Annotated in this window: 107 protein-coding genes (2 of these 107 running past the window's edge); 75 read left to right on the forward strand and 32 right to left on the reverse strand. The window is 66.4% G+C overall.

All coding sequences use genetic code 11. The features are described from left to right. The 6 genes in view from GFK26_RS08065 to GFK26_RS08090 are tightly spaced (at most 39 nt apart) and all read right to left on the reverse strand, a layout consistent with a single transcriptional unit that may run on beyond the window. Nucleotides 1-601, reverse strand: the 5' portion of a protein-coding gene (locus GFK26_RS08065; protein WP_153281543.1) for a Bug family tripartite tricarboxylate transporter substrate binding protein. 374 nt of this gene lie to the left of the window's left edge; the window shows 601 of its 975 coding nt (coding positions 1-601); it begins with the start codon at nt 599-601; its stop codon lies off the left edge, out of view. Nucleotides 602-640: 39 nt separating this feature from the next. After that, nucleotides 641-1,606: an MBL fold metallo-hydrolase gene (locus tag GFK26_RS08070; RefSeq protein ID WP_153281544.1), complete on the reverse strand. Its 966-nt coding sequence runs from the start codon at nt 1,604-1,606 to the stop codon at nt 641-643. Further along, nucleotides 1,603-1,821, reverse strand: coding sequence for a DUF2783 domain-containing protein (locus GFK26_RS08075; RefSeq protein WP_153281545.1), 219 nt, complete (start codon nt 1,819-1,821; stop codon nt 1,603-1,605). Before GFK26_RS08075 ends, GFK26_RS08070 begins: the two co-directional genes overlap by 4 nt. Continuing rightward, nucleotides 1,818-3,473, reverse strand: coding sequence for an FAD-dependent oxidoreductase (locus GFK26_RS08080; RefSeq protein ID WP_153281546.1), 1,656 nt, complete (start codon nt 3,471-3,473; stop codon nt 1,818-1,820). Before GFK26_RS08080 ends, GFK26_RS08075 begins: the two co-directional genes overlap by 4 nt. 11 nt (nt 3,474-3,484) lie before the next feature. Continuing rightward, nucleotides 3,485-4,606, reverse strand: a complete 1,122-nt coding sequence (locus GFK26_RS08085) for an alpha/beta hydrolase family protein (RefSeq protein ID WP_153281547.1) — start codon at nt 4,604-4,606, stop codon at nt 3,485-3,487. Beyond that, on the reverse strand, nt 4,599-5,153 hold the full coding sequence (locus GFK26_RS08090) for a VOC family protein (protein WP_153281548.1): 555 nt from the start codon (nt 5,151-5,153) through the stop codon (nt 4,599-4,601). Before GFK26_RS08090 ends, GFK26_RS08085 begins: the two co-directional genes overlap by 8 nt. 89 nt (nt 5,154-5,242) lie before the next feature. On the opposite strand from GFK26_RS08090, the gene GFK26_RS08095 reads away from it, so the two are divergent. From GFK26_RS08095 to pyk, 3 genes are all read left to right on the forward strand, one after another. Further along, nucleotides 5,243-6,151 carry a LysR family transcriptional regulator gene (locus GFK26_RS08095; RefSeq protein ID WP_153281549.1) on the forward strand — a complete coding sequence of 303 codons (909 nt, stop codon included), beginning with the start codon at nt 5,243-5,245 and terminating at the stop codon, nt 6,149-6,151. A 99-nt stretch (nt 6,152-6,250) separates the two neighbouring features. Continuing rightward, nucleotides 6,251-7,444, forward strand: coding sequence for a phosphoglycerate kinase (locus GFK26_RS08100; RefSeq protein ID WP_153281550.1), 1,194 nt, complete (start codon nt 6,251-6,253; stop codon nt 7,442-7,444). Nucleotides 7,445-7,549: 105 nt separating this feature from the next. After that, a complete protein-coding gene (gene pyk / locus GFK26_RS08105; protein WP_153281551.1) occupies nt 7,550-8,998 on the forward strand; it encodes a pyruvate kinase in 1,449 nt (482 codons plus the stop codon). Nucleotides 8,999-9,062: 64 nt separating this feature from the next. Here the strand turns inward: pyk and GFK26_RS08110 are convergent, their stop codons facing one another. Beyond that, nucleotides 9,063-10,079 carry a 1-aminocyclopropane-1-carboxylate deaminase gene (locus GFK26_RS08110; protein ID WP_153281552.1) on the reverse strand — a complete coding sequence of 339 codons (1,017 nt, stop codon included), beginning with the start codon at nt 10,077-10,079 and terminating at the stop codon, nt 9,063-9,065. A gap of 142 nt (nt 10,080-10,221) precedes the next feature. On the opposite strand from GFK26_RS08110, the gene GFK26_RS08115 reads away from it, so the two are divergent. From GFK26_RS08115 to GFK26_RS08130, 4 genes are all read left to right on the forward strand, one after another. Then, nucleotides 10,222-10,707, forward strand: a complete 486-nt coding sequence (locus GFK26_RS08115) for an Lrp/AsnC family transcriptional regulator (protein ID WP_153281553.1) — start codon at nt 10,222-10,224, stop codon at nt 10,705-10,707. A gap of 44 nt (nt 10,708-10,751) precedes the next feature. Next, nucleotides 10,752-11,684: an alpha/beta hydrolase gene (locus GFK26_RS08120; RefSeq protein ID WP_153281554.1), complete on the forward strand. Its 933-nt coding sequence runs from the start codon at nt 10,752-10,754 to the stop codon at nt 11,682-11,684. 74 nt (nt 11,685-11,758) lie between these two features. Then, the gene (gene fba, locus GFK26_RS08125; RefSeq protein WP_153281555.1) at nt 11,759-12,823 is read left to right on the forward strand and encodes a class II fructose-bisphosphate aldolase; all 1,065 of its coding nucleotides are present in this window, start codon (nt 11,759-11,761) and stop codon (nt 12,821-12,823) included. Nucleotides 12,824-12,923: 100 nt separating this feature from the next. Beyond that, nucleotides 12,924-13,832, forward strand: a complete 909-nt coding sequence (locus GFK26_RS08130) for a phosphoribosylaminoimidazolesuccinocarboxamide synthase (protein ID WP_153281556.1) — start codon at nt 12,924-12,926, stop codon at nt 13,830-13,832. Nucleotides 13,833-13,844: 12 nt separating this feature from the next. On the opposite strand, the gene GFK26_RS08135 is transcribed toward GFK26_RS08130, so the two are convergent. The 4 genes from GFK26_RS08135 to GFK26_RS08150 form a co-directional block, all read right to left on the reverse strand. Then, nucleotides 13,845-14,288, reverse strand: coding sequence for an META domain-containing protein (locus GFK26_RS08135; protein WP_153281557.1), 444 nt, complete (start codon nt 14,286-14,288; stop codon nt 13,845-13,847). 105 nt (nt 14,289-14,393) lie between these two features. After that, the gene (locus tag GFK26_RS08140) at nt 14,394-15,683 is read right to left on the reverse strand and encodes a type II toxin-antitoxin system HipA family toxin (protein ID WP_153285891.1); all 1,290 of its coding nucleotides are present in this window, start codon (nt 15,681-15,683) and stop codon (nt 14,394-14,396) included. A gap of 49 nt (nt 15,684-15,732) precedes the next feature. Continuing rightward, nucleotides 15,733-16,041, reverse strand: coding sequence for a helix-turn-helix domain-containing protein (locus GFK26_RS08145; RefSeq protein ID WP_062481916.1), 309 nt, complete (start codon nt 16,039-16,041; stop codon nt 15,733-15,735). Between the two features lie 124 nt (nt 16,042-16,165). After that, complete coding sequence (locus GFK26_RS08150; protein WP_153281558.1) at nt 16,166-17,086, reverse strand: tetratricopeptide repeat protein; 921 nt, start codon at nt 17,084-17,086, stop codon at nt 16,166-16,168. A 36-nt stretch (nt 17,087-17,122) separates the two neighbouring features. Here GFK26_RS08150 and purE point away from each other — a divergent pair, with 36 nt between their 5' ends. From purE to GFK26_RS08165, 3 genes are read left to right on the forward strand one after another with little or no spacing between them, the layout of a single operon-like run. After that, nucleotides 17,123-17,683: a 5-(carboxyamino)imidazole ribonucleotide mutase gene (purE, locus tag GFK26_RS08155; protein WP_153281559.1), complete on the forward strand. Its 561-nt coding sequence runs from the start codon at nt 17,123-17,125 to the stop codon at nt 17,681-17,683. After that, nucleotides 17,680-18,879 (forward strand): 5-(carboxyamino)imidazole ribonucleotide synthase, encoded by a 1,200-nt coding sequence (locus GFK26_RS08160; RefSeq protein WP_194274053.1) that lies wholly within the window; start codon nt 17,680-17,682, stop codon nt 18,877-18,879. The genes purE and GFK26_RS08160 overlap by 4 nt, the downstream gene beginning before the upstream one ends. Further along, entirely contained in the window at nt 18,876-19,877 is a 1,002-nt protein-coding gene (locus GFK26_RS08165; RefSeq protein WP_153281560.1) for an L-threonylcarbamoyladenylate synthase, read from the forward strand. The genes GFK26_RS08160 and GFK26_RS08165 overlap by 4 nt, the downstream gene beginning before the upstream one ends. Nucleotides 19,878-19,904: 27 nt before the next feature. On the opposite strand, the gene GFK26_RS08170 is transcribed toward GFK26_RS08165, so the two are convergent. From GFK26_RS08170 to GFK26_RS08180, 3 genes are all read right to left on the reverse strand, one after another. Then, nucleotides 19,905-21,500, reverse strand: coding sequence for an alpha/beta hydrolase family protein (locus tag GFK26_RS08170; protein WP_194274113.1), 1,596 nt, complete (start codon nt 21,498-21,500; stop codon nt 19,905-19,907). Nucleotides 21,501-21,641: 141 nt separating this feature from the next. Next, nucleotides 21,642-23,075: a D-alanyl-D-alanine carboxypeptidase/D-alanyl-D-alanine-endopeptidase gene (gene dacB, locus GFK26_RS08175; RefSeq protein ID WP_153281561.1), complete on the reverse strand. Its 1,434-nt coding sequence runs from the start codon at nt 23,073-23,075 to the stop codon at nt 21,642-21,644. Between the two features lie 7 nt (nt 23,076-23,082). After that, complete coding sequence (locus GFK26_RS08180; protein WP_153281562.1) at nt 23,083-23,670, reverse strand: GDP-mannose pyrophosphatase; 588 nt, start codon at nt 23,668-23,670, stop codon at nt 23,083-23,085. Between the two features lie 78 nt (nt 23,671-23,748). Between GFK26_RS08180 and GFK26_RS08185 the strand changes: the two genes are divergently transcribed. From GFK26_RS08185 to pyrF, 6 genes are all read left to right on the forward strand, one after another. Continuing rightward, on the forward strand, nt 23,749-24,516 hold the full coding sequence (locus GFK26_RS08185; protein WP_153281563.1) for a DeoR/GlpR family DNA-binding transcription regulator: 768 nt from the start codon (nt 23,749-23,751) through the stop codon (nt 24,514-24,516). A 95-nt stretch (nt 24,517-24,611) separates the two neighbouring features. Further along, complete coding sequence (locus GFK26_RS08190; protein WP_228121945.1) at nt 24,612-25,586, forward strand: DMT family transporter; 975 nt, start codon at nt 24,612-24,614, stop codon at nt 25,584-25,586. Further along, a complete protein-coding gene (gene tsaB, locus GFK26_RS08195; RefSeq protein ID WP_153281565.1) occupies nt 25,579-26,286 on the forward strand; it encodes a tRNA (adenosine(37)-N6)-threonylcarbamoyltransferase complex dimerization subunit type 1 TsaB in 708 nt (235 codons plus the stop codon). Before GFK26_RS08190 ends, tsaB begins: the two co-directional genes overlap by 8 nt. After that, nucleotides 26,283-26,825: a ribosomal protein S18-alanine N-acetyltransferase gene (rimI, locus tag GFK26_RS08200; RefSeq protein ID WP_099793929.1), complete on the forward strand. Its 543-nt coding sequence runs from the start codon at nt 26,283-26,285 to the stop codon at nt 26,823-26,825. Before tsaB ends, rimI begins: the two co-directional genes overlap by 4 nt. Then, complete coding sequence (locus GFK26_RS08205; RefSeq protein ID WP_153281566.1) at nt 26,822-27,667, forward strand: uracil-DNA glycosylase family protein; 846 nt, start codon at nt 26,822-26,824, stop codon at nt 27,665-27,667. The genes rimI and GFK26_RS08205 overlap by 4 nt, the downstream gene beginning before the upstream one ends. 33 nt (nt 27,668-27,700) lie before the next feature. Further along, the gene (pyrF, locus tag GFK26_RS08210) at nt 27,701-28,525 is read left to right on the forward strand and encodes an orotidine-5'-phosphate decarboxylase (protein WP_056577070.1); all 825 of its coding nucleotides are present in this window, start codon (nt 27,701-27,703) and stop codon (nt 28,523-28,525) included. On the opposite strand, the gene GFK26_RS08215 is transcribed toward pyrF, so the two are convergent. Then, a complete protein-coding gene (locus tag GFK26_RS08215) occupies nt 28,522-29,256 on the reverse strand; it encodes a helix-turn-helix domain-containing protein (RefSeq protein WP_099793925.1) in 735 nt (244 codons plus the stop codon). The two genes, pyrF and GFK26_RS08215, sit on opposite strands and share 4 nt — an antisense overlap. 140 nt (nt 29,257-29,396) lie before the next feature. On the opposite strand from GFK26_RS08215, the gene GFK26_RS08220 reads away from it, so the two are divergent. The 6 genes from GFK26_RS08220 to GFK26_RS08245 all read left to right on the forward strand — a co-directional run bounded on the left by GFK26_RS08220 (nt 29,397) and on the right by GFK26_RS08245 (nt 35,347). After that, complete coding sequence (locus GFK26_RS08220) at nt 29,397-30,254, forward strand: hypothetical protein (protein ID WP_153281567.1); 858 nt, start codon at nt 29,397-29,399, stop codon at nt 30,252-30,254. A 62-nt stretch (nt 30,255-30,316) separates the two neighbouring features. Then, complete coding sequence (locus tag GFK26_RS08225) at nt 30,317-32,272, forward strand: MFS transporter (protein WP_153281568.1); 1,956 nt, start codon at nt 30,317-30,319, stop codon at nt 32,270-32,272. Nucleotides 32,273-32,478: 206 nt separating this feature from the next. Continuing rightward, the gene (locus tag GFK26_RS08230) at nt 32,479-32,925 is read left to right on the forward strand and encodes a hypothetical protein (protein ID WP_228122056.1); all 447 of its coding nucleotides are present in this window, start codon (nt 32,479-32,481) and stop codon (nt 32,923-32,925) included. Next, nucleotides 32,922-33,722 (forward strand): DUF2145 domain-containing protein, encoded by an 801-nt coding sequence (locus GFK26_RS08235; protein WP_153281569.1) that lies wholly within the window; start codon nt 32,922-32,924, stop codon nt 33,720-33,722. Before GFK26_RS08230 ends, GFK26_RS08235 begins: the two co-directional genes overlap by 4 nt. Nucleotides 33,723-33,765: 43 nt before the next feature. Beyond that, on the forward strand, nt 33,766-34,878 hold the full coding sequence (locus GFK26_RS08240) for a serine endopeptidase (RefSeq protein ID WP_153281570.1): 1,113 nt from the start codon (nt 33,766-33,768) through the stop codon (nt 34,876-34,878). A 91-nt stretch (nt 34,879-34,969) separates the two neighbouring features. After that, nucleotides 34,970-35,347, forward strand: a complete 378-nt coding sequence (locus GFK26_RS08245) for a DUF3597 domain-containing protein (protein ID WP_153281571.1) — start codon at nt 34,970-34,972, stop codon at nt 35,345-35,347. A gap of 72 nt (nt 35,348-35,419) precedes the next feature. Here GFK26_RS08245 and GFK26_RS08250 read toward each other — a convergent pair whose 3' ends face one another. The 3 genes from GFK26_RS08250 to queA are packed head-to-tail and all read right to left on the reverse strand — an operon-like array spanning nt 35,420 to nt 38,466. Continuing rightward, on the reverse strand, nt 35,420-36,205 hold the full coding sequence (locus GFK26_RS08250) for an SDR family NAD(P)-dependent oxidoreductase (protein WP_153281572.1): 786 nt from the start codon (nt 36,203-36,205) through the stop codon (nt 35,420-35,422). A gap of 36 nt (nt 36,206-36,241) precedes the next feature. Beyond that, on the reverse strand, nt 36,242-37,414 hold the full coding sequence (gene tgt / locus GFK26_RS08255; RefSeq protein WP_153281573.1) for a tRNA guanosine(34) transglycosylase Tgt: 1,173 nt from the start codon (nt 37,412-37,414) through the stop codon (nt 36,242-36,244). Nucleotides 37,415-37,422: 8 nt separating this feature from the next. Then, complete coding sequence (queA, locus tag GFK26_RS08260; RefSeq protein ID WP_153281574.1) at nt 37,423-38,466, reverse strand: tRNA preQ1(34) S-adenosylmethionine ribosyltransferase-isomerase QueA; 1,044 nt, start codon at nt 38,464-38,466, stop codon at nt 37,423-37,425. 137 nt (nt 38,467-38,603) lie between these two features. Between queA and GFK26_RS08265 the strand changes: the two genes are divergently transcribed. Genes GFK26_RS08265 through recG form a run of 3 tightly spaced genes read left to right on the forward strand, consistent with a single transcriptional unit; the run spans nt 38,604 to nt 42,894 of the window. Beyond that, a complete protein-coding gene (locus GFK26_RS08265; protein ID WP_153281575.1) occupies nt 38,604-39,281 on the forward strand; it encodes a DUF4166 domain-containing protein in 678 nt (225 codons plus the stop codon). Further along, complete coding sequence (locus GFK26_RS08270; protein ID WP_153281576.1) at nt 39,278-40,768, forward strand: TIGR01777 family oxidoreductase; 1,491 nt, start codon at nt 39,278-39,280, stop codon at nt 40,766-40,768. Before GFK26_RS08265 ends, GFK26_RS08270 begins: the two co-directional genes overlap by 4 nt. Before the next feature lie 11 nt (nt 40,769-40,779). After that, nucleotides 40,780-42,894: an ATP-dependent DNA helicase RecG gene (recG, locus tag GFK26_RS08275; protein WP_228121946.1), complete on the forward strand. Its 2,115-nt coding sequence runs from the start codon at nt 40,780-40,782 to the stop codon at nt 42,892-42,894. Nucleotides 42,895-42,900: 6 nt separating this feature from the next. Here the strand turns inward: recG and GFK26_RS08280 are convergent, their stop codons facing one another. Further along, nucleotides 42,901-43,527, reverse strand: coding sequence for a LysE family translocator (locus GFK26_RS08280; protein ID WP_153281578.1), 627 nt, complete (start codon nt 43,525-43,527; stop codon nt 42,901-42,903). 47 nt (nt 43,528-43,574) lie between these two features. After that, complete coding sequence (locus GFK26_RS08285; protein ID WP_228121947.1) at nt 43,575-44,279, reverse strand: GntR family transcriptional regulator; 705 nt, start codon at nt 44,277-44,279, stop codon at nt 43,575-43,577. A gap of 283 nt (nt 44,280-44,562) precedes the next feature. On the opposite strand from GFK26_RS08285, the gene GFK26_RS08290 reads away from it, so the two are divergent. Genes GFK26_RS08290 through GFK26_RS08315 form a run of 6 tightly spaced genes read left to right on the forward strand, consistent with a single transcriptional unit; the run spans nt 44,563 to nt 51,138 of the window. Continuing rightward, complete coding sequence (locus GFK26_RS08290) at nt 44,563-45,306, forward strand: DUF969 domain-containing protein (RefSeq protein WP_153281579.1); 744 nt, start codon at nt 44,563-44,565, stop codon at nt 45,304-45,306. Between the two features lie 5 nt (nt 45,307-45,311). Then, nucleotides 45,312-46,268, forward strand: a complete 957-nt coding sequence (locus tag GFK26_RS08295; protein WP_153281580.1) for a DUF979 domain-containing protein — start codon at nt 45,312-45,314, stop codon at nt 46,266-46,268. 10 nt (nt 46,269-46,278) lie between these two features. After that, nucleotides 46,279-46,956, forward strand: coding sequence for a pyroglutamyl-peptidase I (gene pcp / locus GFK26_RS08300; RefSeq protein ID WP_153281581.1), 678 nt, complete (start codon nt 46,279-46,281; stop codon nt 46,954-46,956). A gap of 54 nt (nt 46,957-47,010) precedes the next feature. Further along, on the forward strand, nt 47,011-47,781 hold the full coding sequence (locus GFK26_RS08305; RefSeq protein WP_153281582.1) for a LamB/YcsF family protein: 771 nt from the start codon (nt 47,011-47,013) through the stop codon (nt 47,779-47,781). 8 nt (nt 47,782-47,789) lie between these two features. Continuing rightward, nucleotides 47,790-49,388 (forward strand): urea amidolyase family protein, encoded by a 1,599-nt coding sequence (locus GFK26_RS08310; RefSeq protein ID WP_153285896.1) that lies wholly within the window; start codon nt 47,790-47,792, stop codon nt 49,386-49,388. Nucleotides 49,389-49,404: 16 nt separating this feature from the next. Next, nucleotides 49,405-51,138: an acetyl/propionyl/methylcrotonyl-CoA carboxylase subunit alpha gene (locus GFK26_RS08315; protein WP_153281583.1), complete on the forward strand. Its 1,734-nt coding sequence runs from the start codon at nt 49,405-49,407 to the stop codon at nt 51,136-51,138. A 176-nt stretch (nt 51,139-51,314) separates the two neighbouring features. Here the strand turns inward: GFK26_RS08315 and GFK26_RS08320 are convergent, their stop codons facing one another. From GFK26_RS08320 to GFK26_RS08345, 6 genes are all read right to left on the reverse strand, one after another. Then, nucleotides 51,315-53,426 carry a T6SS phospholipase effector Tle1-like catalytic domain-containing protein gene (locus GFK26_RS08320; protein WP_153281584.1) on the reverse strand — a complete coding sequence of 704 codons (2,112 nt, stop codon included), beginning with the start codon at nt 53,424-53,426 and terminating at the stop codon, nt 51,315-51,317. 44 nt (nt 53,427-53,470) lie between these two features. After that, entirely contained in the window at nt 53,471-53,959 is a 489-nt protein-coding gene (locus tag GFK26_RS08325) for a DUF3304 domain-containing protein (RefSeq protein ID WP_153281585.1), read from the reverse strand. A gap of 66 nt (nt 53,960-54,025) precedes the next feature. After that, on the reverse strand, nt 54,026-54,502 hold the full coding sequence (locus tag GFK26_RS08330) for a DUF3304 domain-containing protein (RefSeq protein ID WP_153281586.1): 477 nt from the start codon (nt 54,500-54,502) through the stop codon (nt 54,026-54,028). Continuing rightward, nucleotides 54,499-55,419 (reverse strand): DUF4123 domain-containing protein, encoded by a 921-nt coding sequence (locus tag GFK26_RS08335; RefSeq protein ID WP_153281587.1) that lies wholly within the window; start codon nt 55,417-55,419, stop codon nt 54,499-54,501. Before GFK26_RS08335 ends, GFK26_RS08330 begins: the two co-directional genes overlap by 4 nt. Before the next feature lie 10 nt (nt 55,420-55,429). Then, the gene (locus GFK26_RS08340) at nt 55,430-58,408 is read right to left on the reverse strand and encodes a type VI secretion system Vgr family protein (protein WP_153281588.1); all 2,979 of its coding nucleotides are present in this window, start codon (nt 58,406-58,408) and stop codon (nt 55,430-55,432) included. Between the two features lie 24 nt (nt 58,409-58,432). Continuing rightward, nucleotides 58,433-59,254 carry a hypothetical protein gene (locus tag GFK26_RS08345; protein WP_153281589.1) on the reverse strand — a complete coding sequence of 274 codons (822 nt, stop codon included), beginning with the start codon at nt 59,252-59,254 and terminating at the stop codon, nt 58,433-58,435. 160 nt (nt 59,255-59,414) lie between these two features. Between GFK26_RS08345 and GFK26_RS08350 the strand changes: the two genes are divergently transcribed. The 6 genes from GFK26_RS08350 (at nt 59,415) to GFK26_RS08375 (ending at nt 67,888) form a co-directional block, all read left to right on the forward strand. Further along, nucleotides 59,415-60,257 carry a M15 family metallopeptidase gene (locus tag GFK26_RS08350; protein WP_373696517.1) on the forward strand — a complete coding sequence of 281 codons (843 nt, stop codon included), beginning with the start codon at nt 59,415-59,417 and terminating at the stop codon, nt 60,255-60,257. A gap of 59 nt (nt 60,258-60,316) precedes the next feature. Continuing rightward, on the forward strand, nt 60,317-60,610 hold the full coding sequence (locus GFK26_RS08355; RefSeq protein WP_099793860.1) for a PAAR domain-containing protein: 294 nt from the start codon (nt 60,317-60,319) through the stop codon (nt 60,608-60,610). A 90-nt stretch (nt 60,611-60,700) separates the two neighbouring features. Beyond that, nucleotides 60,701-62,173, forward strand: coding sequence for a hypothetical protein (locus GFK26_RS08360; RefSeq protein ID WP_153281590.1), 1,473 nt, complete (start codon nt 60,701-60,703; stop codon nt 62,171-62,173). A 24-nt stretch (nt 62,174-62,197) separates the two neighbouring features. Next, nucleotides 62,198-66,058, forward strand: a complete 3,861-nt coding sequence (gene tssM / locus GFK26_RS08365) for a type VI secretion system membrane subunit TssM (RefSeq protein WP_153281591.1) — start codon at nt 62,198-62,200, stop codon at nt 66,056-66,058. Further along, entirely contained in the window at nt 66,055-67,038 is a 984-nt protein-coding gene (gene tagF / locus GFK26_RS08370) for a type VI secretion system-associated protein TagF (RefSeq protein WP_153281592.1), read from the forward strand. The genes tssM and tagF overlap by 4 nt, the downstream gene beginning before the upstream one ends. A 7-nt stretch (nt 67,039-67,045) precedes the next feature. Further along, the gene (locus GFK26_RS08375; protein ID WP_153281593.1) at nt 67,046-67,888 is read left to right on the forward strand and encodes an OmpA family protein; all 843 of its coding nucleotides are present in this window, start codon (nt 67,046-67,048) and stop codon (nt 67,886-67,888) included. 48 nt (nt 67,889-67,936) lie between these two features. Here GFK26_RS08375 and tssA read toward each other — a convergent pair whose 3' ends face one another. The 4 genes from tssA to tssJ all read right to left on the reverse strand — a co-directional run bounded on the left by tssA (nt 67,937) and on the right by tssJ (nt 71,939). Further along, entirely contained in the window at nt 67,937-69,085 is a 1,149-nt protein-coding gene (tssA, locus tag GFK26_RS08380) for a type VI secretion system protein TssA (protein ID WP_153281594.1), read from the reverse strand. Then, a complete protein-coding gene (gene icmH / locus GFK26_RS08385) occupies nt 69,082-69,864 on the reverse strand; it encodes a type IVB secretion system protein IcmH/DotU (RefSeq protein WP_194274114.1) in 783 nt (260 codons plus the stop codon). Before icmH ends, tssA begins: the two co-directional genes overlap by 4 nt. Before the next feature lie 28 nt (nt 69,865-69,892). After that, on the reverse strand, nt 69,893-71,239 hold the full coding sequence (gene tssK / locus GFK26_RS08390) for a type VI secretion system baseplate subunit TssK (protein WP_153281596.1): 1,347 nt from the start codon (nt 71,237-71,239) through the stop codon (nt 69,893-69,895). 79 nt (nt 71,240-71,318) lie between these two features. Further along, nucleotides 71,319-71,939, reverse strand: a complete 621-nt coding sequence (gene tssJ / locus GFK26_RS08395) for a type VI secretion system lipoprotein TssJ (RefSeq protein WP_153281597.1) — start codon at nt 71,937-71,939, stop codon at nt 71,319-71,321. Nucleotides 71,940-72,156: 217 nt separating this feature from the next. On the opposite strand from tssJ, the gene GFK26_RS08400 reads away from it, so the two are divergent. The 30 genes from GFK26_RS08400 to GFK26_RS08545 all read left to right on the forward strand — a co-directional run bounded on the left by GFK26_RS08400 (nt 72,157) and on the right by GFK26_RS08545 (nt 108,046). Continuing rightward, a complete protein-coding gene (locus GFK26_RS08400) occupies nt 72,157-72,819 on the forward strand; it encodes a tetratricopeptide repeat protein (RefSeq protein WP_228121948.1) in 663 nt (220 codons plus the stop codon). 121 nt (nt 72,820-72,940) lie between these two features. Beyond that, nucleotides 72,941-73,456 (forward strand): type VI secretion system contractile sheath small subunit, encoded by a 516-nt coding sequence (gene tssB / locus GFK26_RS08405; RefSeq protein WP_153281598.1) that lies wholly within the window; start codon nt 72,941-72,943, stop codon nt 73,454-73,456. 2 nt (nt 73,457-73,458) lie between these two features. Next, a complete protein-coding gene (tssC, locus tag GFK26_RS08410; RefSeq protein ID WP_153281599.1) occupies nt 73,459-74,949 on the forward strand; it encodes a type VI secretion system contractile sheath large subunit in 1,491 nt (496 codons plus the stop codon). 81 nt (nt 74,950-75,030) lie between these two features. Then, nucleotides 75,031-75,543 (forward strand): Hcp family type VI secretion system effector, encoded by a 513-nt coding sequence (locus tag GFK26_RS08415; RefSeq protein WP_153281600.1) that lies wholly within the window; start codon nt 75,031-75,033, stop codon nt 75,541-75,543. Nucleotides 75,544-75,654: 111 nt separating this feature from the next. Next, nucleotides 75,655-76,146, forward strand: a complete 492-nt coding sequence (gene tssE, locus GFK26_RS08420) for a type VI secretion system baseplate subunit TssE (protein WP_153281601.1) — start codon at nt 75,655-75,657, stop codon at nt 76,144-76,146. Nucleotides 76,147-76,175: 29 nt separating this feature from the next. Continuing rightward, nucleotides 76,176-78,026, forward strand: coding sequence for a type VI secretion system baseplate subunit TssF (gene tssF / locus GFK26_RS08425; RefSeq protein ID WP_153281602.1), 1,851 nt, complete (start codon nt 76,176-76,178; stop codon nt 78,024-78,026). Beyond that, a complete protein-coding gene (gene tssG, locus GFK26_RS08430; protein ID WP_153281603.1) occupies nt 77,990-79,111 on the forward strand; it encodes a type VI secretion system baseplate subunit TssG in 1,122 nt (373 codons plus the stop codon). The genes tssF and tssG overlap by 37 nt, the downstream gene beginning before the upstream one ends. A 40-nt stretch (nt 79,112-79,151) precedes the next feature. Continuing rightward, a complete protein-coding gene (gene tssH, locus GFK26_RS08435; protein ID WP_153281604.1) occupies nt 79,152-81,875 on the forward strand; it encodes a type VI secretion system ATPase TssH in 2,724 nt (907 codons plus the stop codon). Between the two features lie 37 nt (nt 81,876-81,912). After that, nucleotides 81,913-84,753 (forward strand): type VI secretion system Vgr family protein, encoded by a 2,841-nt coding sequence (locus GFK26_RS08440; protein WP_153281605.1) that lies wholly within the window; start codon nt 81,913-81,915, stop codon nt 84,751-84,753. 38 nt (nt 84,754-84,791) lie between these two features. Continuing rightward, nucleotides 84,792-85,751, forward strand: coding sequence for a hypothetical protein (locus GFK26_RS08445; protein ID WP_153281606.1), 960 nt, complete (start codon nt 84,792-84,794; stop codon nt 85,749-85,751). After that, a complete protein-coding gene (locus GFK26_RS08450; protein WP_153281607.1) occupies nt 85,748-88,795 on the forward strand; it encodes a T6SS effector BTH_I2691 family protein in 3,048 nt (1,015 codons plus the stop codon). The genes GFK26_RS08445 and GFK26_RS08450 overlap by 4 nt, the downstream gene beginning before the upstream one ends. Before the next feature lie 13 nt (nt 88,796-88,808). Further along, nucleotides 88,809-89,852, forward strand: coding sequence for a DUF6708 domain-containing protein (locus GFK26_RS08455; protein ID WP_153281608.1), 1,044 nt, complete (start codon nt 88,809-88,811; stop codon nt 89,850-89,852). A 14-nt stretch (nt 89,853-89,866) separates the two neighbouring features. Further along, entirely contained in the window at nt 89,867-90,241 is a 375-nt protein-coding gene (locus GFK26_RS08460) for a hypothetical protein (protein ID WP_153281609.1), read from the forward strand. A 131-nt stretch (nt 90,242-90,372) separates the two neighbouring features. After that, complete coding sequence (locus tag GFK26_RS34185; RefSeq protein ID WP_153281610.1) at nt 90,373-91,260, forward strand: DUF6708 domain-containing protein; 888 nt, start codon at nt 90,373-90,375, stop codon at nt 91,258-91,260. A gap of 94 nt (nt 91,261-91,354) precedes the next feature. Further along, nucleotides 91,355-91,675 carry a hypothetical protein gene (locus GFK26_RS08470; RefSeq protein WP_153281611.1) on the forward strand — a complete coding sequence of 107 codons (321 nt, stop codon included), beginning with the start codon at nt 91,355-91,357 and terminating at the stop codon, nt 91,673-91,675. 95 nt (nt 91,676-91,770) lie between these two features. Beyond that, entirely contained in the window at nt 91,771-92,328 is a 558-nt protein-coding gene (locus tag GFK26_RS08475) for a DUF6708 domain-containing protein (protein WP_228121949.1), read from the forward strand. Further along, on the forward strand, nt 92,325-92,843 hold the full coding sequence (locus GFK26_RS08480) for a hypothetical protein (RefSeq protein WP_153281612.1): 519 nt from the start codon (nt 92,325-92,327) through the stop codon (nt 92,841-92,843). The genes GFK26_RS08475 and GFK26_RS08480 overlap by 4 nt, the downstream gene beginning before the upstream one ends. A gap of 126 nt (nt 92,844-92,969) precedes the next feature. Beyond that, on the forward strand, nt 92,970-95,897 hold the full coding sequence (locus GFK26_RS08485) for a type VI secretion system Vgr family protein (protein WP_228121950.1): 2,928 nt from the start codon (nt 92,970-92,972) through the stop codon (nt 95,895-95,897). Nucleotides 95,898-95,900: 3 nt separating this feature from the next. Then, complete coding sequence (locus GFK26_RS08490) at nt 95,901-97,436, forward strand: hypothetical protein (protein ID WP_153281613.1); 1,536 nt, start codon at nt 95,901-95,903, stop codon at nt 97,434-97,436. Then, on the forward strand, nt 97,433-98,509 hold the full coding sequence (locus GFK26_RS08495; protein ID WP_153281614.1) for an Imm71 family immunity protein: 1,077 nt from the start codon (nt 97,433-97,435) through the stop codon (nt 98,507-98,509). The genes GFK26_RS08490 and GFK26_RS08495 overlap by 4 nt, the downstream gene beginning before the upstream one ends. A gap of 81 nt (nt 98,510-98,590) precedes the next feature. After that, nucleotides 98,591-99,466, forward strand: coding sequence for a hypothetical protein (locus GFK26_RS08500; protein WP_153281615.1), 876 nt, complete (start codon nt 98,591-98,593; stop codon nt 99,464-99,466). Nucleotides 99,467-99,496: 30 nt separating this feature from the next. After that, nucleotides 99,497-100,633 carry a hypothetical protein gene (locus GFK26_RS08505; protein WP_228122104.1) on the forward strand — a complete coding sequence of 379 codons (1,137 nt, stop codon included), beginning with the start codon at nt 99,497-99,499 and terminating at the stop codon, nt 100,631-100,633. Nucleotides 100,634-100,635: 2 nt separating this feature from the next. Continuing rightward, nucleotides 100,636-101,889, forward strand: coding sequence for a type VI immunity family protein (locus GFK26_RS08510; RefSeq protein ID WP_153281616.1), 1,254 nt, complete (start codon nt 100,636-100,638; stop codon nt 101,887-101,889). A 289-nt stretch (nt 101,890-102,178) separates the two neighbouring features. Further along, nucleotides 102,179-103,183, forward strand: coding sequence for a PoNe immunity protein domain-containing protein (locus tag GFK26_RS08515; RefSeq protein ID WP_153281617.1), 1,005 nt, complete (start codon nt 102,179-102,181; stop codon nt 103,181-103,183). Between the two features lie 36 nt (nt 103,184-103,219). After that, on the forward strand, nt 103,220-104,092 hold the full coding sequence (locus GFK26_RS08520; protein WP_153281618.1) for a PoNe immunity protein domain-containing protein: 873 nt from the start codon (nt 103,220-103,222) through the stop codon (nt 104,090-104,092). Between the two features lie 22 nt (nt 104,093-104,114). Further along, nucleotides 104,115-104,873 carry a hypothetical protein gene (locus tag GFK26_RS08525; protein WP_153281619.1) on the forward strand — a complete coding sequence of 253 codons (759 nt, stop codon included), beginning with the start codon at nt 104,115-104,117 and terminating at the stop codon, nt 104,871-104,873. Between the two features lie 48 nt (nt 104,874-104,921). Next, nucleotides 104,922-105,887 carry a LysR substrate-binding domain-containing protein gene (locus GFK26_RS08530; RefSeq protein WP_153281620.1) on the forward strand — a complete coding sequence of 322 codons (966 nt, stop codon included), beginning with the start codon at nt 104,922-104,924 and terminating at the stop codon, nt 105,885-105,887. Between the two features lie 136 nt (nt 105,888-106,023). Next, entirely contained in the window at nt 106,024-106,608 is a 585-nt protein-coding gene (locus GFK26_RS08535; protein ID WP_153285901.1) for a Dps family protein, read from the forward strand. 91 nt (nt 106,609-106,699) lie between these two features. Continuing rightward, a complete protein-coding gene (gene ubiA, locus GFK26_RS08540) occupies nt 106,700-107,563 on the forward strand; it encodes a 4-hydroxybenzoate octaprenyltransferase (RefSeq protein WP_153281621.1) in 864 nt (287 codons plus the stop codon). Nucleotides 107,564-107,578: 15 nt separating this feature from the next. Next, a complete protein-coding gene (locus GFK26_RS08545; RefSeq protein WP_153281622.1) occupies nt 107,579-108,046 on the forward strand; it encodes a MaoC/PaaZ C-terminal domain-containing protein in 468 nt (155 codons plus the stop codon). A 6-nt stretch (nt 108,047-108,052) separates the two neighbouring features. On the opposite strand, the gene proC is transcribed toward GFK26_RS08545, so the two are convergent. Continuing rightward, nucleotides 108,053-108,910: a pyrroline-5-carboxylate reductase gene (proC, locus tag GFK26_RS08550; protein WP_153281623.1), complete on the reverse strand. Its 858-nt coding sequence runs from the start codon at nt 108,908-108,910 to the stop codon at nt 108,053-108,055. Then, on the reverse strand, nt 108,907-110,043 hold the full coding sequence (locus GFK26_RS08555; RefSeq protein WP_153285902.1) for an esterase-like activity of phytase family protein: 1,137 nt from the start codon (nt 110,041-110,043) through the stop codon (nt 108,907-108,909). The genes proC and GFK26_RS08555 overlap by 4 nt, the downstream gene beginning before the upstream one ends. Before the next feature lie 257 nt (nt 110,044-110,300). Here GFK26_RS08555 and rplN point away from each other — a divergent pair, with 257 nt between their 5' ends. The 8 genes in view from rplN to rpsE are tightly spaced (at most 24 nt apart) and all read left to right on the forward strand, a layout consistent with a single transcriptional unit that may run on beyond the window. Then, entirely contained in the window at nt 110,301-110,669 is a 369-nt protein-coding gene (gene rplN / locus GFK26_RS08560) for a 50S ribosomal protein L14 (RefSeq protein WP_009124801.1), read from the forward strand. Nucleotides 110,670-110,681: 12 nt separating this feature from the next. Continuing rightward, nucleotides 110,682-111,014, forward strand: coding sequence for a 50S ribosomal protein L24 (rplX, locus tag GFK26_RS08565; RefSeq protein WP_062474813.1), 333 nt, complete (start codon nt 110,682-110,684; stop codon nt 111,012-111,014). Between the two features lie 11 nt (nt 111,015-111,025). Beyond that, nucleotides 111,026-111,565 carry a 50S ribosomal protein L5 gene (rplE, locus tag GFK26_RS08570; RefSeq protein ID WP_056576993.1) on the forward strand — a complete coding sequence of 180 codons (540 nt, stop codon included), beginning with the start codon at nt 111,026-111,028 and terminating at the stop codon, nt 111,563-111,565. 8 nt (nt 111,566-111,573) lie between these two features. Beyond that, nucleotides 111,574-111,879, forward strand: a complete 306-nt coding sequence (gene rpsN / locus GFK26_RS08575; protein WP_101491467.1) for a 30S ribosomal protein S14 — start codon at nt 111,574-111,576, stop codon at nt 111,877-111,879. Between the two features lie 20 nt (nt 111,880-111,899). Continuing rightward, entirely contained in the window at nt 111,900-112,295 is a 396-nt protein-coding gene (gene rpsH / locus GFK26_RS08580; protein WP_056516708.1) for a 30S ribosomal protein S8, read from the forward strand. Between the two features lie 24 nt (nt 112,296-112,319). Next, on the forward strand, nt 112,320-112,853 hold the full coding sequence (rplF, locus tag GFK26_RS08585; RefSeq protein WP_099793808.1) for a 50S ribosomal protein L6: 534 nt from the start codon (nt 112,320-112,322) through the stop codon (nt 112,851-112,853). A gap of 14 nt (nt 112,854-112,867) precedes the next feature. Beyond that, the gene (gene rplR / locus GFK26_RS08590; protein ID WP_153285903.1) at nt 112,868-113,233 is read left to right on the forward strand and encodes a 50S ribosomal protein L18; all 366 of its coding nucleotides are present in this window, start codon (nt 112,868-112,870) and stop codon (nt 113,231-113,233) included. Between the two features lie 18 nt (nt 113,234-113,251). Beyond that, nucleotides 113,252-113,254: the 5' end (the start) of a 30S ribosomal protein S5 gene (gene rpsE, locus GFK26_RS08595; protein ID WP_099793806.1), read on the forward strand. It continues 516 nt past the right edge of the window; only the first 3 of its 519 coding nucleotides appear in the window; its start codon is at nt 113,252-113,254; the stop codon falls past the right edge of the window.

Below are 113,254 nucleotides of genomic sequence, written 5' to 3' on the forward strand. Positions count from 1 at the left end.
GCACCTGGCCGCCCATCACGTCGGTCATGGCGGGCGCGGCGCCCTTGTACGGCACGTGCGTGATCGTGAGGCCGGCCTTCTGCTTGAACAGTTCCATCGCCATGTGGTGCGGCGAGCCGTTGCCGGGCGAGGCGTAGCTCACCTTCTCGGGGTTGGCCTTCACGTAGCGCACGAACTCCGCCACGTTCTTCGCGGGAAAGTCGGGGTGCACGACCAGCGCCACCGGAAAGCGTCCGATGGTGCCGATGTAGGTGAAGTCGGTCGCCGGCTTGTAGGGCAGCTTGGCGAACATGTGCTCGTTGAACAGCAGCGCCGCATTCTCGGCCTGCATGATCGTGTAGCCGTCGGGCTTGGCCTGCATCATCACGGACACGCCGATGTTGGTCGACGCGCCGGGGCGGTTGTCGATGATCAGCGGCTGTCCGAGCGACGGCTGCATGGCCTCGGCCAGCGAACGCGCGAGGTTGTCGGTGCCGCCGCCGGCCACGTAGGGCACGATCCATTTCACGGGCTGGCTGGGGTAGGCCGCCGGCTGCGCGGATGCGAAAGGGCTGGCGGCCAGCGCGAGGGTTGCGGCCAGAAGGTGAAGGAAGCGTTTCATCGTCTTTGTCTCCGTTGCTTGTTTTGAAATCGGTTCAGGTCATTCGCCGCGCAGCACCTGCCAGAGCTCGCGGTCGCGCTCGGCGGTCCACACGACCGGGTGCTCGATGCCGCGCAGTTCGTCGTACGCGCGCGAGACGTCGAACGGCAGCACGTGCTGGAACACCGGCCAGCCGCCGAAGCGCGGCGTCATGGCCGCCTCGGCGCGCGCGAAGCAGCCCCTGAGCGTGTCGCCCGCGGCGATGCCCGCGCGCACGCTGTCGAGCAGCGTCGAGAGAAAGTCCTTCGTGAGCCCGATCGCCTCGGTGCAGGCCGCTTCGCCCTGCAGCACCGCGCCGCGCCCGGGCACCAGCACGCGCGGTTGCAGCGCGCGCACCGCGTCGAGCGTGCCGGCCCAGTCGCCGATGTAGGCGTCGCCCGCGTAGACGCCGCAGTGGTTCTCGACCACGTCGCCCGAGAACAGCACGCCGCAGTCGGGCAGCCAGGCGACGGTGTCGCCGCCCGAGTGGCCGCGGCCCAGCGCCATGAGCCGCAGTTCGCGGCCGCCGCCGAGCGGCAGCGTCATCTCGCGTTCGAAGACCGTGGTCGGGAAGGTCAGGCCCGGAATCTCTTCCACGCCCGCGAACAGGCGCGGGAAGCGGCCCACCTCCGATTCGAAGTCGGCCTGGCCGCGCGTGCGGATCCAGTCGAGCGTGCCGTTGCTGGCGATGATCTCCTGCACCTCGTCGAAGGCGCTCGCGCCCATCACGCGCACCGCGTGGTAGTGCGTGAGCACGATGGTGCGGATCGGCTTGTCGGTGACGCTGCGGATCGCCGCCAGAAAATCGCGCGCCATGCGCGGCGTGGGGCGGGTGTCGATCAGCACCACCTGCTCGTCGCCGACGACGAAGCCGCAGTTGGGATCGAAGTCGCTGATGTAGCCGTAAGCGCCCGGGGCGAGTTCCTGCAGCCGGGGTTTCTGCTCCCGGGTGTCGGAGGCGGAAGCGAAAGAGACGGTGGCGGTCATGGCGGTGTTGTCGTGGTCGTGGGGATGTCTTCGTCGGCCTCGGCTGCCGCGTCGATGCACGCGAGCAGCACGGCCTGGTCGGCGCACTGGTTGGCCAGCAGCAGCACGAGGCGGGCGTTGAGGTCGGCGCTCTGCGCCTCGGTGCGGCCTTCGTGCGCGGCCAGCAGCGCGGCGTAGAAACCGTCGGGGTCGGGGATGCGGGGCTCGGTGATCATGGGGACGAAGCGGTGAGTGCGAGCGCCGTGCGGACGGCGGCGGCGATCGTGTCGGGGGTGGCCTGCGCAAGGAGTGCAGCGCGGTAGGCATCGGGGCGCACGAGCACGAAGCCGCCCGCGCTGGGGTCGATGCCGAGGTGGCGCGCCAGCGTCTCGTCGGCCTGCAAGGTCGGCAGGCCGCTCTCACCGCCCACGGCCAGCAGGCGCAGCGGCAATCCGGCCGTGGCGTCGCACGCCGCCTGCGCCTGCGCGCGCGTCGGTGCGAACCACAGGCCCAGGCACTGCGTGCCCTCGGCGAGCAGCTGCATCAGCGTGGCCTCGCGCCCGTCGGCCCAATGCAGCGGCAGGTTCTGTACCGTGCGCGCGCCCTCGGGCAGCAGCGGCGCGGCGGGGTAGTCGTTGGCGACCGACATGCGGCCCGTGTTGACCAGCGCACGCGCGAAGGTGTGGCGCTTGGCCAGCGCCACCACGGCGCGGCGCAGCGTGTGCTCGGCCGGCGAGCGCGGCGCGAGAAAGCGCGCGGAGCGGCTCGTGACCGTCAGGTTCTCCTGCGCGGCCGGGCGGCGCTCGGCGTCGTAGCTGTCGAGCAGTGCATCGCCCGCCTGCCCTTGCACGACCAGCGCGAGCTTCCAGCCGAGGTTGGCCGCATCCTGGATGCCGGTGTTGCCGCCGCGTGCGCCGAAGGGGCTCACCACGTGCGCGGCGTCGCCGATGAAGCACACGCGGCCGTGGCGGAAGCGCTCCAGCAGGTGGTCGCGGTAGCCGTAGGGGCCGATCCACACGAACTCGAACGCCACGTCGGGCCCGAGCTGTTCGCGCAATCGCGCGCCGGCCACTTCGGGGCGGCTGATCTCCGCCGGGTCGCAGTCTTCGGGCATCTGGTAGTCGATGCGCCACACGCCGTCGGCCATCAGGTGCTGCCACACGCCGCGGCCTTCGTTGAAGGGCGCGTCGACCCAGGTCCAGCGCTCGGTGGGCAACGGCTTTTCAAAGCGCACGTCGGAGATGCACCAGCGGTCGGTGCTGCGCGAGGCATGCGACTCGACGCCGAGCTGCGTGCGGATCGGGCTGTTCGCGCCCGTGGCGTCGATCAGGTGGTCGGCCTCGATCGTGTAGCTGCCGGCGGGCGTCTCGATGTCGATGCGCACGCCGTCGGCCAGCGGCTCGACGTGCGTCACGCGGCTCTTCCAGCGCAGGTCGGTCACGCCGAGTTCGAGGATGCGATCGACCAGGAACCACTCGATGTAGAACTGCTGCAGGTTCACGAAGGGCGGCTGCTTCGAGACGCTCGTCGCCTGCAGGTTGAAGTTGTAGACCTCTTCATCGCCCGAGAAGGTGCGACCGAACGACCAGGTGATGCCCTTGGCCGCGATGCGCTCGTAGATGCCCAGGCGCTCGAAGATCTCCAGGCTCTTCTGCGCGTAGCAGATGCCGCGCGACGAGGCGCCGCGCACGCCCACGGTGTCGTCCTCGTCGAGCAGCACGGCGCGCACGCCGCGTTGCGCGAGGTCGCAGGCCAGGGTGAGGCCCGAGGGGCCGGCGCCGACGATCACGACCGGGTGGCGCACGATCTGCGTGCTGCCGAGTTCGGGCGGCGGCGTGAAGGGCCAGGCCGGCAGTTCGTAGGCCGGCGCGAATGCAAAGCTTTCCATGGTGTCGGGGCTCACAGCGCGTGGGCGAATTCGGCGATGGCGTCCGCCGCTTGCGGGATCAGCTCGGGCTGGCCCGCTAGGTAGTGGTTGCCGCCGACGATGTCGACGTTGCGAATGCGCGCGCCGCCTGCGGCCATCCAGGCATCGCGCGTGCTCGGGAAGGTCGACTGGTCGCCGGTGTAGGTCAGCAGCAGCTTCGGCACCGTCGTGCGCGCGAGGTTGGTGGGCCCGTCGGCCTGCGAGCGCGACGACCACTGCGAGAGGAAGGCGGTGAGCGAGGTGGTGCGGCCCATCGCGTTGGCCGAATAGTTCACCTGCCGCGCATCGCCCCACACGCTGCCGGGCAGGCGCGCATTCGCATCGAGCGAGAGGTCGACGCAGCGCGGATCGGCGTGCGTGCGATAGACGACGAAGGTCTGGTCGCGCGGCGCGCCCGGTGTGTTGCGCAGCAGCGCGAGGCGGTCGAGGCACCCCTGCTCGATGCGGTCCAGCCGCGCCTTCTGCGCCGCGCTGAAGCGCGCGAGAAAGTCGGCCTCGTAGGGCACGCGGTGGCGTGGGTCGTACATGTCGAGGTCGGGGTCGACCGACAGCGGGTCGTGCTCGTCGGTGACCGAGGGGTCGATCCAGTCGCGCATGAGCCGCGTGCGGCCCAGGTGCGCGGCGCACAGCGCGAGGCCGTCGACTGGTGGCAGGTCGCTCTGGTGCAAGTGGGTCGGGTCGCCGTCGGGCAGGTGCGTGGCAGTGAGTTGTTCCGCCTGCGCCTGGTAGAAGGCCGCGAGTGCCGCGCCGCCCGAGTTGCCGACCAGGAACACCTTCTCGTAGCCGGCCGCGCGCAGGTACTGCACGCCGGCGCCCAGGTCCTGGATCGCGCGCTCCATCAGCAGCACCGTGTCGTTGCCGACGAAGCGCGAGTTCAGGCCCATGCAGCAGATGCCGCGCTCGGCCAGCGGGCCGATCAGGTAGTGGCCCATGAAGTTGCTGGTCGGGTGCATCACGATGGCCGCGATCTTTTTCGGCCCCGGCGGCGCGCGGAAGGCGCCGTAGATGCGCGGGCGCAGCAGCTGCAGGCCCGACTGGCTGTCCATGGCCGCGCCGGGCTTCACGTCGATGACGGCGAGTTGCAGCTCAGACATGCGAGGCGCCTTTCGTTGCACGCAGAGCGGCCTTGCGCGCGGTCCACGCGTCGAGGTCAGCGTGGGCATGGCGCGCGTGCGCGTCCATCTCGGCCTGCGGCACGGTCGGCGTGGTGAGTTCCACGCGGATGCCGTTGGGGTCGAAGAAGTAGATCGACTCGATGATGTGGTGGTCGGTCACGCCCAGCACCTCGATGCCGGCGCCTTCGAGCCGCGCCTTGGCGGCGAGCAGGTCGTCGCCCGAGTCGACGCGCAGCGCGATGTGGTTCACCCACGACGGCGTGTTGGGCGAGGGTAGCGCGGCGGTGTCGTCGCCCAGGTCGAAGAAGGCGATGTACGCGCCATCGCGCATCTGGAAAAAGATGTGCACGTAGGGGCAGTACTCGCCCGTGCTCGGCACGTGGTCGTTCTTGATGACGTGGGCCAGCGGCAGGCCCAGCAGGTCTTCGTAGAAGTGGCGGGTTTCCTCGCTGTCGCGGCAGCGCCAGGCGAAATGGTGCAGCCCGCGAATCGGGGGCGCGGACGTGGGGGCGGTCGTCGTCGGCATGCGTGTCTCCGTTGAGGCCGCGATTGGGCAATGCCGCGTCTTATGATGCAATCGAAATTAATTCATCGATTGATGAAATAACCATATATATGAACTTCACCCTGCGCCAGCTGCGCGCCTTCGCCGCCGTGGCCGAAACCGGCAGCTTCACCACCGCGGCCGGGCAGCTGCACCTCACGCAGTCGGCGCTCAGCGTGCTGGTGCGCGAGCTCGAGCGCGAGATGGGCGTGCAGCTGCTCGACCGCAACACGCGCCGCGTGCAGCTGTCGGAGGCGGGGCGCGAATTCCTGCCGTCGGTGCATCGGCTGCTCGGCGACCTGACCAGCGCGGTCGCCGGCGTGACCGATCTACGTGACAAGAAGAAAGGGCTGTTGCGGCTTGCAGCGCCGCAGCTCATGGCCTGCACCTTGATGCCGCGCGTGATCGCCGCCTACCGCGAGGCGTACCCCGACGTGGACGTGCGCCTGGCCGACACGCTGCCCGAGCACCTGCTGCTGGGCGTGGCGGCGGGCGATGTCGAGCTGGCCGTGGGCCAGGACGTGGCGGTGGACGCCGCCGCCATCGAGCGCCGCACGCTGTTCCGCGACCGCCACTGGCTGATCTGCCCGCCCGGCCACGCCTTTGCGAAGCGCCGCAAGGTGCGCTGGCACGAGCTGGCGCCCTACACCTTCATCGCGCCCACGCGCGACTTCCGCCAGCGCGTGCTGCCCGAGCTGGGGCCCGAGGAGCGTGCGTACATGCTGCGGCCCGGCACGCAGGAGGTGTCGTACATGACCACCGCGCTCGGCATGGTGGCCTCGGGGCTGGGGCTGACCGTGTGCCCGACCTACTCGGCGTCGCTGGTGCGCGCGCACGGGCTGCAGATGGTGCGGCTCGAATCGCCCGACTTCCACCGCGAGGTCTGCGTGTACAGCGCGGCGCGGCGCTCGTTGTCGCCCGCGGCGGCGAGCTTCGTCGGCATCCTCGCGCAGTTTGCGACCGCGCAGCCGAAAGCCTGAAAACCATCAGTGCGCCGCAACAGGCGCGCAGGGCCGCCGGAGGGTGAAAACTACAATGCACGCAGTCCCGCCTTTCAGTCTTTCACCATCCTCAGACCCATGAACGTCATTCGATTCACCGACCTCTGTGCGCAAGGCAAGGCCGCCGGCCAGCGCGTCTTCATCCGTGCCGACCTCAACGTGCCGCAGGACGATGCCGGCCGCATCACCGAAGACACGCGCATCCGCGCCTCGGTGCCCTGCATCCAGCTGGCGCTCGACGCCGGCGCGGCCGTGATGGTCACCTCGCACCTGGGCCGCCCGACCGAAGGCGAATTCAAGCCCGAAGACTCGCTGGCCCCCGTCGCCAAGCGCCTGGGCGAGCTGCTCGGCCGCGAAGTGCCGCTGGTGGCCAACTGGGTCGACGGCGTCGACGTGAAGCCCGGCCAGGTCGTGCTGCTCGAGAACTGCCGCGTCAACAAGGGCGAGAAGAAGAACGACGAAGCACTGGCCCGCAAGCTGGCCGCGCTCACCGACATCTATGTGAACGACGCCTTCGGTACGGCCCACCGCGCCGAAGCCACCACCTACGGCATCGCCCAGTTCGCGAAGATTGCCGCGGCCGGCCCGCTGCTGGCGGCCGAAATGGACGCCATCAGCAAGGCGCTGGCCCAGCCCAAGCGGCCGCTGGTCGCCATCGTGGCGGGCTCGAAGGTCAGCACCAAGCTCACCATCCTGAAGAGCCTGTCGGCCAACGTCGACCAGCTGATCGTCGGCGGCGGCATCGCCAACACCTTCATGCTGGCCGCGGGCCTTTCGATCGGCAAGTCGCTGGCCGAGCCCGACCTGCTCGACCAGGCCAAGGCCGTGATCGACGCCATGCGCGCACGCGGCGCCGACGTGCCGATTCCGGTCGACGTGGTCACGGCCAAGACCTTCGCGGCCGACGCGCCCGCCACAGTCAAGGACGCCACCGACGTGGCCGACGACGACCTGATCCTGGACATCGGCCCGAAGACCTCGGCCATCCTGGCCGCGCAGCTGCGCGAAGCCGGCACCATCGTGTGGAATGGCCCGGTCGGCGTGTTCGAGTTCGATGCCTTCGCGGGCGGCACCAAGGCCATCGCGCAAGCCATTGCCGAAAGCAGCGCCTTCTCGATCGCCGGCGGTGGCGACACCCTGGCGGCCATCGCCAAGTACGGCATCGAAAAGCAGGTCGGCTACATCTCGACCGGCGGCGGTGCCTTCCTCGAGGTGCTGGAGGGCAAGACCCTGCCGGCCTTCGAGATCCTGGCCAAGCGCGCGGCCGGCTGATTCCGGCGGCGGTCCGGCCACGGGAGGGAAACCCCCCGTGGCGACTGACTTCCGTTCGACACACAAAGTGTATACAGTAGAGAATACAAAACGGAGACCCCTTTCATGAGCTCGGACCGCATCCCCCGCCACGCCACCAAGATCGTCGCCACCCTCGGCCCCGCCTCCAGCACGCCGGAATTGCTGGAACAGATGATCCTGGCCAAGGTCAGCGTGGTGCGGCTGAACTTCAGCCACGGCACGGCGCAGGACCACATCGACCGCGCCACCATGGTGCGCGAAGCGGCCCGCAAGGTGGGCCGCGAGGTGGCCATCATGGCCGACCTGCAGGGTCCCAAGATCCGCGTCGGCAAGTTCGCGCAGGGCAAGATCTGGCTCGAGCCGGGCGCCAAGTTCGTACTCGACGCCTCGCGCACCGAGCTGGGCGATGTCGATGCCGTGGGCCTCGACTACAAGGACCTGCCGCGCGACGTGAAGCCCGGCGACAAGCTGCTGCTGAACGACGGCCTGATCGTGCTCACGGTCGACGGCGTCAAGGGCGAAGCGGTGCACACCACCGTCAAGCTCGGCGGCGAGCTGTCGAACAACAAGGGCATCAACAAGCAGGGCGGCGGCCTCACGGCACCCGCGCTGACGGCCAAGGACATGGAAGACATCAAGACCGCGATGAGCTTCCAGGCCGACTACGTGGCCGTGAGCTTCCCCAAGAACGCCACCGACATGGAAATGGCCCGCCAGCTGTGCAACGTGGCGGCCGCCGAGTACGGCCACAAGCCCGGCATGATCGCCAAGATCGAGCGCGCCGAAGCCATTCCGAAGCTGGAAGAAATCCTGCGTGCCAGCGACGGCATCATGGTCGCCCGCGGCGACCTGGCTGTGGAAGTCGGCAACGCCGCCGTGCCGGCGCTGCAGAAAAAGATGATCCGCATGGCGCGCGACATGGACAAGGTGGTCATCACCGCGACCCAGATGATGGAGTCGATGATCACCAACCCCGTGCCCACGCGCGCCGAGGTGAGCGACGTCGCCAACGCCGTGCTCGACGGCACCGACGCCGTGATGCTCTCGGCCGAAACCGCCTCGGGCCGCTACCCGCTCGAGACCGTGCAGGAAATGAGCCGCATCTGCGAAGCCGCCGAAGGCGCCGAAGACCAGACGCTCGACGCCGACTTCAGCGGCAAGACCTACAGCCGCATCGACCAGTCGATCGCCATGGGCGCGCTGTTCACGGCGCACCACCTGGGCGCCAAGGCCATCGTGGCGCTGACCGAATCGGGCTCGACCATCCTGTGGATGAGCCGCCACCGCGCGCACATTCCCATGTACGCGCTGACCTCGCGCCTGGCCACGCAGCGCAAGCTGGCGCTGTACCGCAACGTGCGCCCGCTGCTCATGGACTCGGAAAGCGACCGCGACACGGCGCTGCAGCAGGCCGAAAACCACCTGAAGAAGCGCGGCATCGTGCAGACCGGTGACGTGTACGCCATCACCTGCGGCGAGCCGATGGGTGCACCCGGCGGCACCAACATGCTGAAGATCTGCAGAGCGAGCTGAGTCCGTTCGCTCGCAGCAAGACAAGGCCGGCACATGCCGGCCTTTGTCGTTGCGTCGACCCCGTTCAGCCGTTGCGGAACAGGAAGCTGTAGGCGTTCAGCGCCGGCACGCCGCCCAGGTGTGCGTAGAGCACCTTCGAGCCCGCCGGAAACTCCCCGAGCCGCACCTTCTCGATCATTCCGTGCATCGACTTGCCCTCGTACACGGGGTCGGTCAGCATGCCTTCGAAGCGCGCGCTCAACCGAATGGCCTCCAGCGTGCCTTCGTTCGGCAGCCCGTACTCGGGCCCGCCGAAGCGGCGGTCGAGCACCACGTCTTTCTCGGTGATGTCGCGGCCCAGCTCGACCAGCTCGGCCGTGTTCTTTGCGATGCGCAAGATTTGTTCGAAGGTCTGCTGCGGCTTGGCCGAGGCGTCGATGCCGATCACGCGGTCGGCGCGGCCGTCGGCCGCGAAGCCCACCACCATGCCGGCCTGCGTGCTGCCGGTGACCGAGCAGACCACGAGGTAGTCGAACTTGAAGCCGAGTTCGGCCTCCTGCTGGCGCACTTCTTCGGCAAAGCCCACGAAGCCGAGGCCACCGCGCGGATGCTCGGAGCAGCCCGCCGGAATCGGGAAGGGCTTGCCGCCGGCCGCGCGCACGTCGGCCATGGCCTGTTCCCAGCTCTGGCGGATGCCGATGTCGAAGCCGGCTGCGTCCAAGCGCACGTCGGCGCCCATGATGCGCGACATCTCGATGTTGCCGACCCGGTCGTACACCGCGTCGGAGTAGTTGACCCAGTTCTCCTGCACCAGCACGCACTTCAGGCCCAGGTGCGCAGCCACCGCGGCCACCTGCCGCGTCTGGTTCGACTGGATGCCGCCGATCGACACCAGCGTGTCGTAGCCGCCTTCGAGCGCCTCGGGAATCAGGTACTCCAGCTTGCGCGTCTTGTTGCCGCCGAAGGCCAGGCCGCTGTTGCAGTCCTCGCGCTTGGCGTAGAGATCGACCTTGCCGCCGAGGTGGGCGCTCAGGCGCTTCAGCGGCTGGATCGGCGTGGGGCCGAAGGTCAGGACGTGGCGGGGGAATTTCTTCAGGTTCATCGACGCAGCTCCAGGGAGGATGGGGTGAAGCTGTCGATCGTAGGAAGAAGGGTTTGCAATGTGCTTGCGAAGTTTGATGGATCTGCGGCGGTAAAAAAGGCAGGATGGCCAAGAAGACCATTTTTCATCCGAAAAGAAAGCCATGAGCACAACAAAGTTGCGTACGCCGACGGAGCTCGATCGCACCGACCGCGCGATCCTGCGCGCCCTGCAGCGCGACGCCTCGGTGTCGAACGTGGCGCTGGCCGCCAAGGTGAACCTCAGCGCGCCGGCCTGCCTGCGCCGGGTCGAGCGACTCAAGGCCGGCGGGCTCATCAAGGGCGTGGTCGCCTTGCTCGACCCCGACGCGCTCGAGGTCGGCATGCTCGTGATGATCGGCGTGGTGCTCGACCGCTCCACGCCCGACTCGTTCGCCGATTTCGAGAAGGCGGCGCAGAAGGTGTCGGGCTGCCTCGAATGCCACGTCGTCACGGGCGAATTCGACTATTTCATGCTCGTGCGCACCCGCGACAACGACAGCTTCAACCGCCTGCACGCCGAGCAGCTGCTGTACCTGCCGGGCGTGCGGCAGATCCGGACCTTCGTGGTGCTCAAGCAGGTGCTGTCGACCACGCAGTTGCCGATCTGAGCGAGGGCGCGAAACCGCGGCCGCGCCGGCCGCGTACACCTTCGATGACCTTGCCATCCTCTGCCTTGACGTTCCGCCCGCGCCGTGGCGCCCTTGCCGTCTCTCTCGCCGTGGCGGGGGCCGCCCTGCTGTCGGCGTGTTCGCCGATCAGGCTGCTCGACCGGCTGGTGCCCGGCGACACCTACCGGTTCGAGGGCGGCATCGCCTATGGTCCCGCGCCGCGCCAGCGGCTCGACGTGTACCAGCCGTTGCCGTCCGCCCAGCCGGCCGGCGACGCCCGCCCCCTCGTGGTGTTCTTCTTCGGGGGCACCTGGACGAGCGGCGACCGCGCCAGCTACAGGTTCATGGGCGAGGCGCTGGCCGCGCGCGGCGCCGTGGTGGTGGTGCCCGACTACGGCCTGTCGCCCGCCTTCACCTACCCGGTCTTCGTGCAGGACAGCGCACGGGCCGTCAAATGGGCGCTCGACAACGCCGCGCGGCTCGGCGCCGATCCGAAGCAGGTCTACGTGATGGGCCACAGCTCGGGCGGCTACAACGCGGCGATGGTGGCGCTCGACGAACGCTGGCTCGGTGAACTGGGCGCCAGCCCGAAGCAGCTCGCGGGCTGGATCGGCCTGGCTGGCCCTTACGACTTTTTGCCCGTCGGGGACCCGCAGGCGCAGGCCGCCTTCAATTGGCCGGACACGCCGCGCGATTCGCAGCCGCTGTCGCATGTCACGCCCGCCGCGCCGCGGGCGCTGCTGCTCGCGGCGGCGAAGGACAACCTGGTCTATCCCGACCGCAACACCGGCCGGATGGCCGCCGCGCTGCGCGCCGCCGGCGTTCCGGTGCAGGTGAGGCTGTTCGACAACCTGAGCCATGTCACGCTGGTCGGCGCCTTTGCCAGGCCCATCCAGTGGCTGGGCGGGCCGGTGCTGCCGCCTGTGGTGGATTTCCTCGGGTTGGCGTCAGCGCCGTCCCACAAGGGGGCTCGGTAGAATCGGGGTAGTTTTCTCCCGACTTTCCGCCTTCTCTTTTTTCCCGTTTTTTCTATTCCCACGAGGTATTTCCCATGGCACTCGTCTCGATGCGCGAACTGCTGGACCACGCCGCCGCCAACGACTACGGCATTCCGGCCTTCAACGTCAACAACCTCGAACAGGTCCAGGCCGTCATGGAGGCCGCCAAGGAAACCGGCGCGCCCGTCATCCTGCAAGCCAGCGCCGGCGCCCGCAAGTACGCGGGTGAAGCCTTCATCAAGCACCTGATCCAGGCCGCCATCGAGCAGTACCCGAACATCCCGCTGGTGATGCATCAGGACCACGGCCAGAGCCCGGCCATCTGCCAGGGCGCGATCGACCTGGGCTTCTCGTCCGTGATGATGGACGGCTCGCTGCACGAAGACGGCAAGACGCCCGCTTCGTTCGACTACAACGTCGAGGTGACCCGCAAGGTGGTCGAACTGGCCCACAAGGTCGGCGTCACCGTCGAAGGCGAGCTGGGCTGCCTGGGCTCGCTCGAAACCGGCCTGGCCGGTGAAGAAGACGGCATCGGCGCCGAAGGCGTGCTCGACCACGCCTCGCTGCTCACCGACCCCGAGGAAGCCGCGCAGTTCGTGAAAGCCACGCAGCTGGACGCGCTGGCGATCGCCATCGGCACCAGCCACGGCGCCTACAAGTTCACGCGCAAGCCCACGGGCGACATCCTGTCGATCCAGCGCGTCAAGGAAATCCACGCCCGCCTGCCCAACACCCACCTGGTGATGCACGGTTCGTCGTCGGTGCCGCAAGACCTGCTGGAAATCATTCGCCAGTACGGCGGCAACATGAAGGAAACCTACGGCGTGCCCGTCGAGGAAATCCAGGAAGCCATCAAGTACGGCGTGCGCAAGATCAACATCGACACCGACATCCGCCTGGCGATGACCGGGGCGGTGCGCAAGTTCCTGGCCGAGAACCCCGAGAAGTTCGACGCCCGCGAGTGGCTCAAGCCCGCGCGTGAAGCCGCCAAGCAGATCTGCAAGCAGCGCTACATCGAGTTCGGCTGCGAAGGCCAGGGCGCCAAGATCAAGGGCGACACGCTGCAGGTCGTCGCTGCCAAGTACGCCAAGGGCGACCTGGCGCAGCAAGTCATCTAACGAAGACAGACTGCGCGCCGCAGGCCACCGCTCGCGGTGGCTTTTTTCTGCGCGCACAATCCGCTTTTCCCGTCACCGTTTCCCAGCCGAGCATCCGTCCATGACCACCGTTCACACCTCCTCCATCCAGAGCCTGCCCCTGCTTGCGCGCGGCAAGGTGCGCGACAACTACGCCGTCGGCGAAGACCGCATCCTGATGGTCGCGAGCGACCGGCTCAGCGCCTTCGACGTGATCATGGGCGAGCCCATCCCCGGCAAGGGCGAGATCCTCACGAAGATGGCGCTGTGGTGGTTCGACCGCCTGGGCGCGCTGTGCCCCAACCACCTGACGGGCGAAGCGCCCGAGAGCGTGGTCACCGCCGAGGAAGTGCCGCAGGTCACGGGCCGCTCGATGCTGGTCAAGCGCCTGCGTCCGATCCCGGTCGAGGCGGTGGTGCGCGGCTACCTGGCCGGCAGCGGCTGGAAGGAATACCAGGACAACCGCGCGGTCTGCGGCGTGCCGCTGCCCGAGGGCCTGACCAACGCGAGCAAGCTGCCGCGCCCGATCTTCACGCCCGCCGCCAAGGCCGCGGCCGGCGAGCACGACGAGAACATCAGCTACGAGCGCGTGGTCGAGATCGTCGGCCCCAAGCTGGCCCAGCAGATCCGCGAGATCAGCATCGCCATCTACGAGGCCGCGGCCCAGATCGCACTCGCCAAGGGCATGATCATTGCCGACACCAAGTTCGAGTTCGGCTTGGACGAGAACGACACGCTGGTGCTCATGGACGAAGTGCTCACGCCCGACAGCTCGCGCTACTGGCCCGTCGAGGGCTACGAAGCCGCGCTGGCCGCCGGCACCAATCCGCCGAGCTACGACAAGCAGTTCGTGCGCGACTGGCTCGAAGCCACCAAGATCAACGGCAAGCCCTGGGACAAGACGCCCCCGGCGCCGCGCCTGCCGGCCGAAGTCATCGAGAAGACGGCCGCCAAGTACCGTGAGGCGCTGGACCGCCTCACCCACGGCTGACCTGTTTTTTTCCTACCTGTTGCCGCTGCTGAGCAGTGCGACCGTGCGGCCGCCCGCATCGAGCAGCGCGAGCCGCCCCGGCGCCAGCCGGTAGCTGGCCGTGCTCTGCAGCGCCGACAGGAACTGCGCCTCGTTGGCGCCGCGCACCGGGTCGGCGCAGGCCATGCGCGTCGCAGCCATCTGGCCGAGCTTGAGCGACACGCCCGCGCGCGTGAACGATCCCGTGACGCGGTTGCAGCCGCCCGACCCACTGACCCGTCCGCTGTTGCGGTCGAACTGCAGCTGGGCATCGCCGCCCGGCGCGATGGGCTCGTCGCCCAGTTGCACCAGGCGCCACACCGGCCCTTCGATCGGCTCGTCGAGACTGATGCCGCTGCCGCAACCGGTAAGCGCGGTCAGCAGCAGCGCGGCCGAGGCAATGGCGGGGAGCGCGGTACGGCGGGCGAAGGAACGCATGGCCAATTTTCCTTTTCAATCTGCAACAAGTTAAAACCGGCGCCATCGTATGCGACGCCGTGACCGGTGCGAAGACAGGCCCGTCGGCGCGTCCGGGCTTCTTCTTCAGGCGGCCAGCGCCGCGAGGGCCACGCCACCCGCGAGGCGCGCCTCGACGCAGCGGCGCACGCTGGCGGGCGTGCCGTCGTGTGCCAGCAGCGCGGGCCACTCGGCCTGGGCCTGGCGCACGGTGTCGCGCGCGATGGCCATCAGGCGGGCCGGCCGCAGCAGCCCGGCCGCGCGCAGCAGCGCCTCCAGCGCCGGCCCGTCGAAGGCGCGCAGCGTGGCGTCGATGGCGCGGTTGACGCCGTAGTCGTGCGACGGCACATCCTCGAAGAAGGCCGCCACGCAGACCGGGTCGTACAGCGGCGCGAGCACTGGCGCCGCGCCGTCGGGGTAGCGCAGGGCCCAGTTCTTCAGGTGCGCGTCGCTGTTGCCCAGCAGGATGAAGGCGATGAGGCGGCGCACGCACTCGCGCACGTCGGCCACCGGGTTCGGCGACAGGCGGTCGAGCACGCGCAGCATCGCGGGCCAGTCGGTGGCCAGCCCGCGGCCGTACTTCTGGCGCGGCTCGTACTGCAGCACCTGCGCGAACTCCTCCATGTGAATGCGCCCGCCCTCGGGCGTGCGGTCGAAGCGGCGCACCGCAAGAATCTGCTCGAAGGGCACCTGCTCGGGCAGGTCGGCGTCGGCGCGGCCGATCACGTGGGCCTGCGCGCAGTCGAGGCCGAGCGCGCCGCACAGGCGGTAGCCGGTGTATTCGTTGGCGACCAGGTCGGGGTGGCGCGTGCTCGGCAGCTTGAGGATGAACGAGCCCGCCGCGCCGTGGCGCTTGACCACGTAGCGCCGCCCGTCCTGCACCGCCGAGAACTTGGTCACCACGCCGGGGATGGCGGCGGCGTCTTCCACCGGCATCTCGACAAAGCCGGGTTCCAGCACGTCGAGCCCCAGCGCCGTGTGCCAGTGGCGCACGGTGTCGGGAATGCCTTCGGACGTGGGCACGGGCTCGACCTCGAGCGCGCCCATCAGGTCGTGGCCGGCGGCGGCCAGCAGCTCGAACTCGTCGTCGGCCGCGCAGCCGCGCTGCTGCGCCAGGCGCTCGCGGTTGTGGCCCTCCGGCAGCAGGTTCTGGAAGTAGCTGGGCCAGCGGCCGTCGCTGCGCGACACGCGGGTGTCGCGCGCCGACGCGAGGATGGCGCGCGTGGCCGCCTCGTCGGCGCCGCGGTAGGCCAGCGACAGCGTGGGGCGGTCCGGATCGGCGATGTAGGCCTCGTCGAACGACACGCGCAGGATGTCGCCGTACTGCGAGAGGTAACCGATGGCGCGCCGCCCGCCACCGGGCAGGTGCAGGTGCATCCGCAGGTAGCGGATGCCGGTGTTGAAGACGGCGCGCGTGCTCACCGGCTCACCGGTTCTCGTCCGCCAGGCTCTGCGCAATGGACGGCGGCGCCCCCACGCCCGCCGGCTGGCCGAGCAGGCGCCCGCCCGAGCGCACGAAGTCTTCGAGCTGCGGGCGCAGGCTGGCAGGCACGGGCATGAGCTCGAGCCCCAGCACGCGCGCCATTTCGAGCAGCGTCGACAGGCGCGGATCGATCTGGCCGCTTTCGATGCGCTGCACCGTCATGCGCGACAGCCCGGCGCGCGTGGCCAGCGCCTCCTGGCTCAGGCCGCCGGCCTTGCGGGCTTTTTCGAGTTCTTCGGTCAATTGGAGCATTGCAGTACGCTTTTATCGTAAATTGAGTAGCAATGCTATCTATATGGGGCGACAGCGGCAATAAAAAAGCGACCCACAGGTCGCTTTCTTGTTCAATTGCGCACTCAAAGGCGCAATGCATCGTTCAGCTCAGCACGACGCTGCTCAGGCGGCGGCGGTACGTGGCAACGACCGGATCGTCCGGCGGAATCTGCCCGTCGGCCACTTTCACCTTCGGCGGCTCGATCACGTCGAGGATCGCGATGTAGGTCTTGCGCGCGAGGTCTTCGCTCCAGCTCTTGTCGCGCATGAGGATGTCGAGCAGCTCGTCCATCGCGTCGGTCCAGCGCTGGGCGGCCATCAGCAGGCGGGCGCGGTTGAAGCGGGCGTCGAAGTCGCGCTTGTTGGCGGCAATCTTGTCGTCGAAGTCGCCCAGCGTCGGTGCGGAGCCTGTAACGGGTGCTGCGAAATCGATGGCGTCCATCCAGCGCTGCAGCGAATCGAAGCGGCGCACCAGCCCGGTCTTGGCGATCACCGGGGCAAAGGCGACCTTGGCGTCGTCGATGCGGCCTTCCTGCAGCAGCAGCTTGATGTAGTCGAAGCGGGCATCGTCGTTGGCCGGGTCGGTGGCCACCGCGTGCTGCAGCTTCTCGAGCGCGCCCAGGGTGTCGCCCTCGGCCAGCGCTTCCTGTGCGGCGGCTTCTTCCGAGGCGGCTTCGGCTTCATCGGCGCCCGGCACGTGCTTGTCGAGGAATTCGCGGATCTTCTCGGCGGGAATGGCGCCCACGAAGCCGTCGACCGGCTGGCCGTCCTTGAACATCACGCAGAACGGGATGCTGCGCACGCCGAACATTTCGGACAGCTGCGAGGAGATTTGCGGCACCTTGTCGGCATCGAGCTTGGCCAGCGTGAAGCGGCCGGCGTATTCGGTTTCGAGTTTTTCGAGCACCGGGCCGAGCTGTTTGCAGGGGCCGCACCATTCGGCCCAGATGTCCAGCAGCACCGGCGTGGCGACCGAGCCTTCGATCAGCTCGGACTGGAAATTTTCGAGAGTGATGTCGATCATCGGGAACAGCTGGGGGTGAAACGTAAAATTGAAACCATGAACGAAACCATTCAGGTCGGTGTAGTGATGGGCTCGAACTCCGATTGGGAGACGATGCGCCACGCGGTCGAGATTCTCCAGCAATTCGGAATCAGCCACGAAGCGAAGGTGGTCTCGGCCCACCGGATGCCCGATGCGCTGTTCGCGTACGCCGAAAGCGCCGCCGGGCGCGGGCTCACCGCGATCATCGCGGGGGCGGGCGGCGCGGCCCACCTGCCGGGCATGCTGGCCTCCAAAACCACGGTGCCGGTGCTCGGCGTGCCGGTGGCCAGCCGCCACCTGCAGGGCGTCGATTCCCTCTACAGCATCGTGCAGATGCCCAAGGGCGTGCCCGTGGCCACCTTTGCCATCGGCACCGCCGGCGCGGCCAATGCGGCGCTGTTCGCGGTGGCGATGCTGGCGGTGAACAACCCCGCGCTGCGCGCGAAGCTCGACGCCTTCCGCACGGCCCAGACCGCCGCCGCCGAGGCCATGGTGCTGCCGCCGCCCGAAGCGGGCGCTGTGTCTCCCGTGTCGCCCGTGTCACCGTTTTCGCCGCAAGGCGGGGGTGCACTGTGAGCGGCGTCACCGGCCATTCGGCCGACCTGCCGATCCTCCCGGGCGCCACGCTCGGCGTGCTCGGCGGCGGCCAGCTCGGGCGCATGTTCGCGCACGCGGCCCAGCGCATGGGCTACTTCACCGCGGTGCTCGACCCCGACGCCGACAGCCCCGCCGGCCGCGTGAGCCACCACCACATCCACACCGACTACGCCGACGTCGACGGCCTCGCCCGCCTCGCCGGCCTGGCCGACGCGGTGACGACCGAGTTCGAGAACGTGCCCGCGCCTTCGCTGGAGCACCTGGCCGTCGCGCGGCCGGTGTCGCCCGCCGCGTCGGCCATCGCCATCGCGCAGGACCGCATCGCCGAGAAGGCGCACTTCACCCGCTGCGGCGTGCCCTGCGCGCCCTATGCCGTCATCGAGACCGCGGAACAACTGGCCGCCATTGACGAGCAGTTGCTGCCCGGCATCCTCAAGACCGCCCGCCTGGGTTACGACGGCAAGGGCCAGCAGCGCGTGAAGACGCGCGCCGAGCTGGTCGAGGCCTGGCAGGGCGCCAACTGCGTGCCCTGCGTGCTCGAAAAGATGCTGCCGCTCGAGTTCGAGTGCTCGGTGATCCTGGCGCGCGGCCGCGACGGGCAGATCGTGCATTTCCCGCCGCAGCGCAACCTGCACCGCGACGGCATCCTCGCCGTGACCGAGGTGCACCCGCAGAACATGCCCAAGACCGTGGCGCAGGGCGCGGTCAATTCCGCCAGGAGCATCGCCAGCGGCCTGGACTACGTGGGCGTGCTGTGCGTCGAGTTCTTCGCGCTGGCCGACGGTTCGCTGGTGGTCAACGAAATGGCGCCGCGTCCGCACAACAGCGGCCACTACACGATGGAAGCCTGCGACGTGTCGCAGTTCGAGCTGCAGGTGCGCACCCTCGCCGGCCTGCCGCTGACCGCGCCGCGCCAGCACAGCCCCGCCGTCATGCTCAACCTGCTGGGCGACCTGTGGTTCCCCGACGGTGAAGGCGACGGCATCAAGCCGGTCGCGCCGCGCTGGAGCGAAGTGCTCGCCGTGCCCGGCACGCACCTGCACCTGTACGGCAAGCTGGCACCACGCCGCGGCCGCAAGATGGGCCACCTGACCCTCACCGGCGCCACGCTCGAGAGCGTGCGCGCCAATGCCTCGCAGGCCGCGCTGCTGCTGGGCCTGCCGGCGCTCGCATGATCCTCGACGGCCGCGCTCCCGACGCCATCGCCGAGGCCGCGCGCGTGCTGCGCGCGGGCGGGCTGGTCGCCTTCCCGACCGAGACCGTCTACGGCCTGGGCGCCGACGCCAGCAGCGACACCGCCGTCGCCGGCATCTTTACTGCCAAGGGCCGGCCGGCCGACCATCCGCTGATCGTCCACGTGGCGGCGGGCGCCAAGGGCGCGCAGGCGCTGTCGCGCTTCGCCCAGCCGCTGCCGCCTTTCGCGCAGAAGCTCGTGCAGGCCTTCTGGCCCGGCCCGCTCACGCTGATCGTCACGCGCCAGCCCGGCGTGGGCACGGCGGCGGCCGGCGGACAGGACACCATCGGCCTGCGCTGCCCCGCGCACCCGGTGGCGCAGGCGCTGCTCGAAGCCTGCGCCGAGCAGGGCGTGCCCGGCCTCGCGGGCCCGAGCGCCAACCGCTTCGGCCGCGTCAGCCCGACCACGGCGCAGCACGTGCACGACGAGTTCGGCGATGCGCTGCTCGTCATCGACGGTGGCGCCTGCGAAGTGGGTATCGAATCGACCATCGTCGACTGCAGCCGCGGCGCGCCCGTGCTGCTGCGCCCGGGCCTCATCACGCGCGCACAGATCGAGGCCGCCGTCGGCGAGCCATTGCGCGACCGCGAGGTGCTCGACACGCCCGACCCGCGCGCCTCGGGCACGCTGGAGGCGCACTACGCGCCCGACGCCAAGGTGCGGCTCATGGACACCAAGGCCATTCAGACCGGGCTGGACGTGCTCGGCGCCAACGCCGCGCACATCGCCGTGTGGACGCGCAGCAATGTGCGCAGCCGCTCGCAGCGCGTGCTGCTGCGGCGCATGCCCGACGAGGCGGCTGCCGCCGCGCAGCAGCTGTTCGCGGTGCTGCGCGAGTTCGACGCACAGGGCGTGAAGCTGATCTGGGTCGAGACGCCGCCCGACACGCCCGAGTGGGAAGGCGTCAAGGACCGCTTGCAGCGCGCTGCAGCGGCCTGATCAACGCCTTTTAGGCTGCTGCGGGGCTCAGCCCCCGGCCGCCAGCACACCCTGGAAGAATCCGCGCGCTGCCGCCAGGCAGAACGGCGGCGCCAGCGTGCCGTGGTAGGCCGCGGTCACGGCGCGCGCCTTGTCGGCGGCGCTGCCCGGCGTGCTCTGGGCCAGCAGGTCCTTCGCCTGCGCGAAGCCTGCGCGCGCCGCCGAATAGCTGTCGGTGGCGCCGTTGTCTTCCAGGTCGACCACCGCGAGCGCGGCGGCCGGCATGCCCTTGGCGCGGAAGTAGCCGGCCGTGGCGCGGGTGCTCAGGAAGTTCACGGTCGGGTCGTTCGCGCCGCTGCACAGCAGCATCGGCTTGGCCGGCACCCAGTTGCGCAGGTCGTTGGCGATGGCCGCCTTGCGGAAGCCCGTGGCGGGCTTGCAGTCCAGCGGCGAGGCCGAGTTCAGCGACGCGGCCGTGGCCGGCAGCGCGTTGCCGGGGCAGGTGTTCGACTGGATGTCGGTGGCCGCCTGCGTCAGGAAGCTCTGCTTGATGAGGTTGTTGGCGCCGTAGAAGATCGACAGCTCGGGGCTCACCGGACCCGGCTTGCCGTCGGCCGGGAACAGCGCCAGCTGCGGCAGCTTGCCGCTGGAGAACAGCGTGCCCGGCGTGAGGCTCGGCAGCAGCGTCTCGATGCCGGTGGCGTACTGCGCTTCGTAGACGTCGCCGGGGCTGCCGTAGACGTTGCCGAACTGCTGCTGCCAGCTGGTCGACAGCAGCGGCACGAACAGCGTGGAGCCCAGCGCGGGCCAGCCCAGGTAGGTGTAGTCAGTCAGCAGGCTGATGGCCGAGGGCGCGGCCAGCGGGGCCGAGGCCGTCACGGGCTTGCCGGTGGCCTGCATCTCGCGGTGCGCGGCCATCGCCACGTAGCCGCCCTGCGAATAGCCGGTGATGAACAGCGAGCCGGCGTCGTTCGCGCCGATCTCAGAGAAGGTCTTGCGCGCCGCGGTGAGCGCATCGACCATGTCCTTGCCCTGCTGCTCGCCGTTGAGGTACGGGTGGTAGGGCAGCGTCGACTTGTCGTAGCCCGCGTAGTTGGGCGCCACCACGATGTAGCCCTGCGCCGCGAACATGGCGGCCACCATCAGGCCCTCGCCGGCGGCCGGCTGGGTGGTGTCGGTCCACTTGGCGAGGTTGTAGTTGCGCGCGGGCGTGGTGCCGTGCGCGTACAGCACCACCGGGCGCGCGCCGCTGCAGGCGACGTCGGAACCCGAGGGCACCATGATCGCGGCGGTGGCGTTGGTGGCCTCGTTCTTGCCGCCGACGGTGCGGTACTCGAGGTAGCGCATGTCGACGCCGCACTTGGGCGCGCCGGTGACCTGCAGCAACGCCTTGCCCTGGTCGGAGGCCTGCAGGCTGGCCTTGAACTGGTCGGCCGTGAGCTTGGTGCCCTGCTCGGGCGGGCTGGTGACGACCGAGCCGCGCCCGGTGTCGCTGCCGCCGCCCGGCGGCGGAAAGCCGATGCCGATACCGCCCCCACCGCCGCCGCCCCCGCCGCAGGCGGCGAGCAGCAACGCGGTGCCGGCGAGCGTCGCCGTGGCAGTGATTCGGCGAGCCGAGAGGGACGATGGCCGTGGATGCTGCAAGGTCAAGACGCGTCTCCTGGAGAGGTATCGAAACGAACGAGCGTCCCATTCTGGGCAGCGCCACGGCCGCGCGCAAGCCGCGTTTGCCAGCAGAACCTATTCAGTAGCCCGGTAGCCGAATTGGGCCAGGCCCCGTCCGGGTCACTGGTCTTGCGCGGTCCAGTCGATCAGCGCATCGAAGGCGGCGCGCGCGGCGCCGGCGTTCTCGCCGTTGGCGATGGCCACCAGCACGTAGCGCCGGCCGCTCGCGCCGTGCACGTAGCCGGCCACGCCCGACGCGTCGCGCAGCGTGCCGGTCTTCAGGTGGGCCGCGCCGCCCGAGCGCAGCGTGCGCCGCTTCAGCGTGCCGTCCACGCCCATCGCGGGCAGCGAGGCGACCAGCTCGGGCATCACGGGCGAGCGCCATGCCACCTGCAGCATCTTGCCGAGCGCGGCGGCGCTGATGCGCTCGTCGCGCGACAGGCCCGAGCCGTTCTCGAACACCGGCGACGCCTCGCCGGTGCCGATGCGGTCGCGCCACCACTGGCCCATCGCGCTGCGCGAGGCTTCGAAGGTGCCGCGCTGCTTCTGCGTGAGGCCGAGCGTGAGGAACAGCTGCTGCGCCATCACGTTGTTGCTGTACTTGTTGATGTCGCGCACCACCTCGGCCAGCGGCGGCGATTCGAAGTCGAAGGCCGGCTTCAGGCCCGCGGGCACGCGGCCCTCGCGCATCTGGCCGCCGACGCGCCCGCCCATCTCGGCCCACATGCCGCCGATGGCGCGCAGGCTGTAGGTGCGCGGGTCGGCGTACGCCACGGCCCAGCTCTTCTCGCCGCAGCCGGTGGGAAAGCCGCCGTTGAAGCGGATGCGGTTCACGTCGCTGAAGTCGGGCTTGAGCGCACCGCGCCAGTCGCCGCATTCGCCGGGCGCCAGCGGCACGGTCGGCGGCATCGCCACGCTGGCCAGTGGGGGCTCGTAGCTCACGCGCGCGAACTGGCCGGCGCGGTCGGGCGCGAAGGTCATGTTCACCGACTTGAAGTTCACCAGCAGCGCATCGGGCGAGGCGTTGTAGGGGCGCAGCGGCTCGCCGTCGAAGGCGGCCGGGTCGTTCTCGACCGTGGTCTCGAAGGCGCTGCGGTCGATCACGATGTCGCCGCTCACCGTGGTGATGCCCAGGCCCTGCACGTGGCGCAGCAGCAGCCACACGCGCTCGAGCACCAGCTTGGGATCGCCCTGGCCCTTGATGTAGAGGTTGCCGTTGAGCACGCCATTGGCCACCGAACCCTCGACGTAGACGGGCGTGTTCCAGCTGTAGGCCGGGCCGAGCAGGTCGAGCGCCGCGTAGGTGGTCACCAGCTTCATGATCGAAGCCGGGTTCACCGGCACCTGCGAGCGCCAGGCCAGGCGCGGCGCGCGGCCGGCGTCGGCATCGGCCACGAGCAAGGTCACGGCGTCGCGCGACACCTTGGCGCGCGCAAGGGCGGCATCGACCTGGGGCGGAAGGGCTTGCTGGGCGAGGGCGCCGGTCGAAACCAGCAGGGCAAGGGTCAGCGCAAGGGTCTGCGCACGGGGCGCGTGGCGGAAGGCAGGAGGCATCCGCCGATTATCCCGGCGAGAACACGTGCAGCTTCGCGTGGTACAGCAGCATGATCGTCTTGGCGTCGGCGATGCGGCCGTCGGCCACCATGGCCAACGCCTCGTCGATGCGCAGCTCGAGCACCTCGATGTCCTCGCCCTCCTCCGCCAGCCCGCCGCCCGCGCCGACGCGCATCGAGGCCTCGTAGGGCGCGACGAAGAAGTGCAGCTTCTCGGTCACCGAGCCCGGGCTCATGAAGCTCTCGAACACCTTCTGCACCGCGCCGAGCCGGTAGCCCAGTTCTTCTTCGACCTCGGCGCGGATGCGTTCCTCGGGCGCGGCGTTGTCGAGCAGGCCCGCGGCCGCCTCGATCAGCAGGTCGTCGTGGCCATTCACGAAGGCCGGGTAGCGGAACTGCCGCGTGAGCAGCACCGTGCGCTGGCCGAGGTGGTAGGGCAGCAGCGTGGCGCCATTGCCGCGGTCGTAGGTCTCGCGGTGCATGCGCTGCCATTCGCCGTCATTGCGCCGCCAGTCGAAGGCGGTGGTGCGCAGCGTGTACCAGTTGTCGGACAGGAGGGTGACTTCGTGCACCCGGACGCGGTCGTGAATGGTCATGGCGGCGAGCATAAAACCTGATTCGTGCAATATCAAGAAGATTCGTGCATTAGCGTGCAATCCCGCTATCATCGACCCATGCTCACCCGCCCGCGCAAGCAACACATCCTCTCGGTCCTGCGGCGCGACGGCCAGGTCATCGCCAAGGCGCTCAGCGAAGAACTGGCCCTGTCCGAAGACACCATCCGCCGCGACCTGCGCGAGCTGGCGGCCGAAGGGCTGCTGCAGCGCGTGCACGGCGGCGCGCTGCCGGTCGCGGCGGCCGAGGCCGACTTCACCGGGCGTCAGCAACTCGCGCCCGACGAAAAAATGGCCATCGGCCGCGCCGCCGCGCGCCTCGTGAAACCGGGGCAGGTGGTGTTCATCGACGGCGGCACCACGGCCGTGCAGTTGGCGCGCCACCTGCCGCCCACGCTGCAGGCCACGGTGGTCACGCACAGCCCCTCGGTGGCGGTCGAGCTGCAGGCGCACGCCGGCATCGAGGTGGTGCTGATCGGCGGGCGCCTCTTCAGGCATTCGATGGTGGCGGTCGGCGCGGCGGCCATGGCGGCCATTTCGCGCATCCATGCCGACACCTATTTCATGGGCGTCACCGGCGTGCATGCCGAGGCGGGCCTGACCACGGGCGACGCGGAAGAGGCCGAGATCAAGCGCGCGCTCATGGCCGCGGCGGCCGAAACCGTCGTGCTGGCCTCGTCCGAAAAGCTCGGGGCCGCGTCGGCCTGGGTGGTGAACCCGCTGGCGGACGCAACGCAGCTGCTGGTGGCGCCGCAGGCCCCCGAGCAGGCGCTGGCGCCGCTGCGCGCGGCCGGCCTGGCGATCCTGCGTGCCGACGAGGCTGCTTGATTCGCCCCGCCCCTGCGCGGCCGAGGTCCGCCCTCGATAATGGCGGGATGCCCGCCGCGCCCCCGCAGACCTCCCCGCCCCTCCTGTCTCCCCGCATGCTCGGCATCGGCGCGGCCGTGGTCACCGTCGTGGTCTGGACCGCCTTCATCCTCATCGCGCGCGCCTCGGCCGCACGTTCGCTCACGCCCTTCGACCTCGCCTTTGCGCGCGTCTGCGGCGCCAGCCTGGTGCTGGTGCCCTGGGGCGCGTGGCTGGCGACGAAGCACCGCGGCGCGGTGTCGTCGTTCTTCGGCCTGTCGCCGCTGTCGCTGCGCGTGACGGCCACGGCCGGCATCTTCGGCGGCGTGGCCTACGCGCTCATCGCGTACAGCGGCTTCTTCTTTGCGCCGGCCGGCCATGCCGCCGTGCTGATGCCCGGCAGCCTGCCGCTGTGGACCACGCTGCTGGCCGCGCTGGTGCTGCGCGACCGCATCACGCCCACGCGCGCCATCGGCCTGGCGATGATCGTCGCGGGCGACCTCGTGGTCGGCGGGCGCAGCCTGCTGCATGCCTTCGAGGGCGGCGAGGTCTGGAAGGGCGACCTGATGTTCATGGGCGCCGCCTTCTGCTGGGCCTGCTACAGCATCGTGGCGCGCCGCCACGGCCTGGACGCGGTGCGCGCGACCATCGCCATCACCGTGTTCGCGCTCATGACCTATGTGCCGGTCTACACATTGCTCGTGGCCTCGGGCGCGGTCGTGAGCCACATCGGCAGCGCGCCGTGGGGCGAGGTCGCGTTCCAGATGGCCTTCCAGGGCCTCGGCTCGGTGGTGATCTCGGGCATCACCTTCACCAAAATGATCCAGCACTTCGGCCCCGTGCGCACCACCATGATCACGGCGCTGGTGCCGGGCCTGTCGGCCTTCGGCGCGGTGCTGTGGCTGGGCGAACCGATGCACTGGAGCCTGATCGCCGGGCTTGCGCTGGTGACGGCCGGCATCCTGTTCGGCGTGCGCAAGGCCGCGGCCGTGCGTGCGGCGCCGGTCTGCCCGACGCCGTGCCCGGCAGGAATGGGGCGTCCGAATGTCTGACAAGTTGCTGGCCTTCGACACGAGCACCGAGCACCTGTCGGTTGCGGTGCGCCACGGCGACCGCGTGCTGGCGCACAGCGGCGTGGGCGGCGCGCAGGCGTCGAGCACGCTGCTGCCGCTGATCCGCCAGCTGCTCGCCGACGCGGGGCTCGTGCTGGCCGAACTCGACGCCATCGTCTTCGGGCGCGGCCCGGGCTCCTTCACCGGCCTGCGCACCGCCTGCTCGGTGGCGCAGGGCCTGGCCTTCGGCGCCAAGGTGCCGCTGCTGCCGGTCGACACCCTGCTGGCCGTGGCCGACGAGGCGCGCCATGCCTTCGGCGCGCAGCGCGTGGTGGCCGTGCTCGATGCGCGCATGGACCAGCTCTACGCCGCGCACTACGACTTCGACACCGCCGGCCCGTTCGGCGGCGACCCCGAGCCGCTGCTGCTCGCCCCCGAGGCGCTCGAGGTGCCGGCCGGCTGGGCGCTCGCCGGCAACGCCTTCACCGCCTACGGCCCGCGCCTGGCGCCCGCCACGGCCCGCCACGAGGTGCTGCCCACGGCCGCCGCCATGCTGCGGCTGGCGCCCGCGTTGCTCGCGGCCGGACGCACCGTGCCCGCCGCGCAGGCCTGGCCGCTCTATGTTCGCGATAAAGTGGCGCAAACCACTGAGGAACGCGCCGCCATCAAGGCTGCTGCCGTTCCGCCGAACCCCGCATGAGCGCTGTCCTCCAGTCCGTCGAAGCCCGCCTTGAACCGCTCACCGTCGAGCGGATCGACGCCGTGTGCGCGGTCGAGCAGACGGCCTACACGCACCCCTGGACGCGCGCCAACTTCACCGATTCGATGGCCGTGGGCTACCACTGCCAGTGCCTGCTGGCGCCCGGCGTGGCGGCGGGTGTCGAATCGCCCTGCACCAGCCTGGGCGAAACGCTCATCGGCTACTTCGTCGCCATGAAGGGCGTCGACGAGGTGCACCTGCTCAACATCACCGTGGCGCCGGCTTTCCAGCGCCAGGGCTGGGCGCCGCTCATGCTCGAAGCGCTGGCCGGCTGGTCGCGCGGCGAGGGCGCGCTGTGGCTGTGGCTCGAGGTGCGCGAAAGCAACCGGCGCGCGCTCGACATCTACCTGCGGCAAGGCTTTCGCAGCGTCGGCGTGCGCAAGGGCTACTACCCGGCGTTCGACGGCAAGCGTGAAGACGCGGTCGTCATGAGCATGCGCCTCAACGAAACAGGCTCCGCCTGGGGAGCTTTGCGATGACGGACACCGCCGCTGTACACACCCTGCGCCTGGACGCGCGCCAGCGCGCCATGCTCGACGAGATGGGCGTGAAGGTCTGGTGGCCCGTGCCGCCGGAACCCGAGATCGAAGTCGAAGCCGAGCCGGAGGCTCCGGTGGCCGCTGATTCCGGCATGCCCGACATGCCCGAAGGCCCGCCGCTGGAGCTCGACGATCGCGATCAGTCCTACGACGCGCCCCCGCCGCCGTCCTCGCCGCGCCCGGCACCGGCGCCCGTCGCCCGCCCCGTGGCTGCCCCGGCACCGCGTCCCGTCGCGGCACCGCCCGTGGCGCAAGGCGCCGCCGTGCTGGTCGAAGCGCCCTGCCGCCTGTACGCCGACAAGGCCGATGCCACGGCGCCGGTGCAGGGCGGCTGGCTGGTCGTGGCCGACATGCCGCCCGAGGCCGACGGCCGCCACGGCGAGCCTTTCGCAGGCGATGCCGGCCGCCTGCTCGACAACATGCTGCGCGCGCTGAAGCTGCACGACGGCCGCACGCCCGTGCACCTGATGCGCACGCACCGCGGCGTGGCCGCCGGCCAGCCCGGCAGTCCGCAACCGATCGACGTGGCCTTCGACGCCCACGCGGCGGCGCTGGCGCCGTGCGTCGTGCTGGCGATGGGCCCGCTGGCTGCGCAGAGCCTCATGCAAAGCCGCGATCCGCTGGGCAAGCTGCGCGGTCGCGCCGTGCCGCTGGCGTCGGCGAACGGCGTGCCGGTGGTCGCCACGTACCACCCCGCCTACCTGCTGCGCAACCCGGCCGACAAGGCCCGCGCCTGGGCCGACCTGTGCCTGGCGGCAGAGCAGGCCACCCCCACGGCCTGAGGCCTGCGGGCGGGGTCCGTAAAATCGGGCCCCATGACTTTCCTCGACAAGCTGGCCGCCGCACAGCAAACCAACGGTTCGTTGCTCTGCGTGGGCCTCGACCCGGAGCCCGCCAAATTCCCGGGGGCGTACAAGGGCGACGCCAGCCGCATCTATGACTTCTGCGCGCGCATCGTCGACGCGACGGCCGACCTGGTCATCGCCTTCAAGCCCCAGATCGCCTACTTCGCCGCCCACCGCGCCGAAGACCAGCTCGAACGCCTGATGGAGCACATGCGCCGCAACGCGCCCCATGTGCCCACCATCCTCGACGCCAAGCGCGGCGACATCGGCTCCACCGCCGAGCAGTACGCACTCGAAGCCTTCGAGCGCTACGGCGCCGACGCCGTGACCCTGTCGCCCTTCATGGGCTTCGACTCGGTCGCGCCCTACCTCAAGCACGAAGGCAAGGGCGCCTTCCTGCTGTGCCGCACCAGCAACCCCGGCGGTTCCGACCTGCAGGGCCAGCGGCTCGCGAGCGTCGAGGGCCAGCCCTTCCTGTACGAGCACGTCGCCCGTCTGGCGCAGGGCCCATGGAACCTCAACGGCCAGCTCGGTCTCGTGGTGGGCGCCACCTACCCGGCCGAGATCGAGCGCGTGCGCGAACTCGCGCCGACGGTGCCGCTCTTGATCCCGGGCGTCGGTGCCCAGGGCGGCGACGCGGTCGCCACGGTGCGCGCCGGCTGGCGCGCCGATGCGCCGATCATCGTGAACTCGTCGCGGGCGATCATCTATGCCTCGTCGGGCGAAGACTTCGCCGACGCGGCGAAGAACGCCGCGCGCACCACGCGCGACGCGCTCGAAGCCGCCAAGCCTTAGTTTCTGCGGAGTCGAGTGAACGCCTCGAACTCCCAATTGCGCATGCCCAGCAGCAGGGTGTAGCCCTCGCGGTCCTTGGCCGACAGTTTCTGGTCGGTCTGGTGCTGCTGCGCAAAGTCTTGCGCCACGCGCTGCAAGCGCTCCAGGAAGGCCGGCGCCAATGACCGGCTGATCGAGCCGTGCACCAGCAGCAGGCCTTCGGCCGGGCCGTCGAAGCCGCCCTTGTAGTAATCGAGCACCACGTTCTCGCGGAAGAACTCCATCACCGGGCCGTGCGGGCGCCAGCGGAAGGTTTTCGCGAGCTTCAGGCGATACCGGTTGAGCGGACGCAGCTCGATGATGCCGATGCGGTCCAGCTGCGCCAGGCAGCCGATGCACTCGGGCTCGGTGATCCGGTACGACGCCACGATCTGCTCCAGCGTCCACTGGCTCAGCACGCTGATCGCCACCAGCAGCAGCTTCTTGTCCTTGACCACGGCTTTTTCCTGCTCGTGCGTCAGCTCCTTCAGCAGCGGCTGGGCGTCGGCCACGCGCCGCGCCAACTCGGCGAAATCGATCTTCAGGGCGCGGCAGATCGCGTCGACGCGCGACAGCGGCATGTCGCTCTTGGCCAGCATGCGCTTGACGCTGGACTCCGCCATGTCCAGCGACCGGGCCAGGTCGGCATACGTCATGCGGGCGCTTTTGAGTTCGTTCTTGAGGGCCTGGACCAGGTCGACGGTGGTACTCATGTAGGTGGCAGTGCGGGTTGAAGGTATAGAAAAAGGATACCGAAGGGTGTGAAATAGTGCCTCGTATCGATTCTCGATGCCTGGGGGAGGGCTGGCAACTAAATTCCACCCGCCAGACACCACCCCCACCGAGGAACGCCATGCTTTTGCCCACCCTGACACGCCGCGAACGCGGACTGTTGTTCACCTTCGCGCTGCTCCTGCTCATCGCCTTCTTCGGCCCCGCGCTGCCGGCCGCCGACGTGGCGATCGCCTCGGTGTTCGCCGACAACCGGCCGCTGCTGCACCTGCCCAACGCGATGGACGTGCTGAGCAACCTGCCGTTCCTGGCGATCGGCTGCCTGGGGCTGTACCGGCTCAACCGCATCGACCGTTCGCACCAGGAGGCGCTGGCCGGGTTCCCGCTGGCACCGCCCGCCAACGACCCGCCCGACAACACGCTGGACTGCGCCTGGCTGTTCTTCGCCGGCCTGATCGCCACCGCCGCGGGCTCGGCCTTTTATCACCTGCTGCCCGACGCGCCCCGCCTCGCCGCCGACCGCGCCGGCATGGCCGTGGCCTTCGCGGGCCTGATCGGCATCGCCGTCTGCGAGCGCGTCAGCCAGCGCGCCGGCTGGCCGGCCGCCTGGTTCGTGCTTACGGCCGGCCTGCTGGCGGCCGAGGTCTGCCAGGAAACCGGCAACGTGCTGCCCTGGGCGCTGGTGCAGTTCGGCGGCATGGCGGTGGTGCTCACGCTGGCGCTGGCCACGCCGATGCGCGGCGCCGTCGGGCTCAAGCTGGGCTGGGTGATCGCGTTCTACGCGGTGGCCAAGGCCTTCGAGCTGGGCGACCACGCCATCTACGAAGCCACCGGCCACCTCGTGTCGGGCCACACGCTCAAGCACCTGGTGGCGTCGCTGGCCGGCCTGCCCGTGCTGATGGCGCTGAACCGCCTCGAAAAGGGCTGGCGCGCCACCCTGCTGCGGCACAATCCCGACCCTGCCGCCGTCGCGGCATGACGCGGCCTGACCACGGGAACGCCGTGGCGCAACGGTAGAAGACAAAGAGGAGATTGCATCGCATGACAACCCCCGCCGCCGCCGCGCCCGCGCCCGTGGTTCATGAGGCCAACGCCCACGCCAACCAGTTCGCGCTGCTCGGCCAGCGACGCTTCGCACCCTTCTTCTGGACCCAGTTCGCGGGGGCCGCGAACGACAACCTCTTCAAGTTCGCCTTCACCGTCATGGTGACCTACCAGCTGCAGCTCAGCTGGATGCCGCCCGCGATGGCGGGGCTGGTGATCGGTGCGCTGTTCATCCTGCCGTTTTTGCTGTTCTCGGCCACGGCCGGGCAGCTGACCGACAAGTTCGACAAGACGAAGATGATCCGCTTCGTCAAGAACCTCGAGATCGCGATCATGGTGATCGCCGCCTGGGGCTTCGTGCGCGCCGACGCGGTGGTGCTGCTGGCCTGCGTGTTCCTCATGGGGCTGCACTCCACGCTGTTCGGGCCGGTCAAGTTCGCCTACCTGCCGCAGGTGCTCGACTCGCGCGAGCTCACGGGCGGCAACGGCATGGTCGAGATGGGCACCTTCGTTGCCATCCTGCTGGGCCAGGTGGCGGGCGGGTTGCTGGTGGCAATGCCGCAGATCGGCCACACCACGGTGGCCGTGGCCTGCCTGCTGCTCGCGCTGGTGGGGCGCGGCGTGGCGCAGGCCATTCCGCCCGCGCCGGCCACCGACCCGAGCCTGGTCATCAACTGGAATCCCTTCAGCGAAACCTGGCGCAACCTGATGCTGGCGCGCGAGAACATCGTGGTGTTCCGCTCGCTGCTCGGCATCTCGTGGATGTGGTTCTTCGGCGCGGTGTTCCTGAGCCAGTTCCCGAGCTTCGCGAAAGAAGTGCTGCATGGCGACGAGCAGGTGGCTTCGCTGCTGCTGGTGGTGTTCTCGGTGGGCATCGGCGTGGGCTCGCTGCTGTGCGAGACGCTGAGCCGCCGTCAGGTCGAGATCGGCCTCGTGCCGCTGGGCGCCATCGGCATGAGCGTGTTCGCCATCGACCTGTACTTTGCCTCGCGCGCCTTGCCGCCTTCCGCCGGCATGGGCCTGGGCGCCTTCGTGAACCAGGCCGCGCACTGGCGCGTGATGGCCGACCTCGCGCTGCTGTCGCTCTTCGCGGGCCTGTACAGCGTGCCGATGTATGCACTGATCCAGCTGCGCAGCCAGCCCACGCACCGCGCGCGGATCATCGCGGCGAACAACATCCTCAACGCGCTCTTCATGATCGGCAGCTCGGTGCTGGCGGGCGCGCTGCTGGGCGCGGGCTTCACCATTCCGCAGATCTTTTTGTTCACCGGCATCGCCAATGCGGTGGTGGCGTTCTACATCTTCATGCTGGTGCCCGAGTACCTGCTGCGCTTCGTGGCCTGGGTGCTGTCGCGCTTCGTGTACCGCTTCGACATCAAGGACGACCAGCACATTCCCACCGAAGGCGCCGCCGTGCTGGTGTGCAACCACGTGAGCTTCATCGACGCGGTGCTGCTGATGGCCGCGAGCCCGCGGCCCATCCGTTTCATCATGGACCACCGCATCTTCAAGGTGCCGGTGCTCGGCTGGCTGTTCAAGCTGGCCAAGGCCATTCCGATCGCGCCGCAGAAGGAAGACCCGGCCGCGTACGAGGCGGCCTTTGCAAAAGCCATCGGCGTGCTGCGCGAGGGCGACCTGCTCGCGATCTTCCCCGAAGGCGCGATCACGCGCGACGGCGAGCTGCAGCCCTTCAAGGGCGGCGTGATGAAGATCCTTGAAGGCGCGCGCGCCGAAGGCATCGAGCCCCCGGTGATTCCGATGGCGCTGACCAACCTCTGGGGCTCGTACTTCAGCCGCATCGAACTGCGCGGCGGCCAGCAGGTTGCCATGGCCAAGCCCTTCCGCCGCGGCTTCTTCAGCCGCGTGGGCCTGCGCGTCGGCCACCCCGTGCCGCCGCAGGAAGTGCAGCCGGAGACGCTGCGCCAGCGTGTGGCGGGCCTGCTGACGACTTGAGGCGCGCGAAAGTATCTCGTCGGGATACTGCGGGAGGACAGCGCCGCAACTGGTTGAAGTATCCGAGCCCCGCGGCGTGAAGGCGAACCATCATTCGCTCACCTTCACTGCGCCGCGAGGCCTTCATGCAACCCCTCTCATCCCCCACCGTTTCGATCGTCCAGCGCGGCCTTCCGGCTTCGCGCAAGACCACCCTGACGCAGTCGATGGCCGCGCTGGCCTTCGCCGTCTGCGCCGCGTTCGCGGGTGTGGCGACGCCGCTGCCCGCACAGGCGCAGAGCGAGGCCTCGACCGCGTTGTCGCTGCTGCCTGTGGCCTCGGTGGTCGGTGCTGCGTCTGTCGTCGGTGCATCGGCCACCGCGGTGGTCGCCGTGCCTGCGGCGCTGTCGGTGGGCGGTTCGGTGCTCACGGTGATCGCGGTCGAGGCCTCGGTCGATGGCACCGTCTATCTGCTCGAGCGCGCCTCGGACGGCGCCCGCGCCAGCGTCAAGGTGATGGGGCGCGCCACCCGTGGCGTGTCGGTGGTCGCCGGCACGGCCGTGGTCGTGAGCGTGATCGGCACGGGCGTCGTGCTCTCGACCGCCGGCGAGGTGCTGGCCTTCGTGCCCAATGCGGTCGGCCGCGCACTGCTCCACAACGAAAGACTGTCGTGAAACCCGCCGTGCGCCCCGCGCTGCTGCTGGCATTCGCCATCGCAGCGGTGCTGCCGCTGCAGGCGAACGCCGGCCGCTCGTGCGAACAGGTCAAGCCGACGCCGGCGTTGATCGTCAAGGGCATGCAGCTGGCCGAGCGCACCTCGCAGCAGCTCGATGCGAGCGGCGCGCGCGTGGTCATCCTGGCGCGCGCCGGGCAGGACCTGGGCAAGTACGGCCTGCGCTATTCGCACCTGGGCATCGCCTACAAGACCGACGAGGGTCCGTGGCGCGTGGTGCACAAGCTCAACCACTGCGGCACGGCGGTGGCCGCGGTCTACCGGCAGGGGCTCGGCGAGTTCTTCCTCGACGACCTGTGGCGCTACGAGGCCGCGTGGTCCATGCCCACGCCCGCGGTGCAGGCGCAGCTGATGGCCGCGCTGCGCGAGCCCGATGCGCGCCTCGTGCGCCTGAACGCGGCGCCCTACAGCATCGTGAGCTACGCCTGGGGCCAGAAGTACCAGCAGTCGAACCAGTGGGCCCTCGAAACCCTGGCCGCCGCGATGGAGCCCGCCACCATCGGCACCCGCGCGCAGGCGCAGGCCTGGCTGCAGTTCAAGGGCTACGAGCCGACCACGCTGAACCTCGGCCCACTGACCCGCCTGGGCGGGCGCGTGGGCTCGGCCAACATCGCGTTCGACGATCATCCGAACGAGAAGCGGTTTTCGGACCGCATCGAGACCGTGACCGTCGACTCGGTGTTCAGTTGGCTGCCGCGCGCGGGCCTGGGTGCGGCGCCGGTCACACTCAAGCTCTGAGCCAAGAGACACAACGAAGAAAAGAAAGAACGAAGGAAAGACCATGAGCAAATCCCTGCGCCTGTCCGAAAAGTGGTTCCGCCGCGGCCTGTGGCTGGTGGCGTTCGTGTTCGCGAGCTTCCTGATCGGGCTGGGCAGCACGATCGTGGGCGACCTGCCGCAGGTCGAGCGCGTGCGCGTGCTCGACGACTTCATCGACAAGCCGGCGGCCGAGCCGCTGCGCGCCACCATCAAGGCGTCTGAAAAGGCCGAGGAGCAGGCTGCGCGCGACCTCGACCAGGCGCAGCTGCAGCTCAACACGGCGCAGCAGGCCAGCGCCAACGCGCGCGAGACCTTCGGCAACTGGATCGCCACGCGCCGCGCCACCGCGCAGCCCGACCAGGACACCGAGCTCATCGCGCGCACCAAGGCGCTCGACGCCTTCAAGCAGAAGGAAAACGCGGCGCAGCGCAAGGCCGATGCACAGCGCCAGATTGCGCTCGACGCGCGCCAGGCCGAGCAGCGTGCGCGCGAAGCCTTGAGCGTGCTGGAGCGCGCCGCGCAAGAGCGCCTGGACGCCGAATACCGCCGCATCGAGCTGCGCGTGTTCGCCTACCGGCTCGCGCTGACCCTGCCGCTGCTGCTGGTGGCCGGCTGGCTGTTCGTGAAGAAGCGCAAGAGCACCTACTGGCCGTTTGTGTGGGGCTTCATCTTCTTCGCGCTGTTCGCCTTCTTCGTCGAGCTGGTGCCCTACCTGCCGAGCTACGGCGGCTACGTGCGCTACGTGGTGGGCATCGTGCTCACGGTGCTGGTGGGGCGCTACGCCATCATTGCGCTCAACCGCTACCTGGCGCGCCAGAAGCTCGCCGAGCAGCAGCCCGACCAGGTGCGCCGCGAAGAGCTGAGCTACGACGTTGCGCTGGCACGCCTGGGCAAGAGCGTGTGCCCCGGCTGCGAACGGCCGGTCGACCTGAAGAACAACGAGATCGACTTCTGCCCGCACTGCGGCATCGGCCTGTTCGACCACTGCGGCCACTGCAGCACGCGCAAGAGCGCGTTCTCCAAGTTCTGCCACGCCTGCGGAACCGCCGCGACCACAACGCAGGCACCGCACACACCTGTGACCGGCACTGCGCAATCGGTCACGCCGGGCGCACCGGTTCAGCCGGCCACGTAGCGAAAGCGCCGCACGGTCGTGCTACAACCCCGGGCTGCGTCACGCAATGCCGTGCCGCGGGTTTTCCCATTCACTTTGACGGAGCACACCCATGAGCATTTTCGGCAAGATTTTTTCCAAGATTTTTCCGTCGGCCAACGCCGCTGAAGTCGTCGCCGCACCGCCGGCGGCTGCACCCGGCGCGCCGGCCGCTGTCGCACCGCCGGCTGCGATCCCGCTGGGCGACGTGCCCGCCGTCCTGGACGCGATGCCGGGTGCCGCCGGCCTGAACTGGCGCACCTCGATCGTCGACCTGCTCAAGTTGCTGGGCCTGGACAGCAGCCTCGCCGCGCGCAAGGAACTGGCCAGCGAAATTCTCTACAGCGACGGCGAACCGGGTTCGGCCGAATGGAACATCGGCCTGCACAAGCAGGTGATGACGCGCATCGCTGCCAACGGCGGCACGCTGCCAGCCGAACTGCGCGACTGATCCGTCCCGCCACCCACGCAGCAAAAAGCCCGGCACGCCGGGCTTTTTCTTTGGCGCGACCGTTGAAGCGCTTCAGGTCCAGCCTGCGTCCACAACATAGTCTTGCGCGGTGCACATGCGCGAATCGTCGGCCGCAAGAAACAGCGCCATCGCGGCGATGTCTTCCGCCATCACGCGCCCCGGCAGGCATTGCGCCGCATCGATCTCCGCGCCCGATTCGGGCTTCACCCACAGCTGGATCTGCCGCTCGGTCATCACCCAGCCCGGCACGATCGAGTTGACGCGGATGTTCGCCTTGCCCAGGTCGCGCGCCAAGGAGCGCGTGAGGCCGCGCGCGGCGGCCTTGCAGGCCTGGTACACCGGGTAGCCCTTGCCCTTGATCATCCAGCTGATCGAGCCGAAGTTGATGATCGAGCCGCCGCCCAGCGCGCGCATGTCATCGGCCACCGCCTGTGCGGCAAAGAACTGGTGCTTGAAGTTGACGGCCACGAGGCGGTCGAAGTCGTCGCTCGTCACGTCGGCCAGTTCGTGGCGCCGGTCGTTGGCCGCGTTGTTCAGCAGCACCGACACCGGCCCGAAGCGCTGGCGCACCGCGTCGATGGCAGCGGCGAGCGCGGCCGTGTCGGTCACGTCGCAGGGCACGAACAGCGCGGGGTCTGCGCCCTGCAGTTGCGCGGCGAGTGCATCGCCGGCGGCGGTGTCGAGGTCGCAGAAGCCGACCTTGGCGCCTTGTGCATGAAAGGCCCGCACCAGCGATTCGCCGATGCCGCTGGCGCCGCCCGAGATGAACACGGTGCGGCCGGCCAGCGAGGGGTAGCGGGCGGTGTAGACAGAAGCAGGAGCAGCGGCGGATGTCATGGCCGCAAGCCTACCCCAACACCGCCGCGCCGGCTGTCAGACGCCGCGTGCGCGGTCCGCCTTGAACTGTGCGCGGAACGCCGTGAAGGTGCCCGCGTCGAGCGCCGCGCGAATCTCCGTCATCAGGTTCAGGTAGTAGTGCAGGTTGTGGATCGTGCACAGCATCGGCCCGAGCATTTCGCCGCAGCGGTCGAGGTGATGCAGGTAGGCGCGGCTGAAGCCCTCGCGCCCGCCGTCGTTCCAGCTCACGCCCGAGGTGCCCGCGCAGGCATGGCAGGTGCAACTCGGGTCGACCGGCTGCGGGTCGCTCTTGTGGCGCGCGTTGCGCATCTTCAGGTCGCCGAAGCGCGTGAACATCGTGCCGTTGCGCGCATTGCGCGTGGGCATCACGCAGTCGAACATGTCGACGCCGTCGGCCACGCCCTGCACCAGGTCTTCGGGCGTGCCCACGCCCATCAGGTAGCGCGGCTTGTTCGCGGGCAGCCGGTGCGGCGTGTGGCCCATGATGTGCAGCATCTCTTCCTTGGGCTCGCCCACGCTCACGCCGCCGATGGCGTAGCCGGGGAAGTCCATGTCGACCAGCGCCGCGAGCGACTCTTCGCGCAGGTTCTCGAACATGCCGCCCTGCACGATGCCGAACAGCGCGTTGGGGTTTTCGAGCCGCGCAAATTCGCTTTGGCACCGCTTGGCCCAGCGCAGGCTCAGCTCCATCGAGATGCGCGCCTCGGCCTCGGTCGTGATGTGGCCCTTGGTGTCGTAGGGCGTGCACTCGTCGAACTGCATCACGATGTCGCTGTTCAGGATGGTCTGGATCTGCATCGAGACCTCGGGCGTGAGGAACAGCTTGTCGCCGTTGACGGGCGACGCGAACTTCACGCCCTCTTCGCTGATCTTGCGCATCGCACCCAGCGACCACACCTGGAAGCCGCCCGAGTCGGTGAGGATAGGCTTGTTCCACTTCTCGAACTGGTGCAGCCCGCCGAAGCTGGCCATGACGTCCAGCCCCGGGCGCATCCACAGGTGGAAGGTGTTGCCCAGGATGATCTGCGCGCCCATCTCTTCGAGGCTGCGCGGCATCACGCCCTTGACGGTGCCGTAGGTGCCCACGGGCATGAAGATCGGCGTCTGCACCTTGCCGTGGTTGAGCGTGAGCGTGGCGCGGCGCGCGTGGCTGTCGGGATCGGTCTTGAGGAGTTCGAAGTTCAGCATGATGTCGTTCAGTCCTGGGTCCGTGCGAGCAGCATGGCGTCGCCGTAGCTGAAGAAGCGGTATTGATGGGCAATGGCGTGGGCATACAGCGCCATCACGCGCTCATACCCCGCGAAGGCCGAGACCAGCATCATCAGCGTGCTCTTCGGCAAATGGAAGTTGGTCACCAGCACGTCGACGTGTTCGAAGGCGAAGCCCGGCGTGATGAAGATGCGCGTGTCGCCGGTGGCCTCGCCGCTTTTCGCCCACGACTCGAGCGTGCGCACCGTGGTCGTACCCACGGCAACGACGCGCCCGCCGCGTGCCTTGCATTCGGCAATGGCGCGCTGCGTGGCTTCGGGCACTTCGTAGCGCTCGGCGTGCATCGTGTGCTCGGCGATGTTCTCGGTCTTCACCGGCTGGAAGGTGCCGGCGCCCACGTGCAGCGTGACGCTGGCGCGCTGCACACCGCGCGCTTCGAGTTCGGCCAGCAGGCCTTCGTCGAAATGCAGTGCGGCCGTGGGCGCGGCCACGGCGCCGGGCACGCGCGCGAACACGGTCTGGTAGCGGCTCTCGTCGTCGGCCGAGTCGGTGTGCGTGATGTAGGGCGGCAGCGGCACGTGGCCGCAGCGCTGCATCAATGCATACGGGTCTTCGCCCGCGTCGCTCTCGAAGCCGAAGCGGAACAGCGCGCCGTCCTCCTCGGGCCAGCGGCCGAGCAGCGTGGCGCGAAAGCCGCCCACCATCTCGAGCGTGGTGCCGATGGGCGGCTTCTTGCTGACCTTCATGTGCGCGACCACCTCGTGGCCCTGCAGCACGCGCTCGACCAGCAGCTCGAGCTTGCCGCCGGTCGGCTTCTCGCCGAACAGGCGCGCCTTGACCACGCGCGTGTCGTTGAAGACCAGCAGGTCGCCCGCGCGCAGCAGCGAAGGCAGTGATTTGAAGATGCGGTCGACCGGGGCGTCGCCGGTGCCGTCGAGCAGACGGGAGGCGGTGCGTTCGATGGCCGGGTGTTGCGCCACCAGCTCGGGCGGCAGATGGAAATCGAAATCGGAAAGCGTGAAGGCGCGCATGGTGCTTGAGGGCCGGACGGGCCCGTGCCAAGGAGGCATGGGAAAGAGAAAAATGCGGAGAGCGGCGATTGTCCCATGGCCCGGAATCACAGCGCCGCGTGAGGGTCGGCCCGGGGTTGCCGAGGCAGAATCGACGCATGGTCGATTCTTCCGTCGCGCGCGTCACGCCAGCCCCCGCCCCTCCTTCCGAAGGCGAGCTCTTCAAGAAGATTTTGGGCGGCGCCTGGATGGGGCTGCACCCCGACATCCGCCGGCGCTTCGATAAGAACCCGCTGCCGGGCAAGGCGCTGCATTACCTGGGCGCGCTCAGCGAGCTGCGCTGCTCGCGCTTCGGCAAGCTCCTGGGCCACCTCACGCAGCCGATGATCCAGGGCGCGCTGATCCCCTACAGCGACAGCCACTTTCCGGTCGAGATCCAGGTCTACGCCCGGCCCGACGACCCGGCCATCTACAAGCAGCGCATCTACCGCCTGCACGGGCGCCAACCCATCCAGTTCACCAGCTTCATGCGCGAGAGCGAACGCGGCGAGGTGCTGGAGTACGTGGGCATGGGGCTGGGCATGAAGCTGGTGCTGAGCGTGGAAGCCAACGGCAGCCTGCATTTCCAGAGCGACGGTTATTTCTGGGAGCTGTTCGGCTGGCGCATTCCGCTGCCGGGCCTGTTCACGCCGGGCAAGACTTTTCTCTGGCACCACAACGAGACGCCCGAGCGCTTCAACATCCGCATCGAGATCCGCCACTGCCTCATGGGCACCACCTTCACGCAGGTCGGCGTGTTCGAAGAAGTGCCGGAGCCACAGGCGGTGTCCGCATGATCGACACGCACCTGCTGGCCCTGCAGCTCATGGCGGCGCAGGGCGCGCTGGGCGCCTTCGACACGCTCTACCACCACGAAGGCACCGAAGCCCTGCCGCGCCGCGGCACGGCGGGGCGCGAGCTGGCGATCCACGCGACGCGCTCGTCGATCTATTGCGCGCTGTTCCTCGGCCTGTCGGCGTGGGCCTGGCACGGTGCGTGGGCATGGGTGTTGCTCGCGGTGTTCGGCATCGAGATCGTGCTCACGCTGTGGGACTTCGTGGTGGAAGACGGCAGCCGCCTGTTGCCGCCCACCGAACGCGTGACGCACACGGTGCTGGCCATCAACGCCGGCGCGTTCATCGCGCTGCTGGCGATGAGCGCGGTCGGCTGGGCAGCACAACCGACGGCGATGGTGTGGCAGCCGCATGGCTGGCTCAGCGCCTTTCTCGCGCTGTGCGGCGTGGGCGTGGGCATCTCGGGCCTGCGCGACGGCTTCGCGGCGCGTGCGCTGTTCAAGCAACAGAAGCAGGCGCAAGCGCGCGACGCCCAGGCACCGGTGCACTTCGGCACGAAGCCGCAGCAGGTGCTGTTGACGGGCGGCACCGGCTTCATCGGCCAGATCCTCGTGCGCCACCTGCTGGCCGACGGCCACGCGGTGACGGTGTGGACGCGCGACGCGCGCGGCGCCGCCTGGGGCTTCGGCGGCGCGGTGCGCTGCGTGCAGTCGCTCGACCAGATCCCCGCCGCGGACGCCATCGACGTGGTCGTCAACCTCGCGGGCGCACGCATCCTCGGCCAGCGTTGGAGCGCGCGGCGCCAGCAGCAGCTGCTGCAAAGCCGCGAAGGCCTGACACAGCAACTCGTCGCGTGGATTGGCACGCGCCCGCGCAAGCCGTGGCTGCTGCTCTCGGGTTCCGCCATCGGCTACTACGGCGTGCAACCGCAGGGCGATGCCACCGAGCTCGCCGAAGACGCGCCGCCGCAGAACATCTTCATGTCGACGCTGTGCCAGCGCTGGGAGCAGGCCGCGCACACGGCCGTGGCGCACGGCGTGCGCGTGGCCTGCCTGCGCTTCGGCTTCGTGCTGGGCCACCAGGGCTCGCTGCCGCAGCTGCTGATGCCGGTGCAGCTCGGCATGGGCGGGCGCCTGGGCAGCGGGCGGCAGTGGCTGTCGTGGGTGCATGTGCACGACCTGATCCGCGCGATCGCGCATGTGTGGACCGTGACCGAGTCCGCCACCGACCCCGTCGCCGCGCAGGCCTTCAACGTCACCGCGCCGGGTGCGCTGGGCCAGGAAGCCTTCACCCGCGTCGCGGCCGGTGTGCTGCACCGCCCCTGCTGGATGCCCACGCCCGCCGCGCCCGTGAAGCTGCTGCTGGGCGAGCAGGCCGACCTGTTGCTCGAAGGCCAGCGCGTCGTGCCGGCGCAGCTGCTGCGCACCGGCTTCCAGTTCATGTTCCCCGATGCCCGCAGCGCCTTGACGGACCTTTGCCGTCCACGCTAGAAGCCTTGTCCGTGCCCGCCAAGAAAGAACCGACTCCCCCCGCCGCGCAGGCGCCGGCGCAACCGCCCGGCACCGGCCTGAGCCTCGTGCAGCGCGCGCTGCGCAAGCTCGGCCTCGTGCGCGACATCGACTTCGCGCTCTACCTGCCGATGCGCTACGAGGACGAGACGCGCATCGTGCGCCTGGCCGACACGCGCGACGGCGACATGGCGCAGGTCGAGGGCGTGGTCACCGAGTGCGAGGTGGTGTTCCGTCCGCGCCGTCAGCTCATCGCCACCATCGACGATGGCAGCGACACCTGCCAGCTGCGTTTTTTCAACTTCTATCCGTCGCAGCAGAAGCAGCTCGCGGTGGGCGCCAAGGTGCGCGTGCGCGGCGAGATGCGCGGCGGTTTCGTGGGGCGGCAGATCATGCACCCGACCGTCAAGGCGGCCGGCACGGCGCTGCCCAATGCGCTCACGCCGGTGTACTCGACCGTGGCCGGGCTCGCGCAGCCGGTGCTGCGGCGCGAGGTGCGCTCGGGCCTGGCGCGCGCGCTGCTCGACGAGACGATTCCGGTGCAGATCGGCCTGCGCGGTGCGTGGGACCTGCGCAGTGCGCTGAGCTTTTTGCACTACCCGACGCCCGACGTGTCGATCGCCGCGCTCGAAGACCACAGCCACCCGGCGTGGCAGCGCATCAAGGCGGAAGAACTGCTGGCGCAGCAGCTCTCGCAGTTGCAGGCGCGGCTGGAGCGCGCGGCGCAGCGTGCGCCCGTGCTGCCTTCGTCCGCCGAGCCGGTGGCGAGTTCACTGCACGCGCAGCTGCTCGCCGTGCTGCCCTTCGGCCTCACCGGTGCACAGCAGCGTGTGGGCGAGGAGATCACGGCCGACCTGCACCGGCAGATTCCGATGCATCGGCTGCTGCAGGGCGACGTGGGCTCGGGCAAGACCGTGGTGGCTGCGCTGGCGGCGGCGCGTGCCATCGACGCGGGTTTTCAGTGCGCGCTGATGGCGCCTACCGAAATCCTCGCGGCCCAGCACTTCGGCAAGCTGGTCGGCTGGCTCGATCCGCTGCTGGCCGAGCGCGGCCTGCGCGTGGCCTGGCTCACGGGCAGCCAGAAGAAGAAGGAGCGCGACGAGATGTCGGCCGCCGTCGAGAGCGGCGAGGCCGCGCTGGTCATCGGCACGCATGCGGTCATCTCGGAAAAGGTGCGCTTCAAGAAGCTCGCGCTGGCCATCATCGACGAGCAGCACCGCTTCGGCGTCGCGCAGCGCCTCGCGCTGCGCGGCAAGGCGAGCGGTGACCTCGAACCGCACTTGCTGATGATGAGCGCCACACCGATCCCACGCACGCTCGCGATGAGCTACTACGCCGACCTCGATGTGTCCACGCTCGACGAGCTGCCGCCCGGCCGCACGCCGATCGTCACCAAGCTGGTGGCCGACCACCGGCGCGACGAGGTCATCGACCGCATCCAGGCGCAGATCGCGCAGGGCCGGCAGGTCTACTGGGTCTGTCCGCTCATCGAGGAGAGCGAGGCGGTCGACCTGCGCAACGCCACCGAGACGCGCGACGAACTCGCTGGCACGCTGGGCGACCACATCCACGTCGGCCTGCTGCATTCGCGCATGCCCACGGCCGAGAAGCAGGTGGTGATGGCCGCGTTCACCGCGAACGAAATCCAGGTGCTCGTGAGCACGACCGTGATCGAAGTGGGCGTCGACGTGCCCAACGCCTCGCTGATGGTGATCGAGCATGCCGAGCGCTTCGGCCTCTCGCAACTGCACCAGCTGCGCGGGCGCGTGGGGCGCGGCGCGGCGGCCTCGGCCTGTGTGCTGCTCTATGCGCCGGGCGACAGCGGTCGCGTGGGCGAGGCGGCACGCGCGCGCCTCAAGGCCATGGCCGAGACCAGCGACGGTTTCGAGATCGCACGGCGCGACCTGGAGATTCGCGGGCCCGGCGAATTCCTGGGCGCGCGCCAGTCGGGCGCGCCGCTGCTGCGCTTTGCCGACCTTGCGACCGACACGCTGCTGCTCGACTGGGCGCGCGAGCTGGCGCCGGTGATGCTGCAGAAGCACCCCGAGCTGGCGCAACGCCACATCGATCGCTGGCTCGGCACCAAGGCCGAGTACCTCAAGGCCTGAGGTCGATCAGGCCGGTCGGCGCGTGAACGCCAGGATCAAGCCGAAGCCGACCATCATGCTGCCGCTCACGCGGTTGAACCAGCGCATCGCGCGGCTGCCGTTGGCCAGCCGACGCATGCGCGCACCGAGCAGCGCGTACAGCGCGATCGCGACCACTTCGAACACCAGGAAGGTCACGCCCAGCAGCAGGTAGCTCGACGCATACGCGCCGGGCACGACGAACTGCGGGAAGAAAGCGGTGAACACCAGGATCGCCTTCGGGTTGCCGGCCGCCACCGTGAACTCCTGGCGCACCAGCGCGCGCATCGACGGCGGCGCGGCTTCGTGCGCCTGCACTTCGGCGGTCCGTGCCGGCGCGCGCAGCAGCCGGATGCCGATCCACACGAGGTACGCGGCGCCGATGTACTTGATGACATCGAAGGCCAGCTCCGATGCCACCAGCACCGCGCCCATGCCCAGCCCCGCGATGGCGATCATGACCGCGAAGGCCACGAGCCGGCCGCTCGCCGCGATGACCGCCGGCGACACGCCGTGCTTCGCGCCGTTGGTCACCGACAGCAGGTTGTTGGGGCCGAACGCCATGTTGATGGCGAAGCAGGCGGGGAGGAACAGCAGGTAGGCAGACAGGGTCATGGCGTGTCCGTCGAACGAAGAGGGACCGCCATTATCTGCAGGCGAAGCTAGCCGTCGATGCCGCTTTCGGGCATCTGCCGCGCATACACCGCGAGCACGATGCGCTCGGAGTGGATGAGGTAGTCGTTCAGCGCCGCCGAGCCCTCGGCAAACTTGCCGGCCTCGATGAGCTCAAGCAGCTTCGTGTTCATGTCCACGTAGGGCGCGTGCAGAAACTCGGGGTCTTTCAGCAGCCCGAAGGCCAGTCGCAGCTCGACCAGGATGTGGGCGAACAGCACGTTGAGCCGCTCGCTGTCGGCCAGCTCGACGATGCCCTTGTGGAACTCCATGTTGGCCGTGCCTACGCCCAGCCAGTCGCCGGCATCGCGGCATTTCAGCGCCATCTCGACCGCCTCGCGCATGTGCTTCTTGGCAGGGTGGCGCGGGTAGGCCTGCGCCAGCGCCTGGCACTCGATGAGCCGGCGCACGCGGTAGATGTCGATGATCGACGCGATGCTCGGCACCGCCACGAACACGCCGCGGTTCGGCGCGTGCTTGAGCAGGCCTTCCTTGGTCAGCGTGCGGAACACCTCGCGCAGGGTGTTCCGCGAAATCTCCAGGCTGTCGGCCAGCGCGGCCTCCGACAGCCGCTGCCCCGGCGAGAACTCGCCCTTCACGATCTTCTGGCGGATCAGCTCGGCCACGCGGTCGTTGAGCGTGAGCGCGCCGGCGGCCGGCGAAGCGGAGGAAGTGGGGGAATCCAGTCGGGTCATGCCGGTCGGTAGAGAGAGAAAAAGAGCGGGTCGCAGCGAGCCTGCGTTCTAACAGAGGCCGCCGGCGCCCCGCCGCACGGACGCACCCAAACGCCCCGTTTCAGGGTTTTCATGGGGGTATTCAGGCACTGTTGTTGGGCACACTACGTGAAATTGTTCAACAACTTGTTCTAAATGAGTGATTCATAAGAAATGAATTGCTCATTCATTGGCATGAGGTTTGCATCAATCGACCGCACCGGTGACCCGCGCCGGTGTTTTGCATTGCAACGAAAGACCCACCATGACACCTGAAGTCCCCCTGTGGCCGCTGATCGGCGTGGCCGTGATCATTGCGGGGTTCATCCTGCGCTTCAATCCGATGCTGGTCGTGATCGTCACGGCCATCGTGACGGCGTTTGCCGCGGGCTTCAGCCCGATGGCGATCCTCACGGCCATCGGCACCGGCTTCATCAAGACGCGCAACCTGCCGCTGATCATTCTTCTGCCGCTGGCGGTGATCGGCCTCTTGGAGCGCCACGGCCTGCGCCAGCACGCGCAGAACTGGATCAGCCGCATCAAGTCGGCCACCGCCGGCCGCCTGCTGATCGTCTACCTCGCGGCGCGCGAACTCACGGCGGCCATGGGCCTGACCAGCCTGGGCGGCCATCCGCAGATGGTGCGTCCGCTGCTCGCGCCGATGGCCGAAGGCGCCACCGAAACGCGCTACGGCAAGCTGCCCGACCGCATCCGCCACAAGCTGCGCGCCTACGCCGCAGCCACCGACAACGTGGGCCTGTTCTTCGGCGAAGACATCTTCGTGGCCTTCGGCGCCATCGTGCTCATGACCACCTTCCTGCACGAAGCCGGCATCGACGTGGAGCCGCTGCACATCGCGATGTGGGGCATCCCGACGGCCATTGCCGCTTTCATCATCCACGCCTGGCGCCTGCGCCGGCTTGACCAGGCGCTGGCCCGTGAGCTGGGGGACGCGGCGCAGGCCGACGCACCCGTTGCCACCGCCGTGCCCGCCAACGAAGGACGCTGATCATCATGATTCTCTCGATCCAGCACCTGTACCTTCTGGTCGGCGTCATCCTTGCCGTCACGGCCGTGATGACGCTGGCCGACCGCCAGCACCCCAAGCGCTACACCAGCGCGCTCTTCTGGGGCATCTATGCGCTGGTCTTCCTCATCGGCGACAAGTTGCCGCCCGCACTGGTCGGCGTCGGCGCGATCGGCATGGCCGTCATTGCCGGCCTGCGCGGCGTCGGCGCGGGCAAGCACCGCGAACCCACGCCCGCGCAGTACCAGGCCAGCGCCACGCGCCTGGGCAACAAGCTGTTCATTCCCGCACTGGCGATTCCGCTGGTCACCGTGATCGGCACCGTGGGCATGAGCCACATCAAGCTCGGCGGCACGCTGCTGCTCGACCCCAAGAACACCACGCTGGTGAGCCTGGGCATCGGCTGCGTGGTGGCGCTGGCGCTGGCCTGCTGGCTGACGCGCGAGACGCCCGTGCAGGGCATGCGCGAGTCGCGCCGCCTGACGGACGCGCTCGGCTGGGCCGTGGTGCTGCCGCAGATGCTCGGCATGCTGGGCCTGGTGTTCTCCGACGCCGGTGTGGGCAAGGCGGTGGCGCACATCACCACCAGCTACATCAACATGGACATCCGCTTCGTCGCCGTCGCGGTGTATGTGCTGGGCATGGCGCTCTTCACCATCATCATGGGCAACGGCTTCGCGGCCTTCCCGGTGATGACGGGCGGCGTCGGCGTGCCGGTGCTGGTGGGCGTGTACCACGGCGACCCGGCCGTGATGGCGGCCATCGGCATGTTCTCGGGCTACTGCGGCACGCTCATGACGCCGATGGCGGCCAACTTCAACATCGTGCCCGCAGCCCTGCTGGAGCTGCCCGACAAGAACGCGGTGATCAAGGTGCAGATACCGACCGCGGCCGCGCTGCTGGTGGTCAACATCTTCCTGCTGTACTTCCTGATGTTCCGCTGAGGCACTGCGCATGACCTCAGCCACCAATGCGAAGGCACGCCGCGTGCTGCTCGCGGGCTTCGAGCCCTTCGAGAACGACCCGGTCAACCCCGCGTGGGAAATTGCCCGCGCGCTCGACGGCTGGGCCTGCGAAGGCGCCGTGGTGCAGGCGGTGCAACTGCCCTGCGTGTTCGGCCGCGCCATCGACACGCTCGACGCCGCATTGATCGGCTCGCCCCTGCAGCTGGTGCTGTGCATCGGCGCGGCAGGCGGGCGCACCGAAATCTCGATGGAGCGCGCCGCGCTGAACATCGACGACGCGCGCATCCCCGACAACGCCGGACAGCAACCCATCGACCTCCCCGTGGTCAAGGACGGCCCGGCGGCCTACTTCTCGACGCTGCCGATCAAGGCCATGGTGCGCGACATGCGCGCGGCGGGCCTGCCCGCGGCCGTGTCGAACAGCGCCGGCACCTTCGTGTGCAACCACATCTTCTACGCGCTGATGCACCGGCTCGCGACGCGCCCGGCGCTGGCGCACACGCGCGGCGGCTTTGTCCACGTGCCCTACCTGCCCGAGCAGGCCGCCTCGAAGCCCGGCGTGGCGAGCATGGCATTGGCCGCACAGGTGGAGGCCTTCCGCGTGGCGATCCGCACCGCGCTCACCGTGAGCCACGACGTGCGCGAAACCGCCGGCCAGCTGCATTGACCTGACCCCAAGGCGTGCATGCATGCGCGCCGGAGCAGAAAGAACAGGGACACGATGAACATCGACTTGAACAGTGACCTCGGCGAGAGCCTCGGCGTCTGGCGCATGGGCGACGACGCCGCCATGCTCGACATCGTCAGCAGCGCCAACGTGGCCTGCGGCTTCCACGCCGGCGACCCGGCGGGCATCCTGCGCACGCTGCGTCAGGCGAAGGAACGCGGCGTTGCCGTGGGCGCCCACGTGGCCTACCGCGATCTCGTGGGCTTCGGCCGTCGCAACATGGACGTCGACAGCGTCGACCTGCGCGCCGACGTGATCTACCAGATCGGCGCCTTGAAGGGCCTGGCCGCCGCGGCCGGCACAGACGTGCGTTACGTGAAGCCGCACGGCGCGCTGTACAACACCATCGCGCACGACGAGCGCCAGGCGCGCGACGTCATCGCCGCCCTCCGCGAGATCGACGCCAGCCTGGTCCTCGTCGCGCTCGCGGGCTCGCCGCTCGTGGGTTGGGCCGAAGCGCAGGGTCTGCGCGTGGTGGCCGAGGCCTTTGCCGACCGCGCCTACACACCGCAAGGCACGCTGGTGTCGCGCCGCGAACCCGGCGCCGTGTTGCACGATGCGAACGACGTGGCCGAGCGCATGCTGCGGCTGGCGAACGAAGGCACCGTCACCGCCATCGACGGCAGCGTGGTGCGCATCCGCGCCGATTCGATCTGCGTGCACGGCGACAGCCCCGGCGCGGTCGAGATGGCGCGCCGCGTGCGCGAGCGGCTCGTGCAGGCCGGCGTGACGATCCGCCCCTTCACCGAGGCAGTGACCGCATGACGACGTCGATGCGCTTTCTGCCCGTCAACCTCAATGCAGTGCTGGTCGAGCTCGACGACCTGGCGCAGACGCTCGCGCTGTTGGCCTCGCTGCGCGCCGAGCCCATTGCCGGCATCGAAGAGCTGGTGCCCGCCGCGCGCACGATCCTCATCACCTTCCGGCCCGCCGCGCTGTCGGCGGCTGCATTGGCGCACGCCGTGCGCCAGCGAAAGCTCGACGCCCGCGAGACGCGTGTCGACAAGCGCATCGAGATTCCCGTGCGCTACGACGGCGAAGACATCGCCGAAGTGGCCGGCCTGCTCGGCATCACGCCCGACGAGCTGGTGCGCCGCCACACCGGCAGCGACTACACCGTCGCCTTCACCGGCTTCGCGCCCGGCTTCGCCTACCTGAGCGGAGGCCACCCGAGCCTGAACGTGCCGCGCCGCGCGGTACCGCGCACCCGCATCCCTGCGGGCGCCGTCGGTCTCGCGGGCAGCTTCAGCGGCGTGTACCCGCAGGCCAGCCCCGGCGGCTGGCAGATCATCGGCGTGACCGACACGCCCATGTGGGACCTGTCGCGCGAAACGCCGGCGCTGCTGCAGCCTGGTGACACGGTGCGCTTTGTCGATGCCACGGCGTTGAAGGTGGCGCTGCCTGTGCTTGAGAAAGTTGTCGCAGCGCCGGCGCCTGTGGCCGTCGAAGGCGGCTGCGCGTTCGAAGTTCGCGCTGCTGGCTTGCAAGCGCTGTGGCAGGACGGCGGTCGCCATGGCCAAGCCCGGCAGGGCGTGTCCGCCTCCGGTGCGATGGACCAGCGCTCGCTGCAGGCGGCCAATCGATTGGTCGGCAATGCGTCAGACATGGCCTGCCTTGAGCTGGCCTACGGCGGCTTGCAGTTCGTCTGCCGCGGCGACGCCGTGATGGCGGTCACCGGCGCCGACGGCCCGGTCACGCTGACCCGCGCCGATGGCGCGCAATGGCCACTGCCGCGCTACCAGCCCGTCGCGCTGGCCGACGGCGACACCGTCAGCTTCGGCGAACCCGTCGCCGGCATCCGCAGCTACCTCGCCGTGCGCGGCGGCTTTGCCGTGACACCCGTGCTCGGCAGCTGGGCAACCGACACGCTGGCCCGCATCGGTCCGCCCGCCGTGGTAGCGGGAGACGTGCTGCCCATGCGTGCCGTCGCCATCGGCGCCGTCGTCGGCACCGCCGAAGCACCACCGACCGACCTGCCCACCGTGCACGAAGAAGTCGTGCTCGACATCGTGCTCGGTCCGCGCACCGACTGGTTCACCGCGGACGCCGTCGAGCGCTTGTGCAGCCAGCCGTGGGTGGTGACGCCGCAGTCGAACCGCGTCGGCATCCGACTGAATGGGGAGGCGCCGCTCGTGCGTGCGAACACCGCCGAGCTGCCCAGCGAGGGCACGGCGCGCGGTTCGATCCAGGTGCCGCCCAGCGGCCAGCCCGTGCTGTTCCTGGCCGACCACCCGCTCACCGGTGGCTACCCCGTGATCGCGTCGGTCGCCACCCACCACCTGGACCGTGCGGGGCAGATCCCCGTGAACGCCCGCGTCCGCTTCCAACCGATGGCCGGCCTGCACCGCGTCCACGGCCCCATCGAACTTTGAGATAGAGAGTCCTGCGATGAAAAAAGTCCTGATCGCCAACCGCGGCGAAATCGCCGTGCGCATCGCACGCGCCTGTGCCGACCACGGCGTGCAGTCGGTCGCCGTCTACGCCGACCCCGACCTGAATGCGCTGCATGTGCGCCGGGCCGACGAGGCCTACGGCCTGGACGGCCACCGCCCCGCCGACACCTACCTCAACATTCCCAAGCTGCTGGCCATCGCGAAGCGCAGCGGCGCCGACGCCGTGCATCCCGGCTACGGCTTCCTTTCTGAAAGCGCAGCCTTCGCGCAGGCGGTGATCGACGCCGGCCTCACATGGATCGGCCCTTCGCCCTCGGCCATCGCCACGCTCGGCGACAAGGTGCAGGCCCGCAAGCTCGCACTGAAGGTCGGCGCGCCGCTCGTCGCGGGCACCGCCGACCCCGTGAACAACGCCGGCGAGGTGCTCGCTTTTGCCGAACAGCACGGCCTGCCGATCGCCATCAAGGCCGCGTTCGGCGGCGGCGGGCGCGGCATCAAGGTCGCGTGGCGGCTCGACGAAGTCGAAGGCCTGTTCGAATCGGCCGTGCGCGAAGCCATCACCGCCTTCGGCCGCGGCGAGTGCTACGTCGAGCAGTTCCTCGACCGCCCGCGCCACGTCGAGGCACAGGTCATCGCCGACACGCACGGCAACGTCGTCGTGCTCGGCACGCGCGACTGCTCGCTGCAGCGGCGCAACCAGAAGCTGGTCGAAGAAGCGCCCGCGCCGTTCCTCAGCGACGCGCAGCGCGAACGCATCCACCAATCGGCGCGCGACATCTGCGCGGCCGCCGGCTACACCGGCGCCGGCACCGTTGAGTTCATGCTGAGCGCGAGCGGCGCGATCTCGTTCCTCGAAGTCAACACGCGCCTGCAGGTCGAGCACCCCGTGACCGAGGAAACCACCGGCATCGACCTCGTCATCGAACAGCTGCGCATCGCCGAAGGCCTCCCGCTGTCGGTCAAGGAGACGCCCGCGCCGCGCGGCCACTCCTTCGAGTTCCGCATCAACGCCGAAGACGTGGGCCGCGGCTTCCTGCCGACGCCCGGCCCCGTCCACGTGTTCGACGCCCCGTCGGGCCCGGGCGTGCGCGTCGACACCGGCGTCGACGCCGGCTCGCAGGTGCCCGGCACCTTCGACTCGCTGATGGCCAAGCTCATCGTCACCGGTGCCACGCGCGCCCAGGCGATCGCACGCGCACGCCGCGCCCTCAAGGAATTCCGCATCGAAGGCCTGGCCACGGTGCTGCCGTTTCACCGCGCGGTGATGGCGCACCCTGACTTCGTGTCGGAAGATGTCTTCAAGGTCCACACGCGCTGGATCGAGACGGACTTTGCGAACGACGAGGCGGCGGGCATGCGGCCTGATCCGCTGCCCGATGCGTCGCTGCACCGCACGGCCATCGAGATCGATGGGCGACGCATGTCGCTGGGGCTGCCGGCGGAGTTGCTGCGTGGGTTGGCGTCGGCGGGTGGTGCTGGTGTTGCTGCGCCCGGCGTTGCGAACGCACCCGCGGCCAATGTTGCCGCCGTGGCGGCGCCGGTGTCGGGCACGTTGCAGGGATGGAAAGTCGCCGACGGTGACGAGGTCGCCGAAGGCGCGGTGATCGCGGTGATGGAGGCGATGAAGATGGAGATGCAGGTCGTCGCGCACCGCGCAGGGCGCATCGCGTTTGCGGCTGCTGCGGGGGGCTACGTGGCGGCTGGGACGGCGATCGCGCGGATTGGGTGAGTGAGGGCGGTCGTCAAGGTTTGGGGAACAAGGCGACGAGTCCTGAAACGATGCAAGGTGCGAACGTCACGGCGGCCATGTAGGTCTCGAGACGCGCGCCGGTGTCACGTGCGTCGATGAGTGGGTAGCGTGCCGCTGGTTCTGCGAGGTGACGACGGAACCAGCAGCGGGCTTCTTCAACTCTTGTCGAACACGCGCCGGTAGCGGCCGTGGCCGCGCGGTTCACGGCGGCTGGCGGTGCCCAGGAGCTTCAATGCGAGCGTCGCGGCCGTGCCCGCGTTGTCTCGCAGATCTTCCGCATCCGCATCCGTCATCAGCGGCAGTGTCCCCGGCTCTTTCGCATCCTGTGCGAGCACACGGCGTTCGAAATTGTTGAGTTCATAGCCGCGGGCAAAGTTGCGCAGGTTCGCCGCAGCAGAGGGCATCGACTCTTCGTCAGCGGCCTTCAGCAACCGGTCGTGCGTGGCCTTCTTTTGCTTGATGGCTGCCACGAAGTCCTCGCGGTTTTCCTTCGTGATGGGGCCGAGCATCCAGAACCCGCCGTGCGAGTCGTGGACAAACCTGTCGAAGAAGTCGTTGGCGGTTTGTGGAACGTCCTTGGCGGCTGCCACGGCGCGCACGAGGCGCTTTTCCACCTCGTTGGCGCGGGGCGGCTGGTCAACGTAGACGCCCGCTCTGGGAACGAACACCCGTCGGGGCTGGTTGGCCGCCTGTGCGGCCTTGACGTCTTCACGCCAGTCGAGCTCCGACTCCCAGAGATCTTGCTGGTCTTGTTCTTCGGAGGCCTTGTAGCTCGCCATGGCCTTGAAGGTGGCCTCATCGCTCTTGGACGCACGCCAGCGCCAATACAGTTCCATGTGATAGCGCATGCGGTTCTGCACGGGCTCGCCGCCGTTGGCGACGTTCTGTTTTTCTTCTGTCGTGGTCCAGGCGGCGTAGTCGCTGAAGGCTTTGTCGAGCACAGGGTTGACCTCAAAATCGCCACTGACCTGGCCGGGCATTTCAGTCTTGCTGCGCAATCGAACGCCCGCAGTCAGCGCTTCGAAATACATGTCCATCAAGGGAATCTGCGAGAGCAATGCGGTTCGTCCCTCGACACCCTTCCCTTGGGACTTCGACGGGTAGCCTCCACCCAGATCAGAGTGGGCGCCCGGGTAGACGAACTCCTTGGTGTTCGGCGGGTAGTTCGTGGCCCTGATACGCGCAGTGGACAGCGGGAACGACTGGCGTATTTCATGCGCTGCCACGTAGTGAACGGTCTGGTTGACGCCGTTGATGTCCATGGTGCCATCGGCCCAGTCTTGAAAACCTTGGAAGATCGGTGCCGAGTCGGCCAGCCCGACGGACGCCACGGTGTCGAAGATGCCCAGGAAATGAATCTCCAGCGTCGCTTCGCCGATGGTCATGTCTTTGGCGACCAGCTGGATCCATTGGCAAAAGGTGCGCGCTTCGGCCGCACCGCGCGAGAAGCCGAAAACCGACAGATGCAGCTTGGTCACGCGTGGCCGCTGGTCCTTGATGGCTTTCAGTAGACGCTCTTGAATGCCCTTGAAGATGCTGACCATCTTGGAGTCGCCCCAACGCCACCAAGTCTTCAGCTCATCGACACAGAGTGTCTTCGCCTCTTCAGGCCGGATCAACAGAACACCGTGATAGGCCATATGCAGGGCGTTGTAGACCTGTATCAACCCCCAATGGATGCGCGCTTCACCCCCGGTGCCGAAGCGCTTGCCGTTGTCCAGTTCTTTGTTCTCGCCGATCTCGGGGAAGTGTGTGCCGACGCCGGGTATGTAGAAACGAAAATTCTCGACCTGGTCATCCTTGTGCGCGTTGAAGAGGCTGACGATGTTCGTGTGGCTTTGGTCGCGTGTGTCGCGAATCAGGTTGTTGTTGGTGCCGTCAAAAAACAGGCCCACGTGAATCTCTTTGGCACAACTCAGGGCCTCGGCCTTGCTCGGATCGGCCGTGGCGGCGCGTTGGCACAGTTCGCGTGCGGTCAGGGTCCGGTTGGCGCGCGAGTGGTCGCCCGGCAGCGCGGGCTGGTAGTTCTTGCCGCCCGGGTCGTTGTCCCACCAATCGCCTGCAGGCGCATTGGCTGTCCACTTGTAATTTGGCGACCAGTCCATGGCCCTGCCCGCGTCGTCCGACCACCTCAGTATCTGCAGCCCCGTTTCCTTGACGATGCACTCGGCCGTGCAAAGTTTGGCGGTCTTGAAGTAGAGATAGCGCTTCTCACGGGTGTTGGCGTCAAAGCTGATCTCGTACCAGCCCTCTTCAAATTTTTCCATCTGTTGCTCCCGGATTTTTCAAGACATCTCTGCTTCGCCTTGGCTCACCATTTCCAGTCCGCAGGTTTCACGGGGGAGGCTGGGCCGGGATAGTCCTTGGCGCCGGCCCTCTTGTTGGAAATGATCAGCCGCACCTCGTTGTTCGGCAGGAAATGCACGTTCAGGAGCCCGCCGGGCTCGTCATACTTTTCGATGGGAACGACTTTTTCATGCCACCGGGGCTTGATCGCATCCGGTCGTTTGTCGCCCGGAATTCCGCTGGAAGTCGTCCACTTCACTGTTGCATTGAGACCGGCGCGCCACTTGGCGGGAAAGGAGATGCAGCACACAAAGCTGCCGCCGCCGCCGTACGGGTATGAGTTGCCGCCGCCTGCCCCGTCCACATAGAACTCGTGGATGTAGTCCTGCGTGTGGTTGTAGGCGCTGATGTTGGCGCTGTAGCTTTCTGTCGCTGGTTTCTTGCTGCTGCAAGCCGCCAGCGGCAGCGTCAGTAGCGCCAGTGCGCAAAGCGCCAGGGTCGTTGTGCGTTTCATGGCGTGGCCTTTCAATGCGTTCACGTGTTGTTCGTCGGGTTCCCGAAAATTCTTACTCGCCTTGACTCACCACTTCCAGCTCGGTGGCTTCACCGGGTAGTCGGGGCCGGGGTAGTCCTTGGCACCGGAGCCCTTGCTGGAGATGACCAATCGAACATCGCCATCGGTAAGGAAATGCACGTTGAGCGTGCTGCCTGGGACGTCGTATTTGTCGATCGGGATGACTCTTTCGTGCCACTGCTCAAGAGCTGCTTCTGGTTTCGTATCTGCGGGATTGCCACTCGAAGTCGTCCACTTCACTGTTGCACTGAGACCAGGATGCCATTGAGCCGGATAGGAGATGCAGCACACAAAGCTGCCGCCACCGCCGTAAGGGCGCGAGTTACCACCACCTGCGCCATCCACATAGAACTGATGGATGTAGTCCTCCGTATGGTTGTAGGCGCTGAGGTTGGCGCTGTGGCTTTTGGCTGCCGGCTTCTTGCTGCTGCAAGCCCCCAACAACGCCAACGCGCAAAGAACCAAGAGAGCAAAGAGCTTCATGAAGCCTTGCCCTCCAACGCCTTCCACAGTTCGTCGCTCCAGCCCTTCATCAGGCTCGACAGGCTGGTACCTTGTGCGACAGCCTTCCATGTGTCCGACAGATCGGGATGTTGGTAGAAGTTGTCGCCACAGGTCAGCGAGAGCACCACGAACTGCAGCCGGTCGGGGTTGCCTGCCACGTGCAGGTGGGTGGCGACCTCGAGCGCGCGCTGGAGCCGCTGATGAAACGCCGCCCGGCCGGTCTGCGGGACCAGCTGCGACACCGTCTCGAGCAACTGCGCAAAGATACCGTCGGCCTCCGAGGCATCCAGAAGCGCTGCGAATTGTGTTGCGTCGAGTTCGAGATGATCGCCGGCACCAGCAGCACCTTCGTCCCCGGCAGCGGCAAGCCAGTTGCCGACCGAGGCACCGCTGCGATCGAACCACTGCCATTGCGCAATGGCTTGGGCCACACGCTGTGTCTGAGGCACGGACAGCGCGGCCAGCAGCGTGGGAAGCACGCGCGCATCGCCCATTCGGCAGTGCAGCTTCAGGCCATCGTGTCGCGCCTGGGCAAGGTAGCCGAAGCAGGCCTGCAAGTGCGCAACGGAATGGCTGGACGCGAGCCAGCTGAATGCAGGAGCCGCCGGGTCGATCGTGGCGAGGCGCCGCAAGCCTTCGGCGCGCACCTCGTCATCGTCTCGTGGCAGTTCCAGCAACTGCGGTCCCTGCGCACCGTAGGCCTCCAGCGGTGTGTTGGCCAGTGCATTGACATGCGTCCACCCGTTGCGGCGCAGCACCGACGCCAGGCGTGCCGGGTCCAGCAACGCCGCATCGATCAGCAGCCAGAGGCCGAAGGGTGAGGGTTGGGCGTCGGCCATCGCTTGCACGGCGTGGGCAAGGTGGACGGGGTCGATCGGATCGGTCGCGAATTCCAACGCAACACTCTCACTGCAAGGCGGAGAAGGGGGCTCCGCTTTGTGCCGCCTTCAGCATGCACTCGATGCAGATGCTCTGCGGGAACAGCGGCAGTCCATACGGCGAGCTTGTCGGCCCCGCCAGCTTCCGCTGCACCGCGTGATACGTGATCTTCCCCGGCGCCTCGAAGGTGATGTCCCCATCCTGCAGCGTGATCGACGCGCCCTGCGCCGTCGCGATGCGGATCTTCTTCTTGGCCGCGAACTCCACCGTCTGGTCGGTGCTGGCGATCTTCAGCGCCTCCTTGGCCTGGATGCGCAGCTCGTCGTGCTGCGCCTGGAAGTCCAGGTCGTCATTGCCTGCGATGACTGACAGGCCCGCGTCAGCATCGGCCTTCTGCGCCCCGGCCAGCAGCCCGATGGCCTGTCCGCTGTGCACGCGCAGCACGTCGGCCAGTGCCAGGTTGATGTCACCACCACTGGCCAGCGTGGCGGTCTCGCCGCTGAGGATCTGCAGCTGTTGGCCTGCGACCATGGCCAGGCCACCGCGTGCGGCCAGCGCGATCACGGCATCGCTCGTGTGCGGCACCTTGCCTTCGCCGGTGGCGATGGCTTTGTCTGCTGCGTCGGCGTAGGCGGTGTCGAGCGCATCGGCCGTCACCATGCCGCTGGCGGTGTGCTCCATTGCGGCGTAGGGGGCGCGCTCCTTGTCGAGTTGCGATTCGTCGGCCTTGTTCGAACCGATGTGCCCGGCCAGCTGCACGGTCTCGTGGGTCTTGGCCGCATCGCTCAGCGCCTGCCCCAGCTGCTGCACCTGCTTGAGCAGCGCCATGCCGGCGGCGAAGTCGCCCACGGGTTCCAGCTTCTGGCCGCCTGCGCCGTGGTACGTGCTCAGTAGCACGCCCTTGCCGCCGCGCAGGGCGGCGTAGCCGTCGGTGCGCAGCTCCAGCCCCTGGCCTCGGAAGCTGCCCCGGAAGTTGTCGGCCTGATGGATCAGGTGGCCCAGGTTCAGCTGGCTGTGGGCGGTGCTCGCATGCAACTGCACGCGCAGCTGCTGGTTCGAATCGTCGAACACCAGCTGGCTGAAGCCCTCGCCGCCGAACTCCTTGGTCTTGAAGCCGCTCAGGGCGGCCGCGTTGCGGTGGCCCTTGTCGTCGGCGCTGGCGCCGTGCCAGGGCGGGGCGTGGCCTGCCGCGAGGTTGGCCTGTGCGCTGGGGGAGGCGTTGCCAGCCTGGGCGAAGACGTCGTTGTCGTTCTCGCTGTTCTCACTGCCTCGCGATGCGCCGCCGGGCGTGGGGGCGATGCCGCCATCGCCGCGGCCGTTGTACAGCGCGCCGATGATGACGGGCTGGTCCACATCGAGGTCGACGAACTTGACCAGCACTTCCTGGCCGATGCGCGGCAGCCACTGCCAGCCCATGCCGGGGCCCGCCTGGCGCTGGGCCACGCGGATCCATCGGGTGCTGCGGTTGTCCTGGGCGCTGTCGCCGTTTTCATTTGACCCGCTCTGCCAGTGGAAGCGCACGCGCACGTCGCCGCGGTCGTTGCAGTACAGCTCGTCGGCGCCGTTGGGCGAGGTCTCGCCCGAAGGGCCGACCACGATGGCGCTGTGCACGCCGCTGGCCGTAGGTTTTGCGTGCAGGCGGGCACCATCGGCCGCAGCCAGCGCGGGGCGCCAGGGGCGCGGCACGTGCACGCCCGAGAAGCTGTTGGCGTAGCCCTGCGCTTGAGCAGTTGCGAGGTTCTGGGGCTGCGGATGGATGTCGTTGTCTGCGTTCGTTGCTGCAGACACCAGTCCGAACACGTTGGACTCGGCCGTCACCGGTGCGCACGGCTGGTCGAACACCAGGTGTTCCGCCAGCTCGCCCAGCTGCGCCGCAATCGATGCTGCCGTGTCCTTGGGCAGGTTGTTGATGCCCACATGCTCGACCGTGTCCAGCAGCAGCGCAGGCTTGGCCTGTAGGCCCAATGCAGGCGCATCGTCGATCTCGATGCGCGTGCCCGCACGCAAGGTGCGCACGGTGCTGTGGCCCAGCATCACGTCGGCGCGGCATTCGGCCGCTTCCATCATCAGGGCGGCGTAGCGCTCCAGCGTGCGGTTGGTGTCCCAGCCGCGGCTGCGGTCGTTCAGTCCGAGCACGTCGTCGTACTCCAGGCGCGGGGCGTTCTTGCCGCCCACCGGAAAGCGCGCCGGCGCGCTGCCTGCGAGCTGGCGCTTGCCGTCGACGTTCCAGGCGCTCAGGTGCACCTGCGCCACCGACTGGCGCATGCGGCGCACCAGCGCCTGCACGGCGTCGCTGCGCTCCTGCGAGCTCTTGCGGTGGAAGCGAACGGGCGAGCCGACGTCGGCGGGCTGGGTGTCGTTCGACGAAAAGATCACGAGCTTGTGGCCCATGGGGGCCTTGGCGTCTTCCTCGGTGCGCCAGGCCAGGCCCTCTTCGGCCAGCAGGCGCGAGAAGAAGTCGAAGTCGCTCTCTCGGTACTGCGTGCAGTAGGTGCGCACGGGCGCATCGGCGAGGAAGCCGTTCACTTCGGAAGAGAAGGCCCAGCTGCCCGCATCCGCATACGGCGCCAGCACGCGTTCGATGATGTCGGCGACGCTGCGTTGCTGGAAGACCTGGCTGCGGCCTTGCTGGGTGGCCAGCCAGAGCCAGGGCACCAAGGTCAGGCGGTAGCGGGCCAGGCCGCCATCGGAGCCCAGCGATTCGACGGCGCGGATCAATCCGGTGCGCTTTGCGAGCGAGCCATTGGCCAGCACGGTGACCAACGTCAGTGGTTGGTCAATCAGCGAAGACAACGCCAGGTCCGCGCGAAGGCTCAGGCACACGATGCGCAGCTCGAACAGCTGCGACACCGCCTCGCGCTGCACCCAGCCTTCCACGCGCAAGGCGTCGATGCTCTCGCGGGCTGCAGATGAAGAGGATGAAGCAGCGCTGGGTGCTTCGAGGCGATAAAGCCGCGCCGCCTGGCTCAGCTCGGCCCACAGGGCGCTGCGATCAGCGGAAGGCATCGGGAATTCGCTCGGTTCGGAGGTTCAAGGCTTGCAAGGCGCGCCGGGCTTGCAGTCCGCCGTGGCAGCAGTGGCCTGCGCGGACGGTGCGGGGTCGGAGGTCTTGCTGCGCTTGAGCAGTGCGGTCAGCAGGTCCGTGTCGGGATCGGGTCCCTTCGGACGCGCCGCTGTCTGCGTGAGATTGGCGCGCGTCGCGGGCTTGGTCGCCTTGCTGCTGTTGGCTGCGGTCTTGACGGGCTTGCTGTTCGTGGCCGTGCGCACCGACTTCTTGGAACCCGAGGCGATGCGCTCCGGCTGCTTCTTCGCGGCGACGTTGGCTTTGCTGTCAGCACCTGACTTTTTCGCAGGCGACGCAGCTGCAACGCGCGCAGGCTTTGCGGTCGGCGGCACGGCCATGGGTTGTGCACCGATCGCAGCGAACGGCGTGGAAGCCGGTTGCTGTTGTTGTGGCTGCTGCAGTGGCGGCGGCGTGCTGTCGCCTTCGACGATGCGCGCAGGCGTCGGCTCCGGCGCAGCGGCTGCGACAGGTGCCGCAGGCTTCGGTGGTTCGACCGCAACAGGCGCGGCCACCGGCGCAGGCGGCACAGCTGCAACGGTGATCGCTGTATCCGCACGCTTCGATTGCAGGTGGTAGGTCGTGGCCCCCGCCACGCCGACCAGCACCGCGACCGAAGCCCACACGCCGGGCCGCGCAAGAAAGGAACGCGCGCCGCTCTCGCGGCCACCGAGCTGTGCGAGCACACGCGTGGATTCGGCTCCGGGTGCGGCGGTCGATGTGGCCGCGGTGGGGGCGCTCGAACCGAGCAGGCTCGGTCGGTCCTTGTGGGCGTCTGACGCGCCCATCATGGATGGGTGGTCCGGCTGGCTGCGGGCATGTGTTTTCTCCCCTCGGCTTTATGTGGCGCGATCAACGCGATATCGCAATTGGGATGCAACTGGGCGTTGCGTGCGATGGGTTCAAATTTTTGAGCGACTCATACAATTGAGTCGCTCTCATTGAACACCGTTGATCTTCTTCACTCTCTTTTGTTATTTTGCCTTGATGGTGGCTGCACTTGCCATCTTCTTGTTCCCTTCTTTTCGTGACCGTGTGTTGCGAGCGACGGTCTCCATTTCTACTGCTATTGCATTCTTTTTTATTGGAATAGGACGCCGCCTCGGTTTTGTGTCCGAAGCAAGTTTTCAGTTGATGCGCGAGAGTGGCTCAGGAGTGCGTACTTTTGCCGTAAGGCATCGCTACTTGTTGTTGTCGGGCATGGGCCTGCTTATCGTGCCGGTGTTGTTAAGTGTGACTTTCGGAAGTGGCCGCGTTCTCTTCTTCGATGACTGGGCTGCGACAAGCGACCCGAAAATCGAGGCCTTGCTCCAAGGCGAGCAGCTGGTGCCGCCGCAGCCGTTGCCGCCCGAGGTGTTTGCCACTGCAGAGGTCGAGCAGATTCGTCCGCTGACGAAAGAAGGCAGTCGGGACTGGGCTGCGCTCGATGTGGACTTTCGTAATCGTTTGCTGCTCGTCTACAAGATCATGAAAGAAAAGCACGGCTACGACCTCGCATTGCTCGAGGGTTATCGCAGCCCGGAACGACAAGCCAAACTTGCTGCATTGGGCAATACAGTGACCATGGCAAAGGCGAATCAAAGCTATCATCAGTATGGACTTGCGGCAGACAACGCGTTCTATCGCAATGGCAAGCTGGTGATCTCTGAAAAAGATCCATGGGCCATGGAAGGCTATCGCCTCTATGGCGAAGCGGCCGAGTCCGTGGGCTTGGTGTGGGGTGGTCGATGGTCCTTCAGGGACTACGGTCACGTGGAGTACCGCAAGCCGGGATTTAAATTGTCACGCAACTGAATGCCGGAGCGACACCTGTCGCATCGGCACACCACGAGGCAATCAAGGGGGGAGTTCGAATGGGTGAGGATCAACCCGACGCCGACAACGATCGGCCGTGGATCGTTCTGCATGACAAGACCGACCACGGCGGCTTCGTGATCACCGCGTCCGAAAACACAAGCATCGACGACCGGCGCGTGGCGCGCATCGGCGACATGGTGTCGTGCCCACGGCCCGGCCATGGCATCAACCCCATCGTGACAGGCAGCGACTGCGTCACGCTCGACGGCCGACGCGTGGCGCGCCACGGCGACCGGGCGGCCTGCGGCTGCAGGTTGCTGTCCAGCCAGATCGCTTCCGCGTCCGAATGACGGCGGCGCGTCCTTCTTCGGCTGCAGGCATGGCATGCGGTCGCGCGACCGCGTGCGTGCGCTCGTGACAAAGGCCGCCACGGGTTCCTGATGCTGGCGCGACTGATCAAGCCCGTTCTCTTGGCCTGCGCCGTGTTCCTCACGGTGTGGGTGCTCGTGATCGTCTACTGGCAGTACACGGCGCGCATGCCGAGCACGAGCGACATCGCGCTCTACCTCGTGGTGCTGCCGCTCGCGTTGATGCTCTTCTATGTCGTGCTGCGCCGCATCTTCACGGCCGCACCTGCTGCTGCGCTGCCCGTGGCTGGCGCGACAGTGGCCGCTGGCGGCGCCGCCTCATCGAATGCCGCGACACCCGACGCCTCGCAAGAGCGCCTGCAGATGGCCGTGCTCGCCTTCGCCCTTCGCACGCCGCGCGGCAGCGATGCCGACACGGTGGCCACAGCGATCGAGCAGGCGCAGACACCCGAGCTCGTTCCCGAGCTGCGCGACGGCGAAGGCTTCCCCGTCATCGCGGGCCGTGTCGAAGGCATCGACGAGAACGAACTGCGCGAGCACCTGCGCGAAAGCCTGCAACCCGCCGGCGAAGCTTTCGATGTCGATGCGCTGCCCGACGACCGGCTGCGCGCCCTCCACCTCATGTCCGATGTGCTGCAGGAGCTGCTCATCGCCGCCACCGAGGCGATCGCGAACGCCGGTGATGCGCTCTCGGTGCGCGCGCCCGGGCGCTTCGTCTCCAGCGGCGGCGTCATCCCGGGGCCGGCGGCGGCGCCGCAACTGAATGTCTCGCTGCTGTTGCCGGGCGCATGGACCGAGAGCGAACGCGTGATCGCCACGCAGTGGGTGCAGCAGCGCGTGCGCGAAGGCGATGCGTCGCAGCGCTGGCATGTCGACTGCTTCAAGAGTGAAGACGGCGTGTCCGGCATGGCGTTGCTCGACCGCATCAGCCTGTCGCTGCACCGCGAGCAGCGGCCCGCGCTGTGGATCGCGCTGGCGGCCGACTCCTCGGTGTCCGAGGCGAGCATCGCGCGCTGGGAGGCCGAGGGCCTGCTGTACACCGCCACGCGCCGCAAGGGCCGCGTGCCCGGCGAAGCCGCCGCGGGCCTGCTGCTCGTGCGCGCCGACGATGTGCTGCTGGCACCGGCCGGTGCCGTGCGGCTGTCGCGCAGCGCAAGCGGCCAGCGCGAAGCGTCGGCCGACACGGCGCGCACGCCCGATGCGAGCCTGCTCGATCGCTTTGCCCAACACCTGCTGACCATATCGTCGCTCGACACCGCCCAGGTCGACTGGGTCGTGAGCGACGCCGACCACCGCACCAGCCGCGTCACCGAAGTGGCCAGGCTCGTGCAGGAGCGGTTGCCGCATGTGCCGTTCGAAAACAACCTGTCCGTCTGCGCCACCCTGGGTCACCTGGGGGCCGCGGCCGACATGAGCGCCGTCGTGCTCGCGTGCCACCTGGCCGCGCGCGATGCGCGGCACGTGCTCGCCATTTCCGTGCAGGACGCGCACGCCCGAACGGCCTTGCTGGCCGGCCCGGCGAGCCTCGCGTCACCCGCTACTTAAACAGGACCGATTCCAGAAACTTCTATGCGGCGATTCTTCAGTTTCCTGGCCGATCCGCGCACCTTGTCGGTGATCGGCGCCATCGCGCTCGGCGCGTTCCTGCTGCTCGGGGCACAGACGCTCGAAGTCGGCGCGATCTGGGCTGTCGGCATCTTCGTGGTGCTGCTGCTGTTGTGGCTGCTCGTGTGGTTCGTGCGGCGCATGCGCACGCGCGCGGCCAACCGCAAGCTCGGCGACATGCTCGAGGACCAGGCCGACGCGGCCGTGCGTGACAGCGACCCCGAGCGCAAGGCCGAGATCGACGAGCTGCGCGGGCGCATGGTCGAGGCCGTCAAGACCATCAAGACCTCGAAGATCGGGCAGATGTCGGGCAGCGAGGCGCTGTACGAGCTGCCCTGGTACATGGTCATCGGCAACCCGGCGGCGGGCAAGAGCAGCGCCATCCTGAACTCGGGCCTGCAGTTCCCGTTCGCCGACAAGGGCAACGCGGTGATCCAGGGCATCGGCGGCACGCGCAACTGCGACTGGTTCTTCACCACCGAAGGCATCGTGCTCGACACGGCGGGCCGCTATTCCATTCACCAGGAAGACCGCAAGGAGTGGTTCGGCTTCCTGGACCTGCTCAAGAAGTACCGGCCGAAGGCGCCCATCAACGGCATCATCATCACGGCGAGCATTCCCGAGCTGATCGGCAGCCGGCCCGACTTCGCCATTCAGCTGGCCAAGAACCTGCGCCAGCGCATGCAGGAACTCACCGAGCGGCTCGAGGTGTTCGCGCCGGTCTACGTGATGTTCACCAAGGCCGACCTGATCACCGGCTTTGCAGAATTTTTCGGCGACAGCGACAAGATGGAGCGCGACCGCGTGTGGGGCGCCTCGCTGCCCTACGACGGCGACGAGAAGCAGGACGCCGTGGCGCTGTTCGACAAGCGCTTCGACGAGCTCTACATGGGTCTGAAGGAAATCAGCGTCTCGCACTTCGCGAACCACCGCAGCAGCGATCCGTCGCCCGAACTGCTGATCTTTCCGCTCGAGTTCGCGGCCATCAAGCCCGCGTTGCGCGCCTTCCTGGCCACGCTGTTCGAGAGCAACCCGTTCCAGCACAAGCCGGTGTTCCGCGGCTTCTACTTCACCAGCGCCTTGCAAGAGGGCACGATGCGCAGCCTGTCGACCGAGCGCATCGCCAAGCGCTTCGGGCTCACGCTGAGCAACGCGGCCACCAAGTCGAAGGAAATCTATTCGCAGAACGGGTTCTTCCTGCGCGACCTGTTTTCCAAGGTGATCTTTGCCGACAAGAAGACGGTGCGGCAGTTCTCCAGTCCCGTGAAGGCGCGCGTGCGCTACGTGAGCTTCTTCGCGTTCGTCACCGTGCTGGGCCTGCTGCTCGGCGGCTGGACGTGGTCGTACCTCGGCAACCGCCAGCTGGTGGAGAACGTGCAGGCCGACCTCGACAAGGTGGTCAAGCTGCAAGCCAGCGACAACGGCCTGCGCACGCGCTTCGAGGCGCTGAACATCCTGCAGGACCGCATCGAGCAGCTCGAGAAATTCCGCAACGACCGGCCGCTGTCGCTGTCGCTGGGCCTGTACCAGGGCAACCAGCTCGAAGACAAGCTCGTGGCCGAGTACTACGGCGGCGTGAAGCAGCTCATGCTCGCGCCGGTGTCGGACAACCTGCAGGCCTTCCTGCGCGACGTCAACGCACACCCCGATCGCCTGAAGCGCGCCGATGCGGTGGCCGCGCTGACGGGCGGCACCGCGCCTGCGCCGTTGCCGGTCGCCAGTGCCGCGACCCCCACGGCGCCCGCCGCAGTGCCGGAAGGCGGCGGCCTGTATGCCGGCTCTTCGCCGGCCGATGTGCAGGACGCCTACAACGCGCTCAAGACCTACCTCATGCTGTCCGACAAGCGGCAGGTGGAAACGGCCCACCTCACCGACCAGATCTCGCGCTTCTGGCGCGGCTGGCTCGAGAGCAACCGCGGCGACATGCCGCGTGCGGCGGTCATCCGTGACGCCGAACGCATGATCACCTTCTACCTGCGCCGCGTGGGCGACGACAACTGGCCCGCGCTGGCCGACACCAACCTGGCGCTGGTCGAGCAGACGCGCGACAACCTGCGCCGCGTGGTGCGCGGCATGCCGGCGCGCGAACGCGTGTACGCCGAAATCAAGGCGCGCGCCTCGACGCGCTTCGCGCCGATGACCGTGGCACGCATCCTCGGGGCCACGGCCGGTGGTGCCGAGAGCGAAGGCACGCTGGCCGGCAGCGTCGCCATCTCGGGCGCGTTCACGCGCGAGGCCTGGCAGCAGTACGTGGACGATGCGATCCGCGACGCCGCCAACAAGGAGACATCGAGCAAGGACTGGGTGCTCAACGTCGCCGGCAACGACGACCTGACGCTCGAAGGCAGCCCGGAGCAGATCCGCAAGACGCTGGCCACCATGTACAAGCTGGAGTACGCCAAGGAGTGGCAGCGCTTCCTGCAGGGCATTGCGGTGAAGGACATGGGCAGCTTCGAGCAGGCCGTGGTCGCGATGAACCAGCTCGGCGATCCGCAGAACTCGCCGATCCGCAAGGTCTTCGACACGGTGTATGACCAGACCTCGTGGGACAACCCCTCGCTGGTCAATGCCGGCCTGCAGCAGGCGCGCACCGGGGCCTTCAACTGGTTCAAGCGCCTCTTCAGCCGCGCCACGCCCTCGCAGGTCAACGTGAACGTCGACCTCAACGGCGGTGCCACGGAAATTCCGATGGGTCCGATCGGCCGCGAGTTCGCGGGCGTGGCGCGCCTGGTGGTCGAGCGCGACAACACCTCGCTGCTGCGCGGCTACCTGGGCACGCTGTCGAAGCTGCGCGGGCGCTTCAACCAGATCAAGAACCAGGGCGACCCCGGACCGGGCGCGCGCCAGCTCATGCAGCAGACGCTGGAGGGCAACGGCTCCGAGCTGGCCGACGCGCTCAAGTACGTCGACGAGCAGATGCTCACCGGCATGGACGCCGCGCAGCGCCAGGCACTGCGCCCGCTGCTCGTGCGGCCGCTGCTGCAGGCGTACGCAGTGACGGTGCAGCCAACAGCGGTGGAGGTCAACAAGATCTGGAGCGCGCAGGTGCACCAGCCGTTCCAGCAGTCGCTGGCCACCAAGTACCCGTTCTCGGCGAGCGCGAAGATCGAAGCGTCGCCGGCGGAAATCGCGCAGTTCTTCGGACCTGAAGGCGCCATCGGCAAGTTCGTGACGACCACGCTGGGATCGCTGGTGATTCGCCGCGGCGACCTGCTGTCGCCGCGCGCCTGGGGCGACCAGGGCCTCACGCTGAGCCCCGATTTCGTGAACGGCTTTGCGCAGTGGGTGGCGCCGCTGTCGGGCGGCGCCGCAGCCGGTGCCGGCGGCAGCGCGCAGCCGCAGACGCTGTTCCAGATCCTGCCGCAGCCCGTGTCGGGCCTGACGGAGTACATGGTCGAAATCGACGGCCAGCAGCTGCGCTACCGCAACACGCCGCCGCAGTGGTCCAACTTCGTCTGGCCCAACGCGCAGGGCACGCCGGGCGCGAAGATCACCGCCGTCACCTTCGACGGGCGCACGGTCGAGCTGATCAACGAGCCGGGCAACTTCGGCCTGGAGCGGCTGCTCAGCACGGCGCAGCGCACCAAGTTGCCCGACGGCAGTTTCGAGCTCACGTGGGCGCGCGACAACGCGAGCGTGACCGTCAAGCTGCGGGTGATCCAGAACACGCAGTCGGCCGGTTCGGGCGGCGATTCGCCGCAAGGCAAGGGCCTGCGCGGCACGGTGTTGCCGCCGACGGTCGCGGAGATTGGTGCGCCGCGCGCCACAGCAACAGTTCAGGCACCGGCTCAAGTCCCGGTGCAGGCAGGGGGAGCAGGAAAATGAGCGCGCCACAACAGCTGTGCTACTTCGGCAAGTTGCCCGGACGCGGCGACTTCGTGAAGGGCCTGTACAACCCGCAGCTCATCAAGGTGTTCGACCACTGGCTGTCGCAGACCATGGAGATGCTGTCGGAAGACCCGCGCTGGAAGCTGATCTACGACAACGCGGCGCCGATGCACTTCGTGTGCCTGGGCTCGCGCAGCCGCGTGGCGATCGCGGGGCACCTGCGCGCCAGCCGCGACGAGTCGTCGCGCCGCTACCCGTTCCTGGCGGCCACCTCGGTGGACGTCGACGAGGCGCTCGACTTCATGCGCGGCGCGCCGATGCTGGTCGGCCCCTACTGGGACCGCATGGCGGTGCAGGTGCAGTCGCTGGCGGCCGGCACCGACCTGGACAACGAGCTGAAGAAGTTCGAGGCCATCGACCCGGCCATCGAGACCGGCTTCAAGAAGTCGGCCTCGCGCGCCACCTATGCGGCCTTCACGCGCGACACCAGCCTGCTGCGCATCGAGCAGATGCTCAACTTCGACGGCCACAAGGTGTCGCTGCGCCGCGCCATCCTGGCGCTGGGCCTGCTGCTGCAGCCGGTGATGGCCAGCGCGGTGTCGCACCTGGACAAGGGGCTCACGCTGCCGCTGCCGCGCGACCCGGTCGACCGCTCGCTGATCGCCACCTTCTGGCTCGAGATGGTGTCGCAGTTCCTGGCGAAGGCCGACTTCGAGCTGGTGCTGCTGGTCACCGAGATCGACGGCCGCGCGCGGCTGGTGATCGGCTTCAACGGCCTGTCGCCGCGCAGCCTGCAAAGCGTGCTGCATCCGCAGGTCTACACCGAGCACAACATCGACATCGACAACCCGGAATGGGTCGAGGACACCATCCACAGCAACTACGCGATGTTCAAGCTGGTGAGCTACCTCGACCAGCCGCAGCTGCCGCTGGACATCGTGCTCACCGCCTTTCGCGAAGTCTTCATCGGGGAATGACACGGTCATGAATTGTTCTTTGCGCGTTCTCGTGCTGTCCATGGCCTGCGGGCTCGCGCTCGTGCCGGCCGTGCAGGCCCAGCAACCACAGCAACAACCGGCTGCAGGCGCCACCGCCGCGCGCGTCGAAACCACGGCCGCGGCCGTCGGGAAGGGCGAGCCGGTCGTGGCCGGCGGGCAGGTGCCCGACGAAGCCACGCGCGCCGCCGTCATCGAGGCGCTGCGCCGCATCTACGGCCCCAGCGGCGTGATCGACAAGATCGAGGTGGTGAGCACCGTCAGCATGCCGGCCAACTGGGCCGCCAACGTGCAGCGGTTGATCACGCCTTCGCTCAAGGACATCCACCGCGGCCAGTTCCAGATCGAGGGCACGCAGATGGCGCTGAGCGGCGAGGTCGGCAACGAGGCGCTGCGCCAGAAGATCGTGAGCGACATGGCGAATTCGCTCAACCCGACCTACACCATCAAGAACAGCCTGCGCGTGCCCGTGTCGGAGCAGATCGCGGTCGACCAGGTGCTGGGCAACCGAACCATCGAGTTCGAGCTGGGCAGCGCCACGCTCACCAGCAAGGGCCGCGCCATCCTCGACGAGATGGCGCCGATCCTGCAGAAGCTCACCAACAAGTCGGTGGCGGTGGTGGGCCACACCGACAACGCCGGCAACCGCACGTCGAACCTGGCGCTGAGCCAGTCGCGCGCCGAGTCGGTCAAGGGCTACCTGGTGGGCAAGGGCATCGATCCGATGACGCTCACGACCTCGGGCGTGGGCCCCGACCAGCCGGTGGCGAGCAATGCGACCGACGAGGGGCGTTCGCGCAACCGGCGCATCGAGTTCCGCGTCGGACGCTAACGAAAAAGGCCCGCGACGCGGGCCTTTCTTCTGTCCCTCGGCGCGAAGTCAACGCGATTCGTCGTCGCCCTTCGGCAGGTCGAGCAGGTCCACCAATTGGGCCAGCTCCTGCTCGTTCTTGATCACGTTGCGCAGCCAGGCATGCAGCGGCATGTCGGCCCAGCGCGCGGCCTTGTTCGCCATGTAGGCGGCCGGGCTCGAAGGCTCGGTCTGCTCGAAATACGCCGCCACTTCTTTCAGCTGCGCAATGGCCTGCGCACGGCTGTGGATGCCGGGCGGCTGCGCGGCGGGCGCGTGCGCGACCGCGTGGTACGAGGAAGGTGAGTGGGGCATGGCGGCGTCGAAGACGGGTTCGATGCGTGACGGGGCCGTCGGTGCACTGGCGGCCGGTGCAACGGCGGTGGTCGGCTGCGGCGCGCCGTTGTCGATCGGCACGCCGGCCTCGCGCGCAAAGCGCTCGACGGTCTGGCGGATGGCCGTGGCCGCGTCCTTCGCGGCGCGAAAGCTCGGACCGTTCGAGGCGGTGCGTTCGTCGAACACGGCCTCGAACTCGGCCAGTGCCTGCTCGCAGGCGTGCACGTCGCGGTGCGTCTTCTGCAGGAACTTCGCGGGCGTGGCGCGGCGCAGGCGGTCGAACTGGTCGACCGTCACCTTGTTGCGCTGCAGCTCGTCGGCCTGCGCTGGCGTGCGGCGGATGGCCTGGTCGAGCGCCAGCGCGGTCTCCCAGACCAGCGCGCTGTGGCCGGTGCTGCCGTCGCTCACGATGGGCGCGCGCTGCAGCAGCTCGACCGAGCGCGAGATCAGCCACGTGACGGTGCCGATCCGCATCTCGATGTCGCCGCCCTCGGGCTGCGGATGCAGCTCGTCCCAGTACTGGCGGCACAGGCCGGTGAGCAGGCGGTAGCCGTCGGCCAGGCCCTCGAAGCCGCGCTGGCTGGCCAGCGCGTCGGTGAGCCACACGCCCAGCCGCAGGTCCTTGGTGGATGCGCGCAGCAGCTTGTCGCACTCGGCGATCACGAAGGGCCAGTTGGCTTCTTTCAGCTCGATGACCCATTCGCCCTGTTCGAGCGAGGGATCGTCGTGCTTGCGCGCTTCCTGGATGGCGTCGAACTCGCGCGAGAACAGCATGTCCTCGCCGCAGGGTTTGGCCTCGGAGATCGGCGCCAGCAACGCCGGCAGATCGAGCCGCGCCGTCATGGCAGCGAGATCGTCAGGTTGGCCTGGCGCGGGCCGAGCTTCACGATGTCCTGGTAGCTCGCGAGTGCGCCCTGCGTGGTGCTGCCCAGGTGCGCCGAGAGGCCGACGAAGCCGAGCAGGCCGATGAGCGAGAACAGCGCGGCCACCACCCACTGCGGCGCCTCGCGCTTGAGCGAGTGCGAGATGAGGTCGGGCAGCGGCCAGTGCGGCGCGAACGGCGTGCGCTTGCCGCGCGCGTTGGCAATCTCGTCGCCCACGCGCGCCGTGAGGTAGGCCAGCTTCTCGGTGCCGTCGATGGCGTACTTGCCCTGGAAGCCCAGCAGAAGGCACATGTAGAACACCTCGAGCGTCTGGATGCGCGCGGCGCCATGCGCCCGCTCGACCTCGAGCATCTGGAAGAAGTTCTCGCCGGCCAGCTGGTCGCCGAACAGCGTGAGCTGCAGCGGCCGCCGCTCCCATTCGGAGCGAATCGCGAACTCGGGCGCCGAAAGCACGAACTCGTCGACGGTGGCGCAGAAGGCGTACTTGGCCGCGTGGATCTGCTCGGCCGTGGCGTCGAGCTTGCGCGCGTTGCGCTCGAACTCGCCCAGGTAGTTGCGGATGCCCGTGAGGAACTGCTCGGTGGTGGCGGGCTGCTGCTTCTTCTTCAGCAGGAACAGCATCACGAAGCCGTCGTACAGCAGGTCGAGCAGGCTCGAGTCGGCGTCGGGCGCCACGCCTGCGGGCGTGAACGACGCGGGCGGCGCGTCGGCGCCCAGCAGGGAAGGGGCCTTGTTCAGGGTGGTGGTGTTCATACGATCAGGCGGATCAGCCGGTCACGGCGATCAGTTCGAGTTGCATGTCGGGGATGCCGGCCGGCGCGTAGATGGTGACGCTCTGCGCCTGCAGCATGCGGTCGTACAGCTGGCTCTTGCTGTCGATGGAAAAGTAGCAGGCGCCCGCGCGGATCGGAATGGCCGGCGGCACCTGCGGCGCGTAGACGATGCGCACGCCCGGCATGGCCGAGAGCACGAGCTTGTCGACGTCTTCGGGCGCGCCGATCTTGAAGCGCTGCGGCACCACCTCGGCCAGCTCGGCGGCCGGCATGCTGGCGGTGACCGACATGTAGAACACGGTCTTCTCGTCGATCTTTCCGGAGTCGAGGCGACCCAGGTAGAAGGCGTTGCGCGTCTCGGTGAGCGCGATGGCGAAGTAGCGCGTGGAGATGACGGTGTCGAGCAGGTCGCGCACGATGCGGTCGAGCTCGGCGAAGGCCGGGCCCGGCTTCTCGTGGTCGTACACCGGCAGGTCGTTCAGCGAGTAGGTCTTTGCAAACGTCATCAGCGCGCCGGCCAGGCTCAGCAGTTCCTGGAACAGCCGCTCCGGGTGCAGCGACGGGTGATGGAACAGGTGCGAGAGCGACGCGAAGGCCGAGTTGGCCGTGTGCAGCAGCCAGAACGAGGCGATGTCGCCCGAGCGGAACTCGATGATGTTCTTGCTCGGTTCACGGTGAATGCCGTACAGCGAATTGACCTTGGCCTGCAGCACGTCGAGCAGGCGGCGCAGCTGCTGGAACACGGTGGGCGAGGCGTCGATGCTCGTGCACGGCGGCACGAAGCTGCGGTCGATCTCGAAGCCGCCCGCGGCGGTGCGGCGGATGCGGATCACAGGGATCGACACGAACTGCTCGCGCGGCTCGGTGTCGGCCAGCAGCTTCACGCTCTTGCGCAGGAACACCACCTCGGCGCTCACGGCATTGGTGTACAGGTCGAGCGACTGCGTCGCGTCGCTCGTGTAGCGCGCGGCAAAGCCTTCTTCGTTGGGGTCGGTGTAGTTCTTGCCGAGCTCCTTCACCGGGTGCAGCACCAGGTAGAAGGTGATCTCGTTCTGGCCCGGGCTCAGCGTGTCGAGCGAGATCGGCGGAGGCAGCGCGTCGGCCTGCGGCGCCGCATAGGGTTCGCCGTCGGGGAACACCAGCGACAGCTGCGAAGCGCGCAGCATGCCGCTGGCCAGCGCATCGAGGTCGAAGCTGATGGAGCGCACGCCCCAGAAGTACGGATGCAGCGCCTGCGCCGTGGCGCGCAGGCGCGCCTCGTGGTACGCGTCTTGGCGCTGAAAGTGCTGGGGGCGTAGAAACAAGCCCTCTCCCCAGAGGACCTTGGCTGCATAGCTCACGTCGGATCAACTCCCCTCGATTTTTTTGGAATGTATCGCATCGTCATGTCGACTTGAACAGGCCCGCCGTCGCTGCAGATCAGGCGGGCGAGGGCCGGCAGGTGACCGGCCCCAACAGGTTGAGTGCGCCCGTGGGGGCCGCGCCTTGTGCGTTCTGCTGGCCCACCACCGCGCCTGTCGTGACGGTGAGCGCGCAGGCATGCGCGCCCATCACGATGCCGGTTTTCTCGGCGTCGGCGGCGTTGAAGGCGAAGCGCCAGCGCTGGGCATCGGGCGAGTGGAACAGCACCACCACGGCCACCGCGTTGGCGGTGCGCGGAACCATCTCGGTCCAGGTGTATTGCTGGTCGGGAATGAGCGTGATCTCGCGGCTCTCCACGAGGTCGTCGCCCAGCTGCGTCTTGTCGCGTCCCGGCGCGACGAAGGCATCGAACGACGACTGGTAGAAGCCCGTCGTTTCCTTCAGCTTGTAGATGCGCATCACCACGGACAGCGGGCGGTTGCGGCCGTCGGCGTTGAGGTTCTTGCCCGCCGCGATCGACATCGTCACCTTGCGCGGCGGCTTCTGCGACTCGGGCAGCTCGGGTTTCTTCAGTCCGCTCGCCTCGAGCGCGATGTTGGCGATCGTGAGCGCCGGCGAACTGCACCCGCCGAGCATCAACGCGGCCAGCAGCGCGCCAGATGTAATTAATATTTTCATTAAAAGCGAGTCGTAACAATATTGTGATGGACCAAATAGGATTAACCGATTTCGAAAATGACTTTCGATTAGGAAATTAGCATTAATCCGCTCCCGTCATTTGCCATCCACGCGGCTGTAGTATCGTGTATTGTTATTGTCAACGGTCGCAATTTAATGAATGATTGCGGCCAGCTAAAAAGTCAGATCAGGGGGGAATGTGTCGATTCGAAAAATCATGTCTCGCACGATGATTGCCGGTGCCATTGCGAGCACCGTCTTTTTGTCGGCCTGTACCACCACGCCGGACGCGGCCGTTGCCCAGGCCACCGCGGCCTACAACAAGAGCCTGGCCGACGTCGATGCCGCCGCGGCAGCCGCCACCGGCGACAAGGCGCCCGTCATCCGCCAGTACCAGCAGCTCGCCACCGACAACCCGACCCGCGGTGAGCCGTGGTCGCGCATCGCGCAGATCTACTTCAACGAAGGTCGCTACAGCCTGGCCATCTCGGCCGCCGAAGAGTCGCTGCGCCGCGATCCGTCCAGCCGCCAGGCCAAGAGCATCACCGCCGTGGGCGGCCTGCGCCTTGCGGCCCGCTCCATCGAGGACCTGGGCAAGGACAGCAGCCTGAGCGGCGACGCCAACGCCGACGCCTACCGGCTGGCCGCCCTGCTGCGCGAAACCCTGGGCCTGTCGGTGCTGGTGCCCGCCGGCCCGGAAGCCCGGCCGACGCCCACGCGCCGCGCCGCCGCATCCAACCCGGCGCCTTCGCCGTCGTCCGCCGCGCCGACCCCGGTCGCTGCCGCACGGCCGGCCCCGGTCGCGGCGCCGCGTCCGGCACCTGCCGCGCCCGCCCCGCGCGCCGGCGGCGGTGGCAATCCATTTGACGCCCTCAAGTAATTATTTTGTTTTTGAAATTGGTTTTTAAACCAATGTATTAACGAATGGGCGTGCGGTTTAGGAATAGGCCGTACAACTTTTTAATTCGTTTCTCAGTCCTATTGCGAAGGTATCGAAACTTATGGCGACCAAAAGACAGAGCGTGCAGAAGCGGCTTCAAAAAGTGCGCCCGCCGCGCGTGCAACTCACGTACGACGTGGAACTCGGTGACGCCATCGAGAAAAAGGAATTGCCTTTCGTCGTCGGCGTGATCGCCGACCTGGCGGGCCAGTCCGAGGTGGAGCAGCCCAAGCTCAAGGACCGCAAGTTCGTCAGCATCGACCGCGACAACATGGACGACGTCATGAAGGGCGTGGCCCCGCGTGCCGCCTTCCAGGTGCCGAACAAGCTCGACGGGCGCGGCGGCAGCTTCGGCGTCGACCTCACCTTCAACTCGATGGACGCCTTCTCGCCCGAAGCCGTCGTCGACCAGATCGAGCCGCTCAAGCGCCTGCTCGACGCGCGCACCAAGCTGGCCGACCTGCGCAACAAGATGGCCGGCAACAGCAAGCTCGAAGACCTGCTGGCCGACGTGCTGAACAACACCGAGCAACTCCAGCGCCTGGGACAGGGCGTCGGCAAGAAGGACGAAAGCTGAACATGACCGCGCAAGCACTATCGGCATCGAGCGGTGCCGCTTCGTCTGAGGCCTCCGTCGACCTGCTCGACCAGATCGTCGAGAAGAGCAAGGTCGCCAAGTCCGACGTGGAACACACGCGCACCAAGGACCTGATCGGCGAACTCGTCAGCCAGGTCCTCGAAGGCTCGGTGATCGTCTCGGACAACGTGTCGGCCATGATCGACGCCCGCGTGGCCGACCTCGACGCGCTCATCTCCGCGCAGCTCAGCGCCGTGATGCACGCGCCCGAGTTCCAGAAGCTCGAGAGCACCTGGCGCGGCCTGGAGTACCTGGTCAAGGAAACGCCGACCGGCACGATGCTCAAGATCAAGGTCATCAACGCCACCAAGCGCGACCTGATCCGCGACTTCAAGGCCGCCGTCGAGTTCGACCAGAGCGCGATGTTCAAGAAGGTCTACGAAGAAGAGTTCGGCACCTTCGGCGGTGCGCCGTTCGGCGCGCTGGTGGGCGACTTCGACGTCACGCGCCAGCCCGAAGACATGTACTTCCTGGACCAGATGGCGCACGTGGCGGCTGCCGCCCACGCGCCCTTCATCGGCGCCGCCTCGCCCGAGCTGCTGGGCCTGGAGAGCTTCTCCGACCTGGGCAAGCCGCGCGACATGGCCAAGGTGTTCGACACCGTCGAATACGCCAAGTGGAAGTCGTTCCGCGATTCGGAAGACTCGCGCTACGTCGGCCTCACGCTGCCGCGCTTCCTCGGCCGACTGCCCTACCACCCGCGTGACGGCACAGTCGTCGACAGCTTCAACTTCGTCGAAGACGTCGACGGCACCGACCACGCCAAGTATCTCTGGTGCAACGCCGCCTGGGCCTTCGCCACGCGCCTGACGGCCGCGTTCGACGACTTCGGCTGGTGCGCGGCCATCCGCGGTGTCGAAGGCGGCGGCCTGGTCGAAGACCTGCCCACGCACACCTTCAAGACCGACGAAGGCGAGATCGCGCTCAAGTGCCCGACCGAAATCGCCATCACCGACCGGCGCGAAAAAGAGCTCAGCGACCTGGGCTTCATTCCGCTCGTGCACTGCAAGAACTCCGACTACGCGGCGTTCTTCGGCGCGCAGTCGCTGCAGAAGGCCAAGAAGTACAACACCGACAGCGCCAACGCCAATGCCGTGCTGTCGGCGCAGCTGCAGTACATCTTCTCGGTGTCGCGGATCGCGCACTACCTCAAGGCCATGATGCGCGACAAGATCGGCAGCTTTGCCTCGGCGCACAACGTCGAACAGTTCCTGAACCGCTGGATCGCGCAGTACGTGCTGCTCGACGACAACGCGACGCAGGAACAGAAAGCCCAATTCCCGCTGCGCGAAGCCGCCATCCAGGTCGGCGAAGTGCCCGGGCGGCCCGGCGTGTACCGCGCGGTCGCGTTCCTGCGCCCGCATTTCCAGCTGGATGAACTGTCTATTTCACTGCGCTTGGTCGCCGATCTGCCGAAGTCAGTGAATAAGTAAGGAGGCAGATCGGGGCGCACGGCCTGAAGGCTGTGCTTCAACACGTTAACTGTCAGTAATCAATCAAGAAGGGGAAGAAACATGAAAGATATCTACGTCAAATTCGGCAGCCCGGCCATCAACGGCGAGTCGCAGGACAAGGACCACAAGGACTGGATCGAAGTCAGCTCGTGGCAGCACAGCATCGTGCAACCGCGCTCGGCCACCGCGTCGACCGCCGGCGGCCACACCGCCGAGCGTTGCGAGCACGGCGAGATGGTCTTCACGAAGGACATGGACGTCGTCAGCCCGCTGCTGTACCAGCACGCGTCGGGCGGCACCACCTTCGACGAAGTCACGGTGCAGTTCTACCGTGCCGACGGCGAAGGCAAGCGCGTGCAGTACATGGAGATCAAGCTCAAGTACGTGCTGATCGCCAGCGTGAACCCGAAGGTCGTGAGCACCGACGTGGCCAGCGTGCCGAGCGAGACCTTCTCGCTGAAGTACGCCGCCGTGCAGTGGAAGTACACGCAGCAGAAGATCGGCGGCAACCAGGGCGGCAACTCGCAAGGCGCCTGGAGCCTCACGAAGAACGACAAGACCTACTCGGTCTGACGTAAGTCGGGCAACGTGGACCGCGGCGCAGGCCGCGGTTTCTTTTTGGCACCGCGCCCTGCGCGGCGCCTTGCGTGCCCGCTGTTTGACGCGAGAGACAGGGAGTGACCCATGACAGGATTCGAACCGGGCCTGCTCGACAAGCTGTTCGATGACGACTGGCGCGGTCCGGCTTCGCCGGTGCTGCGCCATTTGTCGCTTGACGAGGTCAAGAACGTGGTCGCACGCGACCTTGAGTCCCTGCTCAACACGCGCATGGTCTTCGACGACGCCAAGCTCGAGGCCTACCCCGAGTGCCGGCGTTCCGTCATGACCTACGGCCTGAGCGATTTCTCGGGCCTGAGCCTCGCGAGCCACTACGACCGTTCGTTCATCTGCCGCTCGCTGGAGCAGGCCATTGCCCGCCACGAGTCGCGCCTGCGCGATGTCTCGGTGTCGCTCGAGGTCGACGGCCAGGCCAGCACCCACATGCTTTATTTCGGAATCACCGCCCTGCTCGTGCTGCCCGAGCTGTCCGAGCCGGTGAATTTCGACGCCATGCTGCAGCCCACGACGCTGCAGTACTCCATCACCCGCGGCACCGGCAAGAGCCGGTACGCCTAGCGCCGCGATCCGCGCCCACGACCCACACCATGGACGAGTTGCTGCCCTTCTACGAACGCGAGCTGGCCTTCCTGCGCGGCTACTCGCAGGAGTTCGCCAAGGGCTACCCGAAGATCGCGGCGCGCCTGGCCATCTCGGCCGACGCGAGCGAAGACCCGCACGTCGAACGCATGATCCAGTCGTTCGCGCTGCTCACGGCCCGCATCAGCAAGAAGCTCGACGACGACTACCCCGAGCTCACCGAAGCGCTGCTCGAGGTGATGTACCCGCACTACCTGCGGCCCTTTCCGTCGTGCTCCATTGCGCAGTTCGATGCCGGCGGCGCGGCGCTCGCCAAGCTCAGCAAGCCCATCACCATCGCGCGCGGCACCGAGCTCACCTCGCAGCCGGTGCGCGGCGGCGCCTGCCGTTTTCGCAGCGTGTACGACGTCACGCTGGCGGCAGTGCAGGTGTCGAACGTGGTCTACCACTCGGTGGTCAACGCGCCCGCGCAGGCCTCGCTGCCGCGCAACGCCACGGGCTGCCTGTCGGTCACGCTCGAGGCCACCGGCGAGCAGAAGTCGCTCGGCACCCTGGCACTCACGCTGGCGCGCCTGCGCACCTTCATCGACGCCGAGCCCTCGCTGGCCACGGCGCTGGCCGATGCCATCTTTTTGAAGACGGCCGCAGTCTTCGTCGAGCCCGAGCGCAGCGGCAAGTGGACGCTGGTGCAGGGCGAGGCGCTGCATCCCGTCGGCTTCGACGAGGCCGATGCGCTCATCGAACTGCCGGCGCGCTCGCACCCGGCCTACCGCCTGCTCAGCGAATACTTCGCGTTCCCCGAGAAGTTCAACTTCGTCGACATCGACCTGGCGAACGCGCTGCGCCACATCGGCTCCTGCCGCTCGATCACGCTGCACCTGGTGATGACCGACGTGCGCGCCGACTCGCCCACGGCGCGGCTGCTCGAAGGCGTGTCGAGCCGCAACCTGCGGCTGGGCTGCACGCCCGTCATCAACCTCTTCAAGCAGCGCAGCGACCCCATTCGTGTCACGCACGCCGCCGCCGCGTACCCGGTGGTGGCCGATGCGCGCCGCGCCTTCGGTTTCGAGGTCTACAGCATCGACGCGGTCAAGCTCGTGAAGCAGACCGCCGAGGGCGACGCCTACATCGAGTTCCGGCCCTTCTACTCGCTGCACCACGGCGAGCACCCGAAGGAGGCCGAGCACCACTGGTTTGCGCGGCGCAACGAACTCGTGGCGCAGCGCAGCCCGGGCTACGAGACCGAGCTCTCGATCGTCGACATCGACTTCCAGCCCTCGCTGCCGCAGACCGAAACGCTGAGCATCGACCTCACCTGCACCAACCGCGACCTGCCGCATTCGCTGGCCTTCGGCCTGCCCGGCGGCGACCTGTTCATTGAAGGCAACTCGGTGGCGCGCTCGATCCGCATGCTGCGCCGCCCGACGCAGACGCTGCGCATGCCGCGCGGCAAGGGCGTGCAGTGGCGGCTGGTGTCGCACCTGTCGCTCAACCATTTGTCGTTGGCCACCAGCGGGCTGCCGGCGTTGAAGGAAATGCTGCGGCTGTATGACCTGGGCCGCTCGGCCGTGTCGGCGCGGCAGATCGAGGCCATCACCGCGATCGAGCAGCAGGCCACCACGCAGTGGTTGCCCGGCAAGCCCTTCGCGACCTTCGTGCGCGGCATCGAGCTCAGGCTCACGGTCGACGAGACCGGCTTCGTGGGCAGCAGCCTGCAGGCCTTCGCCCGCGTGATGGACCATTTCTTCGGTCTCTATGTGCACCTGAACAGCTTCACCCAACTGGTGATCGTTTCGGCGCGCGACAAGGAGGAGCTGGTGCGATGCAAGCCCCGCAGCGGCGAATCGATCCTCCTGTAGCCGAAAGGCTGCTGCGCGAACCCTACCGCTTCGAGTTTTTCCAGGCGGTGCGGTTGATCGAGCTCATGCTGCTCAAGCGGCAGGAGCGCGATGTGCACCAGCGCCTGGTGCCCGGCGAGCGCATGGTGCCGCGCTGGGTGCGCTTTCGCAGCTCCACGAGCCTGAACTTTCCGCCCAGCGAGATCGAGGCGCTGGCGGTGCGCGACGCCGTGGGCGAGCTGATGTCGGGTGCGCAGCTGTGCGAGCCGCCACTGCCGCATGAGGACGAGCACGGCCTGAGCCGCATCGAACTCACGCCCGCGTCGTTCGGCATGCTGGGTGTGTCGGGCGCCTTGCCCATCGTCTACACCGAGATGCTGATGCGCCGCGAGCAGCATCTGCGCGACAGCTCGGCGCGCGCCTTTCTCGACGTGTTCAGCAACCGCGCCGCCGCGCTCTTCTATGCGGCCTGGCGCAAGTACCGCCTGCCGCTGCACTACGAGCACGAGCGCAGCCGCGCCTACCTGCCGGTGCTGCTGTCGATGGCCGGGCTGGAGCACACGGCCCAGCGCGATCCGCTGACCGACGGCACGGGCACCGTGTTCGACGAGACCGTGGCCGGCTATGCGGCTGCCGTGCGCCACCGGCCGATGTCGGCGGCGTACCTGCAGCGCGTGCTGTCCGATTACTTTCGCAGCCACATCCGCATCGAGCAGTTCCTCGGCAAGTGGTACGACATGCCTGTGCAGCAGCGTTCCAAGCTGGGCGAAGGCAACGTGAGCCTGGGCCAGAACGCGATGGCGGGCGAACGCATCTGGCAGCGCGACCTGCGCATCCGCCTGTGGATCGGCCCGCTCAAGCGCAGCGCGCTGCGCGAGTTCTTTCCGGGCCGCGCACATGCGAAGGCGCTCGAAAAAATGCTGGCACTGCTCGCCGGCGTGACCTGCGAATACGAAGTGCGCCTGATCCTGGCGCGCGAAGAAGTGGCCGCCGTGCAGCTCAGCGACAGCGGCGGCAGCCACCTCGGCTGGGACAGCTTCATCACCACCTGCGACGCCGAGAGCGACCGCAGCGACACGCAGTACGAGCTTCAGCCCCTGCAGTGACCTTTCAACGAACACGACCGACAGAAGAACACCACCGCTCATGAGCACCTCGCTGAAGACACTGATCACCAAGCTCAACGCCAGCGCCCGCATGGCCACGCAGCGCGCCGCCAACCTGTGCCTGGCCCACGGCCACTACGAGGTCGACCTGGAGCACCTGTTCCTGGCGCTGCTCGAGCAGACCGACAACGACCTCGCGCGCGTGCTGCACGCCAACCGCATCAGCGCCAGCGCGATCCAGTCCGACCTGGAGCGCGAGATCCAGACCTTCAAGAACGGCAACACGCGCACGCCGGTGTTCTCGCAGCACCTGCAGCAGCTGTTCCAGCAGGCATGGCTGCTGGCCTCGCTCGATGCGCACGCGGCGCAGATCCGCTCGGGCCACCTGCTGCTCGCGCTGCTCACGCAGCCCGACTTGGCACAACTCGCGCAGCGCGGCTCGCCGCTGTTCGCCAAGATCCGCCTCGAAGACCTGAAACACGACTTCGACAAGCTCACCGACGGGTCGAGCGAAGCGGCGGAAGCCGGCGCCTCGGGCGTGGCCGCCGAAGGCGACGCACAGCAAGCGCCGGCCGACCCGCTGGCCGCGGGCGTGCCCGGCAAGACGCCCGCGCTCGACCAGTTCACCACCAACCTCACGCAGCGCGCGCGCGACGGCGCGCTCGACCCCGTCATCGGCCGCGACACCGAGATCCGCCAGGTCATCGACATCCTGATGCGCCGTCGCCAGAACAACCCCATCCTCACGGGCGAGGCCGGCGTCGGCAAGACGGCGGTGGTCGAAGGGCTGGCGCTGCGCATCGCCGCGCAGGACGTGCCCGAGTCGCTGCGCGCCGTGGCGCTGCACACGCTCGACATGGGCCTCTTGCAGGCCGGCGCGAGCGTGAAGGGCGAGTTCGAAAACCGCCTGAAGAACGTGATCGCCGAAGTGAAGAAGAGCCCGCACCCGATCGTGCTGTTCATCGACGAGGCCCACACCATGATCGGCGCGGGCGGCCAGGCCGGGCAGAGCGACGCGGCCAACCTGCTCAAGCCCGCGCTGGCACGCGGCGAACTGCGCACCATCGCCGCCACCACCTGGGGCGAGTACAAGAAATACTTCGAGAAGGACGCGGCGCTCGCGAGGCGCTTCCAGGTCGTGAAGGTCGAAGAGCCCAGCGAGACGCTGGCCGCCGCGATGCTGCGCGGCATGGTGCCGTTGATGGAGAAGCACTTCAACATCCGCGTGCTCGACGAAGCCATCACCGAGGCCGTGCGCCTGTCGCACCGCTACATCAGCGGGCGGCAACTGCCCGACAAGGCGGTGAGCGTGCTCGACACCGCGTGCGCCAAAGTGGCGCTGGGGCAGAGCGCGACGCCGGCGCTGATCGAGGAAGCGAACCGCGGCCTCGAACGCATCGAGGCCGAGAGCGCCGCACTGGTGCGCGACACCGCGGCCGGCGGGCGCCATGAGGCGCGCCTCGCCGAGCTGGCAGAGCAGAAGGCTGAACTGCAGGTCGAACTCGCCGCGAGCCAGCAACGCCTGGCCGAAGAGAACGCGCTGGTCGAACGCATCCGCGCACTGCGTGCACAACGCGACGAATCGGCCGCGCAGCCTGAGGCCGCACCCGCAGTGGCAGAGAAGGCACCGGCCCGCGCCGCCAGCCGCAAGAAAGCCGCAGCCGCCGCAGACCCCGCGCGCGACCAGCTCGATGCCCTGCTCGCCGAACTGCACGCACTGCAAGGCACCACGCCAATGGTGCCGCTGCAAGTCGACGGCCACGTCGTCGCCGAGATCGTCTCCGCCTGGACCGGCGTGCCGCTCGGCCGCATGGTCAAGGACGAGATCAAGACCGTGCGCGCCCTCGATACGTTGCTCGCCGAGCGCGTCATCGGCCAGGACCACGCGCTCGCCGCCGTGGCCCAGCGCGTGCGCACCGCGAGCGCGCGCCTGGAAGACCCCAACAAGCCACGCGGCGTGTTCATGTTCGTCGGCCCCTCGGGCGTCGGCAAGACCGAGACCGCGCTCGCGCTGGCCGACATCCTCTACGGCGGCGAGAAGAAGCTCATCACCATCAACATGAGCGAGTACCAGGAGGCGCACAGCGTGTCGGGCCTGAAGGGTTCGCCGCCCGGCTACGTGGGCTATGGCGAAGGCGGCGTGCTCACCGAGGCCGTGCGTCGCCAGCCCTACAGCGTGGTGCTGCTCGACGAGGTCGAGAAGGCGCACCCCGACGTGCTCGAGATGTTCTTCCAGGTGTTCGACAAGGGCATGATGGACGACGCCGAGGGCCGCGAGATCGACTTCCGCAACACGCTGATCATCCTCACGTCGAACATCGGTTCGTCGCAGATCATGCAGGCCTGCCTCAACAAGGCCGATGAAGAACGCCCCGCGCCCGACGCGCTGGCCGACGCGCTGCGCCCCGTGCTCATGAAGGTCTTCAAGCCGGCCTTTCTGGGGCGCATGAAGGTGGCGCCGTTCTATCCGATCACCGATGCGGTGCTGGAGCAGATCATCGCGCTCAAGCTCGGGCGCATCCGCGACCGCATCGCGACCAACCACAAGGCCGTGTTCGAGTGGGACGACGCGCTGGTCGAGGCCGTGCTCGCGCGCTGCACCGAGGTCGACTCGGGTGCACGCAACGTCGACCACATCCTCAACGGCACCCTGCTACCCGAGATTGCCGAGGCCGTGCTCACGCGCATGGCTGACGAGACGCCGCTCGCGAAGATCAAGGCCAGCTGCGGCAAAGGCGGCGAGTTCCGCTACCGGATCACCTAGGCGCAGCACGGCGCGTGCCCACGGGAGAACCATAACAATGACGACGAACTTCACATCGGCCTCACTCGGCGGGCTCATGCGCGCGGGCACCACGCAGCGCGAGCGCCTGCTGGTGCTGCACACGCCGCTGGGCGAGAACAAGCTGCTGGCCGAGCGCCTGGACGGCATCGAAAGCATCGATGACGGCGGCTTTCGCTTCGAACTCACCGCGCTGAGCGACGACGCCCACATCGAACTCAAGACCCTCATCGGCCAGGGCGTGCGCCTGGACCTGCAGACCGCGCAAAGCCGCACCGAACTGCGCCCCTTCCACGGCCATGTGAGCGAGGCCGAGTGCGTGTCGAGCAACGGCGGCATGGCGCGCTACCGGCTCGTCATCGAACCGTGGATGGCCTTCCTGAGGTATCGGCAGGACAGTTGCCTGTTCCAGCACCAGAGCGTGTTCGACATCGTCGATGCCGTGTTCGGGCGCTACCAGAGCCAGGGCCAGCTCGTGCCGCAGTGGCGCTGGGAGATCGCGCAGCGCGACATCTACCCTGTGCGCGGCATCACCACCCAGTACCAGGAGAGCGACTTCGACTTCGTCGCGCGCCTGCTGGCCGAAGAAGGCCTGTACTACTGGTTCGAACACGCCACCGGCAAAGACGGCGCCCTGGGCAACCACACGCTCGTCATCGCCGACCACGCCGGCGCCTTCCGTGCCAACCCGCAAGCCACCATCCGCTTCCACCGCGCCGATGCCAGCGAGCGCGAAGACACCATCCAGCAGTGGCGCGGCCACCGTCAGCTGCAGACCAACAGCCTCGCGCAGCACAGCTGGGACTACAAGAGCGTGAGCGCGCGCCCCGTGCAACAGCAAAGCCGCGCCGCGGGCCAGCGCACCTTGCACTGGAGCGACGACCCCGGCGCCTACGGCTGGGAGACCAGTGCACAAGGTGAGCGCCTGCTGGCCAACGCGCTGCAGGCACTGGAGCTGCGCAACAAGCGCTTCGAAGGCCGCAGCGCCGTGCGCACCCTGGCACCCGCCACCACCTTCACCCTGAGCGGCCACGAGCAGCACGACAAGGACAGCGAGCAGGACCGCCGCTTCGCCGTGCTCGCCGTGCGCCACATCGCACGCAACAACTTCGACGAAGACCTGAAGACCGGCATCGGCGAGCGACTGGGCCTGCCCGACATCGCCACCGAGCTCGATGCAAAGGTCGACAGCGGCAACGCCGATGCAAAAGCAGACGCCGTCACCCACTACCGCAACGAATTCACCACCGTGCGCGCGGCCATCCCTTATCGGCCGCTGAGCCTGGACGGCCATGGCCAGCGCATCCACCCCAAGCCCAGCGTGCACGGCAGCCAGAGCGCCATCGTCATCGGCGTGGGTGGCACCGATGCCCCGGTCCACACCGACCGCGACCACCGCATCAAAGTGCAATTCCACTGGCAGCGCGGCAGTGCGTCCAGCGCACGCCAGTCGCGCACCGACGGCCAGGACAACGCCCCCGCCGCCGACCGCCTCGGCGCCTGGGTGCGCGTGGCCGCCAGCGCCGCCGGCGACAACTGGGGCCAGATGAGCCTGCCACGCGTGGGCCAGGAAGTGCTGGTGGAGTTCCATCACGGCGACATCGACCGCCCCGTCGTCGTCGCCGCGCTGTACAACGGCGCCGGCCAGGTCGACGCCCAGCACAACCAGAAGTCAGCAGGCGCCGCCCAGTCCACCGGCAACGCGCCCGCGTGGTTCGCCGGCGAAGGCAAGGGCGCCAAGGAGCATGCGCACAACGCCGTCTTCAGCGGCATCAAGACCCAGGAGCTCAGCGCCAGCCAGAGCGGCGACGGGGGCTACAACCAGCTCGTCTTCGACGACACCCCGGGCCAGGGCAGCACCAGCCTGGCCACCACGCAAGCCAGCAGCCGCCTGCACCTGGGCCACCACAAGCAGCAGGACGACAACGCACGCGGCAAGGGTCGCGGTCACGGCGCCGAGCTGGCCACCACCGCGCAAGGCGCCATCCGTGCAGGCGCGGGGCTGCTCGTGAGCGCCTATGCGCAGCCGAACGCCAAGGGCGCGTTCATGGCGAGTCGCGAAGCGCAGCAGCAGACGAAGCAGGCCGAAGAACTTGCCACGTCGCTCGCGCAGAGTGCGCAGACGCAGAAGGCGCAGATCAAGGGTGAAGGTGCTCCTGGTGATCTGCCGGCCATCGCTGCGCTGAAGCACGTGGCTGAAGTGCTGGAGGCGAAGCAGGAAGGCGGCGCTGCCGGATCGAACAACGGATCAAGCGGCAGCGACATCAAGGCCACAGAAGGCGGCCACGGCAGCGTCACTGCGTACAGCGAGCCGCACCTGCAGTTCAGCGCGCCGATGGGCATCGGCTTTGTCACGCCCAAGGAAGTGATCGCCGTGAGCGGCCAGCACACCGCCATCGTCGCGAGCCAGGACATCGACCTTCCCGCGCAAGGGCAGATCGCGGTAAGCGTGGCCAAGGGGGTGAGCCTGTACACCGTGGGCGCGAAGGCCGGAGAAGGCAGCGAACCGAACCAGGAGCGCGGCATTGCACTGCATGCGGCCAGTGGCAAGGTGAGCCTGCAGAGTCAGACCGGCGCCACCAAGATCGCAGGCGATAAGAAAGTGACGATCTCCAGCACGGCGAAGGACGTCGATGTCGAAGCACCCAAGCACGTGCTGCTGACCAGCGCGGGGGCGTACATCAAGATGGAAGGCTCGAGCATCAAGATCCATGCGCCGGGGAAGGTGACGTTCAGGGGGATGCATAACTTTGTGGGGCCGCAAGGGGACACCAGTAGCAACAGCGTGGGTCAAGGTGAGTTGCAAGGGTGCCCCTTCAAGCTCGCGAGTGCCGGGGCAGCTGGCGTCAGTGCGATATGACGGGGCGGCCTTCGTCTGGCGTTGCAACGCGGGAACAGTTGCAAGAGATATTCGACAGCGCGACGTCTCTCTACGTGCTGGTCGATCCGATGCAGGGAGAGCCCATCCCGGTATCCATGGATGCCTCTGCTGACCGCGCTGCGCTACAGGTGGCGCGTGAAAAAGCGTGGGGTCGTCAGGTCACGGCCGTGTCGCTCGATCCACGCGTGCCATTGGCGAAGTCGCAGCACCCTTACCTCGTGACACTGCACGGTGCGAGTGACGAATGGCTCTCTGATACGTTCGACATGGCCTTGGCCGAGCGCGAGGCCTCGCAAGCCGATGGCTTGGCATCGGACGGCACGGGCATACACCGCATCAGTTGGTTGCAAACGAGTCTGTTTGGCGACGACCTTGCGGAGGTGCTGGCGCCGATGCTACGTGTGAACACGTCGGCCTGGACTGACGCCCGCTACATGCGGCTAGCGGATCGGCGTGTCTTCGATTGGCTGCGGCACGTGGTGGGCGATGCGCGTGTCGCAGCGCAGTTTGGCCGCCTCCGGCGCTGGGTTTACTTGGATGCACGCGGGCGAATTGAGCAACTGACCCATGCGCAAGACGAGATCGAACCACTGCGTCTGACGGCCGAAGAATGGGCGCTCTTTATGCAAGGTGAACGGATGCATGTGACTACAGCTCGGTGGCTCGGCGAACTCGCGCGATCGGGCGATCGCGCTCTGTGCGAGGGCGTGTGGCAAGACGACGATATCTACACACGGGTCGTGGCATCCCTCGACCGTGCCGAGTTGGCGGCGCAGCGGTGGCCCTCGCGCTTCGTTCACCCCCGCGATCGAAGTGCGTGGGCGGCGCTGGATCTTCTGCATCCAGGGCTGGAGCGTGATGTTCGAGTGCGAACTTTTTTGCAGGCTCCGCCTGAAGAAGAAAGCGGACTCGCCGAAAACATGCATACCCTGAGCGACACCTTGCGCGCTTTGATGTTGAAGGGCATCTCCTCATGAGCACGACCATCCCAAGCGGCTGCGACGCTTGCAACAAGAGCGGCCTGTCGCTTCTCTTGCTACGACCAAGCCCTATTGCGATAAATGGGGCCTTGGTGCCACCGGGAACTGAAGCACTCCAGACCGATACGAGCGGCCTAGTACCTGGCTTTGAATTGAATGAAAGTCGCTACGTGCTGCGGCTGTTGCGTGCCGGCTATGTGCATGTCCATATTCCAAGCCCGCCGAAGGGGATGAAAGAGTGGCTGGTCTATCGTGTCACTGAAAACGCTGATCTCGTCGAGCAGAGCGACCCGGTGTTTGCCCAGACTCCTCCTCCTCCGGCCTGCTCGAATACCGCGCACAACGCAGCGGGCATGCGCCTTCTGCATATTCCACAGGCGCACAAGATTCCCGTCATATGGATCGCCTACAGCGCCAATCTATGGAACGAGAAAATAAGAAAGCAGAATCGAGCCAATCCAGACGCCATGATGGAGGTGGATCTTGCTGGCGGCAGCACGGCAGGAAGCTTTGTCCCGACAGCGCCAAATCTCCGTAGCCGGGTGCTGGAATGCGCGCTAACGAACTTGAACATCAACAAGGCGAAGGATCACGATTTTCAGTTCAATAGTGTTGCGTCCATTGTTGACAGTCTGGCCGACAACCTGAAGCGAGCAGCTGCGTGTCATCCCAAGACGGTGGGCAAGGAGCGAGCTGTGGTGCTGCGGGATCCGGTGGGCTTGGCCGCGGAACTGAATGCGCTTCGGCTCCGGTTTCACGAGCTGAGCCAGCAGTACATGCTCAAGCCCGAGATACGCCAGCCTTTCGAGGTCAATCGTGTCATTGAGACTCTCAAGGGGAGCTTGATCGCCGATGCCAATGAACGCTCCTTGGATGCGGTTTCTCCTCTTCGGACACGGACGGCATACCTGGCAAGCGCTCCTCCTGCTGGGACGAACTGGGAGGCGTTGACCGCTGAGCAACGTGCGGTCTTGGTGCAGTCGGCGACGGGCGACAACTGGTACAGCCAAATTCTGCTGGCTCCCTATAAGCGGGTATTCAGCAATGCAGATTTAGGACGCGTTGTATTCCCCGATCAGGATGTGCGCGCGGCTTCATGGGCGAAGAAAGAATCTGACGAAGCTTGGGCCAAGATGGACAAGTACTACGACGAAGGTCAGCGCAAAAGATGGCAGTCGACTTTCGAGGCTGACATGACACGCCTGTATCTGGAGCCCCTCAAACGCTATGAGGCTGACTGGGGTATCGCGCTGAAGGACGGGTTCTTCCTGCGCTACTTCGAGCAGCATTTCGATGAGCAAGATCGCAACAGCCGCAGCGAGCACGTGCGAAGCGGCTGCAGTGCGGGGAGCGTTTACACCCGAGAAGCGTGGTTGTCCTATACGCCGGAGCCTTTGACCGGTGTTCTGAGCAAAACGTTCGAAGCCCAAATAGACGCCGACATCACCAAACCTGACGCCATCATGTTGCGGGCTGTGGTTGCGAATCAGTCGAACCTGAGCGAACAGATTGCTTCCGAGAAGCGGGACAAGGTTTACGACTTCATGAAGGGATTGATTGGCGAGTTCACTCAGGCCAAGACTACCGGAGGGCAAGCCCTTTCACAAGGAACGGCTAAGGCCGTCTCTTGGCTAACCAATGCTACCTTGGGATTTTCGGCCGGATTGGTCAGCGCTTTGGCGGCGACGGCAGCACAAAGTGCCGGCGCAGCATTTCGGGAAGTCTCGCCTGGAGCGAAATCTGCAATTGATGCCAAGATGTTCGCTCGCCTGGAACGAGCGCAAGGGATGGCGCTGATTCATCGCGCCAGTGAAGAGGCATTGGCGGCTGCACTGCAAGGAAAGACCCCCAATGTCCCTGTCTTGATGATGGTGCACTTTGACCCTGAGACGGCTCGACAAATCATGAAAGGCAGAGGTCAGCCGGTCAACAAGAAAACTGCACGGCAATGGGCTAAGCAGGGGCGCGTGAGCATCGGGTTCATCACCGATGCAACCACCATCTCCAAACTGAACGTAGATCCCAAGATTGCTACGCGCGAGTTGGCGATTCAAGCCGACGTCGTGCGCATGCAGGAGCAAGCTTATAACCTGAAAAGCGCCGCGGCCAGCGGTGCCGCTTCAGGAGCGGTGCTTACGCTGCCGGTGGACAAATTCATGGACATCTATGAAGCGCAACGCACCCAGATCGCTCGGGCGCCTCAAGGTATGCGTGGGTGGTTGGAGCAAGTCGGGAAGAATGTGAAGGGAAGTAGCACTGTGGCAGCCTCCAGGGAGGCTGTAATGTCCGTCGACGGGCGACTGGCCATCGGGAGCATGGTTGTTCAAGGCCTTGGATTGCTCAAGGCGTTGGCCGACTACGAGAAGGCAGGAGCCGACGCAGACAAGAAGTTCGATGCTGTCTTGAGTCTTGCGGACGGGGCGTCTGGATTCCTAGGCGGCTTTTTCGAGTTGGGGGCGGCGGGCTGGGAAGCTCGACTGGTGCTGACACAAGGCGCGGCGGCTACCGAGACCAGTGTCATGCTGGCGGGACTACGTGGCTTAGCCTACGGTATGGGTCTGGCTGGCAATGTGGTAAACGCGTGGATTGCGTATCGCCTGTCTGAAAAATTGGAGAAGGACGGAAACGTAGAGTTGAGCAAGATCATGCAGATGAGTGGGGCGCTATTCGGTTTAGGTGCAGCACCCTTGCTCTTGGCTGCTGCAGATCAATTCGCAAAAGCCGCGATTCGCAGGGGGCTGATCGCTGGGGGCGGTCTCGTCACCCGGCAACTCGCAAAAATCGTGGCCATTCGATTGGGTACTGCGGCTGTGGGATTGACCTTCCCGGGCGTCGGATGGGCATTTACAGTGGTCGCCGTCGGCCAAACTATCTACGTGGTTGTCAACACGCCTACGCCGTTTCAGACTTGGCTCAAGAGCAGCTACTTTGGAAAGCCCGATAGTGGGGAGCGTAAGCGAGGGAATTGGAGTGAAGAAGAGGCTGCTCTAAAGAAAATGCAGGCCGATACACCAGTACCTGAGGAAGCTAAACGTGCTTAAGCATGGAGAGTTCGTGGCACCAGCCATCGCATTACTGGAAGACAAGGAGGCCGCACCGAACAAGGTTGACGCCCAGGCGCTTACTGGTGTGCTGGAGCGCTTCAGCAAAGGCAAGCGTGCAAGCGACACACCGAGCGCCATGAACAATGTGGCGACGGTTTTCAAAGATGCCATTGCGCTTCAACAAGCGGGAGCATCTGCACAGATGCGAGGGTTCATCTTGATGTGCGCACTGGGTGCGGCCGGCATCGAAATTTGGATTGTTCCAAAAATGCTCAGGTTGGCAGCCGAGATACTTCAGACATGGCCTCGACACTGGTTTCTTGCGATTGAAATGGCTATCGCGCTGCTTTTTGCACTCGTTGTTTTTCCTCGCTGGATACTCGCCTTCCTCTCTTCGGACTTGTTTGCTCCTGAGGATCAGCCCACGGTATTTGATCGAAAGCACCGCAAGGTCTACCGACTTTTCCCGCCGCTTGACGGCTCGGCCGACACATGGTGGAAGCGTCTTCGCCTTCAACCTATTGCACTGCAAGCGATCGAGTATGACTGGGCTTGCATTGCTGCTGAACATCGTTCGGCGCTGGCATCCACTGGCCAGACGATCTCTCGCCAGCACAGCTTGACGCTGGTGGTACGCGACTATCGAAAGCCGAACGAAAAGGAAGGCCGTCTGCTCGATGAATTCGATGTGGGCAACAGTCTGGGCATGGGCGAGAACACCGTGCCCATGTTGTGGGAGCACATCCGTCGCTTTATGGAAGATGGTGGGCCCGGCATTCCACATGGCGAGCAGCTTCAAATCTTCGACCGGCCCAGAAGTCTGTGGCAAAGCATGGGGGTGGTGGGGCCTTTCGGACCCAAGTTGGGATGGTGGTGGAAAACCAATCGCTTTCCGACCATCTTGTTGCTGCTTCTCTTCCCCGTCACATTGCCATTCTTCACCGTCTGGGCTCTGTGCAACTGGATCAGCCATATGACCATGCGCAAGGTCATCTGGCCGCAGGAGGTGCTTGAGCGGGTAGGGCGGACTTTGTTGGTTCAAAAATTGCCATGAGTTAAGGAACTGACTTGAAAGACAAAAGCAATCAAATCGACGACATCGAGCCTTCGATGGATCACCCAAAGGCAGCGCGCCATTTTCTCTTGGCGTTTCTTTATCTTCTGGCGTTCATCGCTTGCGGACTGGCTGCTTGGTTCGCATTTTCGGCGAATGCCAAGGCAACTCTGGTCTTGGGTATCGCCGCGTTGGTTTTGCAAACGATTGCGCATTTCTACGCGAAAGCAATTGCAGCCGCGGCTACCGAAAGCAGAGGTCGAGCATTGCAGGCAGGCACTGACGTCATGGAGCTGTGCTCCGCGTGCTATGCACAAGTTCCGATGGAAGCCCCGGCGTGTCCTCACTGTGGAAAACGTCGCGAGACGTCAAGTCAAAACGGTGTCTGATTCTTCATCTCAACGCATAACACCTGATTCGCAACGGCGCCGACGGCATCCAGCAAATTGGTTGCTTGCAAGCGAGCTTGTTTGCTCAAGACCTTGCCGAGTTGCCGACGGTGACGGGATGACGGCGTGACATGAAGAAGCTACCCGAATACAACGTGCTGCTGCCGGATTGGCAAGGACCGGAGACGCAGTTTGACGATATCAGTGAGGCGTTACGCGCGATGCTCAACGGAACGATCACGCGCGTGGCACCCGAAGACAAGAAGCAGCCGGTGCACGAGAGCGCCAGCACTTGCGATTCGCTGTTGGCGGTGCATCCGCATGCCATTGAGGTTGGCGCGCCCTCTGGAACCGGGGAGGCGGTGGGGAATGGGAATACCTATGCGGTTTTCTTCTTGGGATTCATGGGATTCGGGGCTTGGTTTCTTTGGGAAGGATTGATGTCTTCGAGTGCTTTTTTTCTTGCTAGCGGAAGCATTATTTTTGCGATTGGCTTCTTCCCCTTCTCGTTCGCCCTGCGGATGTCCCACCTTGCCCCCCGCGATATCCCCGTCGTCTTCAACCGCAAGACCCGTGAAGTCAGCATCTGCGTGCTGGGGCGCTTGCGCTTCTGGCGCTTCTGGGAGCGCGTGGGCATTGACAAAGTGATCACCACGTCTTGGGACGATTTGCAGGCCCGCAGCTACAAGATCATGCAGCTCACCGGCGAGGCAGCCCGCGACACCCATGTGCTGCGCCTGCTCTGGGGAGAGGCCCGGAATCCGCGCAAACTGGAAGGCATCGCCTTGATCGGCTACCTCGGCTGGTATGAAGATGCTGCACTCTGGCGTCTGTGGGAGCACATCCGGCGCTACATGGAAGAAGGCGGACCGGCCATCCAGCCCGGCGAGAGCTTGCGCACCAGCGGTGCGGGCAAGTTGCCGGAGTTGCCGCCGGAGGTCATTGCAGCGGCTGGCGGCCCGGCGTTTAGTGTGGAAGAGGTTGCCCGGCTGGCGAATGCGGCCGGTGTGGCGGCTTAGGGGCAAGCTGAAGTGCACTCGATCTCCGCCAGTCAGGCGCAAACGGCAGTCAAAAGGTCAATCGTTGCCGACCGTGACGGGATGACGGCGTGACATGAAGAAGCTACCCGAATACAACGTGCTGCTGCAGGACTGGGAAGGGCCGGAGACGCAGTTTGACGATATCAGTGAGGCGTTACGCGCGATGCTCAACGGAACGATCACGCGCGTGGCACCCGAAGACAAAAAGCAGCCGGTGCATGAGAGTGCCAGCACCTGCGACTCACTATTGGCTGTGTATCCGGAGGCGATTCAAGTTGGAGCGCCTATGGGTACCGGAGAAGCGGTGGGAATGGGAATACCTTTGCGGCCTTCTCCTTGGGTTGCATGGGTCTTGGGATTCCTTGGTTTTGGAAAGCTTGGGAGCGTTGGCTGAAATGGTTTACCTATGACGATCCGAGTCTTTGGAGCAACCCACCGAGTGCGACCGATTTTCTAGAGCCATTGGCCTTTGGTCTCATCATGTTTGGCATGGGCTTCCTCTTCTTCTCCTTCGCCCTGCGGATGTCTCACCTTGCTCCCCGCGACATTCCCGTTGTCTTCAACCGCAAGACCCGCGAAGTCAGCCTCTGCGTGCTGGGGCGCTTGCGCTTCTGGCGCTTCTGGGAGCGCGTGGGCATCGACAAAGTGATCACCACCTCGGGGGACGATTTGCAAGCCCGCAGCTACAAGATCATGCAACTCACCGGCGAGGCGGCCCGCGACACCCATGTGCTGCGCCTGCTTTGGGGCGAGGCACGCAACCCGCGCAAGCTGGAAGGCATCGCCTTGATCGGCTACCTCGGCTGGTACGAGGACGCTGCGCTCTGGCGTTTGTGGGAGCACATCCGGCGCTACATGGAAGAGGGCGGCCCGCCCATCCAGCAGGGCGAGAGCTTGCGCACCAGCGGCGCGGGCAAGCTGCCGGAGTTGCCGCCAGAGGTCATTGCAGCAGCCGGCGGGCCGGCGTTGAGTGTGGAAGAGGTTGCCCGGCTGGCGAATGCGGCTGGTGTGGCCTGCGCGTTGCATCGCCGCTCTTTTGCCCTATGAAGCGATTCGCTCTAATTGCCGCAGTCGTTGTTGCAGCCCTCATCGCGTCGGCTGTGGCGTACCGCGGCTATCGGGTGAACACGAGCACTTCCGACACTTCCACCGCGGTATCGAGCGATGAGAGCCAAGCACAGGGAAGGCTGCTCGCAAAGCTTCGTTTCGATGCGCCGTCTTTTGGCGATTGCTCGGTGCATGACGCGTGGCTGGAAAAGTCCTCCACGTTCGTGACGCGCAGCTGGTTCGGCATTCGTCTGGGCAAAGAGACCATTCCGACAGCCGCCATCCATGTGGTCCTCAACATTCCCAAGGACCCATTCCAGTCTGCGGAAAGCTTGAGCTTCGACGAGACGAATCCGACCGCCTCCGACTTGGGGCTGACGGGCTCGTTCACCCAGACCGTCACGATCAACGCGAAGCGCTACTGGCTGTTCGGATCGAACACCGTGTTTCCGCCGCCTGCGGTCATGAAATTCAGCTGTGGCACAGCAAAAGCACATGCAACGTTGGCGAACTAGGATTTTTCCGGTCCACGCGATGTCGATCGGCCAGCCCCTGAACCGACAGGGCGGGAAGATCGCGCGCGGCCATGCATCGAACGAAGACCGGCACGACCGGCACTGACACCAGGGAGGTGGAGAACCATGTCATCAGACACATCAAACAGCGTCATGCCGACCTATGGCGCGGCGCCATGGAAGCTCGAAGGCCTGAACGTCGCGCGGCTTTCGGAGCAGGCGCGGCTCATCAAGCTGCAGCTGCCCGCGTCGGCGCCGCAGAACGCCGTCGTCGTCGAGCGCTTCACCGGCAGCGAAGGCCTCAACGAACTCTTCGAGTTCACCATCGACACCCTTGCCACGTCGAGCGAGTTCGATCCGTTCGCGCTGATCGGCGAAGAGCTGAGCCTGCGCCTGCTGCTGGCCAATGGCAGCTTTCGCACCTGGCACGGCTACCTCACGGCCGTCGATGCGCTGGGCGGTGATGGCGGCCTTGCGCGCTATCGGCTGCACCTGCAACCCTGGCTTGCTGCGCTCGGCCTGCGCCGCGACAGCTTCGTGTACGCCGCCAAGCACGTGCAGGACATCGTCAGCGAAGTGTTCGCCGACCACACCACCGCGAGCTTCAGCTTCGAAGTCACACAGGAGATGCCCGTGCGGCCGACCTGCGTGCAGTACCGCGAGTCGGACCTGGCCTTCGTGTTGCGACTGCTCGCGGAAGAAGGCCTGAGCTTTCGCTTCGAGCATGAACAGCAGTCGCCCAATGGCAGCAGCACGGGGACCAACACCACGCCCTCGCACCACCGCCTGGTGATCTTCGACCGCGCGGCAACCCCGCCCGACTGCGCCTTGTCGCAGATCCGTTTCCACCGCGTCGACGCCACCGAATCGACCGACGCCATCACCGCATGGAGCAGTCGGCGCCAGGTTGCCACCAACGCCGTCATGCGCAACGCCTGGGACGCCAGCGTGCTGCAGGCCCCCACTGGCGCTGTGCAGAGCGCGCTGTCGATGGGCGACGTGCCCGTGCTGGAGCACTACGACGGCACCGGTGCGCAGCGCTACGCCGACAGCGCCACCGCCGCCCGCCGCGCCGAGCAGCAGCTCGTGGCCTTCGAATCGCGCATCAAGCGCTACGGCGCCGCGGGCAGCGTGCGACAGCTCGGTGCGGGCGAGCGCTTCACGCTCACGCAGCACGACCGCTACGAAGGCCGCAAATTTCTCGCACTGCGCGTGCGCCATGAAGCAGCCAACAATTTGGGCGCGCAAGCCGCGCAGGTGCTGGAGGCCGGCGAACTCGAAAAGGGCAGCTACCGCAACAGCTTCGAGGCCCAGCCGGCCGAAGCGCAGGTCGTGCCGCTGTGGCGACCCAAGCCCACCGCTCCCGAAGCCATGGTCGCGCTCGTGGTCGGGGCCGATGACGACGAGGCACCGACCGCCGTCCACACACAGCGTGACCATCGCGTGCAAGTCCGTTTCCATTGGCAGACCCAGCGTGCGGGCCAGCAGCAGTCGACGAGCAGCGGACAAGGCAGCCTGGTCGCCGCCGGCCGCCACGCCAGCAACCGCCAGTCCGTCTGGCTGCGCGTGGCCGCACCGGTGGCCGGCCCCAACTGGGGCGCCCACCACCTGCCGCGCGTCGGCTCCGAAGTGCTGGTGTCCTTCATCGAAGGCGACATCGACCGACCGGTGGTCGCCCAACAGCTCTACAACGGACAGGATCTGCCGCCCTGGTCGGCCGGCACCGATTCGTCGGCCAATCATGCCGGCGTACTCTCAGGCTGGCACAGCCGCGCGCTCGACGGCAGTGGCTACAACCAGTGGATCGCCGACGACGCGCCCGGACAGGTGCGCACCCGCCTGGCCAGCTCGCACGCGGCCAGTCAACTGAACCTGGGCCACCTCAACGCCCAGTCTCCTGACGAGAGCAGCCGTGGCGCCTGGCGCGGCAGCGGCGCAGAGCTGCGCTCCGACGCCTGGGTCGCCACGCGCGCCGGCGAGGGCCTGTTGATCTCCACGCTGGCCCAGGAACGCGCGGCGGGCAGCGTCCAGGACACTACCAGCGTGCGCGGTCAACTCGCGGGTGCGCTGCGCGAGGCGCAGAAGCTGTCCGATGCGGCCGGCGGCGCCAAGGCGCTGGCGTTGAGCGCCACGGCGCTGCTGCAGCCGCTCATCGACGACATCGATCCGCAGAAGAACGGGCACTATCCCAGTAGCGTCAACGGGCAGGACGCGCGCGAGCCGAAGGGAGGAGAAGGCGCAGGCTCACGCGAAGGGCAAGACCCCGTGCCCGCCTTCGCCCGGCCGCTCATGGTGCTCGACGCGGCCATGAGCCTGAACATGGCCACGCCCGCCAGCGCGACTGTGTACGCAGGCGAGGCGATCCATTGGACTGCGCAGGCGCAGGCCCACATCGCAGCGGGCAAGACCGTGAGCTTTGCGGCCGCCAAATCCGTGGGGCTGTACAGCCACAAGGGCGGCATCCAGGTCATCGCGCAAGACGGGCCGATGAGCGTGCAGGCGCACACCGACGAACTCGAATGGCTGGCCAAGGAAGGCTTCACGGTCACCAGCAGCAATGACGAGATTCACGTGCTGGCGCAGAAGAAGATCACGCTCAAGGGGGGGCAGACAAGCATCGAGCTGGATGGGATGAACATCACCTTGAAGATGCCGGGGCTGCTGGACATCAAGGGGACCAGCAAGAGCTTTGTGGGGCCGAAGGGGAATCCGGTCGAACTGCCAGCGTTGCCTGCCGGCGATCTTCCGCCAGGCACAGTCCAACTGGATCATCGATATCACGACGATGAAGGACTCGCCGGGGCCAAGTACTTCCTCCGGCTTCCCGGCGGCGCAGAGCGCACAGGTGTTCTCGACGATCAGGGGCGAGCAACCGTCACCGACGTGCCATTGGGCGGCACCGTGAGCTTCGGGCCGGCTGCAGGGGCGTTTCAGCGCAAGGACAAGACGCCGACCCCTGCGCACGACCCCAATCCGAGTGAAGAAAAACTCGGTGGCCTTGTCGACAAGTATTTCAAGCAACCGTCATCTTCCGGGCAAGAAGGCAGGGAATAGAAAATGGCAGATACAACGACTGCATCCGGCAGCGCGCCCGGAGGACTGAGCTGGGCGCGCTTCAAAGCTTGGTCTGCCGAAGCGGGCGAATGGGTCTGGGGTACCACGCAAGGGGCATTCAACGAAAAGGCGTCGTTCAGCCAGATTCTTGTAGATGCGGTGATCGGCATGATCCCGCTGGTGGGCGACGTCACGGCCGTGCGCGACCTGATTGCCGTGGTCATCGGTTTGATCGAGAGCCCCGCGAAGCGCGAGAAGGTGTGGGAATGGGTGCTGCTGGTTGTGTTGCTGTTTGCCTTGATTCCCGTCTTTGGCGGCGTGATCAAAGGGGTCGGGCGCATCGCTGTCAAGGTAGGCAAGGCGGCCGAGGCGCTGACGGGCGCGGCTCGGGCAGCCAAGCTGCAAGAGGGCGCCAGGGAAATCATCGCATTCCTCAACCGCATTGGCTTCAAGAACGCGGAGAAATGGTTTCTTTCGCTACGTATTACCGAGTACCAAGCCCAGTTGTTGGAGCGCTTCAACAAGCTCATGGAAGTCATCAACGGTGTGCTGGTGCAGATTCAGCGCAAGGCGGGCAGCCTGATGCCGGCCAGCTTGAACAGCCGCATCGAAACACTCAAATCGGGACTGGCTACGCTCAAGAAGCTGGCGCCGGACATGCTCGTCAAGGCCGTGAAGGAACTCGATCAGACGCTCAGAGACATGCAGGCCTATGTGCGTAGCGGTGGCGAAACTACCAGCCGGTTGGCGGCGCATGAAGTGGCGGTAGGGGAGCGTGCCGTAACGCGGGCTGACGAGGCTCGCATTATCGAAAGTGGGCCTTTGCCGGCGAGATCGGTGCGTGGGTGGAAGAAAAACAAGGCAATTGCAGGTGAGCCCGACACGTATGAGCTGGTCTACAAGCACGAACCGGGCTATCCAGATCTAACCGAGTACTCCAAGGACAACCGCTACATAAATATCGAAGCCTTCAGCGGCAAGATCATCAACCGCCCGTTGAAGCCGGGCGAGCAAATTTATCGCTACTTTGGACCGGAAGGCGTGACCCATCGCCATGACGTCAAACTTACCCAGCCTGGCGGCGGCTGGTGGGGATTAGGTCCTCCTCCTAGAACAGCGAAAGAGTGGCGCGAAAAATGCGCGGTTCTGGATGAGTGGAATCGCGACGGCTACATCGTCATTGGTACCGCACCGGTAGATCACGAAATCAAAGCGGCAGTGGGTACGATTTCAGAGCAAAGCGGGAAAGAGATCTCGGGGCAATATTTGCCGGGTGGAAACTCACAGGCTGTCATTGATATTTCAGAGTCCGCCAAGAATGGCTTGAAAGATGTAGCTGAAAAAGTTGTTGCCAGCGGAAAAGCCGCCGTGTGGAGTGATCCGGTCACACGCATGAAATTCGAGATCAGACCCACGGGTTGGACTGATGCTAACGGTATTCATGGCTACGCCAACGTACCAAGAGCGGCCTCTGTGCAGACTTCTCGATTGGGTGCACGCGAAATGGCGACCAAAGAAAATAGAGAGGTCACGAAATGACAGTGCAAGTCTCCACTAGGTTGCCTAATGAATTGGAGCGAAAGCAAATCTTCTACGCGCTCAAGCGATGGACTTCTTATACGGCGTGGGAGCGAATCCTTAAGTTCTATCAAGCGTGGGCTGATATCACTGAGGCAAGTCTTCGCGAAGCCAGTGCAAAGGGCCTCGAAGACAAGAGCAGTATTCGTGCTTCACGCCTGATCTCGGTTCTGAAAGGGCTTGCGGACTTGGACGAGGCAGTAGCACGACTCAAGCAGGGTGACAAGGGCATCTTCAAATACGCCTCGTACTCCGAACTCGCACGTTCGTACCGGCCACTGGATCACGAGGGGGAAATGCTCTGGCGCGTGGCGAAGGGAGAAATCGGCATCAACTATGAGTCAACTCCTCTGTGGAATGAGTACGCACGAACAGTCACTCAGTTGTCTCAAGCCTGGAGTGAATGCTCGTCAAACGCTATACAACCGAATTTTGACGGTTCTGTCGATCCTGTCACGCGCACCCGATTCAACGACTATCTGAAAGCAGAGCTCGAACGCATGACTTTCCCCGACTCGTTGCCAGAACCCTCAGATCCAATCGAACCCCTACTGGTCCGAACCGGGCAGGGCGTTAAGTTCTCGGGTATTTGGGAACCGGTCGATGCACCTGCACCAAAGATCATTAGCTTTTTCAAGCCCGCACCACCCAAAGGGCCATTCCCCATCGTGGGCACAATGGCTTACCTACATGGCGGCACGGCCGCCCCTAATATGGCGAGCGACGGCACGGGCGGAGAGGGTCGGCCTGCCGTCTGGCGCCTTTTATGGAAAGATGATCGCTACGAAGATGGCACCGTTCCTGAAGAAGAAAAGCACTATGTGTTCCTCCAGCCCCAAGCAGAGGAGGTACATGTACCGACTCGCAGCACTCCCACTGCGTCTTTGACCGTCATAGAAAGCGGACAGCAAGCCCCCGTCGCGGGTCGTTGGCTGGTGGAAGATGACCTCCGTGCATCGATTGAGGTCGCAGCCGGAGAAGTGCTTCCTTTGCACGAGGGGCGCAAAGTCCGGTGGACGCTGGCGGCGGCGTAAACCACCTCCATCTTGCTCGGGGAGAGAAGCGATGAATGCCGAATTCTCTGGCCAATTTCTTGTTTGAGGCCGAAAAATAACGTGTCCACCGCTCTGCTGTCACAAGAGGTATTTTTTCTCGAGAGGTACTGCTCACTGAGCTACTTTGGGCAGATGCAGGATGCTTGGGCCAAGATGATCGAGGCTGCAGAGCGTGCGTTGGAGCAATTCATGCACGCGTTACCACCAGATTACCGTCGACGGCATTTATCCATGCAACCGGACATCGTTTGGGGCGAGCGCGTTCTGCCAAACTTTCGGACGACGTTGGAATCTGTAAATTCTGGCTATGCCCTGTTGTCGCACGGAGATCTCAGTGCATTGGGACTTGGTGGAAATATTCAAAGCGCCATCAAAGGGCAGACCAGTGACTATCCTGCGAGCTGGATGCCAACGGAACTGGAAGATCAATTCTGGTATTGGCAGGCTGAGGCGGGGACTCGAGCCTTCAACATGTCGATCACAGAGTACGCCGGGTGGACCCTCGGTGATCTCTCAACAGCGTACTCTGCACAAGCGCGTGGGCCGCTAGAAGCGCCGACGACATGGCCGGTCTATCGGCTCAATCCCTCCGTGACGGTGCGGACTGGTCAACTTGTGACGCGGGGCGGCATCTACTTGCCTAGCAGTGACGATAGCTGTGCAGCGGTTCTCATCAAGGACTACGAAGCGTGGGAGGCCAATATCGGGTATGACCCAGCGACCATGCAACGCCGTGGCACGGCATCGACTACGTGGACCTTGGTGGAACGCGTTGCCGACGAAGGAGGGGGCATCCCCGGCAAGGAGGATGCAATGGATGACGAAATCTCCTCGCGTCTGCGTTGGGAAGGAGGCCAGCCTTCTCCTCATGCAGGTTGGTGGGATACCCCTGCCAAGATCGGCAGTCGTCGCTATTTTCTCGCAGAGGCTGCTTGACAGTCCGAGTAACGGTGCGAAAAAAACAACATGCCCACACCGCTCATACCTCAGGAAATCTACCTGTTGGAACGCTACTCGTCGCTCGACTATTTTGGCCAGATGCGCGATGCCTGGGCCAGCATGGTCAAGGTCGCCGAGGAAGCGTTTGAGCAATTCATGCACAAGCTGCCAGCGGACTATCGGCGTCGGCATCTATCAATGCAACCGGACATCGTGTGGGGCGAGCGGGTGCTGCCTAACTTCCGCTCCACGCTGGAGGCGCTGAACAGAGGGTATGCACTCCTTTCACGTGGGGATCTCAGCGCACTTGCTCTGGGCGGAAATGTCAAGAGCGATATCAAGGGCCAGACCAGTGACTACGCTCCCGACTGGATGCCGAAGGAACTGGAAGACCAGTTCTGGCATTGGCAAAGCGAAGCTGATATTCGGGCGTTCAATATTTCGATCACGGAGGCTGGAAGCTGGAAGATTGGCAGCCTGACATCTCGCTACTCAGTGGAGGATCGGGGTGATTTGAATGCACCTTCGAGCTGGCCCGTATACCGAATCGATCCTTCGGTGACATTGACAACGGATGAGCCGGTCTTGCGCAATGGCGTCTATTTACCCGTCTGTGACGACAGCTGTGCAGCCGTACTCATCGAAGGCTACCCGACTCGCAAAGCGACAGTTGGATATGACCCGCAGACGAGACAACGAGTGTCTCGCGCACCGACAACCTGGGTGCTGATCAGCCGCGTCGCTGACGAAGGCGGAGGTATCCCCGGAAAGGAAGAGACGGCGGCCGACGAAGCCTTCTTACGCCTGCGTTGTGAAGGAGGCCGGCCTTGCCCTCAAGGAGGGTGGTGGAATACCCCTGCCAAGATCGGCAGTCGCCGTTACTTCAAAGTGGGCGAGGTCATGCCTGTGATCGAAGCAGCGACTACGGCACCACCTTCTGGCAGTGGAGCCAAGATCAATCCACACCTCGGCTTTGAACTGGTATGCGACGGCGTGCACAAGTACCCGGCGAGAGCCTCGCGGGGCCTGACGGCCGGAGCACTGAGTCCGCGCCGTTTCCTGGGTCGTCACGGTAGACATATGAAGACCTATCGGGCACCGCCAGACTTGTCGATCGCTTTGAGTCTGAAAACGCCAAGCCGCCCGCACGCTCGATGGAGTTGATCATGAGAGCAACTACAAGCTTTCTCAGCGAGCAAGATCTCGATGAGCTTGCCACCGAATTGAAGGAGTGGCCTAACACGGCACGTAGCAACGACGCTTTCGAACTCGGCGTCACGCCGTTCGTGACCTTCTATTTCTTGTACGACACCAAACGCTACGTCGAGACGTCCCTGCTGATGGTCGATATTCACGAGGAGTTCGAGCGCCTTGTTGGGAAACCGTACAAGACCGCGACGCACCCCGATTCAGAGCGGCCGTATCCGTACGGTTCGAAGCGCATACCGGATTTGCGTGAGTACGCGAAAAATGCAGACGCGGATGGCCATTTCGCGTTCAGCTTCAACGACGAGACGAATCACAAGTCCTCGCCTGCCACCTCCAACAATTCATGGCGAATTCCCGCCTATCAGAACGATCGTGAAAGCCGTCGCGACCGCACTTACTCGTCCATCCAGCTCTACTACCGCTGGTCTTGGTGGAAGGACAACAAGGTGGCTTGGCGTGCTTTTGTGCTTCAAACCATCCAGAAGCTGCAGCCCGAACAGGTGTACAGCGGCTTTGCCATGGCCAACCCCCTGGAATTCGGCACACGCTCCGAAGTTGCAGTGTGGGAGCGCGCGCTGACGTCGCGCTTCTATGGACTGGACATCGATTCGCCGTACGGGATGCACAGGGAGTTGCTCTGGGGCGTCCGTCCACCAACATGGGCCTTTCTGTTGTCCGACGTATGGCGCGAACAACTGTCGCTGACACGCGAAGCGGTCAAGGCCGCGCTGACTCATCCTCGAATTACCATTACCGAGCTCGACGCGGGCTTGTGGATCGAGTTGGGCTCGGAGCCGGAGTTGTATCCCGTAGAAAGTGGTGTCCCCGAGCTGCCCTCGTTGCTCAACAAGCTGTTGCGACCTATACGTCACGATGCTATGGGCCTGCTGGACTTCGGCGAATGGGACGGTGACCCAAATGAGCGATTCACCAATGCAGATGCGGTGCGCTGGATGCGTCGCTTCGACGAAGACAGCGATTGGCCGAGTTCGGAGCAGCGCTTGCGTGCACCCATCGATTCGGTGAGCCAATCGCTCACATCGATCTCCGGCGGTCAGCCTTGTCCCCAGGCAGGCTGGTGGCTAACTCCGGCCAAAGCAGGCAGTCGCAGCTACTTCAAGGTCGGGGAGGTCATGCCAATCATCAGGGGGAGCAGTTACGGATCGACCTTCTGGCAATGGGACATTGATCAGTCGGGTCCAAAGCTCTGAGATTCAGTTCGAGGCGGTGCGAGAAATGGTCCGAGGCCGGGCGCGCTGCACGAGGCGCAGCAACTGTCCGACGTGACTGGTGGCGTCAGGCACTGACGTTGAGCGTCACAGCGCTGCTGCCGCCGGGCGGCCGGGTACGTGCGTTGTCCTTATGGATGCCAATATGCCAACGCCAAAATAGAAAGAAAACGCGAGCGCGCGGCGGCAGACGGATGCAAAGGCTGGCATTTTTTCCGCCTTGTGCATTGCGCAGGTACGACATCGAAAAAAAGAAATGGACGTCTAGAAAATGACTGACTTCTACTCGGATCGGCGTGAGCGCTTCTTAAACGAGGAGCCATACCTACTCCTTGTGAACGCGACCCGAGAAAACGTCGCGGAGCTCGAAGGCTATCTAAAAAATGATCTGGCTTCCGCGGATGAAAATGCTTGGTCCCGCTGGCATAGCTTCTTGGCCGGGGCGAAGTTTTCCTTGTTCGTTGGGGACTATTCCGTGGGGAGCCCGGTGCAGGAAATCGCGAAAGTTTTTCCTTCTTTGATTCAAGCTGTTGAGGCCGAAAACCTGCCTCACCCGATCTATCAGACGGAGCCTGTTTTCCTCGAAGAACTCGACGGCTACCACTACGCCATGACCTTGCTTTCGTTGGCCAATCTGCTGCGCCACGACGACCTCGTTCCACGCGTGGCCGCCCTGTTCGATGTGGCCCGGGCCGAAAATCGAGGAAAGGATGCTCTGTACGAAGCGCTGCTTGGAAAGCTCGGCTTGCCGACAGTTCCTGCAAAGGGCATGTTGCGTTTTCTCAAAGCCCATCCACTTCTGTCGAAGGCCATTGAGGCTGCCCCCCAAAAGCGCCCGCTCTTCATCGCCGAGTTTCTCAAGAAGTGGTACCCCGCCATGAAGGGAACTTACTGGCATGGGCTGCACGACAGAGCACCGCAGAGTTTCTTCGGTTACTGGGCCTTCGAGGCCGGGCTGGTTACCTACCTCTGGGACATCGACGACAGCAGCTACCGCGACCTGCCGTTCTATCCCAAGGACCTGGTTGACTATGCGCGCACGCATGGCGCGGTCGCATCGCCTGACACCAGCGCTTCCCTTTCAGCACAAGACGGCCCTCCGGTCTCCACACGAGGTGGAGAGCCTTGCCCACTGGCCGGCTGGTGGTTCACGCCAGCCAAGGCGGGCAGCCGACGCTACTTCAAGGCGGACGAGGTCATGCCCGTCATCGAGGGCAGCAGCTACGGCGCAACCTTCTGGCAATGGAGTGCGGATCAAACGGCGCCCAAGCTCTGAGACTCAAGTCAAATGCGCGGGTTGGACTGGTGAGCCATGAGTAGTTTCTCCTCGAAGCGTCGCGAAAAATTTCTGAATGAAGAGCCCAGTTCGGTCCGCCGGCTGGGTCTGCACGAAGACATTGCCGATGCTCAGCTGCTGCTCGACACAAGTCTCGGAAAAGAGGGCTTTCGCGAAGATGGCTGGTTTGCTTGGAATTGGGCCCTCGCCAGCGCCAAGAGACGTCTCTTGGTTCACTCCTATTCGGACGGCAGCCCGATGGAGCACCTCGCTGCGGACTTTCCCGGCGTGCTTGCTGCGCAAGAGCCATCAAGCCTCCCTCATCCATTGCACGAAACCGAGCCGTTCTCCCTCGAGGAACTCGACGGCTACCACTACGCCATGACGTTCCTGTCCTTGGCCAAGCTGCTGTGTCGTGACGACTTGGTTCCACGCGTTGTTGCCTTGTTCGATGTTGCCTATACCGACAACCGCGGCAAAGACGCGCTCTACGAGGCGCTTCTCGGAAAGCTGGGGCTACCGACGGTGCCTGCGAAGGGCATGCTGCGCTTTCTCAAAGCCCACCCACTGTTGTTGAAGGCCATTGAGGCCGAGCCGAGAAAGCGCCCCTTGTTCGTGGCTGAATTCCTCGAGAAGTGGTACTCGGCGATGAAGGGAACTGCGTGGCACGGGTTGCACGACAAGATCCCGCAAAGCTTCGATGGCTACTGGGCCTTCGAGGCCGGGCTGGTGACTTACCTCTGGGACATCGACGACAGCAGCTACCGAGACCTGCCGTTCTATCCCAAGGACCTCGTTGACTATGCGCGCACGCATGGCGCAGTCGCGTCGCCTGACATCAACGCGACCCTTGCGGCACAAGACGGTCCCCCCACCTCCACCCGAAGTGGAGAGGTTTGCCCGAAATAGGGCTGATGGATTAACAAGTTCCATGTGGCTCTACCTCCATCACACCGCCTCAGACCTCATCGACCTGAACCCTGCAACCGGCCACTGGCGCCCCGTCGACGATGCCGAGAAACCGCCGGGCGCTTCAGTGCTCGCCGACCTCCCGGTTAAAGGCGGCTACACCATCGAGAACGACAAGCGCTATTACAGCTATTGGACCGACGACGAGAAGTTCGTTTTTCGCAGCGACGACGGCGCCGTGTTCGAGATCTGCCAGAAGCGTGGCGACGGCTCCGTGGTCATGCTCCCGCCCGCCTTGCGCAGCGAGATCGCGCCTTCGCGGTATGGCGACGGGCGATTGCGGCAAGGCTTCAGCCAGTTCCGGCTGATCGATGCTGCGACAGGCCAGGTCGTCTTCGAGCTGGACTACAACGCCGAACGCTATCAGCGCCTGTACCAGTCCGACTTCACCGCGGCGGCGGCCGAGCAGGATCTGTCCGATTGGGATTTCTTTATCGCCTTGCAAGGCGCCATCGAGATCTTCGAAGAGCGCGCCGCATCCGGCCGCGTCGCGTTCTCCGCGGAGGTTGATGGTTCGGCGCAGATTCAGGGACAACGCATGCGCCGCGATGAGTTGCTGTTTGCAGACACAGGCCAGACCTGCCCACGCTCGGGCATCTGGGCCTGCCTGACTGATCTGCGCGTGAGCGCTGCCGTCACGCAGGGCGAGCCGATGCCGTCGAATGGCGGGCAGTCGGTGCAATGGGAGCCGCACTGGCTGAGCGCGGCCGACAACTTTTAACCCCGCCCCAGCCGGGTCACAAGCCCTTGCGCATAATTGACGCAAGCTATGACTCTCACCGAACTCAAATACATCGTCGCAGTCGCCCGCGAGCGGCACTTCGGCAAGGCGGCCGAGGCCTGTTATGTGTCCCAGCCGACGCTTTCGGTGGCCATCAAGAAACTCGAGGACGAACTCGAGGTCAAGCTCTTCGAGCGCAGCGCCGGTGAAGTGACCGTGACGCCGCTCGGCGAGCAGATCGTCCAGCAGGCCCAGAGCGTGCTCGACCAGGCCGCCAGCATCAAGGAAATCGCCAAGCGCGGCAAGGACCCGCTGGCCGGCCCGCTGAACCTGGGCGTGATCTACACGATCGGCCCCTACCTGCTGCCCGACCTGGTGCGCCAGGTGATCGCGCGCACACCGCAGATGCCGCTGGTGCTGCAGGAGAACTTCACGGTCAAGCTGCTCGAGATGCTGCGTGCCGGCGAGATCGACTGCGCGATCATGGCCGAGCCCTTTCCCGACACCGGTCTGGCGATGGCGCCGCTGTACGACGAGCCCTTCATGGCGGCGCTGCCCGTGAAGCACAAGTTTGCCGACCGCGAGTCGATCACGTCGGAAGAGCTGCAGAACGAGACGATGCTGCTGCTGGGCACGGGCCACTGTTTCCGCGACCACGTGCTCGAGGTGTGCCCCGAGTTCGCGCGCTTCTCGAGCAATGCCGAGGGCATCCGCAAGAGCTTCGAGGGCTCGTCGCTCGAAACCATCAAGCACATGGTGGCCTCGGGCATGGGCGTGACGCTGGTGCCGCGGCTGTCGGTGCCGGCCGAGGCGCTCAAGCCCAAGGGCAAGGGCCGCAAGGACTCCGAGCAGATGGTGCGCTACCTGCCCGTGCGCGACGCGCAGGACCGCGACCCGCCGATGCGCCGCGTGGTGCTGGCCTGGCGCCGCACCTTCACGCGCTACGAGGCGATTGCGGCGCTGCGCAACGCGATCTACGCGTGCGAGCTGCCGGGCGTCAAACGACTCTCCTAGCGATTCGGGGCCTTCGCCTACGCGCAGGCTGTTTGGGATCGCTGATCGCTGGGATAGAGTGAAGCTGTTGCGAAGCCGCCCGCCGGCTTTCAGAATTTCGGTGTTGTCACCCAACTTCAAGAAAGACCTCTACGCCATGGCCAAACCCGCGAAAAAAACCAAGTCCCCGTCGCCCGCTTCTTCCGCTGGCAAGGTGCCCAAGAAGGGCGGCGCCGTCGTCGCGCAGGAGTCGGGCAGCCGCAACGCGCCGCTGATCAACATCGGCATCGAGCGCCAGGACCGCGCGGCCATTGCCGAAGGCCTGAGCCGCGTGCTGGCCGACACCTACACGCTGTACCTCACGACCCACAACTTCCATTGGAACGTGACGGGGCCGCACTTCAACTCGCTGCATGCGATGTTCATGACGCAGTACACCGAGCTGTGGAACTCGACCGATGTGATCGCCGAGCGCATCCGCGCGCTGGGCCACTACGCGCCGGGCTCGTACGCCGAGTTCAGCAAGATCGCCACCGTGCCCGACGTGCCGCTGAATCCGCCCAAGGCGATGGAGATGGTGCGCATCCTCGTGAAGGGCCACGAAACGGTGTCGCGCATCGCGCGCGAGTTCATCCCGGTGGCCGAAGAGGCCGGCGACGACCCGACCGCCGACATGCTGACCGCGCGCTGCACGGTGCACGACCAGACGGCCTGGATGCTGCGCTCGCTGCTCGAGGACTGATGACGTCGGCCTGATCTCCCGGTGCATCGGGAGCCTCTTCCAAGAGCGGCACAATGGCCGCTCTTTTGACGTCTGCCTTGCCGCTTTTCGCATGCTTCTCGCCCGCCGTTTTGCGCTCTACCTCGATCTGATCCGCTGGAACCGGCCGGCCGGCTGGCTCCTGTTGTTGTGGCCCACGCTGGGCGCGCTCTGGTTCGCGGCCGATGGCTGGCCCGGCTGGCACCTCGTCGTGGTGTTCACGCTCGGCACGTTCCTGATGCGCAGCGCGGGCTGCTGCGTCAACGACGTGGCCGACCGCGAGTTCGACCGCCACGTGAAGCGCACGGCCCAACGGCCCGTGACGAGCGGCGCGATGTCGGTCAAGGAAGCGCTGGGGCTGGGCGCGGTGCTGGCGCTGCTGTCCTTCGGACTGGTGCTCACTACCAACCGCACGACGGTGCTGTGGTCGTTCGCGGCGCTGGCGATCACGCTGATCTACCCGTTCGCCAAGCGCTTCGTGTCGATCCCGCAGGCGGTGCTGGGCATCGCCTTCAGCTTCGGCATCCCGATGGCCTTTGCCGCGGTGCAGTCGACGGTGCCGGCTTTTGCCTGGTGGCTGCTGGCGGGCAACCTGTTCTGGGTGCTGGCCTACGACACCGAGTACGCGATGGTGGACCGCGACGACGACCTGAAGATCGGCATGAAGACCTCGGCCATCACCTTCGGCCGTTTCGACGTGGCGGCGGTGATGGCCAGCTACGCGATCTTCCTGGCGGTCTGGATCTGGGCCGGTGCCAGCCGGTCGCTGGGGATGCTCTTCTATATGGGCATTGCCGCGGCGGCGGCCCAGGCGCTCTGGCACTGGCGCCTGATCCATGACCGCACGCGCGACGGCTGCTTCAAGGCCTTCCGCGAAAACCACTGGCTGGGCTTCGCGGTGTTCGTCGGCATCGTGGCCGGCTATGCCATCCGATAAAGGAAGAGGCTGCACATGCTCGACCGCCTGACACAGAAGATCGGCCAGGAGGGCCTGTCCGAGTGGCATGCCATCACACAACAGATGGTCGACCAGTACGCGGTGCTCTCGGGCGATGGCGAAGGCGAGTGGATCCACCTCGATCCGGAGCGCGCAGCCCGCGAGGCGAGCTACGGCGGAACGATCGTGCCGGGCTTTTTCCAGGTTTCGCACCTGATCCGGCTGACCGGCGAGGCGATGCGCACGCTGCTGCCCTTCGATTCGAACCACGCGCTGAACTACGGCTTCGACCGCCTGCGCTTCGTGAGGCCGATGCCGGTGGGTGCGCGCTTCCGGGCGCGGGTGCGCATTCTCAGCGCGACGCCCAAGGGAGAAGACGGTTTCCTGTTGAAGGAAGAGGTGCTGCTCGAACTCGAGGACGGCACGGTCACGCTGGCGGCCGAGTGGCTGTTCTTTCTCGGCCCGCGCGCGCTCGCTGGCTGACCGGCTTCAACCGCGGCCGAATTCCTCACCCAGCTCGGCGGCTCGTGTCTGCGCTGCGCGGATGGCGGTCTTGAACTGCGCCTTGACGTCCGCGCCTTCCAGCGAGGTGATCGCCGCGTAGGTGGTGCCGCCCTTGGACGTCACGCGTTCGCGCAGCACCGATGGCGGCTCGGTCGCGCTGTGGGCCAGCGCCGAGGCACCGGTGAACGTGCCGATGGCCAGCCGCTGGGCCTGGTCGGGCGTGAGGCCCATCTCGACGCCGGCTTCGGTCATCGCTTCGATGAAATAGAAAACGTAGGCCGGACCCGAGCCCGACAGCGCGGTCACCGCGTCGAGCGCGGGTTCGGCGTCGACCCAGATCAGCTCGCCGGTCGGCGCCAGCAACTGGCCGACGCGCGCACGGTCGGCGCCTTCGACGCCGGGCCGCGCGAAGAGGCCGGTCATGCCCTTGCCCACCAGCGCGGGCGTGTTGGGCATGGCGCGCACGACGCGCTCGGTACCGAGCCAGCGGGCGATGCTGTCGGACGGAATGCCCGCCGCCACGCTCAGGTGCAGGGCGTCGCCGGCAAAGGCGCGCACCGGACGGGCGGCTTCCGCGAAGGTCTGGGGCTTGACGGCCCACACCACCACGTCGCAGCGTGCGAGGGCTTCGGTGGCCTCGGCCTGGGCCACGATGCCGTAGGACTGGGCGAGCTTGGTGCGGGCATCGTCGAAGGGTTCGACCACTTCGAAGTTGTCGGCTGCGACGCCCTGCTGGATGAGGCCGCCGATGATGGCGCTGGCCATGTTGCCGCCGCCGATGAAGGCGATGGGGGGCAGGGGGCCCGGCGCGGTGCGGGGCAGGAAGGTCACGGCGATGGTCATGGTCGGTCGGTGTAGGCGAAGGCGGCGAACTGCGTCACTTGCAGCGGATTGAAATTGTCGTCGCTCACGACCACCAGCAGGCGGCGGCCGTCAGGCAGCGGTGGGCCCCAGCACATGCCCTCGGTGTTGTCGAGGCGCGAGAGGCCGAGGGTGGCGAAGTCGGCGACGAGCGTCTTGGCGGCCGGGCGGTGGTTGCCGGGCGCGAGGGTGTCGATGGCGAGCACGTCGTCGGCGGCGCGGGTGTCTATTTCATACAGGCGCAGCGAATTGCCGGCGCCCGCGGCGTAGGCGCGCTCGAGCACCAGCATGCGGTGGGCGTCGAGCATCAGCACCTCGCTCACGCCGTTGTCGGCGTAGGTGCCCGGGACCAGCGGGCGCAGCGGGATGGCGTCGGGCACGTAGGCGATCTGGCGCATGGCGCGGCCGGTCGACAGGTCGATCTGGGTGAAGCGGCAGGGGCCGCCGGCGGCGGAGGTGGTTGGGGCTGGGCCGTCCTGGACCAGGGCGTTTTCCATCGCGAGCCAGGCCGAGCGATCGTCGGGCGTGAGGGCCAGCCCCTCGAATGTCAGGTTGTCGCGCGGGCCGCGGCGTTGGGCCGGGTCCGGGGCGAACATCGGCGGCAGGGCGAATTCGCGCAGAAAGCGGCCGTCGCGCGCCGATTCATACAGGGCGGGGCCGAAACCGCGGGCGATATCGCCTTCGCTGGTCCACAGCAGGGTGCCGGCCGAGGGGCGCAGGCGCAGGGCTTCGGGGTCGGGAATGGGCAGGGCGGCAACCGCCTGGCGCCGCGCGGGCCAGGGGCCGGCACCGGGGCGTTGCAGCTGGACAACGCCGGTGGCTTCGGGGGCGGTGTCGCCGGGCAGGCGCCATCGTGCCGTGTAGCAGCGGACGGGAGCCAAGTCTGACCGGTCATCGCTGAGAAGCAGGTACTCACCTTTGGCGGCGTCGTAGTCGATGCCTGAGAGGCCGCCCGCTGTGGTGCTCTCTATAGAGAGTCGATGCGCCCAGCGGGCTTCTCCCAGGCGCTGCAGCCGGCCGGTGTCTGGTGCCGGCGCGGCGCTGCGGCATCCTGCGAGCCCCAGAGATCCCAGCCCCAGCAGGCCGGCGCCGCCCGCCAGCAGGCGTCGGCGCAGCACAGAAGGCGGCGAAATGAGGGGGTGAGAGGGGGCGCGCACGCCACAAAGTCTAGCGGCTGTCGAAGTTCGCGTAATGAGGCAGTTGACATCCCTGGATATGGGTGCCACAATCGCGGGCTTCGCTTTCAAAAGGCGAAGCTTTCAGCCCAAAGCGGAAGCATCTCGAGTGGTTCGAGGTGTGGACGACGGGCCCAAGACTGACCGCGGTGTCTCCCTCCTGGAGGCTCATCGGTACAAGTTGGGAATATCAAGAAATGATCCAAACTGAATCCCGGCTCGAAGTGGCCGACAACACGGGCGCGAAATCCGTCCTGTGTATCAAGGTGCTCGGTGGCTCCAAGCGGCGTTACGCCAGCGTGGGCGACGTCATCAAGGTCAGCATCAAGGAAGCCGCTCCACGTGGTCGCGTCAAGAAGGGCGAGATCTACAGTGCAGTGGTGGTCCGCACCGCCAAGGGCATCCGTCGTGCTGACGGTTCGCTCGTCAAGTTCGACGGCAATGCCGCCGTGCTGCTCAATGCCAAGCTGGAGCCTATCGGCACCCGCATCTTCGGACCGGTCACGCGCGAACTGCGCACCGAGAAGTTCATGAAGATCGTGTCGCTGGCACCCGAAGTTCTCTAAGGACACAACGCCATGAACAAGATTCGCAAAGGCGACCAGGTCATCGTGTTGGCCGGTCGTGACAAGGGCAAGCGCGGCGTCGTGTCGCTGCGCGCAGACGATTCGCATGTGATCGTCGACGGCATCAACCTCGTCAAGAAGCACACCAAGCCGAACCCCCTCAAGGGTACGACCGGTGGCATCGTCGAGAAGACCATGCCGATTCACCAATCCAACGTGGCGATCTTCAATGCTGCGACCGGCAAGGCCGATCGCGTGGGCATCAAGGTCACCCAAGGTGCCGACGGCAAGCGCGTGGCTGTTCGCGTCTTCAAGTCGAGCGGCGACGAAATCAAGTTCGCCTAAGAGGTACTCACATGGCACGTCTCCAACAACACTATCGCGAAAAGATCGCGAAAGACCTGACGGAAAAGTTCGGCTACAAGTCGCCGATGCAAGTTCCGCGTCTCACCAAGATCACCCTGAACATGGGTGTGGGTGAAGCAGTCGCCGACAAGAAGGTCCTCGACAACGCTGTCGCCGACCTGACCAAGATCGCTGGCCAGAAGCCCGTGGTCACCAAGTCGAAGAAGGCCATCGCTGGCTTCAAGATCCGCGAAAACCAGCCGATCGGCTGCATGGTCACGCTGCGTGGCGTGCACATGTACGAGTTCCTGGACCGTTTCGTCACCGTGGCCCTGCCCCGCGTGCGTGACTTCCGTGGTATCTCGGGTCGCGCATTCGATGGCCGTGGCAACTACAACATCGGCGTCAAAGAGCAGATCATTTTCCCTGAGATCGAGTACGACAAGGTCGACGCCCTGCGCGGTCTCAATATCAGCATCACGACGACGGCCAAGACCGACGAAGAAGCCAAGGCGCTTCTCGCTGGCTTCCGTTTCCCGTTCAAGAACTGAGGCGAACCATGGCCAAACAATCTTTGATCCAGCGCGAACTCAAGCGCGACAAGCTGGTTGCCAAGTTCGCTGCGAAGCACGCAGAGCTGAAGGCAATTTCCAACGACGCGAAGAAGAGCGACGAAGAGCGCGCAGCAGCCCGCCTGGGCCTGCAGAAGCTTCCGCGCAACGCGAACCCGACCCGTCAGCGCAACCGTTGCGCCATCACCGGTCGTCCGCGTGGCACCTTCCGTCAATTCGGTCTGGCTCGCGCCAAGATCCGCGAACTGGCGTTCAATGGCGACATCCCCGGTGTCACCAAGGCCAGCTGGTAAGCCAGGCAGGAGCAAACAACATGAGCATGAGTGATCCCATTGCCGACCTGCTGACGCGTATCCGTAACGCGCAGATGGTGGCGAAGCCCACTGTGTCGATCCCGTCTTCCAAGGTGAAGGCCGCGATTGCACAAGTCCTGAAGGACGAAGGCTACATCGACGGCTTCGAAGTGAAGACCGATGCCGGCAAGTCCGAACTCGTCATCACGCTGAAGTACTACGCTGGCCGTCCGGTCATCGAACGTATCGAGCGCGTGAGCCGCCCCGGCCTGCGCGTCTACAAGGCCAGCGCTGCCATCCCGCAAGTCCAGAACGGCCTCGGCGTTGCGATCGTCACGACCCCCCAGGGCGTGATGACCGACCGCAAGGCTCGCGCTACCGGTGTCGGTGGCGAAGTTCTGTGCTACGTCGCCTAACCGAGACATCGAGGAGTTACTGAAATGTCCCGAGTAGGAAAAATGCCGGTCGCCATCCCCGCAGGTGTGGATGTGTCGATCAAGGAAGACCAGATCAGCGTCAAGGGCACGGGCGGCACGCTCAACCTGGCTCGCAATGCGCTGGTGAATGTCGTCAGCAATGACGGCAAGCTGAGCTTCGAGCCCGCCAACGAATCGCGTGAAGCGAATGCGATGAGCGGCACGATCCGTCAGCTGGTGAACAACATGGTGGTTGGCGTGACCAAGGGCTTCGAGAAGAAGCTCAACCTGGTCGGCGTCGGCTACAAGGCTGCAGCGTCCAACAACAAGTTGAACCTGCAAGTCGGTTACTCGCACCCGGTCAACATCGACATGCCGCAAGGCATCACGGTGACCACCGCGACCCCGACCGAAATCGTGATCAAGGGTGCTGACCGTCAGCGCGTTGGTCAAATCGCCGCTGAGATCCGCGCTGTTCGTCCGCCTGAGCCTTACAAGGGCAAGGGCATCCGTTATTCGGACGAGAAGATCGTGATCAAAGAGACCAAGAAGAAGTAAGGGGCAGCAAAATGATGTTGACCAAAAAAGCACAGCGTCTTCGCCGCTCGCGCCAGACCCGCATCCGGATCGCGACGCAGGGCGTGGCTCGCCTCACGGTGAACCGCACCAACCTGCACATCTATGCCACCGTCATTTCCGACGACGGCACCAAGGTGATCGCAACCGCATCGACCGCCGAAGCCGACGTGCGCGCAGCACTCGGCGCCTCGGGCAAGGGTGGCAATGCCGCCGCTGCCACCGCCATCGGCAAGCGCATCGCTGAAAAGGCGAAGGCTGCCGGCGTCGAGAAGGTCGCTTTCGATCGCGCAGGTTTCGCCTACCACGGCCGCGTCAAGGCGCTGGCCGAGGCAGCCCGCGAAGCCGGTCTGCAGTTCTAATCGGACACGAGATTCAAAATG

Source organism: Variovorax paradoxus (assembly GCF_009498455.1).
GTDB classification, from domain to species: Bacteria; Pseudomonadota; Gammaproteobacteria; order Burkholderiales; family Burkholderiaceae_C; genus Variovorax; species Variovorax paradoxus_H.

Coding starts and splice junctions, on each gene's coding strand:
- GFK26_RS08180 (WP_153281562.1), bottom strand. CDS start 23,670: ATGACCATTCACGACCGCGTCCGGGTGCACGAAGTCACCCTCCTGTCC.
- GFK26_RS08140 (WP_153285891.1), bottom strand. CDS start 15,683: ATGCACCTGCACCTGCCCGGTGGCGGGCGGCGCGCCATCGGTTACCTC.
- GFK26_RS08325 (WP_153281585.1), bottom strand. CDS start 53,959: ATGAAACGCACAACGACCCTGGCGCTTTGCGCACTGGCGCTACTGACG.
- GFK26_RS08280 (WP_153281578.1), bottom strand. CDS start 43,527: ATGACCCTGTCTGCCTACCTGCTGTTCCTCCCCGCCTGCTTCGCCATC.
- GFK26_RS08450 (WP_153281607.1), top strand. CDS start 85,748: ATGAGCACGACCATCCCAAGCGGCTGCGACGCTTGCAACAAGAGCGGC.
- GFK26_RS08120 (WP_153281554.1), top strand. CDS start 10,752: ATGACCTTGCCATCCTCTGCCTTGACGTTCCGCCCGCGCCGTGGCGCC.
- GFK26_RS08115 (WP_153281553.1), top strand. CDS start 10,222: ATGAGCACAACAAAGTTGCGTACGCCGACGGAGCTCGATCGCACCGAC.
- tagF (WP_153281592.1), top strand. CDS start 66,055: ATGAGCGCGCCACAACAGCTGTGCTACTTCGGCAAGTTGCCCGGACGC.
- GFK26_RS08480 (WP_153281612.1), top strand. CDS start 92,325: ATGAAGCGATTCGCTCTAATTGCCGCAGTCGTTGTTGCAGCCCTCATC.
- GFK26_RS08230 (WP_228122056.1), top strand. CDS start 32,479: ATGGCCGCGCTGGCCTTCGCCGTCTGCGCCGCGTTCGCGGGTGTGGCG.
- tssH (WP_153281604.1), top strand. CDS start 79,152: ATGAGCACCTCGCTGAAGACACTGATCACCAAGCTCAACGCCAGCGCC.
- GFK26_RS08305 (WP_153281582.1), top strand. CDS start 47,011: ATGAACATCGACTTGAACAGTGACCTCGGCGAGAGCCTCGGCGTCTGG.
- GFK26_RS08220 (WP_153281567.1), top strand. CDS start 29,397: ATGCTTTTGCCCACCCTGACACGCCGCGAACGCGGACTGTTGTTCACC.
- rplE (WP_056576993.1), top strand. CDS start 111,026: ATGGCACGTCTCCAACAACACTATCGCGAAAAGATCGCGAAAGACCTG.
- rplN (WP_009124801.1), top strand. CDS start 110,301: ATGATCCAAACTGAATCCCGGCTCGAAGTGGCCGACAACACGGGCGCG.
- GFK26_RS08320 (WP_153281584.1), bottom strand. CDS start 53,426: ATGGAAAAATTTGAAGAGGGCTGGTACGAGATCAGCTTTGACGCCAAC.
- rimI (WP_099793929.1), top strand. CDS start 26,283: ATGAGCGCTGTCCTCCAGTCCGTCGAAGCCCGCCTTGAACCGCTCACC.
- GFK26_RS08100 (WP_153281550.1), top strand. CDS start 6,251: ATGAACGTCATTCGATTCACCGACCTCTGTGCGCAAGGCAAGGCCGCC.
- GFK26_RS08250 (WP_153281572.1), bottom strand. CDS start 36,205: ATGACATCCGCCGCTGCTCCTGCTTCTGTCTACACCGCCCGCTACCCC.
- GFK26_RS08355 (WP_099793860.1), top strand. CDS start 60,317: ATGGGTGAGGATCAACCCGACGCCGACAACGATCGGCCGTGGATCGTT.
- GFK26_RS08440 (WP_153281605.1), top strand. CDS start 81,913: ATGACGACGAACTTCACATCGGCCTCACTCGGCGGGCTCATGCGCGCG.
- GFK26_RS08495 (WP_153281614.1), top strand. CDS start 97,433: ATGACAGTGCAAGTCTCCACTAGGTTGCCTAATGAATTGGAGCGAAAG.
- rplF (WP_099793808.1), top strand. CDS start 112,320: ATGTCCCGAGTAGGAAAAATGCCGGTCGCCATCCCCGCAGGTGTGGAT.
- GFK26_RS08190 (WP_228121945.1), top strand. CDS start 24,612: ATGCTCGGCATCGGCGCGGCCGTGGTCACCGTCGTGGTCTGGACCGCC.
- tssJ (WP_153281597.1), bottom strand. CDS start 71,939: ATGAAAATATTAATTACATCTGGCGCGCTGCTGGCCGCGTTGATGCTC.
- tssG (WP_153281603.1), top strand. CDS start 77,990: ATGCAAGCCCCGCAGCGGCGAATCGATCCTCCTGTAGCCGAAAGGCTG.
- GFK26_RS08285 (WP_228121947.1), bottom strand. CDS start 44,279: ATGACCCGACTGGATTCCCCCACTTCCTCCGCTTCGCCGGCCGCCGGC.
- GFK26_RS08340 (WP_153281588.1), bottom strand. CDS start 58,408: ATGCCTTCCGCTGATCGCAGCGCCCTGTGGGCCGAGCTGAGCCAGGCG.
- rplX (WP_062474813.1), top strand. CDS start 110,682: ATGAACAAGATTCGCAAAGGCGACCAGGTCATCGTGTTGGCCGGTCGT.
- GFK26_RS08270 (WP_153281576.1), top strand. CDS start 39,278: ATGATCGACACGCACCTGCTGGCCCTGCAGCTCATGGCGGCGCAGGGC.
- GFK26_RS08135 (WP_153281557.1), bottom strand. CDS start 14,288: ATGCGTTCCTTCGCCCGCCGTACCGCGCTCCCCGCCATTGCCTCGGCC.
- GFK26_RS08375 (WP_153281593.1), top strand. CDS start 67,046: ATGAATTGTTCTTTGCGCGTTCTCGTGCTGTCCATGGCCTGCGGGCTC.
- rplR (WP_153285903.1), top strand. CDS start 112,868: ATGTTGACCAAAAAAGCACAGCGTCTTCGCCGCTCGCGCCAGACCCGC.
- tssB (WP_153281598.1), top strand. CDS start 72,941: ATGGCGACCAAAAGACAGAGCGTGCAGAAGCGGCTTCAAAAAGTGCGC.
- tsaB (WP_153281565.1), top strand. CDS start 25,579: ATGTCTGACAAGTTGCTGGCCTTCGACACGAGCACCGAGCACCTGTCG.
- dacB (WP_153281561.1), bottom strand. CDS start 23,075: ATGCCTCCTGCCTTCCGCCACGCGCCCCGTGCGCAGACCCTTGCGCTG.
- ubiA (WP_153281621.1), top strand. CDS start 106,700: ATGCTTCTCGCCCGCCGTTTTGCGCTCTACCTCGATCTGATCCGCTGG.
- GFK26_RS08470 (WP_153281611.1), top strand. CDS start 91,355: ATGAAGAAGCTACCCGAATACAACGTGCTGCTGCAGGACTGGGAAGGG.
- GFK26_RS08490 (WP_153281613.1), top strand. CDS start 95,901: ATGGCAGATACAACGACTGCATCCGGCAGCGCGCCCGGAGGACTGAGC.
- GFK26_RS08510 (WP_153281616.1), top strand. CDS start 100,636: ATGAGAGCAACTACAAGCTTTCTCAGCGAGCAAGATCTCGATGAGCTT.
- GFK26_RS08290 (WP_153281579.1), top strand. CDS start 44,563: ATGACACCTGAAGTCCCCCTGTGGCCGCTGATCGGCGTGGCCGTGATC.
- GFK26_RS08240 (WP_153281570.1), top strand. CDS start 33,766: ATGAGCAAATCCCTGCGCCTGTCCGAAAAGTGGTTCCGCCGCGGCCTG.
- GFK26_RS08185 (WP_153281563.1), top strand. CDS start 23,749: ATGCTCACCCGCCCGCGCAAGCAACACATCCTCTCGGTCCTGCGGCGC.
- GFK26_RS08295 (WP_153281580.1), top strand. CDS start 45,312: ATGATTCTCTCGATCCAGCACCTGTACCTTCTGGTCGGCGTCATCCTT.
- GFK26_RS08205 (WP_153281566.1), top strand. CDS start 26,822: ATGACGGACACCGCCGCTGTACACACCCTGCGCCTGGACGCGCGCCAG.
- GFK26_RS08310 (WP_153285896.1), top strand. CDS start 47,790: ATGCGCTTTCTGCCCGTCAACCTCAATGCAGTGCTGGTCGAGCTCGAC.
- pcp (WP_153281581.1), top strand. CDS start 46,279: ATGACCTCAGCCACCAATGCGAAGGCACGCCGCGTGCTGCTCGCGGGC.
- GFK26_RS08070 (WP_153281544.1), bottom strand. CDS start 1,606: ATGACCGCCACCGTCTCTTTCGCTTCCGCCTCCGACACCCGGGAGCAG.
- GFK26_RS08090 (WP_153281548.1), bottom strand. CDS start 5,153: ATGCCGACGACGACCGCCCCCACGTCCGCGCCCCCGATTCGCGGGCTG.
- GFK26_RS08150 (WP_153281558.1), bottom strand. CDS start 17,086: ATGATCGACATCACTCTCGAAAATTTCCAGTCCGAGCTGATCGAAGGC.
- fba (WP_153281555.1), top strand. CDS start 11,759: ATGGCACTCGTCTCGATGCGCGAACTGCTGGACCACGCCGCCGCCAAC.
- proC (WP_153281623.1), bottom strand. CDS start 108,910: ATGACCATCGCCGTGACCTTCCTGCCCCGCACCGCGCCGGGCCCCCTG.
- GFK26_RS08545 (WP_153281622.1), top strand. CDS start 107,579: ATGCTCGACCGCCTGACACAGAAGATCGGCCAGGAGGGCCTGTCCGAG.
- rpsN (WP_101491467.1), top strand. CDS start 111,574: ATGGCCAAACAATCTTTGATCCAGCGCGAACTCAAGCGCGACAAGCTG.
- tssA (WP_153281594.1), bottom strand. CDS start 69,085: ATGACGGCGCGGCTCGATCTGCCGGCGTTGCTGGCGCCGATCTCCGAG.
- GFK26_RS08525 (WP_153281619.1), top strand. CDS start 104,115: ATGTGGCTCTACCTCCATCACACCGCCTCAGACCTCATCGACCTGAAC.
- GFK26_RS08145 (WP_062481916.1), bottom strand. CDS start 16,041: ATGCTCCAATTGACCGAAGAACTCGAAAAAGCCCGCAAGGCCGGCGGC.
- pyrF (WP_056577070.1), top strand. CDS start 27,701: ATGACTTTCCTCGACAAGCTGGCCGCCGCACAGCAAACCAACGGTTCG.
- GFK26_RS08520 (WP_153281618.1), top strand. CDS start 103,220: ATGAGTAGTTTCTCCTCGAAGCGTCGCGAAAAATTTCTGAATGAAGAG.
- GFK26_RS08415 (WP_153281600.1), top strand. CDS start 75,031: ATGAAAGATATCTACGTCAAATTCGGCAGCCCGGCCATCAACGGCGAG.
- tssM (WP_153281591.1), top strand. CDS start 62,198: ATGCGGCGATTCTTCAGTTTCCTGGCCGATCCGCGCACCTTGTCGGTG.
- queA (WP_153281574.1), bottom strand. CDS start 38,466: ATGCGCGCCTTCACGCTTTCCGATTTCGATTTCCATCTGCCGCCCGAG.
- GFK26_RS08165 (WP_153281560.1), top strand. CDS start 18,876: ATGATCCTCGACGGCCGCGCTCCCGACGCCATCGCCGAGGCCGCGCGC.
- tgt (WP_153281573.1), bottom strand. CDS start 37,414: ATGCTGAACTTCGAACTCCTCAAGACCGATCCCGACAGCCACGCGCGC.
- GFK26_RS08515 (WP_153281617.1), top strand. CDS start 102,179: ATGACTGACTTCTACTCGGATCGGCGTGAGCGCTTCTTAAACGAGGAG.
- GFK26_RS08085 (WP_153281547.1), bottom strand. CDS start 4,606: ATGTCTGAGCTGCAACTCGCCGTCATCGACGTGAAGCCCGGCGCGGCC.
- GFK26_RS08110 (WP_153281552.1), bottom strand. CDS start 10,079: ATGAACCTGAAGAAATTCCCCCGCCACGTCCTGACCTTCGGCCCCACG.
- tssC (WP_153281599.1), top strand. CDS start 73,459: ATGACCGCGCAAGCACTATCGGCATCGAGCGGTGCCGCTTCGTCTGAG.
- GFK26_RS08075 (WP_153281545.1), bottom strand. CDS start 1,821: ATGATCACCGAGCCCCGCATCCCCGACCCCGACGGTTTCTACGCCGCG.
- GFK26_RS08505 (WP_228122104.1), top strand. CDS start 99,497: ATGCCCACACCGCTCATACCTCAGGAAATCTACCTGTTGGAACGCTAC.
- GFK26_RS08245 (WP_153281571.1), top strand. CDS start 34,970: ATGAGCATTTTCGGCAAGATTTTTTCCAAGATTTTTCCGTCGGCCAAC.
- GFK26_RS08475 (WP_228121949.1), top strand. CDS start 91,771: ATGGGCTTCCTCTTCTTCTCCTTCGCCCTGCGGATGTCTCACCTTGCT.
- GFK26_RS08080 (WP_153281546.1), bottom strand. CDS start 3,473: ATGGAAAGCTTTGCATTCGCGCCGGCCTACGAACTGCCGGCCTGGCCC.
- GFK26_RS08360 (WP_153281590.1), top strand. CDS start 60,701: ATGCTGGCGCGACTGATCAAGCCCGTTCTCTTGGCCTGCGCCGTGTTC.
- GFK26_RS08535 (WP_153285901.1), top strand. CDS start 106,024: ATGGCCAAACCCGCGAAAAAAACCAAGTCCCCGTCGCCCGCTTCTTCC.
- GFK26_RS34185 (WP_153281610.1), top strand. CDS start 90,373: ATGAAGAAGCTACCCGAATACAACGTGCTGCTGCCGGATTGGCAAGGA.
- GFK26_RS08400 (WP_228121948.1), top strand. CDS start 72,157: ATGTCTCGCACGATGATTGCCGGTGCCATTGCGAGCACCGTCTTTTTG.
- GFK26_RS08095 (WP_153281549.1), top strand. CDS start 5,243: ATGAACTTCACCCTGCGCCAGCTGCGCGCCTTCGCCGCCGTGGCCGAA.
- purE (WP_153281559.1), top strand. CDS start 17,123: ATGAACGAAACCATTCAGGTCGGTGTAGTGATGGGCTCGAACTCCGAT.
- rpsH (WP_056516708.1), top strand. CDS start 111,900: ATGAGCATGAGTGATCCCATTGCCGACCTGCTGACGCGTATCCGTAAC.
- GFK26_RS08345 (WP_153281589.1), bottom strand. CDS start 59,254: ATGATGGGCGCGTCAGACGCCCACAAGGACCGACCGAGCCTGCTCGGT.
- GFK26_RS08330 (WP_153281586.1), bottom strand. CDS start 54,502: ATGAAGCTCTTTGCTCTCTTGGTTCTTTGCGCGTTGGCGTTGTTGGGG.
- GFK26_RS08215 (WP_099793925.1), bottom strand. CDS start 29,256: ATGAGTACCACCGTCGACCTGGTCCAGGCCCTCAAGAACGAACTCAAA.
- GFK26_RS08130 (WP_153281556.1), top strand. CDS start 12,924: ATGACCACCGTTCACACCTCCTCCATCCAGAGCCTGCCCCTGCTTGCG.
- pyk (WP_153281551.1), top strand. CDS start 7,550: ATGAGCTCGGACCGCATCCCCCGCCACGCCACCAAGATCGTCGCCACC.
- tssF (WP_153281602.1), top strand. CDS start 76,176: ATGGACGAGTTGCTGCCCTTCTACGAACGCGAGCTGGCCTTCCTGCGC.
- tssE (WP_153281601.1), top strand. CDS start 75,655: ATGACAGGATTCGAACCGGGCCTGCTCGACAAGCTGTTCGATGACGAC.
- GFK26_RS08265 (WP_153281575.1), top strand. CDS start 38,604: ATGGTCGATTCTTCCGTCGCGCGCGTCACGCCAGCCCCCGCCCCTCCT.
- GFK26_RS08485 (WP_228121950.1), top strand. CDS start 92,970: ATGTCATCAGACACATCAAACAGCGTCATGCCGACCTATGGCGCGGCG.
- GFK26_RS08315 (WP_153281583.1), top strand. CDS start 49,405: ATGAAAAAAGTCCTGATCGCCAACCGCGGCGAAATCGCCGTGCGCATC.
- GFK26_RS08530 (WP_153281620.1), top strand. CDS start 104,922: ATGACTCTCACCGAACTCAAATACATCGTCGCAGTCGCCCGCGAGCGG.
- GFK26_RS08225 (WP_153281568.1), top strand. CDS start 30,317: ATGACAACCCCCGCCGCCGCCGCGCCCGCGCCCGTGGTTCATGAGGCC.